Genomic DNA, 114,354 nt, shown 5'->3' with positions numbered 1-114,354 from the left:
GCCGCCCACCAGGAAATGGCCGAAAGCCTCGATCACCTTGCCGGCGGCGTCCGGTCCCTCATGGCCGTGCAGCAGCACCACCCGGGTCGAGGCCACGTTCAATGACAGCCGCAGCAGCGTAGCGAACAGCAGCACCGACGGAAAGGCCGCGAAGTCCAGCGCCTTGCGGGTGAACATGGCCACCAGCAGGATCATGATCGACAGGGCGATGTTGAACGTGAACAGCAGGTCCAGCAGGAAGGTGGGCAGCGGCAACACCATCATGCCCAGCACCAGCACGATCAGCACCGGGCCGGCCAGCATGCGCGCGTTGGCCGCGCCTTGGGTTTTCAAGAGGGTCAGCAGAGCGCCCATTCGTCAGACTCCTTGCGCGCCGGGATCCAGCTCGGCGGGTACGGGCAATGTCGCCGGCGCCGAGGGCGCTTCGCCCTCGCCCGCGCGCCAGCTGCGCAACTGGAACACCCAGGCGAGCACTTCGGCAACCGCGGTATAAAGCGCCACCGGGATTTCCTGCCCCAGTTCGACGTGTTGATGCAAAGCGCGCGCCAGCGGCGGCGCCTCCAGAGTGGGCACGCGGCTGTCGGCCGCGATCTCCCGTATGCGGGCGGCAACCAGGCCGCTGCCCTTGGCGATGACGCGCGGCGCGCTGCCGGCGCCTTCCTCATAGCGCAAGGCCACCGCGTAGTGGGTCGGGTTGGTGACGACCACATCGGCCAGCGGCACCTGCGTCATCATGCGGCGGCGCGCCATGGCGCGCTGCTGCTGGCGGATGCGCGCCTTGATATGCGGATCGCCATCGCTTTCCTTGTGCTCCTGGCGCACGTCTTCCTTGGACATGCGCAGCTTCTTCAGGTGCGACCAGATCTGCCAGGGCACATCCAGCAGCGGCACCAGCAACAAGGCCGCCACGATCAAGGCGCAACACAGCGCCACCAGATGCAGCGCGCGCGGCAGCGCGGCAGCCGGCGCCGCGTGCATCAGGCCGAGCATATCGTCATGGAAATACCAGATGGCACTGGCCGCCACCCCGCCCACCAGAAAGGCCTTGAGCATTGCCTTGACCAGCTCGACCAGCGTCTGTGCCGAGAAAATGCGCTTCAGGCCCGACAGAGGGTTGAGCTTGGAAAGCTTGAACGCCATGGGCTTGGCCGAGAACACCAGCCCGCCCAGCGCCACACTGCCCAGCACCGCAGCGATGGCCAGGGCGCCGAAAACAGGCAGCACCACCCACAAGGCCTCGCCCGCCCCCTGGGTGGCCAGGCTGACCATCGCGCCCGGATCCTGCGTAACGCGCGTCTCGAACCCCAAGGCCCGGCGCAACACGCCGGACAGCCCCTGGTACAGGAAGGATGCGCTCAGCCACAGGGCCGACACGCCTACCGCCAGCATCAGAAACGTCGTCAGCTCGCGCGAACGCGCAATCTGCCCTTCCTCGCGCGCCTTTTCCAGGCGCCTGGGAGAGGCGGCTTCTGTTTTTTCGAGATCGCTTTCTTCGGCCATGGTCTGCGCAACGGCCGCCCGCCGGGATGCAGGCGGCCCGCGGAGATTCTAGGAGCAGGGCCCAGGGCGCGATCGCCCAAGAAACGGGGAGAAAGCCGCCCTATTCCCTGTCCTGCCCGCGCGCAGCGGGCACGGCCGGCCTCAGAAGCCCAGGCTGGCCAGCAGGTCGTCGACCTGATCCTGGCTGGTCACCACATCGGGCTTGTCGCCCGGGTTGACCTGCGGGCCGTTGAGCAGGCCCTGCGCCTCGTCGCGGCGCTCCTGGGGCACGTTCTCCAGCAGCACCTGCAGCAACTCGCGTTCGATGGCGCCGACCACATCCATCATGCGCATGATCACCTGGCCGGTCAGATCCTGGAAATCCTGCGCCATGACGATTTCCATCAGACGCGCCTGCGTGAACTGGGTCTGCTCCGGCACCTCCGCCAGAAAGGCGCGCGTATCCTTGACCAGTTCGCGGGCTTCGGGCATTTCCAGCGGCTGATCGAACCACTGCTGCCAACGGGCGTCCAGCGCCTTGGCGCCTCGCGCCATGGCATCCTGGGCCGGACCGGCCGCCTCGGTCGCGTTGAGCACCCGGTTGGCCGCCTGCTCGGTCATCTGGGCCACGTAGCGCAGCCGGTCGCGGGCATCGGGGATGGCCTCGGCGGCATCCTTGATGGCCTGATCCAGGCCCAGCTCGCGCATGCTGTCGCGCAGCATGCGCGTGAGCGAAGCGATGCGCTGGATCAGATCGGTGGGTTCCTGCTGTATACCAGTCGTCGCGTTCATGACGGTCTCAACCTGCCAGTTTCTCGAAGATCTTGTTCAGTTTCTCTTCCAGCGTGGCCGCCGTGAACGGCTTGACCACATAACCGCTGGCGCCTGCCTGGGCGGCGGCCACGATGTTCTCCTTCTTGGCCTCGGCCGTCACCATCAGCACCGGCAGCGAGGCCAACGTGGCATCCGCGCGGATCTGCTTGAGCATTTCCAGGCCGTCCAGGTTGGGCATGTTCCAGTCCGACACCACGAATTGAAAGCCGCCGTTGCGCAGCTTCTCCAGCGCGATCGCGCCATCCTCGGCCTCGTCGACGTTCTCGAAACCCAGCTCCTTGAGCAGGTTGCGGATGATCCGACGCATGGTCGGGAAATCGTCCACCACCAGAATCTTTATGCCCTTGTCTACCATTTCAACTCCAAGAAGATTGTTGTGCTGCGCGCCGCCCCGGGCCTAGACTCGGTGGCCCCGGTCGCCGGCGCGCATGAGAATGCGTTCACTCATTTCCGACAGCGGCACCACCTCATCGGCCGCGCCCAGCAGGATGGCCTCCCGGGGCATGCCAAAGACCACGCAGCTGGCTTCGTCCTGCGCCAGGGTGCGCGCGCCCGCGCGCTGCATGGCCAGCAGGCCCGCCGCGCCATCCTTGCCCATGCCGGTCAGCAACACCCCGATGGCATTGCGCCCGGCCGATTCGGCCGCCGAATGAAACAGCACGTCCACCGAGGGCCGATGCCGATTGACCGGCTCGCTGGCCTGCAGTTCGATGACGTAGTTGGCGCCGCTGCGCCCCAGCTTCATGTGCTGCTCGCCGCCCGGCGCCAGATACACGTGGCCCGGCAGCACCCGTTCGCCATGGGTGGCCTCGCGCACGGTGACCGCGCACAGGGTATTGAGCCGCTGCGCAAAAGATCGCGTGAAGCCGGCCGGCATATGCTGCGTGATGAGAATGGCGGGGCTGTCCGGCGGCAAGGGCTGCAGCACCTCCCTGATGGCCTCGGTGCCCCCCGTGGAGGCGCCCAGCATGACCAGCTTTTCCGAACTGCTGTAATGGCTGCTCAGGCGCGCGCCGCTGGCGGGGGCCGCAGCGGCCCGCCGCTGCAGGCGCGCGCGCGAGGCCGCGCGGATCTTCTCGGCGATCAGTTCCGAGTACTCCAGCAGGCCGTCGCGGATGCCGAGCCGGGGCTTGGTCACAAAGTCGATGGCGCCCAGTTCCAGGGCGCGCAGCGTGATCTCGCCCCCGCGCTCGGTCAGCGAAGACACCATCACCACCGGCATGGGCCGCAGCCGCATCAGTTTTTCGAGGAAATCCAGCCCATCCATGCGCGGCATTTCCACGTCCAGCGTCAGCACGTCGGGGTTGAACTGCTTGATCAGTTCGCGCGCCACCAGGGGGTCGGGCGCAGTCGCGACCACCTCCATGTCGGGATGGCTGTTGATGATCTCGGTCATCAGGCCGCGCACCAGCGCGGAATCATCGACACAAAGAACCTTGAGCTTTCTCATGCGGGTACTCCTGCGCGGGCGGCGCATTGGTACACCGTCTGCCCGAGCAACTGGAAATCCTGGCTGATATAGGTGAAATTCTCGGAATGCCCCGCAAATAGCAAGCCACCCGGCTTGAGCAAGGGCACGAAGCGCCGCAGGATCCTGGCCTGGGTCGGCTTGTCGAAGTAGATCATCACGTTGCGGCAGAAAATCGCATCGAACTGCTCACGCACCGGCCAGCTCGGCGCCAGCAGATTCAAGGTTGCGAAGTCCACCATCTGGGCCAGTTCGGGGCGCACCTTGACGTGCCCCTCGTTGGCTCCTTTGCCGCGCAGGAAGAAGCGACGCAGGCGCTCCGGCTCCATCTTGGCGATGCGCTCCCAGGCGTACACGCCGGTGCGGGCGCGCTGCAGGCATTGGGTATCGATATCGGTGGCGAACACCCGGCTGGACCCCGCCCGCGCCCCCAGCGTTTCGGCCAGGGTCATGGCGATGGAGTACGGCTCTTCGCCGGTCGAGGCCGCGCAGCACCAGACCGACACCGGCCCCGGACGCTGACGCACGAACTCCGCCAGGATGGGAAAGTGATGCGCCTCGCGGAAGAAAGCCGTCAGGTTGGTCGTCAGGGCATTGATGAAATGCTCCCACTCGGGCGCAGCGCTGTCGCGCTCCAGCTCATCCAGGTAGGCGGCAAACTCCTGCCTGCCCTGGGCACGCAGGCGCCGCGCCAGACGGCTGTAGACCATTTCCCGCTTGTGCTCGCCCAGCGCGATGCCAGCATGGGCGTAGATCATGCGTCGCACACGGCTGAAATCCGCATCGCGGAAATCGAACTGCCGCTCGCCGGCAGGCGGCTGGCCGCCCTGGATGGTGCTCATGCCGGGCTCCAGCTCCCGTCAGCGGCGCCGGGCGCCGTGAGCGAACCGGCCGGCTTGCCAGCGGCCAGCCTGCCGGGCGGCACGTCAATGACTTCTCCGCCGCTGAGCTTGAAGACCGCCACCGCCTCGGCCAGATGCTCCGACTGCTCCTGCAGGGCGGCGGCGGCCGCCGCCGCCTGCTCGACCAGGGCGGCATTCTGCTGCGTCACCTCGTCCATCTGCGACACCGCACGGTTGACCTGCTCGATCCCGCTGGACTGCTCCTGCGAGGCAGCGGTGATCTCGCCCATGATGTCCGTCACGCGCTTGACCGACATCACGATCTCCTGCATGGTCTCGCCGGCACGGCCCACCTGCTGCGAGCCGGCCGCCACCTTGCCGACCGAATCCTCGATCAAGCCCTTGATCTCCTTGGCCGCCTGCGCGCTGCGCTGGGCCAGCGAACGCACTTCGCCGGCCACCACCGCAAAACCCTTGCCCTGCTCGCCGGCGCGCGCGGCTTCCACCGCCGCGTTCAGCGCCAGAATGTTGGTCTGGAACGCAATCCCGTCGATCACCGACACGATCTCGGAAATCTTGCGCGAACTGGCCGAGATGCCTTCCATGGTGCTCACCACCTCCGACACCGCCACGCCGCCACGCTCGGCCACGTCCGAGGCGCTGGCCGCCAGTTGATTGGCCTGGCGCGCATTGTCGGCGTTCTGCCTGACCGTCGAAGCCAGTTGCTCCATCGAGGCGGCCGTTTCCTCCAGCGAGGCGGCCTGCTCTTCGGTGCGGCTGGACAGATCGGTGTTGCCCGCCGCGATCTCGTGCGCGCCGACGTTGATCTCCTCCACGCCCCGGCGCACCGAGGACACCGTGCGCGTCAGGCTCTCCTGCATCCGCTTGAGAGCGGTGAACAACTGGCCGATCTCGTTCTGGTTGCGCACTTCCACGCGCGCGCTCAGATCGCCGGCGGCGATGCGGTCGAAATGGGCCCCGGCTTCGCGCAAGGGGCGCAGCACGCGCTGGCGCAGGAACACATAGGTCAGCAATACCAGCGCGGCCGCCAGCACGCCGCCGACCGACACGGCCAGCAGCACAACGTCGTAGCGCTGGCTGGCCAGTTCGAAGGCTTCGATGAGTTCGCTGGCGCGCCAGAAGTCAAACGCTTCGGTGGCGCGCGCAAAGCGCGACTCCAAGCCGTCCTGGCGGGTGGCCACCCATTGCTGGTAGGCGGCCACATCGCCACGGGCCAGGGTCGCCGTCATGGGCTGCAAACCTTCCTGCACCAGCGCGGCAAAGGCTTGCTCGACGTTCTCCAGGCTTTCGCTGGCGCTATCCGGCCGCGGCAGCGCACGGTAGTACTCCAGCTCGGTCTGGGCGCGGTTCAGGGCCGCCTCGGCGCGCTGCAACTGGGCGGCCGCCTCCGGGCTCAGGCCGGGTTGCGCCGGTCCGGCCAGCCCCTGGGCGCCCTGCTCCAGCCCGGTGCGGCCCAGGGCGCCCAGGGTGTCCTTGGCGTTCAGGGCGATGCGCCCCACCGAGTCCGCAATGGCCTGGGTCTGGCGGATATCCTGCAACAGACCATTGCTCACGCGCAGCGACAGCACGCCCAGCGCCGCGCCGATCACCAGCATGAGCGAGAAAAACACCAGCACGGCGACCAGGCTGCCGCGTATGGATAGATTGGCCAGGAAATTGCGCATGACAGACACTCTCCCAAACGACGCGAAAATAAGCGGCAGCCCGCCGGCGGGGCGGGCCAGACACGTCCTCGCCAGGCTACGAGGCGGCTTTCTCCACCAGCGCCATCTCGTCGCTGGTCATCAGCTTTTCGATATCCACCAGGATCAACATGCGTTCATCGACCGTGCCCAGCCCGGTGAGGTACTCGGTCGAGAGCGTGGCGCCGAACTCCGGCGCCGGGCGGATCTGCCCGCCATTGAGCATCAGCACATCGGAGACGCCATCGACCACGATACCGACCACGCGGCGATCCAGGTTGAGGATGATCACCACCGTCTGCTCGTTGTATTCCACGCTGCCAAGATTGAACTTGATGCGCAGATCGACGATCGGCACGATGATGCCGCGCAGATTGGTCACGCCCTTGATGAAGGGCGGCACATTGGCAATGCGCGTGACGCCGGCGGCGTCGTAGCCGCGGATTTCCTGTACCTTCAGGATGTCGATGCCGTACTCTTCGGCGCCCAGCGTAAAGACCAGGAACTCGTGCCCGCCGTCTTCGGCGCGCGCGGATGAGGCTTGGGGTTTGGCTGCCATGCTTGGATCTCCGTCAATTCAGAATGGCTTCGGGCTGGGACCAGCGTTCGCGATTGGCGCGCGCCAGGGCGAAGACGTCGACGATCAGCGCCACGCTGCCATCGCCCAGGATGGTCGCCGCCGAGATGCCGGGCACCTTGCGGTAATTCGATTCGAGATTCTTGACCACCACCTGATGCTGGCCGACCAGGTGATCCACCAGCAAGGCGAAACGCCGGTCTTCGGCCTGCATGATGACGGCGATGGCCTGGGTCGGGTCGGTCTGGGCGCCGCCCACCGAGAACACCCGGTGCATTTCCACCAGCGGCAGATATTCACCGCGCACATGCATCACGCGCTCGTTGCCGGCCACGGAGTAGATCTGCTCCTGTTGCGGCTGCAGGGACTCGGTCACGTGATTGAGCGGCAGGATGAAGGTTTCTTCGCCCACCCGTACCGACATGCCATCCAGGATGGCCAGCGTCAGGGGCAGCACGATGCGGGTGGTGGTGCCCTGCCCGGCCTGGCTGGACAACTGCACATGTCCGCCCATGTCCTGGATATTGCGACGCACCACATCCATACCCACGCCACGGCCGGAAATATCGGTAACCTGTTCGGCGGTCGAGAAGCCCGGCGCGAAGATCAGTTGCCAGAGCTCATCGTCGGAAGTGTTCTCGCTGACCTGCATACCCTGCTTCTGGGCCTTCCTGAGAATGCGGTCGCGGTCCAGGCCGCAGCCGTCATCGCTGACCTCGATCACGATGTGGCCGCCATTGTGCTGGGCCGACAGCACCAGCTGGCCGACCGGCTCCTTGCCGGCAGCCACGCGTTTCTCGGGCGTCTCGATGCCGTGATCCAGGCTGTTTCGCACCAGGTGCGTCAGCGGATCCATGATGCGCTCGATCAGGCTCTTGTCCAGTTCGGTGGCGCGGCCATAGGTATGCAGTTCGATCTGCTTGCCCATCTTGCCGGCGATATCGCGCACCAGGCGCGGAAAGCGGCTGAAGACATAATCCATGGGCATCATGCGGATCGACATGACGGCCTCCTGCAGGTCGCGCGCATTGCGTTCGAGCTGTTCCATGCCATTGAGCAGGCGGTCATGCAGCACGGGATCCAGGGTCGAGGCCGTCTGGGCCAGCATGGCCTGGGTGATGACGAGCTCGCCGACCAGATTGATGATCTGGTCGACCTTCTCCACGCCCACCCGGATCGAGGTCGATTCTTTGTCGGCATGCGCGGCGGCCGCCGGCGCCCGGGCGGCGCGCGCGGGCGCCGCAGCCGGCGTGGCCGCGGGCTCGGCTGCCGGCGTGGCCGCAGGCGCGGCTGCAGGCCCCGGACCGTCCGGCGGCGTGGCCGCCACGGCCGGCGTCGCTGCGACCGGCGCATCGGCAGGCGCCGCCTCGCGGCCCAGCTCCATCTGATCGGCATCGATGATGAAGCAGCACACGGCCTCGATATCCGCCTCCGAGCAGGTGGTCTCGACCCACAGCGTCAGCGTCTCGCCTTCACGCCGCCAGGCATGCACCGTCCCGAGGTTGCCCATTTCTTCGCGCAGAGCCTCGGCATCCTTGTCCGATACCTTGCGGATATGCAGGCGCAGAGGCAGCGCCGCCTCGGCGACGGCCGGCGCTGCGGCGACCACGACCGGCTGCGGCTGCGGCTGCGGCGCTGCGGCAGGCTCGGACGTCGCCGCTTTGCCTTCCAGCGCGAGTTGCCGCAACACCGCGCAGATCCGCTCGAACGTGGCGTCATCCGGTTCTTCCGAGGCACGGTAGGCGTCCAGCTGACTTTTAAGCACGTCTTTGGCTTCCAGAAAGGTGTCGACCATGTCGGAGCGCAACGTCATTTCGTCGCGCCGTATGGCGTCGAGCAGGTTTTCGAGCAGGTGCGTCGTTTCGGCCAGCTTCTGGAAGCAGCCGAACGTGGCCGCTCCGCCCTTGATCGAGTGCGCGGCACGGAAAATGGCATTGAGCTGCTCGATATCGGGCGCACCGACATCCAGCTCCAGCAGCAGCTGCTCCATCTGGGCGAGCAGCTCATCCGCCTCGTCGAAGAAAGTTTCGTAGAACTGACTGAGGTCCAGACCTGAACTCATGGCCGATTGCCTTTTCAAGAACGTCGTCAACGCGACCGGAGCGCCGCGCCGCTTCAGCGCGGCAGCGATTCGTCCAGCAGCTCCGCGGCCAGCTCGACCAGGGTGTCCGGGTCCAGCGGCTTGTTCAGCCAGCCGCATACGCCGAGATCGCGCGCGGCCATCTTGCTTTCGCTGTCATCCTCGGTGGTGAGCACCAGCACCGGCACATCCTGGTAGGGCTCCAGCTGACGTAGCCCCTGGATCAGCCCCAGGCCGCCCATGACGGGCATGTTCCAGTCGCTGATCACCAGGTCCACCGTCTGCTGACGCGCCAGCGTCAAGGCTTCCTGGCCATTGCTGGCGGTAATGACCTGCCAGCCGGCCGAACTCAGTGCGGCGCGGACGATCATGCGCATCGTTGCTGAATCGTCCGCCACCAGAATCGTCGCCGCCATCCTGCTCACTGCTCCTGCCCGGGCGACCCAGCCTGTTCACCCTGGCGCTGATTGTGTTCATCCACGGCCTGCCCGACTTCCTGCGCCTCGCGCGAGGTCACGTCGGCGGCCGCCGCGTTCTCGGCCTCGATGCGGCGCTGCGTCTTTTCATTGAGCACCACGAGGCTGATACGACGGTTAACGGCAGCATAAGGATCATCTTTAACCAGGCTCATGCTCGAAGACAGGCCCTGGATGCGCAACACCTTGCCTTCGTTCATGCCGCCGGCCACCAGCTCCTGGCGTGAAGCGTTGGCGCGGTCGGCCGACAGCTCCCAGTTGCTGTAGGCGCGCTCGCCCCGCGCATACTGACTGGCGTCGGTATGGCCCGAGATGCTGACCTTGTTGGGCAGGTCGTTGAGCACCGGCCCCAGTTCGCGCAGAATGTCGCGCATATAGGGCTGCACCTGGGCGCTGCCGGTGGCGAACATCGGGCGGTTCTGGCTGTCCACGATCTGGATGCGCAAGCCCTCGGTGGTGAGATCCAGCAACAGCTGCGGGCGGAAGTGCTTGAGCACCGGGCTCTCGTCGATGACGTTCTCCAGGCGCTGCTTGAGGTGCTGCAGGCGATGCAGGTCGCGTCGCTCGCGCTCGGACTGGACCTCCTGGCGCTTGCCGTCGGCGCGTCGCAGCTCGCCGGTCTGGCGCATCGGGTCGCTGCCGCCGCCGGGAATGGCGCTGGTCTCGGCAGAGGTGCTCGGCCCGCCGGTCAACGCCACTTTCAGGGGCATGCGGAAATAATCGGCGATGCCCTTGAGCTCTTCGCGCGGAATGATGCTCACCAGCCACATCACCAGGAAGAAGGCCATCATCGCCGTGATGAAGTCGGCATAGGCGATCTTCCAGCTGCCGCCGTGCGACGCCCTGCTCACGACCCGCTTGCGACGGATCACCACGCGATGATTATTGACCGTGCTCATGACTCAGCCATCCTGCCTCAGGCGCGGCCGGGGGCCGCGGTCTTGGCCTGGCGCACGTGTTCTTCCAGTTCGCCGAACGAGGGGCGCACAGCCGAGAACAGCACCTTGCGCCCGAACTCGACGGCCAGCTGCGGCGGGTAGCCATTCATGCTGGCCAGCAACGTCACCTTGATGCACTCCAGCACCTTGACCGACTCGGAGGTACGGCGCTCCACGCGCGAGGCCAGTGGCGCCACGAAACCGTAGGCCAGCAAGACCCCCAGGAAGGTGCCCACCATGGCCTTGGAGATCAGATCGCCCAGCACGGCAGGCGGCTGATCGACGGCAGCCAGCGCCTTGATCACCCCCAGCACCGCGGCCACGATCCCGAAGGCCGGCAGGCCATCGGCCACCTGCTGCAGGGCGTGTGTCGGGACTTCGCGCTCATGGCGGAAAGTCTCGATCTCCTCGTCCATCAGCGTTTCGATCTCGAAGGCGCTCATGTTGCCGCTGATCATGATGCGCAGGTAGTCGGTGATGAACTCCATCAGCCGCTCGTCTTTCATGATGCGCGGATATTCATTGAAGATCGGGCTGGACTGCGGATCCTCGATATGCGATTCGATCGCCATCAGGCCTTCGCGGCGCGCCTTGTTCAACAGCACGTACAACAGAGCCATCAGCTCCATGTACATGTCCTTGCTGTAGGGCGCGCTCTTGAAGGCGCGCGGAATGGCGTCGCGCACCAGCGCCAGCGACTTGCGGCTGTTGCCGGCCAGAAAGGCGCCCAGGGCGGCACCGCCGATCAGGGTCAGCTCGAACGGCTGATACAGCGCGCCAAGATGGCCGCCCAGCCCGATGAAGCTGCCGATGACGGCAATAATCACCACTGCATATCCGATAACGATCAACACATCAGGCCTCTGCCATGGAGTCTAAAAAGCACGCTAATGATCGCCCGATCCCCCCGGCGCAAAAACGCAGGTTACGGGGGGATTTCCGGGGCTGTTGGCCTGTTTGGCTTGCCGCCGAGCCTGTCCGCAGGCTCAGGGACTGACGGCGGCGCGGGCGGCACCGCGGGCCTTGGCGGCAGCGCGGGTCTTGCCGGCCCGGGGCGGCGGACGACAGATCGCGCAGACGAAATCGGTCTGCGGATCATGGGCATGGGCGATGAAATGCCCGCCGCATTGGCGGCAGGCCGACAGCTGCAGCATGCCGCTGTCAAAGAAACGCACCAGCATCCAGGCCCGGGTGAAACTGAGCACCGGCTCGGCCGGTTTCCCGGCGCCCGGCTCCTGATCGACATGCTCCAGATACAGGCGATAGGCGTCGATGATGGCGCGTATGCCCTTGCTGGGCGTGCGCGCATTCAGAAAGGAAAACACGTTGTAGAACAAGGAGGAATGGATATTCGGCAGCCAGGTCATGAACCAGTCCACCGAAAACGGCAACATCCCCTTGGGTGGCGAGCAACCGCGCACCTCGCGATACAACCGGGCCAGCCGGTCGTGACTGAGGTTGGTTTCTGCCTCCAGCACCTGCAACCGCGCACCCAGCGTGATCATTGCACTGGCCAACAGGATTTCATCGGCCTCCTGGGCCACACTCTTTACCACCGCCACGCCTGCTCTCCCGAACCTGCCCGCGCCATCAGGCGATTTCTTCGACCGGCTGGCCGGCCAGCAGAATCGTGGCATGCGCCTGTTGCAGCGCGCCGCCCAGCACATCCTGCGTCAGGGCCGACAGCAGGCTGTAGTCATCGAAGCGGAAACGGCACAGCAGCGAACTGGAGCTGGCCAGCTTGACCAGCTGGGCCGGAGACAGGCGCATGAGGATATCGGCCACTTCGTTGCTGAAGCCCAGGCGAAACGTCGAGGCGGCATAGTCCTCACGCAGCATGCGTTGCGCCAGCAACAGATACGACAGATTGACCTCGCGGATATCCGCAAGCAAGGAACTGTCAGCGGTTTTCACTATTCACTCCTGTGACTGACTGGGACTACTCGTATTCATTCGAAACTTGCGAGCCGCGCTCGCCGTGAAGCGGCCTGATAACTTTTTCGGCTTTATGCAGAATGTACCAGTTCATCGCAATTTGCATGAAATTTAACATGACCACCGTTATTTTCTTAGATTTAGATGACGAAACATTGATATTTTTCAGTCTTTGAAAGCATTCTTAATTTTATTGTTACCTCTGTTGCGGATGTTACAGCGCAAATTCGTAAATTAGCCTTCAAAAGGTTGCGTGCTTACCCGAATGCGCGACTGTATTTTTCGGACAATTACGATTGCGTGAACAAATCTCGCATCACCTTCCCGATACGTCTCGTTATTAGGGACGTTGCCATTCAGCAACAACATGGTCCGCCGCGAGGCAAGATCCCGTCGCCTAGACTTCCATGCCCAACGACGAAGAAAGCCTGGTCCGATACGCGCCGCTGGTTCGCAAACTGGCGCTGCAGTTGCTTGCGCGCCTGCCTGCCAGCGTGCAGCTCGACGACCTGATCCAGGCCGGCATGATCGGCCTGCTGGACGCCGTGCGCCGATACCAGGAAAGCCCGGACGCCCAGTTCGAGACCTATGCCACCACCCGCATCCGGGGCGCCATGCTCGATGAGCTGCGTAGCCAGGATTGGCTGCCGCGCAGCGTGCGCCAGAAGGGGCGGCGCATCGAAGGCGCGATCCAGCGACAGGAACAGCGTCTCATGCGCCCGCCCAGCGAAGCGGAGATCGCCGACGAGCTGGGCGTCTCCCTGGGCGAGTACCAATCCATGCTGAGCGACGCGCAAGGCCTGCAGATCCTGCACTATGACGCCGCCGGCGACAGCGACGATGCCGCGCGCGACTGGCTCGAAGACGCCAGTGGCGCCGCCGGCCCGCTGGACGCGCTGCTGGCCTGCGACTTGCGCGCCAGCCTCATCCAGGCCATCGAGCGCCTGCCCGAGCGCGAGCAGCTGCTGCTCTCGCTCTATTACGAGCAAGGCCTGAACCTGAAAGAAATCGGCGCCGTGCTCAACGTCACCGAGGCGCGCGTCTGCCAGTTGCGCACCCAGGCCACCGCGCGCCTGCGGGCCAGCCTGCAGGAAATGGCCTGGGCCAAGCTGCCCGATCCCCAGCTGCTCTCTCACGTGATCTGAGCCGCTGCCCCCCCCGGCTCGCTCTCTATATAGCTATATAGATAGAGCGCGCGACATCGCAGGCGTCCCGCCCCCTTTCAACAAAAACTTGTAACGGCGCCATCCGTACCCTAAAGATCCCCGCCAGGGGGACGTTATCCAGGCAGCGGGAGCGGTGCAACAAGCGCCCTCCCTATGATGATGGGCGGCGGTGCTGCCCAGTTTGAAGAAGCCTTTCTCTCTTGGGAGCAATCCATGGCTGCTGTTATCAACACCAATTACCTGTCGCTCGTTGCCCAAGGCAACCTGACCAAGTCGCAATCCGCCCTGGGCTCGGCCATCGAGCGCCTGTCCTCGGGCATGCGCATCAACAGCGCAAAGGACGATGCCGCCGGCCAGGCCATCGCCAACCGCTTCACCGCCAACGTGAAGGGCCTGACCCAGGCCGCGCGTAACGCCAACGACGGCATCTCGATCTCCCAGACGACCGAAGGCGCGCTGAACGAAATCAACAACAACCTGCAGCGCGTGCGCGAACTGACCAACCAGGCAGTCACCGGCACCAACTCGTCTTCCGACCTGAAGTCGATCCAGGACGAAATCCAGCAACGCCTGGACGAAATCGACCGCGTCTCGGCCCAGACCCAGTTCAACGGCGTCAAGGTCCTGGCTGGCGACAACACCCTGAAGATCCAGGTCGGCGCCAACGACAACGAAACCATCAGCATCAACCTGAAGAAGATCGATGCCAGCAGCCTGGGCCTGAGCGGCTTCAATGTCGACGGCAAGGGCTCGGTCGAAAATCGTGCCGCCACGACGGCAGACCTGAAGGCCAACGGCGTCACCGACAATGGCGATGGCACCTGGACGCTGCAAGAATCCAATACCAAGCTGAGCGCCACCGATGTCCTGAGCCGAGCAGGTACAGGTACGACTGTTACGGCTGCATCCACGACTGACGCAGCTACCGCTTTGGGCTGGACGGGTGGTGCCGGCACGGTCTCAGCATTTACTGCTGATGGCAAGGGCAACTACAGCTACAGCGTCTCGAACGTCGATGATACGACCATGGAGAACAAGCTGAACAGCATGGCCGGATCGGGCCCAGTGGCCGCCACCTGGACCAACAAGGCCGGCCAGAGCATCGAAATTCAAATTCAGTCCGGCGGCAACATCCTCGACAAGGATGGAAACCAGCTTTACCAAACGGCCAATGGTGAGCTGACGCTGAACAATGGCGGCGTCGGGACCAACGCCGCCACCACCAACACGCTGGCCGGCTATGCTGCTGATGCCGCTGGTGCTGGCTCAAGCCTGCAAGTGGGCGACCTGAAGTTCACCGGCGGCACTACTGTTACCGTGACGGGCCTCACGGCATCGGGTTCGCAACTCTCCGGCATCGCGGGCAATACCAACCTGACGGTCTCCGCCGGCGCCCTCGCGGGCGTGGCTGGCACGATCACCATCGACGCCACCTCGGCCAAGGCAGGCGGCACCAATGAGGTCTACGTCAACAAGGCTGGCACGTACAGCACCAATGACAAGACTGCCCATACGCTGACCGCCCACGACAACGGCAAGATCACCGACAGCAAGGCCAACCAGTACTTTGTCGACGCCAAGGGCGAGCTGACGACCGACGAAGTCACCACCACCGATCGCACCGTCGATCCGCTGGCAGCGCTGGACAAGGCCCTGGCCAAGGTTGACGCCCTGCGCAGCGAGCTGGGCGCCGTGCAGAACCGCTTCGAGTCGACGATCTCCAACCTGAACAACACGGTCAACAACCTGTCGGCCGCCCGTTCGCGCATCGAAGACGCCGACTACGCCACGGAAGTGTCCAACATGACCCGTGCGCAGATCCTGCAGCAGGCCGGCACCTCGGTGCTGGCCCAGGCCAACCAGGTTCCGCAAACCGTGCTGTCGCTGCTGCGTTAATCGCAACGGCGCACCCGGCGGGCGGCCTCACTCGCCCGCCGGGTCGGTCCCCAAGGAAAGCCCGCGCAAGCGGGCTTTGCCGCTTCTGCGCACCACCATGGCGCCAGGCCGACTCCGAGCATGCAGATTACCGGCCAAACCCCGGTTTGTTCCTTAGATTAAGGAAGATGCACGCCGGTTACGCTGCCTGGCATCATCCATCTGGGAGGCCCGATGAACGCGCCCGATACGCTGGATCTGCACAACCGCCAGATCGAGTCCGACTACAACAACAAACCCTATACCTCCAAGGCCTTCAGCTATAGCGCGCCCGGCCATCTGCGCGCGGCCGCCCACCTGTATGGCATGGAAACCGTGCCGCTCGCGCAGGCCCGCGTGCTGGAGCTGGGTTGCGCCTCGGGCGGCAACCTGCTGCCCTTCGCGCTGGCCTATCCGCAGGCGCAGGCGGTGGGCGTGGATCTCTCACCCGTGCAGATCGGGCAGGGCCAGCAAATCCTGAACGACCTGGGCGTAAACAATCTGCAATTGCACGCCCTGGACCTGACCCGGATCACCCCCGAATTCGGCCAGTTCGACTACATCATCGTGCACGGCGTTTTCAGCTGGGTGCCGTCCGAAGTCAAGCAGGCCATCCTGCGCATCTGCCGCGAAAACCTCTCGCCGCTGGGTCTGGCCTACGTCAGCTACAACACCTATCCCGGCTGGAAGGCCGGCGACGTAGTGCGCGACGCCATGCTGATGCACAGCTACGGCGCGCAGGACGACGACGAGCGCTTGGCGCGCGCCCGGGCCATGCTGGAGCTGCTGAGCGACGGGCTGGCGGAAGCCAACCGCCTGGCCCCCTCGGTACGGAAAGTGGCGCATGGCCTCAAGGCGCAGTCCGACTACTACCTCCTTCACGAGTATCTCGAACACATCAACACACCCTGCTATTTCGTCGAGTTCGCCGACATGGCTGCCCGGCAAGGATTGGCCTACCTGGGCGACGCCGAACCGCAAAGCGAACTGGGCGCCTCCTACGGACAGAACGTCCAGCTCAATCTGAGCCTGACCGCGCTGGGCCAGCCCAAGGTCATGCGCCAGCAGTACCTGGACTTCGCCGTGGGCCGCAATTTCCGCAAGAGCCTGCTGATTCACCAGGAACGCGCCGATGGGGCGCTGTTTCAGCCGGACATGGCGCGACTGCGGGACTTGCGCTTTGCCGCCTCGTATGCCCCCATGCCCCGCGATGAGCAGCCCGGGCGCGCCTATCGCAACACCAGCGGGCGCATCGTGCGCTCGACGCTCGCGCCCATGCACGCCGTGATCGACACGCTGAGCCAGGCCTGGCCGCGCTCGGCGACCTTCGGGCAGCTGTGCGAGGCCGTGGCCGCCCTGGCGCCGCAGACGGAAGACCCGGCCGCTGCAACTCAGGAACAGCTGCTGTTCCTGTTCCAGCGCAGCCTCTTGCGCTATGGCCTGGAGCCCGCCCGCTACGACCTGCCCTCGGATGGGGCCACCCGCCTGCTGAGCAGCTTCCAGTATCTGCACAGCCACGGCCAGGATCCGGCCTTCAGTACGGGCTGCTTCAACTTCTGGCATGAAGCGGTGGGCCTGCAGCTGGACGCTGCACAGCGCTGGCTGCTGCCGCATCTGGCCGAAGGCGCCGATGCCGCGCAGGCCACCCGCCTGCTGGCTCGGGCCTTGCAGCGCGGTACCGTGCCGGGCCCCGACGGCGCCAATCTCTCGGGCCAGCGCAACCTGGAGCCGACCGCCCAGCGGCTGGTCCAGCAGACCTTGACGCAGCTGCGCCGCTGCGGCCTGGTCATCGACGCGCCGCCCGCCCTGGCCACCGAAGACTGAGCGCAGTAACGACAAAGCCGCCCCAAGGGGCGGCTTTGTCGTTGCCGATACGGATACCGGTTTACTTCTTGCGCTGCGGCGGCAGGTCCGTGCACACGCCCTCGGCGACCTCGGCGGCCATGCCGACGGACTCGCCCAGGGTCGGGTGCGGGTGGATGGTCTTGCCGATATCCACCATGTCGGCGCCCATCTCGATCGCCAGGGCGATCTCGCTGATGAGGTCGCCCGCATGCGTGCCCACGATGCCGCCGCCCACGATGCGGTGGGTCTCGGCGTCGAACAGCAGCTTGGTGAAGCCTTCGTCGCGGCCGTTGGCGATGGCGCGGCCCGAGGCGGCCCAGGGGAACAGGCCCTTCTCGATCTTGACGCCCTGCTTCCTGGCTTCGTCTTCGGTCAGGCCGACCCAGGCCACTTCCGGATCGGTGTAAGCCACCGACGGAATGACACGGGCATCGAAGAAGGACTTCTGGCCGGCCGCCACTTCGGCAGCCACATGGCCCTCGTGCACCGCCTTGTGGGCCAGCATGGGCTGGCCGACGATGTCGCCGATGGCGAAGATGTGCGGCACATTGGTACGCATCTGCGCATCGACTTCGATGAAGCCTCGCTCGGTGACGGCGATGCCGGCCTTGTCGGCGCCGATCTTCTTGCCATTGGGGCTGCGCCCCACGGCCTGCAGCACCAGATCGTAGCGCTGCGGCTCCTTGGGCGCGCCCTCGCCCTCGAAGCTGACGTAGATGCCATCGGCGCGAGCCTCGGCGCCCACCGTCTTGGTCTTGAGCATGATGTTGTCAAAGCGGCCGGCATTCATCTTCTGCCACACCTTGACCAGATCGCGGTCGGCGCCCTGCATCAGGCCATCGAGCATTTCCACCACATCCAGGCGTGCGCCCAGGGTGGAGTACACCGTGCCCATTTCCAGGCCGATGATGCCGCCGCCGATGATCAGCATCTTCTTGGGGATGCTGCGCAACTGCAGCGCACCGGTCGAGTCGACGATACGCTCGTCGTCGGGCAGGAACGGCAGCTTCACCGACTGGCTGCCCGCCGCGATGATGGCCTGCTTGAAGCGGATGGTCTGGGTCTTGCCCTCCGGCGTCTTGACCGACAGATGATGCGGGTCGGCAAACTCGCCCAAGCCCGTCACCACCGTGACCTTGCGCGCACGCGCCATGCCGGCCAGCCCGCCGGTCAGCTTGGCAACCACGCTGTCCTTGTAGCCGCGCAGCTTGTCCAGGTCGATCTTCGGCTCGCCGAAGCTGATGCCGTGCGCGGCCAGCGCACGCGCCTCGTCGATCACGGCGGCATTGTGCAGCAGCGCCTTGGACGGAATGCAGCCCACGTTCAGGCATACGCCGCCCAGGGTGGCGTAGCGCTCGACCAGCACGGTCGACAGGCCCAGATCGGCGGCCCGGAAGGCGGCCGAATAACCGCCGGGGCCGGCGCCCAGGACCAGCACGTCGCACTCCAGGTCGGCCGTGCCGCCATAGGAGGCCGCAGCAGGGGCTGCGGCCGGCGCGGCCGCAGCTGCCGGGGCGGCAGGCTTGGCGGGCGCCGCAGGGGCGGCCTGCGCCGCCGGCGCGCCGGCAGCCGCCTCGACCTCGACGATCACCGAACCCTCGGCGACCTTGTCGCCCACCTTGACGTTCACCGCCTTGACCACGCCGCCTTCGGAGGCGGGAATCTCCATCGATGCCTTGTCGGACTCGACGGTGATCAGGCTTTGCTCGGCGGCGATGGTGTCGCCCACGGCCACCAGCACCTCGATGACTTCCACTTCCTTGAAGTCACCGATGTCCGGCACCTTGATTTGCTTGAGATTGCTCATCGTGTCTCCCGGCGCTTACAGCGCGATACGGCGGAAGTCAGCCAGCAACTGGCCGAGGTAGGCGTTGAAGCGCGCCGCAGCGGCGCCGTCGATGACGCGGTGGTCATAGGACAGCGACAGCGGCAGGATCAGGCGCGGCTGGAACTGCTTGCCATCCCACACCGGCTGATGGGCCGAGCGCGACACGCCCAGGATGGCCACTTCAGGGGCGTTGATGATGGGCGTGAAGTGCGTGCCGCCGATGCCGCCCAGCGACGAGATCGAGAAGCAGCCGCCCTGCATGTCGGCCGGCGAGATCTTGCCCTCGCGGGCCTTCTTGGCCAGTTCGGAAGTCTCGCGCGCCAGTTCGATGATGCCCTTCTTGTCGGCGTCGCGCACCACCGGCACCACCAGCCCGTTGGGCGTATCGGCGGCAAAGCCGATGTGGTAGTACTGCTTGAGCACCAGCGTATCGCCATCCAGCGAGGCATTGAATTCCGGGAACTTCTTGAGCGCGGCCACCACGGCCTTGATCAGGAAGGCCAGCATGGTGACCTTGACGCCGGATTTCTCGTTCTCTTTGTTGAGCTGCACGCGCAGCGCTTCCAGGTCGGTGATGTCGGCCACGTCATTGTTGGTGACGTGCGGGATCATGACCCAGTTGCGATGCAGGTTGGCGCCCGAGATCTTCTTGATGCGCGACAGCGGCTTGGGATCGACCGGGCCGAACTTGGCGAAGTCCACCTTGGGCCAGGGCAGCAGGCCCAGCGCGGCGCCATCGGCCGCGCCGCCCGCCGCGGCAGCCGGCGCGGCCAGGGCGTTCTTGACGAAGGCGCGCACGTCCTCGACCAGGATGCGGTTCTTGGGCCCGGAGCCGGTCACGCGCGAAAGGTTCACACCCAGCTCGCGGGCGAACTTGCGCACCGAGGGCGAGGCATGGGGCAGTTGGCCGGGCTTGAGGCCCTCATCCTGCAAGGCCTGGGTCGGCGACGGGCGTTGCACCGGCGTGGAGGTGGCGGCCTCGCTGCGCGCGGCCGCCGGCTGGGCGGCAGCCGCAGCCGGGGCGGGGGCCTGAGCCTGAGCCTGAGCCTGAGCCTGCGGCGCGGCGGCGCCGGCCTGCCCTTCGACAACCACGATCACGCTGCCCTTGGCAACCTTGTCGCCCACCTTGACCTTCACTTCCTTGACCACGCCGCCGGCCGAGGACGGGATTTCCATCGAGGCCTTGTCGGACTCGACGGTGATCAAGCTCTGCTCGGCGGCGACGGTATCGCCCACCGCCACCAGCACCTCGATGACTTCCACTTCCTTGAAATCACCGATGTCCGGCACGGCGATCTCGACCGGCCCGCTGGAGGCCGCCGGCGCGGCAGCCGGCGCCGGAGCCTGCGTGGCGGCCGGTGCCGCAGCCGGCGTGGCGGCCGGCGCAGCAGCGGGCGCCTCGGCGGCCGCGCCCCCTGCCTCGACTTCGACTTCCAGGATCACGCCGCCTTCGGCAATCTTGTCGCCCACCTTCACGCGCACGGCCTTGACCACGCCGCTCTCGGAAGACGGGATTTCCATCGAAGCCTTGTCGGACTCGACGGTGATCAGGCTCTGCTCGGCGGCGATGGTGTCACCCGGGGCCACCAGCACCTCGATGACTTCCACTTCCTTGAAGTCACCGATGTCCGGCACCTTGATTTCCACGGTTTTGCTCATGTCTGCGGCCCTCAGGCGTATTGGGGGTTGGCTTTGTTGGGGTTGATGCCGTACTTCTTGATCGCCTCGGCCACCTTGGCGGCCGGCACCTTGCCTTCATCGGCCAGGGCCTTGAGGGCGGCGACGACCACGAAGTGGCGATCCACCTCGAAGTGCTCGCGCAGCTTGTAGCGGAAGTCCGAGCGGCCGAAGCCGTCGGTGCCCAGCACCTTGTACTCGCGGCCCTTGGGAATGAAGGGGCGGATCTGGTCGGCAAACAGCTTCATGTAGTCGGTCGAGGCGATGATCGGGCCCTCGGTGCCGGCCAGCTGCTCGGTCACGTAGGGCACCTGGTTGTCGCCATCCGGATGCAGCATGTTGAAGCGTTCGGCATCCAGGCCGTTGCGGCGCAGCTCGGTGAAGCTGGTCACGCTCCAGATGTCGGAGGCCACGCCCCAGTCGTCCTGCAGCAGATCCTGGGCGGCCATGACTTCGCGCAGGATGGTGCCCGAGCCCATCAGTTGCACGCGCAGCTTGCCCTTGCCCTTGGACTGCAGCTTGTACATGCCCTTGATGATGCCTTCCTCGTCGCCCGCCTTGAGTCCCGGCTGGGCGTAGTTTTCATTCATCAGGGTCAGGTAGTAGTACACATTCTCCTGGTCTTCGACCATGCGCTTCATGCCGTGCTGGATGATGACAGCCAGCTCGTGGGCGAACGTCGGGTCATAGGAGACGCAGTTGGGGATGGTCGAGGCCAGGATGTGGCTGTGGCCGTCCTCGTGCTGCAGGCCTTCGCCATTGAGCGTGGTGCGCCCGGCCGTGCCGCCCAGCAAGAAGCCGCGCGCCTGCATGTCGCCGGCGGCCCAGGCCAGGTCGCCCACGCGCTGGAAACCGAACATCGAGTAATAGATGTAGAACGGCACCATGATGCGGTTGTTGGTCGAGTACGAGGTCGCCGCGGCAATCCAGGAGCTCATGGCGCCGGCCTCGTTGATGCCTTCCTGCAGCAGCTGACCGTCGGCCGTCTCCTTGTAGTACATGACCTGGTCCTTGTCGACCGGCACGTACTTCTGGCCTTCCGGCGCATAGATGCCGATCTGGCGGAACAGGCCTTCCATACCGAAGGTGCGCGATTCGTCGGCCAGGATGGGCACCACGCGCGGACCGACCTGCTTGTCGCGCAGCACCTGGTTGAGCACGCGCACGAAAGCCTGGGTGGTCGAGATCTCACGGCCTTCGGCAGTGGGCTCCAGCACGGCCTTGAAAGCCTCCAGCGCCGGCACCGTCAGGTGCTCGTCGGCCTTCTCGCGACGCTTGGGCAGGTAGCCGCCCAGGGCCTTGCGGCGTTCGTGGAGATACTGCATTTCCGGCGAATCGTCAGCCGGCTTGAAGTACGGCAGCGCTTCGAGCTGGTCATCCGGGATGGGCAGACCGAAACGGTCGCGGAACTCGCGGATCGAATCCAGTTCCAGCTTTTTCTGCTGGTGGGTCGGGTTCTTGGCCTGACCCACCTGGCCCATGCCATAGCCCTTGATGGTCTTGGCCAGAATCACGGTCGGCTGGCCGGTGTGCTTGGTGGCCGCGTCAAAGGCCGCGTAGACCTTGTGCGGGTCATGGCCGCCGCGGTTCAGGCGCCAGATGTCCTCGTCGCTCATGCGGGCCACGGCTTCCAGCAGCTTGGGGTGCTTGCCAAAGAAATGCTCGCGCACGAACTTGCCGTCGTTGGCCTTGTACGCCTGGTACTCGCCATCGACCGTCTCTTCCATGATCCGGCGCAGGATGCCTTCCTTGTCGTGGGCCAGCAGCGGATCCCAGTAGCCGCCCCAGATCAGCTTGATGACGTTCCAGCCCGAGCCGCGGAAGTCGCCTTCCAGTTCCTGGATGATCTTGCCGTTGCCGCGCACCGGGCCGTCCAGCCGCTGCAGGTTGCAGTTGACGACGAAGATCAGGTTGTCGAGCTTTTCGCGCGCGGCCAGGGAGATCGCGCCCAGCGATTCGGGCTCGTCCATTTCGCCGTCGCCGCAGAACACCCAGACCTTGCGGTGGCTGGTGTCGGCAATGCCACGGGCATGCAGGTACTTCAGGAAACGGGCCTGATAGATTGCCATCAGGGGGCCAAGCCCCATCGACACCGTCGGGAACTGCCAGAAATCCGGCATCAGCTTGGGGTGCGGATAGGAAGACAGGCCCTTGCCGTCGACTTCCTGGCGGAAGTGATCCAGCTGCTCTTCGGTGAGGCGGTTTTCCAGGAAGGCGCGGGCGTACATGCCCGGCGAGGTATGGCCCTGGAAATAGACCAGATCACCGCCATGCTCTTCGGATTCGGCGTGCCAGAAATGGTTCTGGCCGCAACCGATCATGGTCGCCAGCGACGCAAAGGAGGCGATGTGGCCGCCCAGGTCGCCGCCGTCCGGCGGGTTGTGGCGGTTGGCCTTGACCACCATGGCCATGGCGTTCCAGCGCACATAGGAACGAATACGGGCTTCCAGCTCCAGGTTGCCCGGGTGACGCGGCTCCAGCCCCGGGGGGATGGTGTTCACATAGGCGGTATTGGGCGAAAACGGGATGTGGGCACCCGAGCGGCGAGCCTCATCGATCAGGCGCTCCAGCAAGTAGTGAGCGCGCTGCGGGCCTTCGCGATCGAGTACGGCCGCCAGGGCTTCCAACCACTCCTGGGTCTCTAGGGTGTCTTCATCATTGGCTGCCGCGAGGCTGCCTACCTGAGCGAGAGAGGACATCGTGTGTCTCCTGATGGGGTTTTCTGAACCACACCCCGCATGGGTAACACGCGGGGTACAGAAAGGGATGCACGCGGCCGCCCCGCCAAAAAAGGGACGCCAGGCACGTTTGCGCGCATTCTAAGTAGCTAGCTTAGCCTGTCGCAAGATAAATTTCATGTTGCGGTACGGAATTTCATAATATGAAATACTGACGGATTCCTGAAAGACATTTCTGCCCTCGCCTGCGGCCTTCCGGCGGTCCTCATCCCGGCGCGCCGCAGGGGGTCCGGCCCAGCATCTCATAGAGAGGCTCCCCCGCCAAGTCTGCCGGGCAGACCCCGCCGGCCTGGCGTGCGACAGCGCGGATTTCCCCCTCCGGGACCCGCTGCGCCCCCTGCGCAAGCCACCGGCCCCGGGCTGCCCGGCCGCCATGCGGCACCCGGGCCAGGCCCGTGACAACGGCAGCGCAAGCACCGGCGTGCTGCCGGCCGGCAGGCGGCACGGCATCAGCATCCTGGCGCCCCGCGCCGTCAGAGCAGTGCAACATCGTAGGACGCCAACCCATCATTACCCGTATTCTCCGGCGCTCCGCCGGCCTGGAACCGGGTTCCCCGCATCCTCCCGGCAGCATATATGGTGCACCGCACAACAAAAAGATCGATGAAATCCTCAGCCGCAGGCGCTCAAACCCGCCTCTGTCAGGGAAAAAAACAGGGATTTACACGCTGCCACGCCGCCTGCGGCCCGGCGCGCCGGCCCACCGCTGCCCATTACCCCGTAAAATACGCAGCCTAACGGCCCTCCTGTCCATGTCCAGCGCCCCCAAGTCCAATATCCCGAATTCCTTTCACGCCCACGCCCGCACCCGCCGGCGCGGCCTGTATTGGGTAACGCCCGCCCTGGTGCTGGTGCTCTACATCTGCGTGATGGGGATGTTCTTCTGGTTGCAGCGCATCCACGATGACAGCGTGATGTTCGTCACCATCGACCAGGAGCTGCGCCAGCAGCGCCTGCTGTGGGTGGTGCTGGCGCTGTCCTGTGTGATCATCATCAGCCTGTTGATGCTGTGGCGCTACACGCGTTTCCGCTCGGTGGCCGAAGCCGCCCAGATCGCCGAAACCGGTTTTCGCCGCGCCATGGAGAACTCCATGTCCACCGGCATGCGGGTGCTCGACATGGAAGGCCGCATCGCCTACGTCAATCCCGCCTTTTGCCGCATGATCGGCTGGAACGAGGCGGACCTGATCGGGCGCAGCCCGCCCTTCCCCTATTGGGTGCCCGGCCGCCACGACCAGCACCAGCACACGCTCGACGTGCTGATGTCCGGCAAGACGCCCTCCAGCGGTCTCGAAGTCGAGGCCCAGCGGCGCGACGGCTCGCGCTTTACCGCCCGCATGTATGTTTCGCCGCTGCTGGACCCCAACGGCACCCAGATCGGCTGGATGACCTCCATGACCGACATCACCGAGCCCAAGCGCATCCGCGAGGCCCTGACGGCCGCGCATGAACGCTTCATGACCGTGCTCGAAGGGCTGGACGACGCCATCTCGGTGACTGCAGACACCCACGACGGCCTCGAACTGCTGTTCGCCAACCGCACCTACCGGCGCGTGTTCGGCGCCCAGACCGGCGGCCACGACGAATTGCTGGCAGGCCGCCGCGGCCGCTTCACCGACGAGTCGGTCGAGGTCTTCGCTCCTTCGGTGCAGCGCTGGTTCGAAGTGCATCACCGCATGCTGGCCTGGACCGACGGGCGGCGCGTGCGCATGCAGGTCGCGCGCGACATCACCGAACGCCGCATGCACGAAGAAGCCTCGCGCGTGCAACAGGAAAAGATCCAGATCACCAGCCGCCTGACCACCATGGGCGAGATGGCCTCCTCGCTGGCCCACGAGCTGAACCAGCCGCTGACCGCCATCGCCAACTACAGCATGGGCGCGGTCGCCATGGTCAAGGCCGGACGCACCAACCCCGAGATGCTGCTGCCGGCGCTGGAGAAGGCTGCCGCGCAGGCCGAGCGGGCCGGCAAGATCATCAGCCGCATCCGCGAATTCGTGAAACGCAGCGAGCCGCGCCGCCAGCGCGTGCCGATCTCGCGCATCGTCGACAACGCGATCGGTTTCGCCGAGATCGACGCGCGCAAACGCCGCATCCGCATCGACCCGGCCGTGCCGGCGCCCATCCCGGATGTGCTGGCCGATCCCATCCTGATCGAGCAGGTGCTGCTGAATCTGTTAAAAAACGGCCTGGAGGCCATGGAAGGCAGCGAATCCGATGAGCTCAAGGTCATCGTGACGCTGCAAGGCCCCCAGATCGAGGTCGCGGTCCACGACCGCGGCCACGGAATCGCCGAACCCGAACGTCTGTTCGAACCTTTCTTCAGCACCAAGTCCCAGGGCCTGGGCATGGGGCTGAACATCTGCCGTACCATTATTGAATCTCACCACGGTCGTCTGTGGGCCGAATCCAATCCTGCTGGCGGGACGATCTTCCGCTTTACCCTGCCCTGTGCCGCGCCTGAAACGCCGGCCCGGAATGACCAGTCCGAGGAGTTGCACGTATGAACACCCCCCACCTGTCGAGCACGGTATACATTGTCGATGATGACGAGGCCGTCCGCGATTCGCTGCGCTGGCTTCTTGAGGCCAATGGCTACCGGGTCCGCGCCTTTCCCAGCGCCGAATCCTTTCTGGACGAGTACGACGCCGCGCAGGTGGGTGTGCTGATCGCCGACGTGCGCATGCCCGGCATGAGCGGCCTCGAACTGCAAGAGCAGCTGCTGGCGCGCAATTCGCCCATGCCCATCGTCTTCATCACCGGCCACGGCGATGTGCCGATGGCGGTGTCCACGATGAAGAAAGGCGCGATCGATTTCCTCGAAAAGCCTTTCAACGAATCCGACCTGCGCGAGATCGTCGCCCGCATGCTGGAGCAGGCCGCGCAGCGGGTCTCCAAGCACCAGGCGCAGAAAGACCACGAAGCCATGCTGGCGCGCCTGACCGCGCGCGAGCAACAGGTGCTCGAGCGCATCGTCGCCGGCCGTCTGAACAAGCAGATCGCCGACGACCTGGGCATCAGCATCAAGACTGTCGAGGCGCACCGCGCCAACATCATGGAAAAACTTGAAGTGACCACCGTAGCCGACCTCATGAAAGTCGCGCTGGCCAAACCCGAGGCCAACGCATGACCGCAAGCATCATCGACGGCGCCGCCCTGTCGCAGCGCATCCGCGAAGACGTCGCCCAGCGCGTGGCGGCCCTGACCGAACAAGGCGTGCGCCCGGGCCTGGCCGTGGTGCTGGTGGGTGAAGACCCCGCCTCCCAGGTCTATGTGCGCAACAAAGTGGCCGCCTGCGAAAAGGCCGGCCTGCATTCGGTCAAGGAGCAATACCCGGCCGACCTGAGCGAAGCCGACCTGCTGGCCCGCATCGACGCCCTGAACCGCGATCCGTCCATCCACGGCATCCTGGTGCAGTTGCCGCTGCCGGGCCACCTGGACGCGCACAAGGTGATCGAAGCCATCGCCCCCGAAAAGGACGTCGACGGCTTCCATATCAGCAATGCCGGCCTGCTGATGACCGGCCAGCCGCTGTTCCGCCCCTGCACCCCCTACGGTGTCATGAAGATGCTGCAAGCCCAGGGTGTGGCGCTGCGCGGCGCCGAAGCCGTGGTGGTGGGCGCCAGCAACATCGTCGGCAAGCCCATGGCCATGCTGCTGCTGGCCGCCGGCGCCACCGTGACGCTGTGCAATTCCAAGACCCGCGATCTGGCCGCCCACACCCGGCGCGCCGACGTGCTGGTGGTCGCCACCGGCCGCCCGCGCATGATCACCGGCGACATGGTCAAGCCCGGCGCCGTGGTCATCGACGTGGGCATCAACCGCGGCGAAGACGGCAAGCTCTGCGGCGACGTCGATTTCGCCTCGGCTGCCGAGGTCGCCGGCGCCATCACGCCGGTGCCCGGCGGCGTCGGCCCCATGACCATCGCCATGCTGCTGGTCAACACCGTCGAGGCGGCCGAGCGCGCCCTCTCGCAGCGGAACGCGGGCTGATTCCCGCCCAGGCGCCGGCGAATCCGTCCGGCGCCTGCCCCGGCAAGCGTCTTCCCGCCTTGCAATCCCGGGCATACTCCCCATCTAGCTTGATATCCCCGGCCGCCGCCGCGCCGGCGCACGCCGTTCTCCACCGGAAAGCCTCATGACTCAAAACCCGCTGCTCGCCCCCGTGGCCACCCTGGTCGACTACGCCGCCATCAAGCCGGAGCACATCGTGCCGGCCATCGACGAACTGCTGGCCTTGTCGCGTCAGGCTGTCGATGCGGCCGCCCAGCCCTCCCTGCCCGCCACCTGGGAAGCGATCGTGCACCCCCTGGACAGCGCCACGGAGCGCCTGTGGCGCGCCTGGTCGGTCGCCGGCCACCTGAACGCCGTGGTCAACACGCCGGCGCTGCGCGAGGCCTACAACGCCGCCCTGCCCAAGGTCACCGAGTTCTCCACCTGGCTGGGCCTGCATGAAGGCCTCTACCGCCAATACCAACGCCTGCAGGCCAGCCCCGGGTTCGCCCAATGGGATCCGGTGCGCCGCCGCGTGGTCGAGCTGGCGCTGCGCGACTTCCGTCTGGGCGGCGTGGAACTGCAGGGCGAGGCGCGCGACCGCTATGCCGTGATTTCCGACCGTCAGGCGCAGGCCTCGCAGAAATTCTCCGAAAACGTGCTCGACGCCATCGATGCCTGGCAGCTGTACCTGGACGATGCGGCGCGCCTGGACGGCGTGCCGGCCGATGTCCAGCAGGCCGCCGCCGACAGCGCCCGCCAGGACGGCCGCGAGGGCTACAAGCTCACCCTCAAGATGCCCTGCTACCTGCCGGTCATGCAGTATGCGCGCGACCGCTCGCTGCGCGAGACCCTTTACCGCGCCTATGGCACGGTCGCCTCCGAACAGGGCGAGGCGGGCTTCGACAACTCGCCCATCATCGAAGAGCTGCTGGCCCTGCGCGCCGAAGAGGCCGGGCTGCTGAAATTCGGCACCTTTGCCGAACTGCGTCTGCAGACCCGCATGGCCGACAGCGCCGCCGAGGTCACCACCTTCCTGCGCGACCTGGCCGCCCGCGCCAAGCCCTATGCCGAGCGCGACCTCGCCCAGCTGCGCGAATTCGCCGCCGGCGAGCTGGGGCTGGCCGAGCTGCAGCCCTGGGATATTCCCTTCGTGTCCGAGCGCCTGCGCGAGGCCCGCTATGCCTACTCGGAAGAAGAGATCAAGCGCTACTTTACCGAACCGCGCGTGCTCGATGGCCTGTTCGACGTGATCGAGACCCTCTTTGACGTGCGCCTGAAGCCTGCCGAACTCTCGACCTGGCACGCCGACGTACGGGGCGTGCGGGTGGAGTCTGCCGACGGCAAAACGCTGGGCTTTCTCTACCTGGATCTGTACGCGCGCGCCGGCAAGCAAAGCGGCGCCTGGGTCGACAGCGAACGCAACCGCCGCCTGATCGCCGGCCAGATCCAGACGCCGGTGGTCTACCTGACCTGCAACTTCTCGCGCCCCAGCGGCGACAGGCCCGCCCTGCTCACGCACGACGACGTCATCACGCTGTTCCACGAAACCGGCCACGCCCTGCACGCCCTGCTTTCCGAGGTCGACGAACCCGGCGCCTCGGCGTTCGCCAGCGTCGAATGGGATGCGATCGAACTGCCCTCACAGTTCATGGAGAACTTCTGCTGGGAATGGGAAGTGGTGCAGAAACTCTCGGCCCATGTCGACAGTGGCGAAGCCTTGCCACGCGCCCTCTTCGACAAGCTCCTGGCTGCCCGCAATTACCAGAGCGGCATGCAGACCGTGCGCCAGCTGGAGTTCGCGCTCTTTGACATGCTGATGCACGACCGCCCCGAAGGCATGCGCATTGCCGACGTGCTGGCGCTGCTGCAGCAGGTGCGCGCCGAAGTCGCGGTCCTGTTCCCGCCGGCCTGGCATCGTTTCCCGCACGCGTTCTCGCATCTTTTCGCAGGCGGCTACGGGGCCGGCTACTACAGCTACAAATGGGCCGAGGTGCTGTCGGCCGACGCCTATGAGGCCTTCGAGGAGGCCGCCCGCGACGGCAATACGCTGGACACGGCCACCGGCCTGCGTTTTCGCCGCGAGGTGCTGGCTGTCGGCGGCGCCCGCCCGGCCGCCGAGTCCTTTGCGGCCTTCCGGGGTCGTGCACCACGCATCGACGCCCTGCTGCGTCACAGCGGCATGGCCGAAACCGCCTGAGGTTCTGTCTGGGCGGCAGGCCGCCGCCCAGACACCACCAGCCAACGCCCATGCAGCGACTGGGCCGAGCCGGCCTGAAGCCAGAACCGCGCCTGGGCCGCATCGGGCGCCCGGCGGGCCTGGCGCCGGCAATACCACCACGAAGGCAGGGCCAGCACATGCTCGATGCGGCGCTTGGGCTTGGGCTCGCGCACCTCGTGCAGTGTCACGTCCTCGTAGCCGGCCAGCGTCAGCAACTGATGCAGCAACGGAAACGTCCAGGCAAAGTAGGTGATGTAATCCCGGCCCCGACAGCGCCCCACGGCAGGCCGGAAGCCTGAATGAAAGCCACGCAGCAGAAACTGCACCCGCGAACGCTGCTGCCAGACATTGGGAGTGGTCAGGATCAGCAGGCCGCCCGGCCGCAGCGCATGCCAGAAGCTCTCGACCGCCGTGCCCGGACTGGACAGCAGATGAATGGCTTCGCCGCAGACCACGGCATCATAGCGGCGCGCGCCACGCCAGGCCTGCTCCAGGTCCTGCTCCTGCACCTCGCGATACCCGCCGCCAGACGACGGAAATTCCCATAGCCCCTTGCCGTCAAGTGCCAGCTCGGCGCCCATCGCACGCCCCAGCCAGCCCTGCCCGCAAGGCGCATCGAGCACCTCGCGCGCGCGCTCGCGACGCAACAGATCACACACCACGGGATGATAGGGAGCAGCAGCCATCGGGGACTCGCAGGGCAAGGCGGCGCGCGGAATGCGGCAGCATCCCGCGCATCAGAGCGGCAACATCGCCGACCGGGCGCATCCGCGGCGGGAAAGCGGACCGTTGCCGGCTGGCGGCGGCACGCTCACGGTCAGATGCAGGAAATACGTTTTGTAACCGCCACCGCCGCCACGCCCTGGGTATGATGGCTGCACCTGTCCCCCTGAAAGGAGCGCGAGCATGGGCATCATCGTCATGATCATCGTCGGTTTCATCGTGGGCCTGATCGCCCGCGCGCTGATGCCGGGCAATCAAAGCATGGGCATCATCATGACCACCATCCTGGGTATTGTCGGCTCGGTGGTGGCCGGCTATCTTGGCCAGGCGCTGGGCTGGTACGCCTCGGGCGAGCCGGCGGGCTGGATCGCCTCGGTGGTGGGCGCCATCATCGTGCTGGCGGTGGTCGGCCTCGTCTCCAAGAAGAGTTAAGGCCGCGTTTGCGGCGCCAGTACGGCTCCCCGTGGGGAGCCGTACTGCATGTCAGAATGCGTAGCGCAACCCCGCATAGAGCTCGCCGCTCACGCCCCTGGCGCGCAGATGGTTGTCCCGGCTGGTGCCCGTGCTGGACTCGCCCAGACGGGTATAGCGATAGCCCGCATCCAGCGTGAGGGCGGGATTCAAGGCGTAGCTGGCGCCAACCCCCACCGTCCAGGCCAGCCTGTTGCGACGCAGCGGTTTCATTTCGATGCGCTGTTCAAGCACCCTCAATTGCCCCGAAGCCCGGTTGATGGCCAGCCCCAGGCCAAGCTGCCCGTACACGCTGAACCGCTCGGTGATGCTGAAATCACGATAGACGTTGAACATCAGGCGTTGGGCGCGATTGGTGTACGTCTGGGCGCTGACTTCCTTGCCCCCCAGGTCGGGCTCGGTGGTCGACTTCCGAAAGCGCGCCGTCGACGGCAGGACATACTCGGCTTCCACGCGCCAGCCAGGCGACAAGGCATAGCCCAGCGCCAGCGACCCCATGAATCGCCGCGTCGTGTTGCTGTCACCCAGTTTGACCGACTGCCCTTCGCCGTCGAACTCCTCGAAGCCGCGCACATCGTTCAATACATTGGCTGAATAGCCCATCCTGGCAGCGGCATACCAGCCGCTGCCGGTTTCACCGGCCTGGACCGTGCCCGCTCCCACCAACATGAACAGCACGGCGCAAGTCGCTTTTTGCATGATTTACTTCCTTTAGAGAAAGGCCCGGCCGATTGCGCGACATGCATGCTGTCGTGCAATCGGCCAGGCCGGGAAGGATCAATCATGAAAAAGGCGCACCCTTTGCTCAATGCGCTGCGGTCTGGTTCATAGCTGCTATCGCTGTCTGCCGACACCCGATCAGGAAGCTTCCGCCAGCGGCGTGTGTTCGGTCCAGCCGCCGCCCAGTGACTTGTACAGGGTAATCAGGTTGGACAACCGCGCCAGCCGGGTATCCACCAGCACCTGTTGCGCTTCGTAGAGCGAACGCTGCGAATCCAGCACGCTCAGATAACTGTCCACGCCCTGGCGGAAACGCTGATCCGACAGGTCGTAGGCGCGCTGGCTGGCCTGCACCAGCAGGCGCTGGGCCTGGATCTGCTGGCCCAAGGTGGCGCGCCCGGCCAGGCCATCAGCCACCTCGCGAAAACCGCTCTGGATCGCCTTTTCGTAGTTGGCCACCTCGATCCGCTTGCGCACGTGCGCCAGATCCAGATCGGCGCTCAGGGCGCCGCCGGCGAAAATGGGCAGATAGATCTGAGGCGCAAAACTCCAGCTGCCCGAGCCGGCATCGAACAGCCCGCCCAGCGACGCGCTCATCGTACCGGCCGAACCAGTCAGGCTGATGCTGGGGAAGAAGGCCGCGCGCGCCGCTCCGATGCGGGCATTGGCGCCCTGGAGCACGTGTTCGGCCGCCCGGATATCCGGACGCCGCACCAGCAGGTCCGACGGCAGGCCGGCCGGCAATTCCGCCAGCACCGCATCGTCGGGCAGGCGGGTCTGCTGCGCCAGACGCGCCTGCATATCCTGCGATAGCGGCTGGCCGATCAGCAACACCAGCGCATTGCGATCCTGGGCCAGTTGCCGTTCGTACTGGGCCATGTTTCGCTCTGCGATGCGCAGCGATATCTCCGCCTGGCTGAGATCGAGCGCCGTGGCCACGCCCTGCTCATAGCTCTGATGCGTCAGGCGATAGGAGTCCTGTTGCGACACCAGGGTCTCGCGGGTCAGTTGCAGCAGTTCCTGGTCGGCAAGCAGCGTGAGGTAGGCATTGGCCGTTTCGGCCAGCAGGGTCAGCTGGGCGGCGATGCGGGTTTCGTCCTGAGCCAGATACTGCTGCAGCGCCTGGTCGCTCAGGTTGCGCACCCGGCCGAACAGATCCAGCTCCCAGGCGGACACCGCCGCACCGACCTGGTACTGGCGCGAAATCTGCGCCTGGCCGGTGGCGGTCATGTCACCCGGGGTACGCTGTACCGTGGCATTGCCCGCCGCCCCCACCGAAGGCATCAGGTCTGCACGCTGGATACGGTACTGGGCACGTGCGGCCTCGACGTTCAGGGCCGCCACGCGCAGATCGCGGTTGTTGTCCAGCGCCAGCGTCAGCAGCTCCTGCAGCAGCGGATCGCGGAAGAACTCGCGCCAGCCGATATCGGCAGCCACCCCGGAGGCGGCCGGATCGCCCGCATCCGGGTAATGCTGCGCCACGGGCGCATCGGGGCGCTCGTAGGTCGGCGCCAGCGAGCAGCCGGCCAACACGCCGGCCAGCGAAAGCGAAAGCAAGGTTCTCATAGCAGTACGACTCATTGCGCCGCTCCCGGGTTGTCGCCGGACTCGGCTTCCTGCATGTCGCTTTGCCGGTTCACGCGGAACAGGCGCAGCACCAGCACGAAGAAGAAAGGCACGAAGAAGATCGCCAGGAAGGTGCCCGAGAGCATGCCGCCGATCACGCTGGTGCCGATGGCATGCCGGCTGGCCGAACCCGCGCCGGTCGAGATGGCCAGGGGCAGCACGCCCAGCACGAAGGCCATCGAGGTCATCAGGATCGGCCGCAGGCGTTGGCGCGCCGCATGCACTGCGGCCTCGGCCAGGCTGCCGCCCTGCTCGAAATGCGCCTTGGCGAACTCCACGATGAGGATGGCGTTCTTGGCTGCCAGCCCCACGGTGGTCAGCAGCCCCACCTGGAAGTAGACATCGTTGGAAAGATCGCGCAGCAAGGTCGCGCCCAGCGCACCGATCACGCCCAGCGGCACCACCAGCATCACGGCAGTCGGCACGCTCCAGCTTTCATAAAGCGCGGCCAGACACAGGAACACCACGATCAGCGAGATGGCGTACAAGGCCGGCGCCTGGGCATCGGACATGCGTTCCTCGAAGGACATCCCTGTCCACTCGAAACCGATGCCCGTGGGCAGCTTGGCGGCGATGCGCTCCATTTCCTTCATGGCGTCGCCCGAACTGTAGCCATGCGCCGCCTGGCCCTGGATGTTGTAGGCCGGCACGCCGTTGTAGCGATTGAGCTTCTGCGGCCCGTGGGTCCAGTGCGCGGTGGCAAAGGCCGAGAACGGAACCATGTCGCCCGCGTTATTGCGCACGTACCACTTCTCCAGGTCCTCGGGCAGCATGCGCGAGGCCGGCTCGCCCTGCACGAACACCTTTTTCACCCGGCCCCTGTCAATGAAATCATTGACATAGGATGAGCCCCAGGCCGTGGCCAGGGTGGTGTTGATCTCGGCGATCGAGACGCCCAGCGCCCGGGCTTTCTCGCGGTCGATATCGAGCTGGTATTGCGGCGCATCCTCGACGCCGTTGGGGCGGACCCCCACCAGCATGGGGCTTTGCATGGCCTCGGCCAGCAACTGGTTGCGTGCCGCCAGCAGCGCTTCATGGCCCAGGCCGGCACGGTCCTGCAACATGAAATCAAAGCCCGAGGCATTGCCCAGCTCCATCACCGGCGGCGGCGTGAAGACGAAAATCTGCGCATCGCGGACATGCCCGGCGAAGTAGGTGTTGGCGCGACGCACCAGCGCCTCGGCCTGCAGCTCGGCGCTCTTGCGCTCTTTCCAGTCACGCAGCTTGACGAACAGGATGGCGCTGTTCTGTCCGCGCCCGCCGAACGAGAAGCCCGTCACGGCGAACACCGATGCCACCGCATCCTTTTCTTCCGAGAGCAGGTGATCGACCGCCTGGTCGACGACCTGCTGGGTGCGCTCGGCGGTGGCGCCGGCCGGCGCCATCACCTGGGCGAACAGAATGCCCTGGTCTTCGCCCGGCAGAAAGGCCGTCGGAATGCGCGCGAACATCCAGCCCATGGCCAGGATCAGCGCCAGATACACCACAAGCAGCCGTTTGCCGCGCGTCATGGTTTTCTCGACCACGCGCACATAGCCGTCGGTGGAGCGGTCGAACATGCGGTTAAACCAGCCGAAGAAGCCCTTCCTGGTGGCGTGATGCCCCTTGGGCACGGGCTTGAGCATGGTGGCGCACAGCGCTGGCGTGAAGACCACCGCCACCACCACCGACAGGACCATGGAGGACACGATGGTGATGGAAAACTGGCGATAGATCACCCCGGTCGAACCGCCGAAAAAGGCCATCGGCACGAACACCGCCGACAGGACCATGGCAATGCCCACCAGTGCGCCGGTGATCTGGCTCATCGACTTGCGGGTGGCCGCCTTGGGGCTCAGCCCTTCCTCGACCATCACCCGCTCGACGTTTTCCACCACCACGATGGCATCGTCGACCAGCAGGCCGATGGCCAGCACCATGCCGAACATGGTCAGGGTGTTGATCGAATAGCCGAATGCGGCCAGCACCCCGAAAGTTCCCAGCAGCACCACCGGCACGGCCAGGGTGGGGATGAGCGTGGCGCGCACGTTCTGCAGGAACAGATACATCACCAGGAACACCAGCAGGATGGCCTCGAACAACGTCTGGATCACGCTCTCGATGGACAGGCTGACAAACGGGGTGGTGTCATAGGGATAGACCACCTCCATGCCCTGCGGGAAGAAAGGCTTCAGGCCGTCGATGGTGGCGCGCACCGCCTTGGCCGTGTCCAGGGCGTTGGCGCCGCTGGCCAGCTTGATCGCCAGGCCGGTGGCAGGTTTGCCGTTGTAGTAGCTGTCGATGGCGTAGTTCTCGGCGCCCAGCTCCACGGTGGCCACGTCCTTCAGGCGCACCTGCGAACCGTCGGGGTTGACCTTCAGCAGGATATTGCCGAAGGCTTCCGGCGTCTGCAGACGCGACGGGCCGATGATGGTGGCATTGAGCTGCTGGCCGCGCTTGGCCGGCAGCCCGCCCAGCTGCCCCGAAGACACCTGCACGTTCTGCTCGCGGATGGCCGCGCTCACGTCGGAGGCCGACAGCGAGTAGTTGATCAGCTTCTCGGGGCTGAGCCAGATGCGCATGGCATAGGGCGCGCCGAACAGCTGGAAGTCACCCACGCCTGGCGTGCGGCTGATCGGATCCTGAACATAGGAGGCGACGTAGTCGGCCAGGTCGGACTTGTCCAGCGAGCCGTCGCTGGACACGAAGCCGGCCACGATCAGGAAGTTCTTGGTCGCCTTGGTCACGCGGATGCCCTGCTGCTGCACTTCCTGCGGCAGCAGGGGCTGGGCCAGGGCGAGCTTGTTCTGCACCTGGACCTGGGCCGTATCGGGATCGGTACCCTGAGCGAAGGTCAGCGTGATGGTCATGCTGCCATCGGAGTTGCTTTCCGAGGAGATGTACTCCAGGTTGTCGATGCCGTTCATCTGCTGTTCGATGACCTGCACCACCGTATCCTGCACGGTCTGGGCCGATGCGCCCGGATAGCTCACGCTGATGGCGATGGCCGGCGGCGCGATGGCCGGATACTGCGCAACCGGCAGGCTGAGAATGGACAGCGCCCCGGCCATCATCAGCACGATGGCGATCACCCAGGCGAAGACCGGCCTGTCTATGAAAAACTTAGCCATGCGGCCTCCTTACTTGGCCGCCGGGGCTGCCGCGGGCTGCGCAGCCCCGGTCGCCTGGAATGGCACAGCGTTGACTTGCGCACCCGGGCGCGCATTGTGCATGCCCTCGACGATGACCCGATCTCCCTCGCTCAGGCCGCTTGTGACCAGCCACTGGTCGCCGACCGTGCGGTCGGTGGCCAGTTCGCGCAGTTCGACCTTGCCTTCGGCATTGACGACCAGCGCCGTGGGCAGGCCGCGCGTATTGCGCGTCACGCCGCGCTGCGGCACCAGCAGGCCCTCATTGGCCACGCCCTGGCCAAGCCGGGCACGCACGAACATGCCCGGCAGCAACTCATGCTGCGGGTTGGGAAAGACCGCCCTGAGCGTGACCGACCCGGTACCCGGATCGACCGTCACCTCGGAAAACTCGAGCGTGCCGGTCTGGCCGTACTCGGTGCCGTCTTCCAGTTGCAGCGTCACCGTGGCCGCCTGCCCTCCTTCGGCCTGCTGCAGCTCGCCGCGCGCCAGTGCGCGCTTGAGGCGCAACAACTGGACGCTGGACTGCGTCAGGTCGACATAGATGGGATCGATCTGCTGAACCGAGGCGATGGCGTTGGCCTGGTTGGCCGTCACCAGCGCCCCCTCGGTCACCAGCGAACGACCGATGATGCCGCCGATGGGCGCCAGCACCTTGGTGTACACCAGATTGATGCGGGCCGTGTCCAGCGCCGCCTTGGCAGACAGCACGTCCGCCTGGGCCTGATCGCGTGCTGCCACCGCATCGTCATAGGTCTGGCGGCTGACCGCCCGGGTTTCGACCAGGGGTTTGTAACGATTCACCAGCAGCGTGGCCGAGCGCAACTGCGCCTGGGCCCGCGCCAGTGCCGCCTGGCTGCTGTCGACGCTGGCCTGATAGAGCGCCGGATCGATCTGGTAGAGCTGCTGGCCGGCCTTGACCTCACCGCCCTCGGTGAAAAGGCGCTTCTGAATGATGCCGTTGACCTGGGGTCGCACCTCGGCGATGCGATAGGCCGAGGTACGGCCCGGCAGCTCGGTGGAGAGCGAAACCGGCTGAGCCTTGACCTCGACCACGCTGACTTGGGGCTTGCCCGGGGCCGGTGCTTCGGCTTCCTTGCTGCAGGCGGCCAGCGAGGCCGCCAGGACTGCCAACGACAACGCCGCCACGCTGCGCCCGAATCGTTTATCGTTTTTCATAGCTATTCCTGAGTACGTTTCACCCGTGCGTCGCCTGCAGTGAAACGATGACTATTCTTGTTGCAACGCAAAAGGGTTCCAATTCTGCTTTATCCCGAACCCGAAACAAAGGCCCATATAAAGAAAACATCATTCCATTATTGGGACAATAATTGGCCTGGCTCAAGGTATGCTTCCAGCTATGACGAACCGAATCCAGGGCATGGAAATCTTCGTCGAGGTCGCCAAGACGCGCCATTTCGGGCGCGCCGCCGAGCGTCTCGGCATCCCGAAATCGACCTTGTCGCGCCAGATCGCCGAACTGGAGCGCAATTTCGGTCTACGGCTGCTTACCCGCACCACGCGCAAGGTGGAACTGACGGCTGCGGGCCAGCTCTACCTGGAGCGTTGCGAGCGCATCGTCGCCGAAGCGCGGCTGGTGCACGAAGAACTGCAGAACCTGGTGGAAACGCCGGCCGGCCCGCTACGCGTGAATCTGCCGGCCGACTTCGGCACGGAGTTCCTGGCCGAGTCCTTTCTGGCATTCTCGCAACGCTACCCGGACGTGGATTTCTATCTCGACCTGGCCACGCCCGAACATGCCAACCGCGTGTTCCAGGCATGCGACCTGGCGATCCAGATCGGCGAGCTGCCCGACTCGAACCTGATCGCCCGCCCGCTGGGCATGCTGCCGGCCCATCTCTATGCATCGCCGCAATATCTGGACCGTCGCGGCCGTCCCAAGACGCCCCAGGAACTGAGCGAACACGAATGTCTGGAGTTCCGCGTCGGCCGCGGCGGTCCCGTGACGCTGTGGCCCCTGAGCAATGGCCAGCAGAAGTTGGACATCACGCCCGGACGGCACTATTCGGTCAACAGCGTGTCGATGCTGCGCAGCCTGACCATGCTGGGCGCCGGGATCTCCGTGCTGGCCGCCCAGCACGACGGCGAGCATGACGGCCTGGAACGGGTGCTGCCCGACTGGCATGCCGGGCCCTTCCCTGTCTATGCCGTCACGGATACCCGGCTGCTGCCGGCCAAGACGCGCATCTTCATCGACTTTCTGATCGATCGGCTGAACATGCAGCAACCGGGATCAAAGGATAGCCCCAACCCGTTCTTTACCGCGGTATGAGGCGTCGTGTGGAAATAAACTGAAACGCCTGACTGAAACCCGTCGGCCGGCTCGCGCCTAGAAGCGCTCGTCCTCGCGCAGATAGCGCCACTGGCCCAGGGGCAGATCGCCCAGACGCACCCGGCCGATGCGCACGCGCTTGAGGCCTACCACCTTGAGGCCGACCAGTTCGCACATGCGGCGGATCTGGCGTTTCTTGCCTTCGTTGAGCACGAAGCGCAGTTGGTCGTCATTCTGCCAGCGCACCTGGGCCGGCTTCAGGCGCTTGCCATCGAGCGACAGCCCGTGATTGAGCAGGGCCAGGCCGCTTTCGCTCAAGCGCCCCTGCACGCGCACCAGATACTCCTTGTCGACCGTGGACTCCTCGCCGATCAGGTGGCGCGCCACGCGACCGTCCTGAGTCAGCACCAGCAGGCCCTGCGAGTCGATGTCCAGGCGGCCGGCCACGGCCAGGCCGCGCAGGTGCCCGCGCTCAAAGCGCAGGGGCGAACGATCGCCGGCGTAGCGGCTGCGGGCATCGATGAGCGCGGCGGCCGGCTCGTAGCCGTCCTCGGCCTGACCGGACACATAGCCCACGGGCTTGTTGATGAGGATGGTCACGCGGGCCGTCTGGGCGACATGCGCGGCGCGCTCCAGGGTGATGGTCTGCTGCGGATAGGCCTTGGCGCCCAGCTCCGAGACCACTTCGCCGTCGACCCGCACCCAGCCGCGTTCGATGTAGCTGTCGGCTTCGCGGCGCGAACACAGGCCGCGCTCGGACATGAGTTTGGATATTCTGACTTTTTCCATGGCCGATATTGTAAGCGTGCCCGGCCTTGCGCCCGACGCCGACGACGGTCTTGGCATAATACGCAGCCATGACCGTATCGCATCAAGCACCGCTGGCCCCGGGCTGGCTGGCTCAAGCTCCCTTCACCCTCACCGCTGCGCAGCGCCACTGGCTGTTCCGGCCCGGCGCGCTGACGGCAGGCCTGCGACAACTGGGCCAGGTCAGGCTGCGTGTCGTGGCCGAGTATGCCGACGGCGCGCCCCCCGATGAGGCCATCGCCATGCACATTGCGCCCGGCTCCCCGGTATGGATACGCGAAGTCCTGATGTCGGTCGATGGCGTGGACAGCGTGCCGGCGCGCAGTCTCACGCCCCTGACCGCCTCGCACGGATCCTGGCAGGGCATGCGGCGTCTGCTGACCCGGCCGCTGGCCGACATGCTCTATCACGACCGCAGCGTCACGCGCTCGCCCTTCGCCTGCCGACGCCTGGCCCTGCCCCTGCCGTTCTTTCGCATGGTGGCCAACCTGCCCGGCGTAAGCGCGCGCGATGCCGCCTGGCTGTGGGCACGCCGCTCGGTCTTCTGGCGTCACGGCCAGCCGCTGCTGGTGGCCGAGTGTTTCCTGCCCGATTTCTGGCGCCGCGTGCTCGACGGGCGCGCCACGCCGCCCCTCAAGGCCCACGAACGGCGCTGACGCCCCCTCAGGCGCGGGATTCGCGCCAGTCTTGCGGCTCCAGGGTCACCTCGCCCTTGGCCGCCGACACATACACCACGCCATCGGAAATATTGATATTTAGCTGCATGCCGCGCTCGGCCAGTTCGCCCAGCGCGCGGCTTTGCTCGGCCGGCAAGCTGACCACGCGCAGATTGCGCGCCCGCTCGACCTTGTTGCGCACCCCGTCCCACCAGATCTGCGAGGCATGGCCGCCGTAGCAGTAGATCACCACCTGGTCGGCCCGCCCGCAGGCGCGCAGGATGCGTCGCTCTTCGGGCTGCCCGACATCCACCCAGAGGGAAATCGCACCGGTCAGGTCCTTGGCCCAAAGATCGGGCTCGTCCGTCTCGCTCAGGCCTTTGGTGAAGGCCAGTTCATCGCTGGCCTGCAGTGCGAAGGCCACCAGACGCACCATCATGCGCTCATCGGTCTCGGAGGGGTGCCGTGCCACCGTAAGGTTGTGACTGGCGTAGTAATTGCGATCCGTGTCGGCAATATTGAGATCGGCTTTATAGATGGTCGCGCGCAGGGCCATACGTTCAGTATCTGCTTGGGAAAACCCGGCATCATACCGCTTGAGCGCCCTGCGGTCTGCCCGTGCTGGCATGAGGCTTGCGGCACAAGGCATAGCAGTGGCGGCTGGCGTCATCGGCCAGCCAGCCCCCGCCCAGCATGCCCTCGATCGGGGCATGCTCAGGCAGCAGCGCGCTGCGAGCCAGCAGCGCCGCCACCGGATAGCTGGCGCAATCCGGCCGCGCGTTGTAGCCAAGCAGAAAACGGCCACCCGGACGCAGCACGTGAACCACCCCCGCCAGCAGCTTTTCGAAGCTCTCGGCATCGTTGATGCCATAGCCCACCAGCCCGTTGGCGATCACCAGATCGAAAACGCCGGCCGCATAAAGGTTGCGCAGCGCGGTCGCGTCACCGACACGGTGGCGCCCCGGCTGGCCATAGCGCCGCCGGCCAGGGTCGATGTCCAGGGTATGAAAATCCAGCTGCAGCAGGCGATGATAGTGCCAGTTGTAGCGGTCCAGGCCGATGAACAGGCAGCGGGCCCGCGGACGGCGTGCGGCATAGCAGGCGTTGTAGAAATCGAATACCGGCCCCTCCAGAAAACGCCTGTCAGCCGAGTCGAGGGAAAAGCGCAGCCCAAGCCAGGCCGCCAGGCGCGGAGAAAGGGAGAAGCAGCTGACCGCGGCGAGGCGCCGCAGGCGTTGCGGGAAGAGTGCCGGCATGGATGAGGTCCAAAATCCGGCATTGTTGGACGTGCGCCGCCCGCGCATGCGGGCGGCGCCACCTTAGCAGACGGGCTTCCCGCCCTAACTGGCCTGATAGACGCCGATGGCGTGACGGGCCACGAAATGGCCCGGACCGACCTCGACCAGGGGTTCGACCACCGGTTCGTCGCCCACCTTGCGCACCGGGCTGGGGATCTCGTCGACCAACAGGGAACGCTCACGATGTCGTCGCGACGGATCGGCAATCGGCACTGCCGCCATCAGTTTCTTCGTGTAGGGATGCTGCGGATTCTCGAAAATGGCGCGGCGCGGCCCGATCTCCACGATCTGGCCGAGATACATGACCGCCACCCGGTGACTGACGCGCTCGACCACCGCCATGTCATGCGAGATGAACAGGAATGACACGCCCAGTTCGCGCTGCAGATCGAGCAACAGGTTGACGATCTGGGCCTGGATCGAGACATCCAGCGCCGACACCGATTCGTCGGCGATCACGACCTTGGGGTTGAGCGCCAGGGCGCGCGCGATACAGATCCGCTGACGCTGTCCGCCGGAGAACTCGTGCGGATAGCGATCGATCATCTCGGGCATCAGCCCGCACTTGTCCATCAGCCAGCGCACCCGCTCCTCGGCCTGCTTGCCGCGCGCGGCCTTGTGGATCAGCAAGGGCTCCATGATGGAGTCGCCCACCGTCATGCGCGGATCCAGCGAGGCGAAGGGATCCTGAAAAATGAACTGGATGTGCTGGCGCAGCGTCTGCATGGCCGCGCCGCGCAGCGCGCCGATGTTGCGGCCGTCGAACTCGATGGTGCCGCCCTGGCTCTTGACCAGTTGCAGCAGCGAACGCCCCGTGGTGGTCTTGCCGCAGCCGGACTCGCCCACCAGCGACAGGGTTTCGCCCGGATACAGGTCGAAGCTGACCTTCTCGACCGCGTGCACGCGCTTCTGCACCCCGCCGAACACGCCGCCGTGGATGTCGAACCGCGTCACCAGATCGCGCACGCGCAACACCGGACCGCTGTCGCGACGCACCGTGTCGGTCACCGGCTCGAGCGGCGCTGCGGGCTCATCGGCCTTGCCCGCCACGCGCAGCAGCGGGAAAGGCCGCGGCAGGTCGGAGCCTTGCATGGCGCCCAGCCGCGGCACGGCCGACAGCAAGGCGCGCGTGTAGGCATGACGCGGCTCGGCGAAGATCTCGTCGGCGCCGCCCTCCTCCACCTTGTCGCCCCGGTACATGACCAGCACCCGGTCAGCCACTTCGGCCACCACCCCCATGTCATGGGTAATGAAGATCACACCCATGTCCATCTCTTCCTGCAGCTGCCGGATGAGCTGCAGGATCTGCGCCTGGATGGTGACGTCCAGCGCCGTGGTGGGCTCGTCGGCGATCAGCAGCTGCGGCTTGCACGACAGCGCCATGGCGATCATGACGCGCTGGCGCATGCCGCCCGAAAGCTGGTGCGGGTAACGATCGAGGATGGAACGGGCTTCAGGGATGCGCACCCGCTCCAGCATGCGCAGCGCCTCGGCGCGCGCCTGGCCGGCATCCAGCCCCTGGTGCAGACGCAGGGCTTCGGCGATCTGGAAACCCGAGGTGAAACTCGGGTTCAGCGAGGTCATCGGCTCCTGGAAGATCATGGCGACGTCGGCGCCGCGCACTTTCTCCAGCACCGGTTCGCGCGCCCGGGCCAGATCCAGCACTTCGCCGCTGCGCCGGCGCAGCAGCATGTCGCCCGAGGCGATATGCCCGCCCCCATACTCGACCAGGCGCATCAGGGCCAGGGACGTCACCGACTTGCCCGAGCCGGACTCTCCCACGATGGCCAGCGTCTCGCCCCGATTGACGTGGAACGACACATTGCGGACCGCTTCGACAGTGCGGGTGGGGGTTTTGAAGCGGACGGTCAGGTCCTGGACCTGAACGACGCGCTGCGTATCCATACTTGCCATGATGCTCTACTTGTCCTGACGCGGGTCCAGGGCGTCGCGCAGACCGTCGCCCAACAGGTTGAATCCCAGCACGGCCAGGAAAATGGCCGAACCCGGGAAAATCGACATCCAGGGAGCCTGGGTCATGAAGTTCTTGGCCGTGTTCAGCATCGATCCCCACGAGGGGTTGGGCGGCTGCAGCCCCAGGCCCAGGAACGACAGGCTGGCCTCGGCGATGATGGCGGTGGCGATGGTGATGGTCGCCTGCACGATCAGCGGAGGCATCACGTTGGGGAACACATGGCGCGCGATGATGCGCAACGACGAAGCGCCCAGCGCGCGCGCGCTCTGCACATAGTCTTCGCTGCGCACGGCCAGCACCTGCCCGCGCGTGATGCGCACGAACTTGGGCGCGGCGGACACGCCGATGGCGATCATGGCGTTGATCAGGCTCGGTCCAAGGAAGGCGGCCAGCGCGATCGCCAGAATCAGAAACGGGATCGCCAGCAGCGCCTCGGTGGCGCGCGAGATGATGCTGTCGGTCCAGCCGCCGAAATAGCCGGCGGCCAGGCCAAAGGGCACGCCCACCACCAGGGCGATCAGCACGGACACCAGGCCCGCCATCAGCGAGGCGCGCGCCCCGTAGACCAGCCGGCTGAAGACGTCTCGACCCAGCTCGTCGGTGCCCATCCAGTAGGCCGCCGAAGGCGCCTTGCGGATGTTCATGAAGCTGGTCTGGAAGGGGTCGTGATTGGCGATCAAGGGCGCAAACAGCGCCATCACCACGAACAGCAGCACAATGCCCGCGCCGACCAGCGCGACCTTGTTGCGTTTGAATTTGGCCCAGGCGCGATTGCCGGCGCGGGGCGGGACGGCGGTAGCGGTAGTGGCGCTCATGCGTGCCTCAGACGGGGATTGACCAGCACATACAAAACGTCGGCCAGCAGGTTCATGATGATGAAACCGACCGCCACGCAGAGCACCACGCCCTGCACGACGGCATAGTCGCGGTTGAACACCGCATCCACGATCAGCTTGCCGAAGCCCGGGATCGTGAACACCTGCTCGGTCAGCACGGCGCCGGCCAGCAGCTCGCCAAACAGCAGCGTCACCAGGGTGATGATGGGCATGAGCGCGTTGCGCAAGGCGTGACGCAGCACCACCATGCGGGCCGAGACGCCCTTGGCGCGCGCGGTGCGCACGTAGTCGGCGCTCAAGGCCTCCAGCATGGCCGAACGGGTATGCCGCATCAGGTAGGCAGCGATCGCCGTGGACAACACGAAGGCCGGCATCAGCATGGTCTTGATGGACAGCCAGAAGTCATCGAAGGGGGAGACATAGCCCGAGGCTGGCAGCAGTTTCCACTGCACCGACACCACCATGATGAGGATGATGCCAAGCCAGAAGTTGGGGATCGACATGCCCGACAGCGCGGCCACGTTGACGCCGGCTTCCACGGCGGTGCCCTTGCGCACGGCGGCGATGATGCCCATGGGAATGCCGATCAGCATGGCCATCGCCATGGCCATCGCCGCCAGCTGCAAGGTCACCGGCAGTTTCTGGCCGATCAGGGTCAGCACCGGCACGTCGGTGCGCATCGACTTGCCCAGATCGCCCTGCAGCACCTGGCCCATCCAGGCCACGTATTGCATGGGCAAGGGATCATTCAAATGATACTTGTCGCGCAGGTAGTCCAGGACGGCAGGGTCGCGTTCCTCGCCAGCCAGGGTCAGGACGGGATCGCCTGGCAGAATTTTTTGCAGCATGAAGACGATGATCGACACCAATATCAGTGTCGGGATCGCCACAACGATGCGCCGCAGTATCAACTTGAGCATGATCGAAAGACCGGAAAAACAAAAAGAAAGCGCCCCCAGGTGCGCCGGGCGGGCACAGCCTCAGCGATGCGGAGACCGGCACGCCGCCGGCCTGGCGGCAGCAAATCCGTCTGCCGGCACAGCGGCAGACGGAAGGGCTACTACTTGGCCAGCGTGACACCCTTCAGGCGCACCATGCCGTCGGGGTAGGCGGTGAAACCCTGCACCTTCTTGCTCAGCACGAAGGGCCAGGGCTGATAGTACAAATAGAAGTTGTGGACGTCCTTCTGGCGCAGGGCCTGCGCCTTCTGGTAGAGCGCGCGGCGCGCCGTCTCGTCGGGCGTGATGCGGGCCTCGTCGAGCAGGCTGTCGACTTCCGGATTGCAGTAGCGCCCATCATTCAGGGTGCCCTTGCAGGTGACGAACTGATAGACGTTGCCGTCCGGATCGACCCGGCCCGACCAGCCGCGCATCAGCATCTCGAAGTTGCCGGCGCGCGCCTCGTTCAACAGCGCCGCATACTCGGTGGGGCGCAGGCTGAGTTCGAAGCCCGCCTCGGCGGCCATGGCCTGGATCATTTCGGCGATCGCCGACGTGGTGGTGTTGTTACCAAAGGCGAACTCGGCCTTGACCTTGTCCAGGCCGGCTTCCTTGAGCAGCGCGCGCGCCTTGGCGACGTCGCGCTGGCTCGGCAGCACCTGCTTGTCGTGGTAGGGGCTGGCCGGCGGGAACGGCTGGCCAGCCGGCTCAAAGATGCCACCGCCGACCACTTCGTTGATCACATTGCGGTCCAGCGACAGCTCCAGCGCCTTGCGCACCCGGGCATCCTTGAAAGGGCTGCTCTCGGCGCGCGCGCCGTTGCCGACGTTGAAGAACACCTCCTGGAAGCCCAGCCCCGACACCGGCATGAACTGCACGCTGTCATCGTTCTTGACCTGCGGCGCATCCGAAGGATTCATGCGTTCGAGAATATCCAGGCCGCCGGCGCGCAGGTTCGACAGGCGCACCGTGGTATCCGGGATCGGCAGGAACACCACTCGCGGGAAGGCGTAGCTGTCCGCGTCATAGTACTTGTCGAACTTCTTGAGCACGATGCGGTCGTTCTGGACCCGCTCGACGAACTCGTACGGACCGGAACAGACCGGCTTGCGGCCCACGGCGCCCACATCCTCGGTAAAGGTCTTGGGCGAGAGCATCATGCCCGCCCGGTCCGACAGCTGGGCCACCAGCGTGGCGTCAGGACGCTTCAGATGCAGCACCAGCGTCTGGGCATCGGGCGCTTCGACGCGCTCGACCGACGCCAGCTCGCCCTTGCGCATGCTGTCCTGCAGCGACATGGCGCGCTCCAGGTTGGCCCGCGCCGCGGCCGCGTCGAACTTGCTGCCGTCGTGGAAATAGGCATCATCGCGCAACTTGAAGGTCAGCGTCTTGTTGTCATCGCTCCAGGCCCAGGAGGTCGCCAGCTGCGGCACGAACTGCAGTTTGTCGTCCAGGTCCACCAGCTTGTCGCACAAGGAGGTGAAGACGATGCGGCCCACATAAGTACGGGCGCGGTGCGGATCCAGCACATCCGGATCTTCCTGCAGGCCGATGCGCAGATCCTGCGCCATCGTCGAGACGCCGGCCAGCGCCAGCGTCAAACCGCCCAGGGCCAGGCCCAGGGGTTTCCAGGTGTTCTTCTTCATGTCGCTCCCTCGGTGTAAATGCGGATCGGGACGGATCCGTCAGAAACCCACTGCCTGGCCATCGCGGCGCGCATCGCTCGCGGCCACGTAACCCAGCTCGTTGTCGCTGCCATGCATGCGCCAGATGAACTGGCCGGCGCCGAAATCCATATACGGGTCATCGACCGACTTGAGCGAATGCCCCATGGCCTTGAGCGCCTGCACCACCGCCGGATCCATGGTGGACTCCACATCCAGCGAAAAATCGCGGTTGACCTTCCAGCGCGGCGCGCAGCAGGCCGCCTGAGGGTTCTGGTGATAATCCAACATGCGGATCACGGTCTGCAGATGACCCTGCGGCTGCATGTCGCCGCCCATCACGCCAAAGCTCATGACCGGCCGGCCACCCTGGGTCAGAAAACCCGGAATGATGGTGTGGAAGGGACGCTTGCCGCCCTCGACGACGTTGGCCGACGCCGGATCGGTGGAGAAGCCCACGCCACGATTCTGCAGGCTGATGCCGGTGCCCGGCACCACCACGCCCGAACCGAAGCCCATGTAGTTGGACTGGATGAAAGAAATCATCATGCCGTTCTCGTCGGCGGCGGTCAGGTAGATGGTGCCGCCGGCGGCCGGACGCCCCGGGCCGAACTGGGTGGCACGATCCAGCTGAATCAGCTTGGCGCGGCTGGCCAGGTAGGCATCGTCGAGCATCTCGGTCGGCGTGACTTCCATGCTGCGCGGGTCGGCCACATAGCGGTACAGATCGGCGAACGCCAGTTTCATGGCTTCGATCTGGATATGCTGCGACCGGGCCGAATCCACCGGCAGGCTGGCGAGGTCGAACTGGCCGCAGATGCCCAGCGCGATCAGCGCGGCAATGCCCTGGCCATTGGGAGGGATCTCGTTCAGTTCAAAACCGCGATAGGCCTTGCTGATGGGCTGCACCCACTCGGGGCGGTAATTGCGCAGATCCTCCAGCGTCAGCGCGGCACCGCCTTCCTTGGCGAAGGCCGCGATACGCTCGGCCAGCTCGCCCTCATAGAAGTCACGCCCGCCGCTGGCGGCAATGCGGCGCAGCGCATAGGCGGCATCGGGGAAACGGAAATGCTCGCCCACGGCCGGCGCGCGCCCATTGGGCATGAAGGTCTGGGCATAGCCCGGCTGATCGCGCAGCTCATCGGCGGCGGCGGCCCACTTATGGGCCACCACCGGCGGCACGGCATAACCGCGCTCGGCGATTTCGATGGCGGGCTCGAACAACTGTTCGAAAGGCAGCTTGCCGAAACGCTCATGCAGGGCCGACCAGCCGGCCACCGCGCCAGGCACGGTCACCGTGTCCCAGCCCCGCTTGGGTTGCTTGGCCAGGCCGTCGGGGCCGGCGCCGTACTTGCGTTTGAAGTATTCCACGCACCAGGCCGCCGGAGCGGTGCCCGAGGAGTTCAGGCCGTGCAGCTGCTGGCCATCCCACAGAATGGCGAAACAATCGCTGCCCAGACCGTTGGAAACCGGCTCGACCAGCACCATGGCGGCCGCCGCGGCAATGGCGGCGTCCACCGCATTGCCGCCCTTGAGCAACATGCGCAGACCCGCCTGAGCGGCCAACGGATGCGAAGTCGACACCACATTGCGCGCAAACGTGGCAATGCGGTGGGACGGGTAAGGGTTGCTCCAATCGAACGATTTCATCAGGCACTCTCTGACTAGCGGATCTGGGATAGGACGGAACCTTCCAAAGTACTCTTGTGATCTAATTAAATCAATTTGATTTCTTGATCCGTCATTAAAATTATTTTTGTCGATCGCAATCCGAGGGAAGGCTTCCATGAGCACGCTGCGCTTTCTGCGTACCTTTCTTGCCGTCGCCCATCACGGCACCTTTGCCGAAGCGGCCGAGCAGGTGGCCCTCACCCAGGCGGCCGTCAGTTTCCAGATGCGCGCGCTGGAGGCGGAACTTGGCCGCGAGCTGTTCGACCGCAGCGGCCGCCTGGCGCTGCTGAACGCCGCCGGACGCGACCTGGTTCCCGAGGTCAAGCAACTGCTGGAACAATATGAACGCCTGAAAACCCCGCGTCATCTGCCCAACACGCTGGCCGGTTCGGTATCGATCGGCACCATCGTGTCCTGCATGGGCAGGCTGTCCAAAATCATCACCCGGATGAAACAAGCCCATCCGGGCCTGGATATCCGCCTGATCTCGGGAAAGGCCAGCGAACTGGCCGGCCGGGTCGAAGCCGGCGAGCTGGATGCTGCCCTGGTGGTCGAGGCCGGACGCAAGAAAGCCTCCACACGCTGGACGCCCCTGTATGAAGAACCTCTGGTCGTGCTGGCCCACCCTGCCGCCATCGGCATCCCCGACCCCGCCAGGGTGCTGCGGGCCAACCCTTTCCTGCGCTTTGACCGCAGCCAGCGCACCGGGCTGCAGATCGACCGGGTATTGCGCCGCCTGGATGTCAGCGTGAGCGAGTTCATGGAACTCAATGCCATCGAAACGCTGGTCGAGCTGGTACGCCAGGAAGCCGGCGTCACGCTCCTGCCGCTGCTCAACGGCTCGAACTGGCGGGAAAGCCGGGACCTGCGCGTACTGCCCCTGCCCGCCGACCTGGGTTCCACCGCGCGCGCCATCGGCATGCTGGAGCGGCGCGAGCACGCCCGGCAGGACATCACGGCCGCGATATGCCAGCAATGCCTGCTAGGCATTCAACCCGCGCCGCCCGACCGCGCAGAAGCCTCGCTCAGTCCGAATTAATGAATATTTCCTGAACGTAGACGGCAGCACGCAAAAACTGGAGCTTTTTGCGTGTTTCATGTCTCAGTCTGTCTTCCGACCCAGCCCCCTTCGTTTTCATCGTGGCCACCGTGCAGCCTTGCTGCTCTCCTGCATGACGCTTTCCGCATGCGGCGGTGGTGGCGGCGGCAGCGGGAGCGGCGTCGTTGCCAACGCCCCGCCTGCCCTTCCCCCTGCCGCGCCGCTCCAGCCTCCGCCTGCTGCGCCTTTGATGCCCGCCCCTGCGCCCGGCGAAGCGCCAATCCCGCCAGCGCCTCCTGATCAGCCCGGCGTACCGCCCCTGGACGGCGATGCGGACGGCCCGGCGGCCGAAGCCCCCGCCATCGATCCCCCCTTTCCGCCCCCCGGCGAGGCTTTTCCCGCCGAGGACAAACGAGCCAATCCGCCCGCGCTGGTCAGCATGGCCTGGGAGCGCTATCTGCTCCCCCCGATGGACGGCCATCCTCGGCCCGCAGCGACCCGCTACGAAGTCTCCAGGCTCTTTCCCGACACCCAGGCGGCGCGCTACAACCTCATCAACCTCAAGCCCGCCCGCGACGCGGGCCTGACGGGCCGGGGGGTGCGCGTCGGCGTGGTCGACAACGGCGTCAGAATCGGCCCCCCCCGCGATCAACCTGGACTCTGACCAAAGCGGCGATTACAACCACGGCATCGCGGGCCCCTACCGCAGCGCCGCCCAGGGCAATCATGGCACCCAGGTTGCCCAGGTCCTGGCCGCGCAGGAGGACCTCAACCGCGAGATGCTGAAACTCAATGCACGCAACGCGGTCAACCACTACCTGGGAGGCATCGCTCCGGGCGCCACCATCGTGTCGGCCAACGTCAGCCTCGCCCCCAACTCCACGCAAATGTCGGGACGCTCCATCCTGGCGGCATGGCGCAATCTGTCGGCCGACGGAGTGAAACTGTTCAACAACAGCCTGGGCACCGATAGCGGCAACCCCTCGGTTCAGGCATTTCAACGCTATCAGCAGGAGTACCGGAACGCCAGCGCGGCCGGCAAACCCCTGACCACAGTGGGCACGATCAAACAGATCGTGGATCAGGGCGGGCTTTTCATCTTTGCCGCCGGCAACGGCGACCTTGGCGCAGGCCAATCGGATCCGGCTGCCGAAGCGCTGCTGCCGCTGATCGACCCCTCCCTGCAAAAGGGCTTCATCGCCGTGACCGGCCTGGAGCTCAACCAGCGCATCGCCATCTGGGCCGACCGATGCGGCAGCGCCGCCGATTGGTGCATGGCGGCCAGTGGATACGGCGATATCCTTCCCTCGGACCCGACCCAGTTCTCCACCCGGCAAAAAGGCACGTCGTTCTCCGCCCCCCAGGTGACCGGCGCCGCGGCGCTGCTGCTGGAACGATACCCATGGATGAACAATGACAATCTGCGCACCACCCTGCTGACCACCGCCACCGACCTTGGCGAGCGCGGCGTCGACGACATTTATGGCTGGGGCCTGCTCGATGTCGGGCGCGCCATACAGGGCCCGGCGCAATTCGCCTTCGGGGATTTCCACGCCGCGTTGCAGCGCGGCACCGCGAACCGCTTTGTCTTTGGCAACGACATTTCGGGCCAGGGAGGGCTGCGGGTGTCGGGCGAAGGCGCCCTGAGCCTGGCCGGCGCCAACACCTATGCCGGCAACACCGTCATTGACGGCGGCATTCTCGATGTGCCGGGCAGCATCACGTCGTCTGTGCAGATCAACCGCGCAGGCACCCTGACCGGCGAAGGCAGTACGGGTTCGGTGACAAACGATGGCGCTCTTTATAACGCCGGCAAGGGCCTGACCATTCATGGCGACTACCGGCAACAGCTGCAGGGCACGCTGATCACCGATATCGGCGCGGGCGCCCTGAAGGTCCAGGGCGAAGCGGCGCTGGCCGGCCGGCTGCACATCCAGGGCGTGCGCACCGCCTACGTCCCCCGCGCCGGACAGACACAGGTCGTGCTTACCGCCAATGAGCAGGTCAGCGGCGCCTTCGACACCTTTACCCACTCGCCCACGCTGTTGCTCGAAGGCAAGCTCAGTTATCACGCCAGGCGCGTGGACATCGCGTTGCAGCGGATTGAAGCGCAAGGCGCAGCACGCCGGCTCAAGGCCGATGCGAGCCAGCCTCAGGTGCTTGCCGCAGCCCGCAATCTCGATCGCGTCATGGAAGCGCTGGACGATGCCGCAGCGCATGCCCCGCTGAACGCGCGCGCGCTGCCGCTAGCGCCGCTGGCCGGGCAAACGCTGCTGGAGGGCGCCGCAGCCTTGCAGGGCATTCGCGATCCCGAGGTCTTGCGGCGCGGCCTCTACTCTCTGTCGGGCAGCATCTACGCCAATGCCGCGGCGCTGCAAAGTCTGGCGCAGGATCAAGCCCTGGACACCTTCGGACAGCAACTGGGCGCGCAGGGCGCTTTTGCCCGATACCAGCGCCAGCAGGTTCGCTGGCGCCCCTCCGGTCTGAATGGCAGGCAGGCCAACCACGCCATCACGCTGGGCCTGAGCCAGCGGCTGAACTCAGGCTGGAGCGCAGCTGCGGCGCTGAATATCGCCGACCGGCGCTGGCAAGAAGATCTCCAGACGCCGGATCGCGACACCAGCCGTGGCACAGCCATCGGCCTGATGCTGGGCCTGCGACAGCATCTCAACCAGGACTGGCACCTGAGCTATCTGGCTGGACTGAGTCGCTACCGCCATCGCGTCGATCGCCACATCTGGTTTGACGAAAGCGCCGAAGCCGTAGGCGCGCACGCTCAGGGTCATGCCTTGCAGGCCGCCGCGCTGCTGGGCAGGCAATGGCAGCTGACCCCAGGCTCGCAGCTGACCCCTGAGATCGGCCTGATGGTCAATCACTCCCGGCAACAGGGGTTTACCGAGGCAGCCGGGCGGGGTTATGGCTTGCGCGCCCGGGCTCATCAGGTGACGGTGCCTTCGCTGGTAGGCCGTCTGGCCGGCACGCATCATACGACCCTCGGGTCCCTGCCCTTGCGCCTGGACGCGAGCCTTCAGCTACGCCACGACCTGCGCGGGCGCGACTTTCGCACCGATGGCGGTTTCGCCGCGCTGCCGATGACCCAGGCGCGCAGTGGCCAGTGGAGTCTGGCGCGCACGCGCTGGGGCCTGGGCCTGGGCCTGCAGGTCGCCGCTACCCGGGCTCTCCATCTGAATCTGAGCTATCAAGGAGAATGGAGCCGGGACTGGGCCACGCACAGCATGGCCGCCACGATGCGTTACCTGTTCTGATCCGGACAACATCGCGCGTCAACGCCAAGCCGTGGCGCGACCCTGCGCCCCGGCAACTCACCCAGGCGGAATGTCTGACGGGCTGGCGCGCAGGCCAGCCTGGGCTGCTTCCGAAACCCTCGAGCTGCCCCCCCGGCAGGTCCGATTCCCTTGGTCTGCCGGCAAACGGGGACAGGCGGCAAGCTGAGAATTGCGGTTGTTTTACTTACCCCACTTTGACGTTTCATGCCGCCCCGCCATTCTTCGCCCCCGTTCCTGCGCAACCCTGTGCCGTCCCTGTCACGGGCCAGCCTCCTGCTCGCCTGCCTCACTCTGGCCTCCTGCGGTGGTGGAGGCGGTGGTGGAGGCGCGGGGGAAAGCGGCGGCGGCCGCGCGGCTCCAGGCGGCAACCTGCCCGAGCGCAGTGACAATGCCGATGGCCGCGGCGACAACAAACCCAATCTGCCGCCCGGCCTGGCCGAGCCCGAGCCGCTGGCGCCGCCTCCTGCGGTGCCTCCCGCGGTGCCTCCAGCAGAGCCTCCGGCGGTGCCGCTGCCCTCCGGCCTGCCCCTGCAGTCCCGCGCCTGGGAACAGCCGCTGCCCCAGGCGCTCATGCGCTATGCGCGACCCGGGCGCTCTCGCTTTGACGAACCCTTTCACAGCAGCGGTCTGCAACCGAACTATTACAACCTGATCGACTTCAAGCCGGCCAAGGACGCCGGCCTGGACGGCAGGGGCGTGACCGTCGCCGTGATAGACAGCGGCGTGCGCGACGACGTCACGTTGCTGAAGCTGCCCAAGCAGAACAAAGGCGATTTCCAGAACGGCCGGCACCAGCCCTACGACAACAGCAAGCAGGGCGAGCACGGCGGCTGGGTCTCGCAGGTGCTGGCTGCTCAGCCCGACCCGGCCAACCAGCACCTGGGCGGCATTGCGCCCGGTGTGACGCTCTATGCCGGCAACGTCTCTGTCAAGGAAGAAAAAGACGGTATCGAGATCAATAACGTGATTGCCGCCTGGCACTACTACTATGGGCGCGGCGCACGCCTGTTCAACAACAGCTTCTCCACGCTCTCGGGCACCACCTCGGACCGGCAAATGAGGCTCTACCAGAGTGCCTATGACAACGCGCCCAACAGTGACCGCACCGTGCTGGGCGCGCTCAAGCACCTGATCAATGGCGGCTCGCTGTTCATTTTCGCGGCCGGCAACGGCAACGCCATCAGCGGTAGAGGCTATTCCACACCATCGGCCGAAGGCCGCACGCCGGAACTGCTGCCCGAACTTCAGAAGGGGCTGATCGTCGTGACCGCCGTCGACGAGTTTGGGCAGATCGAGCGCTGGGCCGATCGCTGCGGGCCGGCGGCCCAGTGGTGCATGGCGGCCGGCTCGCGCGCCTTCGTTCAATCTGCCGAGCTCAACGAGGGTCGGCGCGACATCATCCAGGAACTCAAGTCGGGCACCTCTTTCGCCGCGCCGCAGGTCACCGGCGCGGCCGCGCTGCTGCTGCAGAAGTACCCCTGGATGAACAACAACGCTTTGCGTACCACCTTGCTGACCACCGCCATGGACCGCGGAGCGGCCGGGGTGGATGCGGTATATGGCTGGGGCGTGCTGGACGTCGGCCGCGCCCTGCAGGGGCCCGCCCGCTTCGCCTTCGGCGACTTCCCGGCCACGCTGGGCGGGGCAGCCGGGCAGCGCTATGTCTTCGGCAATGACATCAGCGGCGCCGGCGGCCTGGTGGTCAGCGGTCAGGCCACCCTGACGCTGGCCGGCAAGAACCGCTACCGGGGCCGCACTGTCGTGCGCAGCGGAGTGCTCGACGTGCTGGGCAGCATCACCTCGCCAGTACACGTCGAAAAGAACGGCATGCTGACCGGCATCGGCTCGACCGGAACGGTCAACAATCAGGGCGCGGTCTACAGCAGCGGCCCGGGGCTGCGCGTCAACGGCGACTATGCCCAGAGCGCCCAGGCGACCCTGCTGACCGATATCGGATCCCTGATGCAGGTCTCCGGCACCGCCACCCTGGACGGCCGCCTGCACGTGCAGGGCATACGTGCCGGCTACGTGACGACAACCCCCAGGCGGCACGTCTTTCTGCGGGCCCGGCAACTGCAGGGACGCTTTGCGACCCTGACTCACTCCCCCACCCTGTTGCTGGAAGGCGGGCTCAGCTATACCGCCGAGACGGCGGGGCTGGATCTGAAACGGGTGGACACGGTGGCCGCGGTGCGCCGCCTGGGTACGCCCGATGCGCGTCAGGCCGAGGTGCTGGCCGGCGCTGCGCAACTGGAGCAGGTGTTCGAGCGCCTCGACGATGGGGCGCCTCCCGATGACGCCGCCGCCCCGCAAGTGCTGGCCACCCGCTCCCGAGCCGGCGCCCTCCGACGCGAGAAGCTGCTGACGGGCGCCACACGCCTGCAGGCCATCCGCGATCCCGAACTGCTGCGCCGCAGCCTGTACTCGCTCACCGCGCCGGTCTATGCCAACGCCGCCGCCCTGCAGACCCGCGATCAGGATGAAAGGCTGGCAGACCTGGCCCGCACGCTCGCCGATACCGAGGGTCCGGCCACCGCGATGGCGCGCTACCAGCATGGCCTGCTGCGCTGGCAGCCGGCCGGACTGCGCGGCACCCAGCGCAGCGACACGCTGTCGCTGGGCGTGTCGGCGGCCACCGCCGGCCAGGGGCGCGCCACCCTGGCCCTGACCCTGTCGCAGTCCGACTGGCGCGAAACCTTCCGCACGCCAATGGCCGACCGCAGCCAGGGCAGCCTGCTGGGCGTGATGGCCGGGTTGCGCAAGCCGCTGGGGCTGGGCATCTCGCTCAACACGGTGGCCGGCGCCTACCATTTCCGCAACCGCGTGACGCGCCAGCTCTGGTTTGGCGACGAGGCGCGACCGACCGGCGCCACCGCGCAGGGCTGGGGACTGCAGCTTGGCGCGCTGCTTTCGCGCGAGTGGCAACTGGGCGGGGGACTGGCGCTACGCCCGCAAGCCGGCCTGGTGCTCAGCCACGCCCGGCAGTTGAGCTTTCAGGAATCGGGGGCATGGGGCTATGGCCTGCACAGCCGGGGCCGCAGCGTCACCGTGCCATCACTGAGCTTGCGGATCAACGCCAGCCAGGCTTTCGCTCTGGCCGGCAGCGCCTGGCAATGGCAGGCTTACGTGGGCTTGCTGCAGGATCTGCGGCGGCGCGACTGGCGCAACCCGGCTGCCTTTGACGCGCTGCCACAGGCCCACGGCCGCAGCGGCCAGTGGAATATGGCGCGCAGCCGCTGGAGCGCGGGGCTCGATCTGCGCACGGAACTGGCCAGCGGCCTGAGTGTCGGCCTGGGCTACCAGACGCAATGGTCAGGCGACAGCCGCGCCACACAGGTCGAGGTGGCGCTGCGCTATCTGTTCTGACGTATCAGAGGGCCTGCTCGTCGGATTCGCCAGTGCGGATCCGGATGGCCTGCTCGACTGGCATGACGAAGATCTTGCCGTCGCCGATCTTGCCGGTGCGGGCCGCCTTCAGGATGGCTTCGATGGCCTGCTCGACCAGTTCGTCGGCCAGCACCACGTCCAGGCGGATCTTGGGCAGGAAGTCCACCACGTACTCGGCCCCCCGGTACAGCTCGGTATGCCCTTTCTGGCGTCCGAAACCCTTGACCTCGGTAACCGTCAAACCGCTGACGCCGACCTCGGCCAGCGCTTCGCGCACCTCGTCCAGCTTGAACGGTTTGATGATGGCGGTAACTTGTTTCACTTTCGCAGTCCTGATGTAGATAGCCGGGCTCCAACGGCCTCAGAGGGTTTCGCGGAATCCGTTGGTGACAGGATAGCGCCAATCCCGTCCGAACGCGCGCGGCGTGATGCGCGGCCCCGGCGGCGCCTGGCGGCGCTTGTATTCATTGATGCGCAGCAGCCGCAGCACCTGCTCGACGGCGGCCTGCGGATAGCCTTCGGCCACCAGTTCGGCGGCAGAGGCGTTCTGTTCCATGTAGCGCAACACGATGCCGTCCAGCACTTCGTAGGGAGGCAGGCTGTCCTGATCGGTCTGGTCGGGGCGCAGCTCGGCCGACGGCGGCCGGGTAATGATGCGCTGGGGGATGACGTCGCCCTGCTGATTGCGCCACACCGCCAGGCGATAGGCCAGCGTCTTGGGAACATCCTTGAGCACCGCGAAGCCGCCCGCCATGTCGCCATAGAGCGTGCAATAGCCGGTGGCCATTTCGGATTTGTTCCCCGTGGTGAGCACCAGCGATCCGGTTTTGTTGGACAACCCCATCAACAGCGTGCCGCGGGCGCGCGCCTGCAGGTTTTCTTCGCTGGTGTCGACCGGCAGGCCGGCAAAGTGTGGCGCCAGGGCGGTCTCGAAGGCCTCGACAATGGCGCCGATCAGGATTTCGTCATAGCGCACGCCCAGTCGGGCCGCCATGTCGCGCGCATCGGTCAGCGAGATATCCGCCGTATAGCGCGAGGGCATCATCACCGCGCGCACCTTGTCGGCCCCGATGGCATCCACCGCGATGGCCAGCACCAGTGCCGAGTCGATGCCGCCCGACAGACCGATGATCGCGCCCGGAAACCGGTTCTTGGTCAGGTAGTCGCGCGTGCCCAGCACCAGGGCATGCCAGACATCGGCTTCCTCGCAGGCCGGCGCCGCCAGGGGCTGCTGCGCACGCACGGCGCCGCCGGCCTCGGCCTGCAGCAGCGCCACCTGCTCGGTGAACGCCGCCAGACGCACCTGTTCATGCCCGCTGGCATCCAGTGCAAAGGAGGCGCCATCAAAAACCAGTTCGTCCTGGCCGCCTACCAGGTTGGCATACACCAGGGCGCAGCCGCTGGCCTGCACGGCGCGCCGGGCCACGGCCAGACGCTCCTGTTCCTTGCCAAGGTGATAGGGTGAGGCGTTGGGTACCAGCAGCAACTGCGCTCCTGCCCCGGCGGCGGCCTGCGCCACCGTATCGAACCAGATGTCTTCGCAGATCGCCACGCCCACCCGCAGGCCGGCGGCCTCGAACACCAGCGGTTCGGTGCCCGGCGTGAAGTAGCGCAACTCGTCGAACACGCCGTAGTTGGGCAGTTCGCGCTTGCGGTAGGTGCCAAGCACCTGCCCGTCGCGCAGCACCGACACGGCGTTGCAGAGCGCGCCGTCGTGGCGATCGGCGTGGCCGACCAGCACCGCCACACCGGGCAGCGCGGCCAGGCGACGAGTCAGCGCCTGCAGTGCGGCCTGCTGCTCGTCGACGAAGCGCGCGCGCAACAGCAGGTCTTCGGGGGGATAGCCGATCAGGGACAGCTCGGGCGTGACCACGATATCGGCGCCCTGCCCGGCCGCCTCGCTGGCCGCGGCGAACAGGCGCTCGGCGTTGCCGGCCAGATCCCCCACACAAACATTGATCTGCGCGATGCCAACCCGGACTGCGCTCATGAACGACGATCCCAATGCAGTGAAAAAGAGGCCCGATTATCGCATGACGCTTTCATCATGCGCCAAGGCCGGCCGCGGCGCATCCTCGCGGGCCTGCTCCAGCACGGCCTGGCGCAATTGGCCGGAGAAGCCGCTCAGATCGGAGCCGGAAGGCTGCTGATAGAGACGCAGGCCCAGTTCGGGCAGAATCGCCAGCAGGTGATCGAAGATATCGCCCTGGATGCGCTCGTACTCCACCCAGGCCGTCAGGGCGCTGAAGCAATAGACCTCGATGGGAATACCCTCGGCCTGCGGCTCCATCATGCGCACCATGAGCGCCATGTCCTGCCGCACCTCGGTGTTGTGCCGCAAATAGGCGACCGCGTAGGCGCGAAAGGTGCCGATATTGGTGAGGCGGCGGCGGTTGGCCGGGACCTGGGCCAGTTCGCCGAGCTGCTCGTTGGCGCGCTCGAGATCGGTCTGCTTGCCGCGCAGGTAGTCATGCAGCAGCTTGAACTTCATCAGATGCTGGGCATCCTGTTCGCTCAGAAAGCGTACCGACTGGGCGTCGATGCGCAGGGTGCGCTTGATGCGCCGCCCGCCGGACTCGAACATCTGCCGGTAGTTGCGGTAGCTTTCCGAAAACAGTTTGTATGTCGGCACCGTGGTCACGGTGTTGTCCCAGTTCTGCACCTTGACGGTGTGCAGGGCGATGTCCTTGACGAAGCCATCGGCGTTGGCCTGCGGCATCTCGATCCAGTCGCCGATGCGCAGCATGTCATTGGATGTGAGCTGGGTGCTGGCCACCAGGGAGAGCAGCGTGTCCTTGAACACCAGCAGCAGCACCGCCGAGAGCGCGCCCAGGCCGGAGATCATCCACAGAGGCGAGCGGTCCATGAGAATGGACAGCACCAGCACCACGCAGATCACGGCCAGCACCAGCTTGCTGATCTGGATATAACCCTTGATGGAGCGCGTCTGGGCCCGCGTGGTCGCCGAATAGGTGTCCTGCAGCGCGCTGAGCACCCCGTTGAACGCCACGAACACGCAGATCCAGGCGCCGGCATGGGCCAGCCGGCCGACCACCGCGGCCGCCTTCTCGGCATGCGGCACCAGGCCGATGCCCAGCGACACCACGGCGAACGGCACCGCGTACCAGAGGTTGTGATAGGCGCGCCGGCGCTGCAGGGCAGCGTCCCAGTCCTCGTGGCCGATGGCCTTGAGCAGACGCTTGGCGAAGTACAGCACCAGCAGGGCCACGACCCACTGGATGAACAGCGCGCTGGCGGCCAGCACCGCCACCCCCACCAGGGTCTGGGCCCAGGGCTGGGTGGGCACATAGTGATCCAGGGTCTCGACGACGGTCTGCCACTCAGGGGTCAAGGCCTGCTCCTTTCGTAATCCGACTGGGCGAATTATCCTTCATCGGCGAGCGCGCGTGCAGGCGCGGGCTCGCCCGGCCGCAAAGACAGGCCCTATAATTCCTGCCATCATGGCAAATACGACCTCCTCCCAAGACCAGTTCGCCAACAAGGCCCAAGCCTGGTCCGCTCGCTTCTCCGAGCCCGTCTCCGACCTCGTCAAGCGCTATACCGCCTCGGTAGACTTCGACAAGCGCCTGGCGCGCCACGATATCCGCGGCTCGCTCGCGCACGCCGACATGCTGGCCGCGCAGGGCATCATTTCGGCCCAGGATCTCGCCGACATCGAGCGCGGCATGCAGCAGATCCTCGCTGAAATCGACGCCGGCAGTTTCCAGTGGCTGCTCGATCTCGAAGACGTTCACCTGAACATCGAAAAGCGCCTGGTCGAGCTGGTCGGCGATGCCGGCAAGCGCCTGCACACCGGCCGCTCGCGCAATGACCAGGTCGCCACCGACATCCGCCTGTGGCTGCGCGACGAGATCGACGTGCTGATCGACCTGCTGCGCGAACTGCGCCATGCCCTGGCCGGCGTCGCACGCGAGAACGCCGCGACCATCATGCCGGGCTTCACCCACCTGCAGGTGGCCCAGCCGGTCACCTTCGGCCACCACCTGCTGGCCTATGCCGAAATGTTCGGCCGCGACGCCGAGCGCCTGGCCGACTGCCGCAAGCGCGTCAACCGCCTGCCGCTGGGCGCGGCCGCCCTGGCCGGCACGTCCTTTCCCATCGATCGCGAGCGCGTGGCGCGCACGCTGGGCTTTGACGGCGTCTGCCGCAACTCGCTGGACGCCGTCTCCGACCGCGACTTCGCCATCGAGTTCTGCGCCGCCGCCGCGCTGGTCATGACGCACGTCTCGCGCCTGTCCGAAGAGCTGGTGCTGTGGATGAGCCCGCGCGTGGGCTTCATCGACCTGGCCGACCGTTTCTGCACCGGCAGCTCCATCATGCCGCAGAAGAAGAACCCCGACGTGCCCGAGCTGGCGCGCGGCAAGACCGGCCGCGTCAACGGCCACCTGGTCGCCCTGCTCACCCTGATGAAAGGCCAGCCGCTGGCCTACAACAAGGACAACCAGGAAGACAAGGAAGGGCTGTTCGACACCGTCGACACCCTGCGCGACACCCTGACGCTGTTCGCCGACATGGCCGCCGGCATCAAGGTCAAGCCCGAGGCCATGCGCGCGGCTGCCCTGCAGGGCTTTGCCACCGCCACCGACCTGGCCGACTACCTCGTCAAACGCGGCCTGCCGTTTCGCGACGCGCACGAAGTGGTGGCGCACGCCGTGCGCGACTGCGAACAGCGCGGCTGCGACCTGGCCGACCTGACCCTGGCGGAACTACAGGCCTACCACCCTGCCATCGAGACCGACATCCACGAAGTGCTCACGCTGGAAGGCTCGGTCGCCGCCCGCAAGCACATCGGCGGCACCGCGCCGGAGCGCGTCCACGAGGAAGCGCAACGCATCCTGAAGGAAACCCAACGCGGCTGACCCGAAAAGCCTGCCGGCCAGACACCGCCCGCTGCCGCTTCGCGGCCGCGGGCGGTTTTCTTTGCGGCGCGCCGCCGCCTCAAGCGGCCTGCAGCTCGCTCAGGTCCCAGCGCGGGCGCACGGTGAAGCCGTGCTGGCCGGGCTGGAGGCGCGCCAGGCCGGCCTTGACGCGCTCGGCGCCGGCAAAGGCGATCATGGCGCCGTTGTCGGTGCACAGCTCCAGCGGCGGGAAGTAGGCCGTGGCCTTCAGGCGCGGCAAGGCCTCGCCCAGGCGCAGGCGCAACAGACGGTTGGCGCCCACGCCCCCGGCGACGACCAGGCGGCGCAGGCCGGTCTGCTTGAGCGCCTTGATGGACTTGGCCGCCAGCACATCGATGATGGCCGCCTCGGTGGCCGCGCAGAGATCGGCGCAGGCCTGGGGATCGAGCTCGCCGCTGGCCCCGCGCTCGGCCTTGGCGCGCGTGAGGACGGCCGTTTTCAGGCCGCTGAAGCTGAAGTCCAGGTCGCCGCTGTGCAGCATGGGACGCGGCAGCTCGAAACGGCTGGCGTCACCTTGCTGGGCCAGGCGCGAGAGCGCCGGGCCGCCCGGATAGCCCAGGCCGAGCAGCTTGGCCGATTTGTCGAAGGCTTCGCCGGCAGCGTCATCGAGGGTTTCCCCCAGCAGGGTATAGCGGCCCACGCCGTCCACGCGCATCAACTGGGTATGCCCGCCGGACACCAGCAGGGCCACGAAGGGAAACTCGGGCCGCGGATCGGCCAGCAGCGGCGACAACAGATGCCCTTCCAGGTGGTGGATGGGAATGGCCGGCAGCCCCAGCGACCAGGCCAGCGACTGGGCCACGCTGGCGCCCACCAGCAGCGCGCCGGCCAGGCCGGGCCCGGCGGTGTAGGCCACGGCGCCGATGTCGCTGCGCTCCAGGCCGGCGCGTGCCAGCACCTCGCGGGTCAGCGGCACGATGCGCCGGATGTGATCGCGCGAGGCCAGCTCCGGCACCACGCCGCCATACTCCTGGTGCATGGCGATCTGAGAATGCAGGGCGTGCGCCAGCAGGCCGCGTTGCGTACAGACCGCAGCGACCCCCGTTTCATCGCACGAGCTTTCAAAACCGAGAATAATCATGGCTGCAGAGTTTACACGGTGCGAGAATACGCCCCGTCGCGCGGAACGCATCGCCGGCACCAGGGCCGCCAGGGGACGGGCTCGGATTTCCACGCATCGGCGCCACGCCGATGGCATGCGCTCCTTCCTTTCTTTTTCTCTCGCTTGAATCGGGGACAGTAATGCTCGAGAAGCTATTCAAGTTGCGTGAGCACGCCACGACGGTCAGAACCGAAATGATCGCCGGGCTGACCACCTTCCTGACGATGTCGTACATCATCTTCGTCAACCCGGACATTCTCTCGTCCACCGGCATGGACCGCAACGCCGTGTTCGTCGCCACCTGCCTGGCCGCCGCGCTGGGCTCGCTGGTGATGGCGCTGGTGGCCAACTGGCCCATCGGCATGGCCCCGGGCATGGGGCTCAATGCCTTCTTCGCCTTCGCCGTGGTGAAAACCATGGGCTACACCTGGGAGCAGGCCCTGGGCGCGGTCTTCATCTCGGGCGTCATCTTCGTCATCCTGACGATCTCGGGCATCCGGGCCTGGCTGATCCGGGGCATTCCCAGCTCCCTGCGCAGCGCCATCGCGGCCGGCATCGGGCTGTTCCTGGCCATCATCGCCCTGTCCAGCGCCGGCATCGTGGCCGCGCACCCCGAAACCAAGGTCACGCTGGGCGATCTGCGCAGCCACGGCCCCCTGTTCGCCATCCTGGGCTTTTTCATCATCGCCGTGCTGGATGCCCTGCGCGTGCGCGGCGCCATCCTGATCGGCATCCTGGTGGTCACGGTGCTGTCCATGCTGATGGGCTACAACGAATTCCATGGTGTTTTCTCGGCGCCGCCGAGCCTGGAGCCGACCTTCTTCAAGCTGGACATCATGGGCGCGCTCAATGCGGGCCTGCTGCATGTGATCCTGGCCTTTGTGCTGGTCGAGGTGTTCGACGCCACCGGCACCCTGATGGGGGTGGCCAAGCGCGCCGGCCTGGTACCCGAGAACCGACCCAACCGCCTGGGTCGCGCGCTGTTTGCCGACAGTACCGCCATCGTGGCCGGCTCGGTGCTCGGCACCAGCAGCACCACCGCCTTCGTCGAAAGCGCCTCCGGCGTACAGGCCGGAGGACGGACCGGCCTGACTGCGCTGGTGGTGGCCGTGCTGTTTCTGGCGGCGCTGTTCATCGCCCCGCTGGCCGGCTCGGTGCCGGCCTACGCGACTGCGCCCGCCCTGCTCTATGTGGCCGGCCTGATGATGCGCGAACTCATCGACATCAAATGGGATGATATTTCCGAGGCCACGCCGGCCGCGCTCACGGCGCTGATCATGCCGTTCACCTACTCGATTGCCAACGGCCTGGCGTTCGGCTTCATCAGCTACGTGGTGCTCAAGACCTGCACCGGGCGCGTGCGCGAGGTCCATCCGGCCACCTGGCTGGTGGCCGCGCTGTTCGTGATCCGCTACGCCTTCTTCCCGGGATAAGGCCCGATCGGGTCGATATGCTCAGGCTATCGACCCGATCCACGACAAGGTTGCTCGGCCCCGGCCCCCAAAAGCCCGATACACTGTCACCATTGCCATTCATCGATGCGCAGGCGGTGCCGCCAGGGCTCCGCAGCGGCACAAAGAGACAGTCCCATGAGCAGCCTGGCCGATATCCCTTTTTCCCTTCTCGATCTGGCGCCCATCGTGCAGGGCGGAAACGCGGCTGACGCGTTCCGCAACACGGTCGCGCTGGCGCAGCACGCCGAGCGTCTCGGCTACCAGCGTTTCTGGCTGGCCGAACACCACAACATCACCGGCGTGGCCTCCAGCGCCACGGCGGTGCTGATCGGCCTGGTGGCCAGCCAGACCACGCGCCTGCGCGTGGGGTCGGGCGGCATCATGCTGCCCAACCATGCGCCGCTGATCATCGCCGAACAGTTCGGCACCCTGGAAACCCTTTACCCGGGCCGTATCGACCTGGGCCTGGGACGCGCGCCCGGCAGCGATGGCGCCACCCAGCAGGCCTTGCGGCGCAGCCCGCGCAGCGGCCTGGAGTTCCCGGCGCTGGTCGAGGAATTGCGCGCCCTGCTGGCGCCGGAGCGTCCCGGCCAGGCCGTGCGCGCCATTCCCGGCGCGGGTCTGGACATCCCGATCTGGCTGCTGGGTTCGAGCGATTTTTCCGCGCGCATGGCCGCCGAGCTGGGCCTGCCCTTCTCCTTCGCCGGCCACTTCTCGCCCGAAGGCATGGCCGCCATGCGCCTGTACCGGCAGTTGTTCCGCCCGTCAGCCACGCTGGCCCGCCCCTACGCCATGATCGGCGTGCCGGTGGTGGCCGCCCCGACCGACGAGGAAGCCCGCTTCCTGTCCACCACCCAGCAACTGAAGTTCCTGTCGCTGATCCGGGGCAACCGCCTGCCGCTGCAGCCGCCGGTGCCCTCCATGGACGGGCTGTGGAACGAATGGGAGCGCGCGGCCGTCGAACAAAGACTGGGCGCGGCCATCGTGGGCGGCCCGGAGACGGTCAGGCGCCAGCTTGAGGCCCTGGTGGCCGAAACGCAGGCCGACGAAGTCATGATCGTGTCTGACTTCTATGACCTGAACCACCGGCTGCGCTCCTATGAGATCGTTGCCGGCCTGAAAACACCCTGTGCCACCGGCACGGCCAACGACACGGCAGGCGGCTGATTGCGGCCAGCCTGCCCTTCTCTCTCGCGGTCGCCGACCGCGCCAACCGGGCGCTGAGACGCCCCTAACGCCGTCCGTCGGCAAGGACAACGCCATGAGCATTGTTGAACTCACCAAAGACACCTTCCAGGATGCCATCACCCCTGACGGCACCCTGATCATCGATTTCTGGGCCCCGTGGTGCGGCCCCTGCCGTGGCTTCGCCCCGGTCTTCGAGCAAGCGGCCGAACAGCACCCCGACGTCACCTTTGCCAAGGTCAACACCGATGTCGAACAGGAGCTCGCCGGCGCACTGGGCATCCGCTCCATCCCGACCCTGATGGTGTTCCGCGAAAAAGTGCTGCTGTTCTCGCAGCCCGGCGCCCTGAGCGCGGGCCAGCTCGACGAGTTGCTGGGCAAGGTCAAGGGCCTGGACATGAGCGAAGTGCATCGCGAGATCGCCCAGGCCGAGAACGACGCCGGCGACAAGGCCTGAGGGGCCTGCCGGGGCGGCTCAGCCCGCTCCGGCGTCGAGCACTTCCCAGCCTGACTGGCCGCGCGTGATGTTGGCGGCCACGGCCTGCAGCGCTTGCAGCGCGGCATCGGGAATCTCCAGCGTGAGCTGCACGCCGTCGGCGTCGAACTCCTCCTGCAGGATGACGGCGCCGGCCGGCGCCAGCCGCGCCCGCAGCAAGGCCAGTTCCGCGAAGCCGCAACGGCAGCGCACCTGGCTGGTGGCCACGATCTCCAGGTATTGGCCCGCGCGCAGGCAGTTGGCTGCGCATCCGCCATAGGCCCGCACGAGCCCGCCGGCGCCCAGCTTGATTCCTCCGAACCAGCGCACCACCAGCACCGCCACGCGATCCAGGCCCTGGCCGTCGATGGCCTGCAGAATGGGGCGCCCTGCCGTGCCGCCCGGCTCGCCATCATCGTTGTAGCGGTAGTTCTGGCCGATGCGGTAGGCCCAGCAGTTGTGGGTCGCCTCGGGCACGCTGTGCCGGGCGAAGAAAGCCATGGCTTCGTCCACGCTGGCCACCGGGCTGGCATGGCCCAGAAAGCGGCTTTTCTTGATGTCTTCTTCGAAAGAACAGGCGGCGGCGAGAGTCTGCGTCATACTCCGGCATTGTAGCGGCGCCGGCAGGCCTAGCCGTGGCAGTCGATGCCGTCCTGGTCCAGATAGACGTCGAAGGCCACCTCGCGCGCCCAGCGCCCGGCCAGTTCGCGCCAGACACCCCGCCCCTGCCACAGCCGCATCTCACGCGCCAGCCAGGCCTGCTCGGCGGCCGGCACCAGCCAGCCCGACTCGGCATGCGGACCCTCCGGCGGCAGGCTGGCGGAGAACTTGCGCCACTCGGGAAGCTGCATCAGGCTCTGCCAGGCGGCGTCGTCGATCAGGCCGATGTCGCAGCGCCCTTCACGCACGGCCACCAGCGCCTCGGACGGCAAATCGTATTCCTGCAGCACCGCGCCGTGGCTGTGCGCCAACGCGCGCGCCGGCTGGTTGGCCCGCGCCATGCAGACGCTGCGCCCGCGGGCCTCTTCCCAGCGACGCATGGGCGTGTCGCTGCGTATCACGGCGCGCGGCTGCGGCTGATAACGCGCCGCCACCCAGGCCTGCCGGGGCGCCACGCCCGGGGGCTCGCCGGCAGCCATCAGCACCACATCCACCTGCCCTGCGGCCAGCGCATCGGCCGCCTGATCGGCAGCCAGCGCCTGCAGCGCCAGCGGCAGCCCCAGGGCCTGCGCCAGGCGCTCGGCGGCCAGCGGCCCCAGGCCATGCGGCGTGCGAACGCGCTGCGCATCGGCCAGCGCAGGCACCCCCACGCGCAGCTCGCCACGCGCCTGGGCCTGGGCAAACGGCCCCGCCGCCGCACTGACGCCGGCCGACAGCATCAGCGCCAGCGCGGCCAGCCACGTGCCCCACCCTGCCCGGCAACGAGACTCAGACATACTGGTAGCGCAGCAAACGGTGCTTGAGGTTCTCCAGCACCAGTTGATCGATCAGCGCGGCCAGCACCGCAATGACCAGGATGTTGGCCATCACGCCGGTCATGTCGGCAATCTCGCCGGAATAGGCCAGCGAACGCCCCAGCCCCTTGCCGAAGCCGATCAGCATCTCTGCCGAGATCAGGGCGCGCCAGGCATTGCCGAAAGCCAGTTGGGCCCCGGTGATCAGCTCCGGCATGACTGCCGGCAGGTAAACCCGCCGCAGCAAGCCCCAGGGGGTCGCTCCCATCACGCGCGCGGCCGAAACATGGACGCGCTGAACCGACTCGGTGGCGTTCATCACGCTCAAAGCGGCCGGGAAGAACGCCGCCAGCGCCACCACCACGATGATGGGCGCGCTGCCGAAGCCCATCAGGATGAGAAACAGTGGCACCCAGGCGATCGAAGGGATGGCCTGCAGGATGACGATGGCGCTGCGCAGCACCTCGCGAAAGAATGACAGCAAGGCGGCCAGCAGGCCGAAACCGATACCGGCCAGCAGCGCCAGCCCGTAACCCGCCCCGAGCCGGCTGAGCGTGCCGGCCAGGGCCTGATGAAAGCTGCTGGCGCCGATGTCGTCGGCCAGTCGCGCAAGCACGGCCGGCACGCCGGGCATGAGGAAATCCGGCAGGCTCCAGGCCGCCACCTGCCACAGCAGAAGGATCAGCAACACGCCCAGCACACTGGCCAGGTGCTTGCGCGCGCCGGTCATGCGTTGCACCGTACTCAAGGCTGACGCGCCTCTTGCCAGGACAGATCCAGGATGGAGGCGACCTCATAGGGCTTGCCGTCGCGCGTCTTGAGCGAGCCCTGGGCCTGCAGGATATCGGCGATCTCCTGCATGCGGCGGGTGTCCGCCTCGTTCAGCGAGGCGGTGAACACCTGCGTGCGGATGGCCTCGGCGATCACCGTCTCGCGCGGCAGTTCGCCACGCGAGAGCGTCTTGAGCGTCGGCTCGGCGATGAAGTAGTGGGCAATCAGGCCGGCCGCCTCGTCGGGCTTTTGTTGCAGCAAGGCGATGGCCTCGCGCTGCGCATCGAGCGCTTTCCAGACGTCATCCTTGCGCTTGGCCAGGGTATCGCCCGAAGTGATGACCACCATGCAGGGAAACGGCCAGCTCTGGCCGACTTCGTAGATTTGCGTGACCGGCGCCACCAGCTGGGCGATGCGGTCATAGGGCTCGAACAGGAAAGCCGCGTCGACCCGCTTGCCCACCAGCGACTGCACCGCCACGGCCGGGCTGACCCCCATCACGTTGACGTCATCGGCGCTCAGGCCGCCCTCTTTGAGCACCACGCCCTTGAGTACCACATCGGCCGTGCTGCCCTCCGATTGCGAGGCCAGCACGCGGCCCTTGAGCCCAGCAATATCGCGAATGCCGCTGTCATTGCGCACCAGCAGGGAGTGGTAGCCTTGCTGCGCGCCACCCACCACCTTCAGATCGGCGCCCTTGGAGGCCCAGGCCACGGCATTGGTGAAACCCAGCACGCCGATGTCGAGCTGGCCGCCGACGATGGCCTTGATGAGGTCCGTACCCGATTTGAACTCGACCAGTTCGGTATGGAGGCCGGCTTTCTCGTAAAAGCCGCCCTCCTGGGCGACCATGGCCTGGGCATCGTCCATGACGCGCAGATAGCCCACGCGGAAAGTATCGGCGGCCCAGGCGGGCGCGGCCACCGCCAGCGCCGCGGCCAGCGTGATCCAGGATTTGAGTTTCATGCAAAGACTCCGGAAGGCGGCGCGGGACACGCCGGCAAGGGGGTTCGGGGAATTCAGGCGAGCGCGTCGACTTCGATGCCCAGCAGGCTCAGGATCTCGCGCTTCTCGGCGGCCAGGCCGGCCAGGTCGTGGGAACGGGGCCGCTGCCCGAGCTCGAATTCACGCAGCACGCGTGCCGGGCGCGGCGAGAAGACCAGGATGCGGTCGGCCAGAAACAGGGCTTCGTCGACGTCATGCGTTACCAGCAACACCGTGGGCCGGTGTTCGCGCAGCAGTTGGCGCAGGACATCCTGAAGCGTCAGCCGGGTCAGTGCGTCCAGGGCGCCAAAGGGCTCGTCCAGCAGGAGTGTGCGCGGCTGGGCGATGAAGGCGCGCGCCAGCGCGGCGCGCTGCCGCATGCCGCCCGAAACTTGATGGGGATAATAGGATTCGAAGCCGGCCAGACCGACGCGGGCCAGCCAGCCATCGGCCTGCTCGCGGGCCTGGCGGCGCGCCACGCGCTGGAACTCCAGCGCCAGGGCCACGTTGTCTCGCAGGGTCAGCCAGGGATAGAGGGCATGCTCCTGGAAGACCAGGGTGCGGCTGGGATCGGGACCGCGCAGCGGCTGGCCATCCGCCAGGATGCGCCCGCCCGAGGGGGGCTCCAGCCCGGCGGCCAGATGCAGCAAGGTGGATTTGCCGCAGCCCGAGGGCCCGACCAGCGCGACCAGCTCGCCGCTGTGAAAGCGGCGGGAAAAATCATCGACGACCCGAAGGTCGCCGAATTGTTTGATGACATGCTCGAAAGTCAGATCCATGGGCGTTCCGGCCGCCTGCGCGGCGCTGCAAGTACGCCCTAATCTACCGACTCACGATATGCATCCCAACGACATTTCTCTCATGTTTTCACAACTTCGAGAGATATGCGGCCGTCTCAGCCCTCGATGCCGCGCGAGGACAGGTAGTCTTCGTAGCCGCCGCGGTAGTCGATGATCTCGCCGGTGGGCAGAATTTCGATCACGCGCGTGGCCAGACCCGACACGAACTCGCGGTCATGCGAGACGAAGAACAGCGTGCCCTCGTATTTCTCCAGGGCGAACTGCAGGGACTCGATCGACTCCATGTCCAGGTGGTTGGTCGGCTCGTCCAGCAACATGACGTTGTGGCGGCCCAGCATCAGGCGTCCGAAGGTCATGCGGTTCTTCTCGCCGCCGGACAGCACCTTGGGCGCCTTGGGCAGATCGTCGCTGGAGAACAACAGCCGGCCCAGCGCCGAACGGATGGCCTGATCGTCGTCGCCCGGCTGGCGGTGCTCGGCCATCCAGTCGAACAGGTTGATGTCGGTTTGCAGGAATTGATCCGAGACGTCCTGGGCCATGTAGCCCAGATCGGCGTTCTCAGCCCACTTGACGGTGCCCGAATCCGGCGCCAGATCAGTGGCCAGCAGACGCAGCAGCGTCGTCTTGCCCACGCCGTTGGCGCCGATGATGGCCACTTTCTCGCCAGCGTCGATCATGGCCGAGAAGTTCTTGATGACCGGCGCGTCGTAGCTCTTGCAGACCTTCTCGGCCGTCACGGCCAGACGGTGCAGCACCTTGCTCTGCTCGAAGCGGATGAAGGGGTTCTGGCGCGAGGACGGCTTGACCACGACCTGCTCGGACTTGATGCGGTCGATCTGCTTCAGGCGCGAGGTGGCCTGGCGCGATTTCGACTTGTTGGCCGCGAAGCGGCGCACGAAATCCTGCAGCTCGCTGATGCGTTCCTTGGCCTTGGCGTTGTTGGCCGACAGACGTTCGCGCGCCTGGGTCGAGGCCAGCATGTAGTCGTCGTAGTTGCCGGGATAGATGCGGATCTCGCCATAGTCCACGTCGGCCATGTGCGTGCACACCTGATTCAGGAAGTGACGGTCGTGGCTGATGATGATCATGGTGCTCTGGTAGCTGTTGAGCACCCCTTCCAGCCAGCGGATGGTGTTGATGTCCAGGTTGTTGGTCGGCTCGTCCAGCAGCAGCACATCGGGGTTGGAGAACAGCGCCTGGGCCAGCAGCACGCGCAGCTTCCAGCCCGGGGCGACCTCGCTCATCAGCAGGTTGTGCTGATCGACCTCGATCTCCAGGCCCAGCAGCAGCTCGCCGGCGCGCGCTTCGGCCGTGTAACCGTCATATTCGGCGAACTTGGCCTCCAGCTCGGCGGCGCGCATGTAGTCGTCTTCGGTCGCCTCGGGGTTGGCGTAGATGGCGTCGCGCTCGGACATGGCGTCCCACATCTCGGTGTGGCCCATCATCACCACGTCCAGCACCCGCTTGTCCTCGAAGGCGAACTGATCCTGGCGCAGCTTGCCCAGGCGCAGGCCCGGCTCCAGCGACACATTGCCCGCAGAGGGCTCGAGGTCCCCCCCGATGATTCTCATGAAGGTGGACTTGCCCGAGCCGTTGGCGCCGATCAGGCCATAGCGGTTGCCTTCGCCGAACTTGACGCTGACGTTCTCGAAAAGCGGTTTGGGACCAAACTGAATAGTGAGATTGGCGGTAGAGATCACGATGTTTGTAAGCGGGGCTTGGCGCCCGAAAGCGGGCTGCAGGCACGCGAGGCGTACCGGCGTGAAGACAGCGCGCGCCGGAAAATCCGCCGCGCGCGATTGAGTGAATCGTACAGTGTACCAGCCCGGCGCATTCGCAGCAGGGCCGCCGCCATCAATGGTGGTGTTCGTCGATCACCAGATGGGCCAGACCGCGCTCGGTGGCGATCCCCACCTTGCGACCGACCGGCAGGGTCGCCTTGGTGTTGCCATGGCCGTAAGGCAGGCCGCAGATCACCGGCACCTTGACCTCGCGGCGCAACCATTTGATGACTTCGGGCATGTCGTAGCCCTGGTCATGAGCAGCCAGCTTGTACTCGGTGAAAGTGCCCAGCACGATGGCTTTCTGGCGCTGCAGCACGCCGGCCAGCGACAGTTGCGTCAACATGCGCTCGACGCGGTAGGGATGCTCGCCTACGTCCTCCAGGAACAGAATGCCGCCGCGCACCTTGGGAAAATACGGCGTGCCCAGCAAGGCGGTGAGCATCGCCAGATTGCCTCCCCACAACACCCCACGTGCGTCCACGGCGTCGGCATCGCGGGTTTCAAAGCTGAGGATTTCGAGCTCGCCGCGCATGATCTCGCCAAACAGCGCCACGGTCAGCTCGTCGGTGCGTTTGCCGCCGAAGTCGCGCACCGCCGTCGCGCCGCTGTAGCTCTCGGCGCCGGTCTGCGCCAGCAGGGCAAGGTTGAACGCGGTGAAGTCGCTCATGCCGACAAAGCGCTTGCCGCTGTCGGCCATGGCTTTCCAGTCAATCTGGGGCAGCAGCCGCGTCAGTCCATAGCCACCGCGCGTAGCCATAACGATGGGGTGCTTCTGGGCGGCGGCGCGCGTCAGGGCAGCCAGGCGCTGCTTGTCGGTGCCGGCAAAGCGCTGGTGCACGGCCAGCGCGCTGCGGTCGACCGCGGTCTTGAACCCCTCTGCGGCCAGGCGTTCGCGCGCGAGATCCAGCGTGGCCGGATCGGCCACGGCCGACGAGGGCGACACCAGGTAGATACCGCCGGGCTGGCCATGCGGGGCATGGCAAGCCGGCCCGCAGGCCTGTCCGGGAGCGTGATCGTGGCCGTCGTGGCGGGGAGTCTTCATGATGGATTGCGTTCCTTGTTGCGGCGTTCGCGGAAAAACGCCCGCAGCAGCTCGCTGCAGGGTTGAGCCAGCACGCCGCCGGTGATCGAAGTCTGGTGATTGAGTTGCCCGACCGAGGCGATGTCGAGCACGCCGCCACAGGCGCCGGTCTTGGGATCGGCCGCGCCGAAGACCACCCGCGCCAGACGGGCGTGCAACATCGCGCCGATGCACATGACACAGGGCTCCAGCGTGACGTAGAGCGTCAGGCCCGGCAGACGATAGTTGCGCAACCGGGCGGCGGCCGCACGCAAGGCCACCACTTCGGCGTGGGCGGTGGGATCGGCGTCGGTGATGGTGCGGTTGGCGCCCGCGCCCAGCACCTCGCCATCGGCGCCGACGATGACCGCGCCCACCGGCACTTCGCCGGCCGCATAGGCCAGACGCGCCTGCTCCAGAGCCAGCGCCATGCAGGCCTCGTCGTGCGCCAGCGACATGGCCGGGTTCGCCTCGTCAGCCCCCATAAGCCCTCGACTTCAGGGAGATGGAGCCCGCCAGGCCGACCAGGGCCGCCTCAAGCAGATGATAAAGCTCGGCATCTTCGCCATACCGGGCAAAGTTCAGATTGGACACCCGCCCCTGCTCGACGAAACCCCAGGCCCGGCTGCGCTTGTCGCGATGGCTGGGATCCCAGACGCCGAAGGCATAGCCGCCGGCGGCGCAGACCAGGGAAAAGCAAGGAATATCGGTGTAGCCGTCACCCACGAAGATCATCTGATCCAGCGGCACCCGCAGCCGGTCCTGCGGCACCTTGCGGTTGACCTCGAACGGACGACTGCGAAACTCCGGCCCGACCAGACCTTTCTGGATATGGAACAGATAGCGCGTTTTGTCGGTAAAGCTGACGATACGGCGCGGGAAGGCGATACCGCCGTGTTCGTCGTAGATGAATTCGGAAGCCCAGATATCCGTGAATTCGCCCGCAATGGGCGTGGCGCGCACGATGTCGCCGATACCGCTGGAAATCAGATAGAACTCGAGCTGGATGCGCGGCTGGGCGGCCCGCACGGCCTGGCGCAGGCGCTCGAACAAGGTGGTCACGCCCGGGTGCAGCGGCAGGCGGCGCCCCCAGGCCTGCAGACGGTCGCGGGTGATCAGGCCGTGCCGGCCCTGGCGCGACAGCTCGATCATCTTGTACAGATAGGCCGGGACCGGGTCCCAATCGCCTTGCGACAGGAGGGGGTCGACCTCGTCTTTCCAGAATGCGGCCGTATCCACACCCAGGCTTTCCAGAAAGCCGGTGGTGCTGTCCGGGGCCAGCGTGTCGTCGAAATCGAATACCAGGGCGATGACGTCGGACATTCAGGGAAACTCAAGTGGGCAAGCCGCCATTTTGCCTGATTGCGGCCTGCCCTGCTGCCGGCGTGGCGTCAGCGGGCCATGCCATGGGCCGGCACAGGCACTTCGGTCTCGCGCCAGATGCCGCCGCCATGCACGCTGCCGTGCATGCGGGTGTGGCCGTTGTCTTCCATCTGCCGCATGCAGTCGTTGCGATGCTCGCCCGGCAGGCGGTCGCAGCGCATCATGCGATTGCGATGATAGTCGGTGGAAGGGTCGTGCAGGCGGTTGCGGTGCGCTTCGGCGCGCGCGGCGCCGGCCTCGCGCATGCAGCTATGACGATCCGTGACTTCGGGGGCATTGCGGCAACGCGCCAGTTCGCTGCGGTAGACCGAGTCGGCCGAGGCCTGCGGTGGCGCCGCGCGGGCCGGCGTGGCCGCCGACAGGGCGGCCCCCAGGGCAAGGAGCGACACCGCAGCCAGCGTGGCGGATGACTTGCGAATGGCATGCATGCGTACAAGCTTCATGACAATCTCCCATTAGAAGGCAGGCTGCCTGGCGGGCGGCCCGCACACAAGGTTCATGTCCTACCTTACGCAAAACCGCTGCTGGCCGCGCGCGCAAATCACTACAAGTGATACCAAACGCAACGGCCCGTCAGGCCTCGCCATTGCGTTTATGCGGCGCATTCGGCCCGACCTCGGCGTCGACATTGCGATAGACGGCCGCGCGCATCAGCAGCATGGCCGTCACAGGCGAGGTCAGCACCAACAGCACGATGATCACGATCTCGTGAATCACCGGCCGCGAGCCCATATAGGAAAACAACAGAGAAGACGCCACCAGCACGCTGATGGCGCCCAGCGTGTTGGCCAGGGTCGGAGCATGGATGCGGGCATAGAAATGGCGGAAACGCAGCAGGCCGATGGCGCCGGTGAGCGAAACCACGCCCGCGAACACCAGCAACAGGCTGACCGGCACGGCGATCCACCAGGGCAAACCGTTGGTTGTCATGGCTCGATGACCTCCCCGCGCAACAGGAACTTGGCCATCGCCGCCGAGCCGACGAAACCAAACAGGGCAATCAGCAGGGCGATGTCGAAATACACCCCCGTGCCGGCCCGGATGCCGAACACCAGCATGACCAGCATGCCCTGAATGTAGAGCGCATCGAGACCCAGCACGCGGTCCTGGGCGGTGGGGCCGCGCAGCACACGGATCACCGCGCAGCCGGCGCCAAGCGAAAAGCAGATCAGCGCAAACGACGCCGACCAGTAGAGCAGCATATCCATCAGTCGAATACCTCTATCAGGGTGCGCTCATAGCGCCGCTTGATCAAGGAGATCCATTCTTCCTCGTTCTGCAGATCCAGCACGTGCAGCGTCATGATGTGATTGGTGGAAATATCCACCAGCACGGTGCCGGGCGTATAGGTGATGATGCAGGCCATCATGGCCAGGCCATGCGGATCGCGCAGCTCCAGCGGCACCTCGAGAAAGCCCGGCGACATTGGCAGGCGCGGCCGCCAGACGAACTGTGCCACCGCCCAGTTCGAGCGCACCACGTCGACAAAGACGCGCCACACCAGCCCCGGCAGCAACCAGATCCGGCGCGGGCGCGCCTTCAGCGGACGCAGCCGCATCGAGGCCCAGCCCAGCCATATCCCCAGCGCGGCGCCGACCAGTACCTGCCCCCAGGACACCGATTGGTTCAGGAGCAGCCACAACAACAGCATGCAGACGGGCAGCACGGCGCGTGTCAGCCATTTACGCATCTCAATGCCCTCCCAGCGGACGCACCGGCAGCTTGCCCAGCACGGCCTCGATATAGAGCTCGGGTTTGTCCAGCGACTGGGCTGCGGCATCCAGATAGGCCGACACCGGCCCGGCCCCGGCCGCCAGCGCCACGCACAGCAGGATCAGCACGGCCACCGGGCCGGCCTCCAGCAGGCGCAACCTCGGCGTGATGCGGTCGTCGCCGCCCCAGAAGCTGCGGATGCCCGCACGCCCCAGCGCCATCAGGCCGGCCAGCCCCGACAGCAGCACAGCGGCCACCAGCAGCCAGCCGTCCATGGGCGGTGCCGAGGTATTGACCGCGGTCACGGCTGCCGACAACAGAGAAAACTTGGCCACGAACCCCGACAGCGGCGGCAAGCCGGTCACCAGCAGCGCACAGGCCACGAAGGCCAGGCCCAGGAACGCCATGGCAGCCGGAATCGCCACGCCCACGACATCGTTGGGACGGTTGGGCGCCACCGGGTCGTCCAGGTCGAAACTGTCCATGGTCACGGCCAGCACGCTGGCGCCGAAGCTGCGGGTGCGCTCGATCAGCTCGATCAGCAGGAAGAAGGCGCCCGTGCCCAGGACCGAACTGACCAGATAGAACAGCGCCGGCCCGGTCAGGGTCACCCCCGGCATGCCCAGCGCAGTCAGCAACGTGCCGGCCGAGACGATGACGCAATAGCCGACCAGCTTGCCCAGCTGCTGGGACGCCAGGATGCCCACCCCGCCGAAGATCAGCGTGGCCAGCCCGACGGCGAACATCCAGTCCAGACTGAAGGCCGCCGGCGCACCCGTGGGCAACAGCAGCGAACCGATGCGCAGCAAGGCATAGATGCCGATCTTGGTCATGATGGAGAACATGGCCGCCACCGGCGGACTGGCCGCGCCGTAGCCATTGACCAGCCAGAAATTCAGCGGCCAGGCGCCGGCCTTGACCAGGAATGCCACGCCCAGGATGGCCGCGCCCGCCTCGAACAGCTGACGCTCGCCGCCGGCCAGCTGGCCGGCGCGCACCGCAAGGTCCGCCATGTTGAGAGTGCCGGTCACGCCGTAGATCAGCGCAATGCTGATCAGCAGCAGGAAGGAAGCCACCAGGTTGACCGCGATGTACTGGAGCCCCGCGCTCACCCGTGCGCTGCCCGAGCCATGCAGCATCAGGCCATACGAGGCCGCCAGCAGCACCTCGAAGAACACGAACAGGTTGAACAGATCGCCGGTCAGGAAGGCCCCGTTCAAGCCCATCAGCAGGAACTGGAACAGGGAATGGAAGTGCACCCCGGCGCGATCCCAGTGGGCCAGCGAATAGATCAGCGTGGCCAGCCCCAGCGTGGCCGTCAGCGTAAGCATGACCGCCGCCAACCGGTCGACCACCAGCACGATGCCGAAGGGGGCCGGCCAGTCGCCGGGCAGATAGACGCCGATCCCCTGCGGCCAGATATCGCCGGCGCCGGCGGCCAGCGCCAGCAAGGCCACGGCCGCCGCCAGTTGCAGCACGGTCGAACACAGCGCGATGAAGGCACGCACCCGTCGCCGGGTGTCGGCCAGCAGCAGCATGCCTGCGCCGGCCACCAGCGGCACGACGATCGGATAGATGGGAAGGTGTTGCAGCCAATCAATCACGATTCTTCGGGCTCCCGGCCATCAACGTGGTCGGTGCCGGTCAGGCCGCGAGAGGCCAGCAGCACCACAAGAAACAAGGCGGTCGTGGCGAATCCGATCACGATGGCCGTCAGCACCAGCGCCTGCGGCAACGGATCCGCGTAGGCGGCCGGATCGGGCGGAGTCATCGCATCGACCACCGGCGGCGTGCCGACCTTGAGCCGGCCCATGCCGAAAATGAACAGGTTCACGGCATAGGACAGCAACGACAGCCCCATGATGAATTGAAAGGTGCGTGGCCGCAGCAGCAGCCATACCCCCGAACCGGTCAGCACCCCGATGGCTGCCGCGTAGATCCATTCCATGTTCAGACTCCCCTGGCCGCGGCATCGGCCTCGATTTGCGCTTCGGCGATCTGGCGGCGCTGCGCCCGCACCGACTGGTGCGCCAGCGCCACCAGCACCAGCACGGCCGCGCCCACCACCAGCATGTACACCCCGAGATCGAACAGCAGCACGCTGGAGAGGTGGATGTGCCCCACCAACGGCAGCGCCACGTCCCAGGACAGAGCCGACAGGAAAGGCCGCATGGCGAACCAGGCCGATACGGCGGCCGCCCCTGCGGCCAGCAGACCCAACCCGATCCAGTGCTGCGGATTCAGGCGGCTGCGCGACTCGACCCAGTACACCCCGCCCACCATGTACTGCAGAATGATGGCGGTCGCCATGACCAGACCGCCGACAAAGCCGCCGCCCGGCAGGTTGTGCCCGCGCAGCAGCAGATAGACCGAAATCAACACGGCCATGGGCAGCAGCAGGCGCACCAGCACGGCCGCAATGCGCATCGAGCCCGCCGGCAGCGAGGCCTTGGTGTCTGGGCCGGCCGGCACCTGGCCGGGCGCCAGCCCATCCTGCTCGCGCTGCTGGTGAGGCTGCTCGATGCTCTCGGGCGCGGGGCGGAAACGGCGCAACAGCGCATAGACCGTCAGGGCCACGATGCCCAGCACGGTGATCTCACCCAGGGTATCGAAACCTCGGAAGTCCACCAGGATAACGTTGACCACATTGGTGCCGCCGCCCTCGGGCAGGGCATTGCGCACAAAGAAGGAAGCGATGGTGTCGCCCAAGGGGCGGGTCAGCACGGCATAGGCAAGCGCCGCCATCGACAGGCCGGCCGCGCTGGCCAGGCCCAGGTCGCGCAGACGGCGCAGGCGCACCTTCAGATCCGGCCGCCGGTCTTCTTCGTCGGCCGCGATGCGGCGCGGCAGCCAGCGCAGCCCGAGCAGCAACAGCACGACGGTCACCACCTCGACGGCCAGCTGGGTCAAGGCCAGGTCGGGCGCCGAAAACCACACGAAAGTCAGGCAGGTCACCAGCCCTGCGCCGCCCGACAGCGTCAGCGACGCCAGCCGGTGGTACTTGGCCTGATAGGCCGCGCCCAGGGCGCAGGCGCCGCCCACCAGCCACAGCACCACGAAGGCCGGGTCGGCGGCGCTGCGCACGCCCGTGCCGTCGAGCCAGCCAAAGGCGCGCAAGGGCAGCCACGCCACCAGCAAGGTGCCGAACACGATGATCACCATCTGCATCTGCAGACGCGAGGACGCCAGCTGGCGCAGCACGGCGCGGGCCACCACGGCGCTGCCCTCGAACAGGTATTCGAAGGTACGCCGTCCGTCCAGACGGTAGATGAACGGCACGCGGCCGGGATGCGCGGCCTGGTGAGCGCGCAGCCCGAGGTACAGCAAGATGCCGGCCGTGGTCGCCACCAGGCTCATGACCAGCGGCAGGTTAAAGCCGTGCCACACGGCCAGGCTGAATTCGGGCATGTCTGCGCCCAGGATGCTGCGGGCGGCAATATGCAGCACCGGCCCCACCGTGACGCCGGGCAGCACGCCGATCACCAGGCAGAGGGCGACCAGCAGGCCGCTGGGCACCAGCATGAAACGCGGCGGCTCGTGCGGCGCGCGCGGCAGGTCGGTCGCCGGCGGGCCGAAGAACACCTGCAGAATGAAACGCAGGGAATACGTGACGCTGAACGCCCCGGCGATGGTCGCCATCAGGGGCAGGCCGTAGCGCAGCAGCGGATCCCCCGAGATGAAGGTCGTTTCGGCGAAGAACATTTCCTTGGACAGAAAACCGTTGAGCAGCGGCACGCCCGCCATCGAGGCGGCCGACACCATCGCCAGCGTGGCCGTCAGCGGCATGGCCGAATACAGGCCGCTCAGGCGTCCCAGGTCGCGCGTGCCGGTTTCATGGTCGACGATGCCGGTGGCCATGAAGAGCGAGGCCTTGAAGATGGCATGGTTGACCATATGGAACACGGCTGCCACCAGCGCCAGGGGACTGTTCAGGCCCAGCAGCAGCGTGATCAGGCCCAGATGGCTGATGGTCGAGTACGCCAGCACGCCCTTCATGTCCTGCTGGAAGATGGCCGCATACGCGCCCAGCACCAGCGTGCACAGCCCTGCCCCGCCGATGATCCAGAACCATTCGTCGGTGCCGGCAAGCAGCGGCCAGAAGCGCGCCAGCAGAAACACCCCCGCCTTGACCATGGTGGCCGAGTGCAGATAAGCCGAGACCGGCGTCGGCGCGGCCATGGCGTTGGGCAGCCAGAACTGGAACGGGAACTGAGCGCTCTTGGTCAGCGCGCCCAGCGCCACCAGGGCCAGCGCCGCCGGGTACCAGGCATCGGCGCGCACCAGGTCGCCCGAGCGCAACACCACGTCCATGTCATAGCTGCCGACAATATGCCCCAGGAGCAGCACCCCGCCCAGCAGGCAAAGCCCGCCGGCCCCGGTGACGGTCAGCGCCATGCGCGCACCGCGCCGGGCGTCGACGCGATGGTGCCAGTAGGCGATCAGCATGAAGGACGCCAGGCTGGTCATTTCCCAGAACATCACCAGCTGGATCAGGTTGCCGGACAGCACCACGCCCAGCATGGCCGCCATGAAGGCCAGGAAGAACGAGAAGAACCTCGGCACCGGATCCTTGGGCGACATGTAGTAGCGCGCGTACAGCACCACCAGCGTGCCCATCAGGGAGACGATCAGCGAGAACAGCCAGGCAAAGCCGTCCATGCGCAGGGTAAAGCCCAGACCCAGGGCCGGCGCCCAAGGGACATCGACCCGTATCACTTCGCCCGCGGCAATCTGGGGATACAGACTGGCCACCAGCACCGTCGAGGCCAGGGCCAGCAAGCCGGCCAGCCAGGCCTCGGCGTTGCGGGCGTTGGCCGGCAGCAGGGCAGCGCACAGACTGCCTGCAAATGGCAGAGCGAGAATGAGGATCAGCGACATGGCGCTCCGGGTAAGGGCGACCCGTCACAGCGCAGTCAACACGCTGGCCGGGTCGAAGCCAAAAGATAGTCTGAAGACACCCTGGCGTGACCCATACTACCGCTCGCCGCCGTCCTTGAAGACAACACAGCCTTGCCGGCGCGGCGGACGCGCCGGTTGCTCACTACGGAAGGGGTTTCTGGCGAGATCGGCCAGGAGACTCATGTGAAAAATATCAGATTCTTGTAAGTTACGCACGAATAACGGGCGAATAAAGCGCTTTAATTGCAAAATAATCAGCATTTAACCGAAGTTTGGTGCGTTGCAATATATCCAGACCCGCTTTTGAAAGCTTACAGCAATCTGAATGAAAGCATAAGCCGCCCTTTTTGACAGCCAAAAAAAGCGGGCTTCTGCTTCGATCTCAGGCCAAATTCCGTAAAGGTACGCCCATGTCCTGCCATGCTGGTGCGTGGCAGGTGAACAACAGAATCTGATGCCGCGTGGCGGCATCGAACAGCGCTCTTTTGATCTGATCCCGACGGCCGGCATCGGCATGCACCAAGGCATCGTCGAGCACCAGCAAGGTCGGGCGGCCTGCCGCCTGCAACAGGTCCGCATAGGCCAGGCGAGCCAGCAGGCCAAGCTGCTCACGGGTACCGAAACTGAGATCGGCCAGGCCATCCTCCCCGCCCTGGCGTGCCAGCGCCACCGGCAGCAGTTGTTCATCGAGGCGCAGGTCCGCGCCCGGCATCAGCAGCTCGAGGTAATAGGCCAGCCGCTCGGCCAGGGGCTGCAACAGACGCCGCGTCGCCGATTCGCGCTGCTCGCCCAGCAGGCGCCACAGCAGATCCAGGGCAGCGGCATGGCGGGCGTAGTCGTCGCGCCGACGCGCGGCTCGCTCAAGCTCGGCTTCAGCCTGCGCCAGCCGCTCGCCCACGCCCTGGGCGCCCGCCTGCTCCAGCCGGCCCTGTAATTGCAGCAGCCGGGCATGGCGCTCCTGCTGGGCCTGGCGCGCCATCTGCGCCGACTGGGAATAGCGCTGCTCATCCTGACGCACCAGGTCCGGGCGCTGCGCCGCCAGAGCCGCCTCGGCCTGGGCGCAGCGTTGCGCCAGCCCTTGCCCGGCCTGCTCGGCCTGGGAAAACTGGACGGCCCGCGCGGCCCGGCTGGCGGCCTGCTCGGCCGCCTCGAAGACCGCCTGGCGCGCCTCGAACTGATCCCGCAGCAGCGCGGCGCGACTGGCTGCCTGGGCGTGAGCGGCCTCGGCGGCACGCGCCTGACGTTCGGCCTGCTGCCAGGCCGCCTCGTGGCGCCGCAGCGCATCCTGGGCTGCGGCAAGACGCGCTTCGGGGTCGCCCTCTTCGACCGCAGGCGCCTGCGCCAGCTGGCCTTGCAGGCGGGCCACATTCTGCACCGCCTCCTGGTAGGCCGCCCGCAAGGCCGGCAGGCCCTGCGGGGCCTGCGCCACCAGCGCCGCACGCGCCTGATCGCGCTCGCGCAGCAACTGGTCGGCGCGCGCCGCGCGCGCCTCGGCCTGGGCCAGATCGGCCACCTGCAACACCTCCAGCGCCTGCTGGTGGCGCGCCTGGGCAGCCGCGAGCTCGCGCCGCAAACCCGGCAGATCCCGACCGCCCGGCTCGATGCGCAGCAGGCCCAGCCCCTGCAGCCTGAGCTCGGCCACCTCGCTCAGCAACAATTCGCCATCGCCCTGCAGGGCCACCCCGCCCAGTTCCAGCTGTACGCCGGGCGCCAGTTGATGGTGGATGCGCGTGGCCACGGCCTGTTCGCGCAGGCGCAGACCGTCCAGGTCGCGTTGCGCCTGGCGCAAGCGCTCCAGCGCTTCGGTATCGATGCGCTCGGCCTGCCAACGCGCCTGCAATTCGCCTGCACTGGCCTCGGCGGCCACCGCGGCCTCACCGGCTGCCTGCAGACGCGCCTGTTCGGCCTGCGCGCGACGTAACCATTCGCGCGTCTGTCTGGCCTGCAAGGCCTGCTGGGCCAGCTCGGCCTGCTGGCGGGCGGACTGCAAGGCGGCCTCGGCGCGCGCCGCAGCCTCGGTGCTGCGCGCAGCTTGCATGGCGGCGCCCTGCACCGCCTGGGCCGCCTCGCGGGCCTGCGCTTGCTGCTGGCGCAAGGCCTCTTCATCCTGACGATCACGGGTGGCCTGCTCGCGCAGCGCTTGCGCCAGGCGCGCGGCCTCGCCGGCCTCGCGGCGCAATTGCTCCACCTGCTCTTGCTCGCGCGCCAGGGCCTGCAATTGCTCGCGCGCACGACGAGCCTGCTCTTCCAGCGCCAGCCAGGGCGCCTCGCGCTCGGCCGCATCGTAGTCATGGCGCCATTGCGCCAGCCGATCCACGTCGGCGTCCAGCTCGGCGCGCTCGCGCCGCAAGCCGTCGCACACCCCCTGCAGACGCAGCCATTGCTCTTCGGCCGCCTTGTACGGCCCCTTGGGCTTGCCGCCACGCGCATCCAGCAGCGCCGCGCGCATCTCGCCCACGCGGGCGTACAGGCGATCGCCGTCGCTGCTGGCCAGCTCACCCGAGATCTGCGTGAGCGCAGCGCGCAGTTGCGCGCCGGCGTGCACGGCCGGCGCGGCCAGCTCCTGGCCGCTGCCCTGTTCTATCCAGAGCAGCCCCGGCACGCCGGCATGTTCAGGCTTGCTTTGCCCGCGCGCCGACATTTCGAAACCCAGCAACTGCGCCAGCGCCTGCTCGGCGGCGTCGCCCTCCAGGCGCGTGGCGCCCCGGTCGATCGAGAGTTCGCAACGGGCCCGCTGCAGAAACTGTTTATGCAAGGCGTAGTGGCGGCCGGCATGCTCGAACTCGACGGTGACCGAAGGTCGGGCGCCGCTCAGGCCATGCGGCGCGAAATCCGCCACTTTGCTGGTGCCGTAGCGTTCCAGGAATGCCGCCCGCAACGCCATGACATAGGTGCTTTTGCCGGCCTCATTGGGGCCGGCGAAGATATTCAGGCCCGGCGCGAGATCCTCAAGCGCGGCGCCATCACGGAATTTGCGAAACTCTTGCAATGCGATGCGCTGGACTTTCATGCGCCACCCTCCTCGCGCGCCAGGCGCAACAACAGGCGCAAGGCCTCGCGCGCCACTGGCCCTTGTTCGGCATCGGCCTGCAAGGCCTGCAGCTGCTGCGCCACCACGGACACATAACCCGCGCCATCCAGTTGCGCCAGATCGGCCTCGGCCGGCTCCAGGTCGAGCTCGTCGCTCTCCAGCCGCAACGCTCTCAGACGCGCCTCGGCGCGCGCGATGTCCTGGCTCAAGGCGTCCCAGGCGGCCAGCGGCAGATGGCCGCGCAAGGTCAGGCGCAGCACGTCCTCGGCCTGCAAGCCCTGCAGGCGGGCACCCAGCGTTTCGAGATCCGCCGGCAAAGCCAGCGTGACATCCCAGTGCTGCCAGCGGTACCGCCCCACCGGCAACCGCTCCACCCGCGGCAATTCCTGGCCGATCTCCACGCGCAGCACCGAGCCGGCCTCGCTGCTGCGGAAACGGTCAGGCTCGGGCGTGCCGGCATACCAGCAGCGCGGGCCGACCTGCAGGCAACCATGCCAGTCGCCCAGCGCCAGGTAATCGAGCCCGGCGCGCTCGGCGCGGTCTGGAGCGATCGGATTGGCGGCATCGGCGCTCTCGGGCAGGCGTTCGGCGATGCTGCCGTGCGCCAGTCCCACCCGTGCCAGGCCCGGCGGCGTCTGCAGGCTGTCGAACACCCGCGTCACGTCGTCATAGGTATGGCGCTGCGTGAGCGGTGCGGCCAGCACCGCCATGCTGTCGAGCAGCACGACCCCCGGCTCCAGCGCCAGGTGCACGTTGCCGGGAATGCAGGCAAGCTGGCGCGCGCGGCTCCAGACGCTCTCGGCCAAGGCGGCATCGTGATTGCCCGGGATCATCACCCAGGGGCCGGCGTAGGCGGCCAGCGCATCGAACAACCGGCGGATGGTGCGATCCGACACCGCCTGGGTGTCGAACACATCGCCGGCTACCAGCACGGCGCCTACGCGCTGTGCCTGGGCCGTCTCGGCGATGCGGGCCACGGCCTGCAAGCGGGCTTCGGCCAGCACCGCGCCGTCATCGTCATCGAATTGCCCGTACTGGCGTCCGATCTGCCAGTCGGCGGTATGGAGAAAGGTAGGCAAAGCTCCCCCCCGGGAAACAACATGGCCGGATTGTGGCACAGCCCCGGGGCGGATGCCGGGGCTCAGGCCAGGCGCATTTCAGCCCCGCCGGCACGGCGCCCGTAGCGCGACAGCGCCAGGTCGTCGGCGCGGATGGCCGGCTGCCGGCCCATGACCAGATCGGCCGTCAGCTTGCCCGAACCGCAGGCCATGGTCCATCCCAGGGTGCCGTGACCCGTATTCAGGAACAGATTGTCGTAGCGCGTGGCGCCGACGATGGGCGTGCTGTCCGGCGTCATGGGACGCAGGCCGGTCCAGAATTCGGCAGCCGCCACGTCGCCGCAGCCGGGATAGAGATCCTGCACCACCATTTCCAGCGTGGCCCGGCGCTGGGGGTTCAGACGCAGGTCGAAACCGGCCAGTTCGGCCATGCCGCCCACGCGGATGCGCTTGTCGAAACGCGTGATGGCGATCTTGTAGGTTTCGTCCAGCACGGTCGACACCGGCGAGGCCGCCGCATCGGTCATGGGCACGGTAATGGAATAGCCCTTGACCGGATAAACCGGCAGATCCAGGCCCAGCGGTGCCAGGAAATCACGCGTATAGCTGCCGAAAGCCGCCACATAGGCGTCAGCCTTGAGCACTTCGCCGCCAATCCGCACCCCGTTGATGCGGCCTTGCTCCAGCAACAGGCCATCGACCGTCTGGCCAAAGCGGAACTGCACGCCCAGGCCGGCCGACAGCTCGGCCAGCGCCTGGGTGAAGCGGCGGCAATCGCCGGTTTCATCGTTCGGCAGGCGCAGGCCGCCGCTCAGTTTGTCCAGGGAGCGCGCCAGCGCCGGCTCGGCCGAGGGCAGCCCGGCACGATCCAGCAACTCATAAGGCACGCCCACCTCTTCGAGCACCGCGATATCGCGGCGGGCGGCCTCCAGCTGGTCATCGGTTCGAAACAGCTGCAGCGTACCCTGGGTTCGCTGCTCATACTGGATGCCGGTATCGTCGCGCAGCCCGCGCAGGCAATCGCGGCTGTATTCGGCCAGGCGCAGCATGCGCTCCTTGTTGACCGCATAGCGCCCGGTGGTGCAATTGGCCAGCATCGCGGCCATCCAGCGCCATTGCCACAGGCTGCCGTCGACCCGCAGCGCCAGCGGCGCGTGCTTCTGGAACAGCCACTTCAGGGCCTTGGTCGGGATACCCGGCGCGGCCCAGGGAGTGGAATACCCCGGCGAAACCTGACCGGCATTGGCGTAACTGGTTTCGTCGGCCGGCCCGGCCTGACGATCCACCACCGTCACCTGCGCCCCCTGACGCGCCAGATAGTAGGCGGTGGTAGTGCCGATGACGCCGCTGCCCAGTACGATGATGTTCATGACTATTTCCGAGAAATTTCGTTTAACAACAATGAAAGCGTGTAGTCTATTTCCGCCAATGCAGTGAAAAACACTGAAAAAATAGATTTCACAGTAAACTTCCACTATCACTTTTTCGATTTTTGCGGCTGAATAGCAGAAATGCGCGACCTCGATCGGACGGACCGAAAAATCCTCGAAATATTGCAACGCAACGGGCGTATTTCCATCACCGAGCTGGCCGAGCAGGTCAACCTGTCGGCCACGCCCTGCTCGGAGCGCGTCAAGCGGCTGGAACGCGATGGCGTCATCGCCGGTTACCATGCCCGCCTCAATCCTGCCGCGCTGGGCAAGACATTGCTGGTTTTTCTCGAAATCCGGCTGTCGGCCAAATCGGGCGACGTCTTCGACAAGGTCAAGCAAGAGCTGATGTACGTGCCCGAAGTCATGGAATGTCACCTGATGTCGGGAGACTTCGATTACCTCGTCAAGGCACGTCTGACCGAGATGGCCGAATATCGCCGCCTGCTCGGCGACATCCTCAAACGCCTGCCGGCCTCGGCCGAGTCGCACAGCTACTTCGTGATGGAAGAAATCAAGGAAACGCTTTACCTGCCCCTGGACAGATAAAGCCCACGATCACGGAACGAATTTTCGGTACCATTGCTGCCTGGCCGGCCCGGTCTTTGGCGCCGGCCACACGGCAGCCCCTGGCCGCCCCCGGAGTTTTCCCTTCATGACCCGACGCCTCTACCGCTACTTCTTCCTGGGCCTGATCACCATCCTGCCCATCGCCCTGACGCTGTATCTGCTGTTCATTTTCCTGGCCTGGACCGAAGCCATCGCGCTGACGTTCATCCGCCCCTTCATCGGCGATTTCTACATCCCCGGCATGGGCCTGGCGCTGGGCATCCTGGCGATTCTCTCGTTGGGCTATCTGGTCTCCAAGGAGCGCGTGCAGCGGCTGCTGGTGTGGCTGGAGATCCCCTTTACCAACACGCCGGTCGTCAAAAGCATCTATTCGTCGATCAAGAGCTTTGCCGATTACTTCTCCTCTTCCAGCGGCAAGAACAAAAGCCAGCAGGTGGTGGTGCTGCGCATGCCCGGCCAGCCGCTGGAACTGGTCGGCCTGGTGACCCGGCGCGGCATGGAGGACCTGCCCAGCGGCTTCCTGCCCGGCGAACGGGTGGCGGTCTACCTGCCCATGGGCTACATGATCGGCGGCTATACCGTGTTCGTGCCTGCGGAGTGGGTCACCCCGATCAATATGTCGGTCGAGGAAGCCATGCGCTCCTCCCTGATCGCCTGGATGGCCCGCAGCGAGCAGGCCGCCTCCGCGACGCCGGCACAACCCGCGCCGCCGGCTCCGCCCGCCGACCCGGCCTCCTGAATCCGCCCACTCCGTCACAGCCAGCCTGCCATGTCCGCCTGCGCCCCCTCAGCCGCCGAAGGCGGCATCTGCATCGACACCGATCATCCCCAAGGCGCGCTCGACGATGCGCAGGCGCTGCTGCAGGCCCTCGGGGCCGCCGGCTGGGCGCAGTGCCATGCCGACAAAGCGGCCGTGCGGATCCAGGCCCGGCCCGACTTTGCCGCCCGCCACCTGGCCCAGGGCGACACGACCGGCCTGGCCGCCACACTGGAACTGGACACGGCTGCCAGCGACACTGCCCTGCAGGCCGAAATCCTGCTGGCCATGCTGGCCTGCCCGCAGGCCTTTCGGTTTCCCGACGTCGCCGAACTGCGGGCCGCGCTGCGCATCCGGCGCAACATCGTGCGGGCGGCCTATCGCAGCGAGCTGGCCTTCGACACCGAGCAGGCCGAGCGCCCGCCAGCCTACTGGACCTACGCCGAGGACACCGGCTTCACCCTGCTGCCGGGCCGCTCCCTGATAGACGCCCTGGTGCATGCCACGCAGCCGGCCGTCTCGGGCCAGCGCTACGCCTTCTCGTGCTACCGCGCCACCGAATACGTGACCGTGCTGGGCATTGCCCAGGAACTGCGCGAAAGCAATCCGGCCCTGTATGCCGGCCTCGAACGCCAGTGGGAGCGGCGCGCGGTCATGTCGGGCCGTTTTCATGAGGCCTTCCTGCGCGAATACGGGTCGCTGCAGGCCCCCTTGCCGGCGCGCTTCTATGTGCCGGGCGACCGCCTCTGGTTCCGCAATCCCGATCCGCATTCCTCCAATGTCGAGGGCTATGAAGGCTCCTGGGTGTTCTACCTGGGGTCCGGCCGCTTCAACAACTTCTGGAAAGCAGGCCAGCATTACACCCTGGCCCATAAATGCCTGGAAATTTTCCACTGGCGCGACGGCCTGAGCCACGATGCCCAGGGCAAGGCCTATATCGACGAAGAAAAGGTCGAAGCCTGCGTGGCGCGCACCCGCGCCGACCCGAGCGCCAGCGCCGAGGTGCTCCAGCGGATGCTGCGCATCCGCGATCCGCAAGGGGTGTACGCCCAGGGCGGTTGCATCGACGCCACGCGCGAATGCGCCCGCTGGGTGCTGCCCGGCCACGCCGATATCGCCCTGCCGGACTGGCCCGCCGCCACAGCCTGATCGACGCGCAACGACGCGTTTGCGACCGCCGCGCCGCGCCACGCCCGGCCGGCACGCCGGTCCTGTTCCGGATGCAGCGCAGCGTCCCGGGGCCGCTGCGATGAGCACGGCACGTCCGTCGGGTGTTCGGATTTCACCAAGAAATTCGATATATGACATGAAGCGAAAACAAAACAAAGCGCTGATAGCATTATGTACTTTCGCTTTTGTTGTTTTATGATGCGGTTATGACACTCAACCCCCGTCAAAGCGCCCTGCTCGAACTGGTCCGGTCGCAGGGTTCGGCCTCGATCGAGGAACTGGCACGCACCTTCGACGTCACCCTCCAGACGGTGCGCCGCGATGTCAATCTGCTCTCCGAGGCCGGCATGCTGTCGCGCTTTCATGGCGGCGTGCGCATCGAAGCGTCCACCATCGAGAACATCGCCTATCGTCAGCGCCAGGGCCTGCATGCCGACGGCAAGCGCCGCATCGCCGAAGCGGTCGCCGCCGCCGTTCCCGACGGCTGTTCGCTGCTGATCAATATCGGCACCACCACAGAGGCCATTGCGCGGGCGCTGCTGCGCCACCGCGGCCTGCGCGTGATCACCAACAACCTGCATGTGGCCGACATTCTGTCGGACAACCCGGACTGCGAAGTCATCGTGGCCGGAGGTGTGGTGCGTCCGCGCGACCGTGGCATCACCGGCGAGGCCACCATCGACTTCATCCGCCAATTCAAGGTCGATATCGGCCTGATCGGGATTTCCGGGATCGAGGCCGACGGCACCCTGCGCGACTTCGACTTCCGCGAAGTGCGGGTGGCGCGCTGCATCATCGAACAATCGCGCGAAGTCTGGCTGGCTGCCGACAGCAGCAAGTTCCAGCGCCAGGCCATGGTGGAACTGGCACCCATGTCGCACATCCACCGCTTTTTCACCGATGCCGAACCCCGGCCGCAGCTGAGCCAGGTGCTGCGCGATGCCGGCGTGCGCTGCGATGTTGCGCTCGGCACGCCCTGAGGGCGACCCGCCCGGCCCCCCCCTTTCCCTGCCCTGCCATGAAGCCTACCGTTCCTCCCGCCACCCGCGCCCAACTTCTGGATCGCCTGCAATCGCCTGACCCCTGGGACGTGATCGTCATCGGCGGCGGCGCCACCGGCCTGGGCACGGCGGTCGATGCCGCCGCGCGCGGCTTTCGCACCCTGCTGATCGAAGGCGAGGATTTCGCACGCGGCACCTCCAGCAAGGCGACCAAGCTGGTGCATGGCGGCGTGCGCTATCTCGCCCAGGGCAACATCAGCCTGGTGCGCGAGGCGCTGCACGAACGCGGCCTGCTGAACCAGAATGCGCCCCACCTGGCATGGCCGCTGGGCTTTGTGGTGCCCGCCTACTCCCTGCTGGATCAGCCGTTTTACGGCGCCGGGCTGAAGATGTACGACATGCTGGCCGGCAAGCTGAACCTGTCGCCCAGCCGCTGGCTGTCGCGCAACGAAACCCTGGAACATGCCGGCACGCTGGCCCCCGTGGTGCAAGGCCGTCGCCTGCGCGGCGGCGTGCTGTACTTCGACGGCCAGTTCGACGATGCGCGCCTGGCCATGGCGCTGATGCGCACGCTGTTCGACCTGGGCGGCACCGCCGTCAACTACCTGCGCGTCACGGGGCTGAGCCGCGATGCCAGCGGACGCATCACCGGCGTGCAGACCCGGGATGCCCTGGATGGCACCGAGCATGCCATCCAGGGAAAGTGCATCATCAACGCCACCGGCGTCTGGGTCGACGCCGTGCGCCGCATGGACAATGCCGACGCCGCCACCCTGGTCGCGCCCAGCCAGGGGGTGCACCTCACCCTGCCGCGCAGTTTCCTGCCCGGCTCGGATGCCGTCCTGATTCCCAAGACTGCCGACGGCCGCGTGCTGTTCATGGTGCCCTGGAACGGCCACACCATCGTCGGCACCACCGACACCCCGCGTCAGGATCTGCCCCTGGATCCGCGCCCCCAGCCCGGCGAGGTGGATTTCATCCTGGCCACCGCCGCCCGCTACCTGACCCGCAAGCCCACGCTGGACGATGTCACCAGCGTATGGGCCGGATTGCGCCCCTTGGTCAAGGCCACGGGCGAAGCCGCCACCAAATCCCTGTCGCGCGAACACACCATTCTGGTGTCGGCCAGCGGCCTGATCACGGTCACCGGCGGCAAATGGACGACCTATCGCAAGATGGCCCAGGATGTGATCGACACGGCGATCTCCAAGCAGTTGCTGCCGCAAGCCGCCTGCCGCAGCGCCGATCTGCGTCTGCACGGCGCCCCGGCGCCGGGCCACACGCTGGAGGCGCGCACCGGCACGCCGGACAGTTATTACGGCACCGACCTGGCGACCCTGCACGCCCTGCCTGGCGCCGACCGCATGCTGGTCAATGCCAGCGGCCTGAGCGAGGCCCACGTGCGCTATGCCGCCCGTTGCGAACTGGCCCGCACCGTCGAGGACGTGCTGGCGCGCCGCAACCGCGCGCTCTTTCTGGATGCCGAGGCAGCCCTGCTGGCCGCGCCGGAAGTCGCCCGCCTGCTGGCCGAAGAACTGGGCCACGACAGCGCCTGGCAGCAACGCACGCTGGAGGACTTCGCCAAGGTGGCGGCCACCTTCCGGCTGCAATGACGCCACGCGGCGTATGATGGGGGGCTTTCAGCCCCCTTTTTCTTGCCCGATTCCGCCGCCATGGATGTTTTCCAGCAACTGCAGGATCTGCTGACCGCGCAGCAGGCCGACTTCCGCCTCCTGCGTCACGAGGCTGCCGGCAAATCCGCCGAGGTCGCCGCCATACGCGGCACCGCCATCAGCCAGGGCGCCAAGGCCCTGGTCTGCCGCATCAAGGTCAGCGCCAACGTGCGCAGCCACGTGCTGGCCGTGTTCCCGGCCGACGCCCAGGCCGACCTGCAGGCCATCGCCCTTGCCGCCGGCGGCAAAAAGGCCGCGTTGGCCACCCATGACCTCGCGCGCGAACTGACCGGTTGCGAAATCGGCGCGATCCCGCCCTTCAGTTTCCATCCGGATCTGCAATTGCTGGTCGACCCGACGCTGCGCGAGCGCCACGATGAAATCGTGTTCAATGCGGGCCGCCTGGACGCCTCCATCCTGCTGCGCACCGACGACTATTTCCGCATCGCCTGCCCGCGCGTGGCGCCCATTGTGCGCGAGGCGGCCTGATATGTGTCTGGCCGTGATCGCCCTGCACCAGTTGCCCGGCATTCCGCTGCTTATCGCCTCGAACCGCGATGAGTTCCATGCCCGCCCGACCGCCCCGGCCAGCGCCTGGCCGGGCGAACCTGCGCTCTATGCAGGAAGGGATCTGCAGGCCGGCGGCACCTGGATGGGCGTGACCGACAACGGCCGCTACGCCCTGCTGACCAATTATCGCGAAGGCGGCCGGCAGATCGCCGACGCCCCGTCGCGCGGCCACCTGACCGAGGCCTTCCTGCGCAGCGACGCTTGCCCGGCTGACTATCTGGCCGACCTGGCCGCCGAAGGCGCACGCTACAACGGCTTCAATCTGATCGTGGGCGACCGCGAACAAAGCTGGTACTACAGCAACCGGGGCGGCGTTCCCCGGGCGCTGGGCCCGGGCCTGTATGGCGTTTCCAATCACCTGCTGGACACGCCCTGGCCCAAGCTCACACGCCTGAAGGCACGGGTGGCCCATGCCCTGACCCAGCCGGCCCAGCCGGATCTGGCGGCGCTGTTCGACGCGTTGCGCGACCCTCAGACCGCCCCCGACGACCTGCTGCCCCAGACGGGCGTTTCACTGGAAATGGAACGCCTGCTGAGCAGTCCTTTCATCGTCAGCCCAAACTATGGCACGCGCTGCTCCAGCGTGCTGTTCTGGCGCGATAATGGCAGCGGCGAGCTGCATGAGCGGCGCTTTGCCCCCGATGCTTCGGAGAGCGGCGCGACCCGCCTGGCGTTCTGCCCGCAGCGCAGCCCCTGCCTGAACTGAAGCACGCCGCCGGGCATGGCGCCCGGCTGTCGCCGATGCTTCGGCTCCGGCTGTGGTCTGCCGCCCATTGACCTTCGACAAGGAGTTGCTGAAATGAAGACCTTCCACGCACGCATTGCCACCGCCGCCCTGGCCGGCGCAGCCTTGCTGGCCGGCCCGGCCGTGCAGGCACAGAACAGCGAATTGCCCGTACTGCCCGACGTGCAGCAGCAAGGCGATGTACAGTTTCTCTCCGGCGGCATCGGAGCCGGGCAATCCGGCGCCTTCAAGACGGCGGCGCGCCAGTACCGGCTGATGCTGACCTTCGTGCAGCGCGGCCCCGACGGCCGGGGCGAATTCCTGGCCGACGTGCCGGTGCAGATCCGCAATGCCGCCGGCCAGACCGTGCTCGACACCGTTTCGCAGGGGCCCTATCTGCTGGCCAATCTGCCGGCCGGCACCTACACGGTCAAGGCCAGCGCCAACGGCAGCGATAAAAGCGCCCGCGTCAGCGTGGGCCGCAGCGGCACGGCCAGCGCCGTCTTCGAATGGCGCTGAAGCCGCAGGCGGCTCAGCGGCCCGCGAACAGGATCATCACGTTCAGCACGAAGGCGGTGATCCAGCACAATGAACGCAAGGTGCCGTAGCCGCCGGCATACAAGGCCAGATAAACCAGCCGCACCACGACCCAGGCGCCCATCAACACCCCCAGATGGGCGGCGGGCGCCTGGCGGTACAGTGCAAAGAGCACCGCTGCATAAAAGAACGGCAGCGCCTCGAAACTGTTGGCCTGGGCGGCATCGGCCCGCGCACGCCAGCCGCGCTGATTGCCCAGCCAGGCCCGCGGCTCGCGATTGTCAAAGCCCTTGCCGGCGATCTTGCTGGCCAGCGAAGCCACCAACGGCAACAATGCCGCCACCACCATCAACCACGCAATATGGGTCATGACGCCTCCTGCAACCGGCGATAGGCCAGTCTGCCGCCACCTTACCACCGGCGCGGCGCAAACTCACCCTGGTCCGGCATGCTGACGCCCGCTTGGCCCTGGGCGCTGCTGTTTCCGGCCTATGCCCTGCTGTGGTGGCCGCAAGCGCGAGCCTGGGCCGGCGCGCTGCTGGCCGGCGGATTGGCGGCCGCCGCCTGGGAAGGACAGCTCGATCCACTGGCAGCCCTGCCCCTGGCATTGCTGGGCCTGAGCGGCTGGCTCCTGCGGCACGAACGGCGCGCACTGGGCCATCTACTGTTTGTCGCGCTGGCAGTGGCGCTCAGCCTGCATGTCGCGCCCGGTTTTCACAATCCCCTGGTCATCGACGGCCCGCTCAAGGCCGATGCCGTCGCCTGGCGCATGTACCTGAACCTGGACAAGCCGCTGCTGGCATGGTGGGTACTCTTGGTGACGGCCCCGCCGCTGGCGCGCGGGCTGAGGTGCACCTTGCGCACGGCCCTGGCGGGCGGACTGGGCGCCAGCCTGATCTGTCTGGGCCTGGCGTGGCTGATGGGCGCGATTGCCTGGGCGCCCGGCTGGCCGTCGCACAGCCTCATCTGGTGGCTGAACAATGCCTTGCTGGTCACGCTGGCCGAAGAAGCCCTGTTTCGCGGCTATATACAGCAGCAACTCACCCCGCGCCTGGGCCCATGGCGGGCCTGCCTGATCGCAGCACTGCTTTTCGGCCTGGCGCACGCCGCCGGCGGACCGCTCATGGTCGCACTGGCGGGCCTCGCTGGCCTGGCCTACGGTTGGGCCTATCAACGCGCAGGGCTGGCCGCCGCCGTCCTGGCGCACCTGCTGCTCAATACGCTGCATTTCTGGCTGTTCACCTACCCGCTGGCGGCCTGAGCCTGCCGGCACGGCAGGCCCGGCACGGCGCGCCTAGCGTTCCAGATCCTGCTGGGTGACTTCCTTGACCTCGCCCTTGATGTTCATCCGGCCGTCATAGACCGGACGGGCGCCGGTGGTGGGCCCCTGGTACTGCACGAAAAACAGCGTGCCGCCGGTCTCGGTGGTCATGGCCTCCTCATAGTGCGGGTCGGCATGAAACACCACGGTGCCCGGCCCGTAGATATTGCCCCCCATGTTGAACTGCCCTTCGATGACGTACCAGACCTGGGCGAAGTCATGTTTGTGCAGACGAAAGCCCGCTCCCGGCTCGTAGTGCAGAAAACCCGCATTGGGCTCGGTCGGCCGTTCAGGCCGGGTATGGAACAGAAACTTCGTTTTGTTCTTGAAGCGCCCCATCTCCCATTCCATCGATTCCGGCTTGCGATATTCCGGGGCGTTGTGCTGGCTCAGATCGAGCGGCGGCTGCGTGTTCATATGCTCTCCATTTTGGACACGTTAACAATGATCTTGGATACAAAAATTAAGAAACCGCAGTGTCTCAAGGCATTATTTCGCACTCAACTAGGGGAAACCCCAGCCTTTTCAGCGTTTTTTCTCGTAGATTTCTCCAGATCTGGAATACATAATGCAGTTTCTTGGATACAAGAATTAGCATAAAAACCAGCAAGCCATTCCGGCCGGAGACAAGCAAGACCATGAACACCTCCCAACCCGCAGCGGTCAGCGCCACTGCCGCCTCCTCGTCCTCCCGCAACGCGCCACCCAGCAACGACCCTCGCGTGGTCGGTCTGGCCAGCATGATCGGGACCTCCATCGAGTGGTACGACTACTTCCTCTATGGCACAGCGGCCGCACTGATCTTCAACAAGATTTTCTTCCCCGCCTTCGATCCCCTGACGGGCACGCTGGCTGCCTTCGCCACCTATGCGGTGGGTTTCTTCGCCCGGCCCTTTGGCGGGCTGATCTTCGGCCACTTCGGCGACAAGATCGGGCGCAAGAAGATGCTGCTGCTGAGCCTGATTCTGATGGGCGTGCCAACCATCCTGATCGGCCTGATTCCCAGTTATGAGCAGATCGGCTACTGGGCCGCGGTGCTGCTGGTGCTGATGCGCATCATCCAGGGCATTGCCGTGGGCGGCGAATGGGGCGGCGCGGTGCTGATGGCCGTCGAACATGCGCCCAAAGGCAAGAAAGGTTTCTTCGGCAGCCTGCCGCAGGCGGGCATGGCGCCTGGTCTGGTGGTGTCCTCCCTGGCCATGGCCGCCGTGGCGCGCCTGCCCGAAGAGGACATGTTGTCCTGGGGATGGCGCATTCCGTTCCTGGCCAGCGTGGTGTTGCTGGTGGTGGGCTATTTCATCCGGGTGCGGGTGCATGAGTCGCCCGATTTCGAACACATGAAGGCACACGGCAAGGAAGTGGCCGTGCCGGCCGCCGAGGTGCTGCGCCACCATCGCCGCCCGCTGCTCACCGTGATCGGCGCCCGTTTTGCCGAAGTGACCTGGTTCTACACCGTGGCCACGTTCTCCCTGACCTATGCCACCACCTCTCTGGGCCTGGAAAAGGCCGTGATCCTGGAAGCGGTGATCGTGGGCGCGGGCGTGGCCTTTTTCACGATCCCGCTGGTGGGCATGCTGGCAGACCGGGTGGGCCAACGCCGCATCTTCATGCTGGGGGGCTTGTTGCTGGGCCTGTACAGCCCTCTGTATTTCGCCTTGCTGGATAGCCGCGATGCAGCCCTGATCGCGCTGGCGGTGACGATCGCCATCGCCGGCGTGCAGGCCTTGCTGTATTCGCCCGAAGCCGGGCTATTCTCGGCACAGTTCCCGCCCGAAGTGCGCTACAGCGGGATCTCGCTGGGAGTGCAGGTCTCGGGCGCCATCGGCGGCGGCATCGCCCCGGTCATGGCCATCTACCTGCTGGATCTGGGCGGTGGGAAGCCGACCTATGTGATCGCCTATCTGATTGCGCTGGGCGTGGTCGCGCTGGGTTCGGCCATGGCGATGCGCTCACCCTATCAACACTGAAACGACGGAGCTCCCATGCACCCCACTGCCCCCACCGCGCCGGCCGGAAAACTGGTCATCCGCAACATCGGCCTGCTGCTCTCCGGCGATCTGGCCCAGCCCATCCTGGACGCCGACACCATCGTCTGCCAGGATGGACTGATCCAGGCCGTCGGCCTGGAGCGCGACCTGGACACCAGCCAGGCCGATCTGCACATCGACGCGCAAGGCTGCTGCCTGTCGCCGGGCCTGATCGACGGCCACGTCCACCCCGTCTTCGGCGACTGGACGCCACGCCAGAACCAACTCGGCTGGATCGACTCGTTCATGAACGGCGGCGTCACTTCCATGGTATCGGCCGGTGAAGTCCACCTGCCGGGCCGCCCGCGCGACATCCTGGGGCTCAAGGCCCTGGCCATCACGGCGCAACGCTGCTACGAAGCATTTCGTCCCGGTGGCGTAAAGGTGATCGCCGGCGCGCCGGTCATCGAACAAGGCATGCGGGAACAGGACTTCGCCGAACTGGCCGCCGCCGGCATCAAGACCCTGGGCGAGATCGGCCTGGGCACGGTCAAGGACGGCAGCACCGCCCGCCAGATGGTCGACTGGGCACGCAAGCACGGCATCCAGTCGACCATTCATACCGGCGGGCCTTCGACACCCGGCTCCAGCTATGTGGACGCCGACATGATCCTGGAAACCGATCCGGACATCATCGGCCACATCAACGGCGGACACACCTCGCTGCCCATCAACCAGATCCGCTGCCTGTGCGAAGGCTGCGACCGCGCCATCGAAATCGTGCACAACGGCAACGAGTTCTCGGCGCTGTTCGCCGCGCGCACCGCGCGCGAACGCAATGAACTGCACCGGGTCACCCTGGGCACCGACTCGCCGGCCGGTTCCGGCGTGCAGCCGACCGGGATTCTGCGCCTGATCGCGCTGCTCAGCAGCGTGGGCGGCATCCCGGCCGAACAGGCCATCTGTTTTGCGACCGGCAACACGGCAAGGATCCGCGAACTGAATTGCGGCCTGATCGAGCCGGGCCGCAGCGCCGATTTCGTGCTGATGGACACCGCTCAGCACTCCGATGGCCAGACGCTGCTGGAGAGCCTGGGCAAAGGCGACATCCCGGGCATCGGGATGGTCATCATCGATGGTCTGATCCGCTGCCACCGTTCGCGCAACACCCCCCCGGCCAGCCGCGTGCCGCAGGTGCTGGCGGCTTAAGCAGCCGGTCCGGCTTCGGCGTGGGTGCTCAGCCACGCCACCACGAACTCTCCCGATTCGAGAATGTGACGCCGCATGGCCGCCCGCGCGGCCTGCGGATCACGCTGGCTGAGCGCCTTCAGGATTTCCATGTGGTGGGCGATGGTCTGCTCCATCCGGTGGCGATACATCCCCATCGCGGTGGTCGCCAGGATGTTGCGCGTATAACCCAGATGCAGCTCGCGGATAATGCGCTGCAGGCAGGCGTTGTGCGAGGCATCGTAGATCAGGGCATGGAATTCGCCGTTGCTCTGTATCCACTGATTGAGCGCCTGGGCGGCTGCCGCTTCGTCGGCGGGCTGACCGGCAGCCATGGCGATATTGTTCAGGCTCAGCACCGCGGCATGGAAGCGTTCGTGGATCTCGCGCAGCTGTTGCAGCTGCGCATCCGTGATCCAGGTCGCGGCCAGCTCGGCTGCCAGGCCCTCGACTTCGCTGCGCACCTGATAGTTCTCGCGCACATCCCGGATGGACGGCGCGCACACCACCGCCCCCAGACGCTTGCGCTGCACCACCAGGCCCTTGGCCTCCAGTTGGGACAGGGCTTCGCGCACCGGCGTGCGGCTGACGCCGAACTCGGCCGCCAGCGCCTCCTGGCGCAGCCGGCTGTTGGGAGGATAGCGTCCGTTGAGTATGCCTTCGGAGATCTGGCTGGCCAGTTCCGTCACCAACTTTGCATCATTGCTTCGCATCTACCGCCCGCGCTCCTTTTACGAGAACCGCCCAGATTGAATCCAATATCAGCGACATTGTATCCACCAAGATGAAGCCGACTCAAACCGCACTGATGATGCGCTTATTCGTCTCCCACCCGCCCACGCAGTCGCTTGATATCGCCGCGCTGCAGCTTGCCTTGCACACGACGCCGCTGCGAGGCCCGTGTCGGTTTGGTAGCGCGCCGCGGGGTTTCCTTGACCAGACACTGGCGCAATAACGCCAGCAGGCGCTCGATGGCTTCGGCGCGGTTTTTCTCCAGGCTGCGGAAGGTCTGCGCCTTGATGATGATGACGCCCTCCTTGGAGATACGGCGATCCGCAAAGGCCAGGATCGCCGCCTGCACGTCGGCGGGCAGCCGCGAAGCCCGCAGATCGAAACGCAGATGCACGGCGCTGGAAACTTTGTTGACGTGCTGGCCGCCCGCACCCTGGGCGCGGATCATGCCGATCTCCAGTTCGCTCTCGTCCAGATAAAGATCATCTTGAATGTGCCACATAGCCGCGCAGTCTACGCCAAAGGCGAGCTGCCGGGGTCCGGCCGCAACGCCATCCGGCAGAGGCTAAAATGCCGGGTTTGCATTTGTCCGCGGTGCTGCGGCCAGCCATGACCTACTCCGCCAAAGAAATCTTCAAGACCCTGCAGGGCGAAGGCGCCCAGGCCGGGCGCGCAGCCGTTTTCTGCCGTTTTTCCGGTTGCAACCTCTGGAGCGGGCGCGAAAGCGACCGCGCCCAGGCAGCCTGTACCTTTTGCGATACCGACTTCATCGGCACCGACGGCCCGGGCGGAGGCAAGTTCCGCGACGCCCAGGCGCTGGCCGACACCCTGGCGCGCACCTGGGGAGACGAGCGCGCGGGCCGCTACGTGGTGTTCACCGGCGGCGAGCCGCTGCTGCAGCTGGACGACGCCCTCATTGCCGCGGTGCGTGCGCAGGGTTTCACCATCGCACTTGAAACCAACGGCACCCTGCCGGTGCCGGCCGGCGTGGACTGGATCTGCGTCAGTCCCAAGGGCAGCGCCCGTATCGTGCAGACGCATGGCCAGGAATTGAAACTGGTCTATCCGCAGGCCGAGGCGCCACCGCAGGCGTTTGCCGGGCTGGATTTCGAGCACTTCTTTCTGCAGCCCATGGATAATGCGCAGCGCCTGGCCAATACCGAGGCCGCCGTGAACTACTGCATGGCTCATCCGCAATGGCGCCTGAGCCTGCAGACCCATAAATACATAGGCATTCCATGATGATTTTCCTGCGCCGGGAGGCCCGGTGATTTCCGTAACCCGCAAGCTGGAGTTCGACGCCGGCCACCGCATCCCCGATCACCGCAGCCAGTGCCGCAACCTGCACGGCCACCGCTATGTGCTGGAAATCACGCTCAGCGGCGAAGTCGTGCAGACGCCGGGGCAATCCGACACCGGCATGGTGATGGACTTCTCGGAGATCAAGCATATCGCCAAGACCCATGTGGTCGACGTCTGGGATCATGCCTTTCTGGTCTACGAAGGGGATGCGGCCGTGCGCGATTTCCTGGCCACCCTCCCCGGCCACAAGACCGTGGTGCTGGACCGCATTCCCACAGCCGAGAATCTGGCGGCCATCATCTTCGCGCGGCTCGCGCCCGAATATCAGGGCGCTTATGGCGGCCAATTGCGCCTGAGCCGCGTGCGCCTGTACGAAACGCCCAATTGCTGGGCCGATTGCCACGGCGACTGACGCCCCCCCGGCCGGGCAGGCTTCCCCTGCCGCAAGCCGCAACGCCCGCGTCGGCGGCTTGACAATATATATGTAGCTGGCTACATTTATTGCCAAAGGAGCTCCCCCGGCGATGTTCGAACTCAAAGACCTTCCCAGTTATGACACCCTGGAACGCTTCGGGGCCGACTATGGCAACCCCGATGTCCAGGGCCTGCAGACCTGGCTGATCTGGGCATCGGCCACCCAGGAAATGCTCTCGGCCTTCGAGGCCAACCTGGCCCGTTTCGGGGGGCTGTCTCAGACCCAGTTTTTCGTGCTGCTGCTGCTCAAGCGCAACCCCGGGGGCCTGAGCGTTGGCCGCCTGGCCGAAGGCGTGTCCGTTACCTCGCAGACCATGACCCGGGTCATCGACCGCATGGTGGGCGCCGGCCTGTGCAGCCGCGATGTCGATCCCCTGGATGCGCGCGCCCGGCTGGTGCGCCTGGCCCCGCAAGGCGACGCGGCACTGGCGCAGGCCCTGCCCGGCCACTATGCCTGGGTGGCCCGCCTGATGGGGCATTTCGACGCCGACGAGCGCCAGGTGCTCACCCGGCTCATGCGCAAACTGGGCCAACCCGGGGTGCTGGCCGCCCCGGCGGAAACGCCCTGATTTTTTTGCCAATTATGTAGCCAACTACAGTTCTCGCTTCCATCGGACCGTTGGCGATGGTTTTCGCCGCTCATTTATGTAGCTAGCTGTCTATTTATCAAGGATTTCTGGCATGTCATCTCTTCCTTCGCCCGGCCCCGGACTGCGCGCCTTGCTGGTGCTGTGCGCGCTGGCAGTGGTTTCGCTGCTTTACCTGCCGTTGCCCGTGCTGCCGCAACTGGCGCAAGCCTACGGCCTGTCGCCCGCCTCGGCGGCCGCTTCGGTCAGCGCTTTCGGCTTGGCTTATGCGGCCGGCTTTCTGCTGTTCGGCCCGCTGTCCGATCGCCTGGGTCGGCGCCCCCTGATGGCCGCGGCACTGGTGGCGCTGAGCCTGCTGACAGCCGCGCTCAGCTGGGCGCCCTCTGGCACGTGGCTGCTGGGACTGCGCGCCGCCCAGGGCCTGACGGCGGCGGCCTTTCCCCCTACCGTGATTGCCTATCTGTCCGAGCGCGGCACGCCCCGTCAACGGGTCTGGGGTGTGGCCTGGCTCAGCACGGCCTTTCTGTCGGCCGGGCTGGCCGGACAGATCTATGGCGTAGCGATGGCCGAGAACGCGCGCCTGAAGCAGGCCTGGCTGCCGCTGGCCCTCCTTTTCGCCCTGACCGCCTGGCGACTGCGGGTCGCAAGCGCCGACCCCGCACGCGGCATCCCCGCCAGCCCTTGGCATGGTGCCTGGCGCGCGCTCGGCGCACGACTGGCCTGCCCGGCGCTACGGCGCGTCTACGGGCCGGCATCCGTGCTGTTGCTCTGTTTTGTGGCCTTTTACCTGGGCCTGGACGGCCACGCCGGCGCCCTGTTGCACACCCACGGCCTCACACCGTTGATGACCCGCGCCCTGGCCTGGCCCGCCTTGCTCACCCCGCTGGTGGTGGCGGCCGTGCTGCCGCGCTGGGGTGCGCAACGGCTGGTGACCGCCGGCCTGCTGCTGGCGACGGCGGGGCTGGCCGCCTGCGCCGCCGCCGTCGCGGGCCACCCCTATGCCTTGCTGGCCGCCAGCCTGGTGTTCGTGGCCGGCATCGGTGTCAGCGTACCCAGCCTGATCGCCCGCATCGCCGGCCTGACCGCCCCGGAAGGCCGCGGGCTGGCCCTGGCGTTCTATACCTTCGTGCTGTTCGTCGGCGCCAGCCTCGGCCCCTGGGTGGCGCACCTGACGGCGTCCTGGACGGCCGCTCAGGCCTTTCTGCTGCTGGCCTTGCTGACGATGGCCGCCGCCCTCTATGCCGCAAGCGGGCGCACGCCAGCCTGACCCCATCCTTTGCCTGATACGGGAGATCCCATGAAAGCCCTGCGCCTGACCCTGATGTTCCACCTTTTGTCCCTTGCGGTGACGACCTTGCCGGTCGCTGCCGCGCCTGCCCCCTGCGAGCCCGCCATGACCCTGAATCTGCCCACCCCCGCCCTTGCCCACCTCCCCCTCTCCGACTATCAGGAAGTGTCCCGCCGCCGGGTTGACGTCGATGGCGAGCCCGCCGAACTGCGGCGCCATGAACGCCGCGACGGCCGCAACGCCGGCCTGCACGGTGAACACCTGAGCACCGTGGTGGCCCCCGACGGCACCCTGAAGGGCTTTGTCCACCTTTCGCTGACCCGGGCCGGCCAGCCTCTGCCCAGCCGTGCGCGCACCGAAACCATCGCGCGTGATTTCCTGCAGCGCCAGGCCCCCGACCTGCTGCCCGGCATGGAAATCAGCTGGATCGAGCCGCATGACGAAACCCTCCGCATCCAACGCGAGGGGCGCAACCAGGCCGTCGTACTCACCGGCATGAAGCTCAAGGCGCGCAATATGGCCGACGGCCGATGGTTCTGGGTGATCGTCGGCGGCGATGAACAGGTCATGATCTTCGAGCGCGATATCGTCTGGATTACCTTCCCTGGCCACCGGCAGACAGAAAAATGGCTGCACGACAGCTGGCTTGAACGCAACGGCGCCGACTGCGCCCAGCCCACGGCCCCCTGACCCTGCCCCTTCCGTGACGCTGCCGCCAGCCCTCGCCCTGGCAGCAGCGTCATGCCCGCCTTGCCATGCGCGGGATGATCCTCAGCCCCCTCACCGATTGGGATAATCCATCGCAATTATTGCTACATCCTATTTATTAGCCTCCTACTTAATAGGATACAATGCAGCTCATGAAACCTCCTTCAGACTCCCAGCTCCTGGCCATGACGGCCAACCTCATGGTGCTGTCGCGCGCCTATCGTGGCGCCGCCGACAAGGCCCTGGCCGATTTCGGCCTCTCGCAGGCCACCGCCTGGCCCGTCATCCTGACCGGCCGCCTCGGCGATGGCGTGCGCCAGGGCGCACTGGCCGAAGCCCTGGGGGTGGAAGGCCCCTCCCTGGTGCGAGTGCTGGATCAACTCGTGAGCGCCGGCCTGCTGGAACGCCGTGAAGACGCCCAGGACCGCAGGGCCCGCACCATCCACCTGACGCCGGCCGGCCAGGCCCTGCGCGAACGGGTCGAGAGCGTGCTGGTGCAGTTGCGCCGTCAGCTTTTCCAGGATGTCTCCGAAGCCGATCTGGACATCTGCCTGCGCACCTTCGAGCAGCTGAAGCACGCCCTGGGACGCACCTCGGCGGCCAGCCTCAAGGATCTGCAATCGTGAAAGCCTCGCAGGCCCTCTTCTCGCTCAAGTGCTTCACGGGCGCGATGGCGGCACTGTATCTGTCGTATCGCATGGGCCTGCCACGTCCCTTCTGGGCCATGACCACGGCCTATATCGTGTCCCAGCCCTGGTCCGGCGCCGTGCGATCCAAGGCGGTCTACCGGCTGGGCGGCACCCTGTTCGGCTCGGCCATGATGGTCTATGCCCTGCCGCGCCTGGCCAACGCCCCGGCGCTCATGCTGCTGGCCATCGCGGCCTGGGTCGCCGGCTGTCTTTATCTGGCGGTGCTGGATCGCACGCCGCGCTCCTATCTCTTCATGCTGGCCGGCTATACCGCGGCCATGATCGGCCTGCCAACGGTCACCCAGCCCGGCGACGTCTTCGACACCGCCCTGGCGCGGGTGGAAGAGATCAGCCTGGGCATTGTCTGCGCCACCCTGGTCCACAGCCTGGTGCTGCCACAGGGTATCGCCGGACCCTTGCTGGGTCGCCTGGATGCCACCCTGCGCGATGCGCGCCAATGGGTGCTGGACATCATCAAGCCGGGCCGCGGCGCCAAAGGCGCCCAGGACCGCCGCAGCCTGGCCAACGACATCACGCAGCTGCGCCTGCTGGCCACCCATGTCCCGTTCGACACCGGCAACATCCGCTGGACCGCCGACGCGCTGCGCGCCATGCAGGATCACATCACCGCCCTCACGCCGCTGGTGTCGGCCGTGGAGGACCGGCTGCGCGCCTGGCAGGCCGAAGGACAGGCCCTGCCCGCGCCGCTGGCCGCGGTCATGGACGACATCGCCGCCTGGATGGCCGACGGGCCGCGCGCCAGCCGCAGTCAGGCCACCCCGTTGTGCGAGCGTCTCAATGCCTTGTGCACGAGCTTTGCGCCGGACTGGCGCGGCGCCCTGCTCACCAGCCTGGCGGTGCGCCTGCGCGAACTCGTGCAAGGCTATGCTGCCTGCCTGGCGTTGCGCGCCAATATCGGCCGCGGCCTGAACGGTCTGCCGGCCGCCCCGGTCAAGCGCCTGACCCGGGGCCCGGCGCTGCATCGCGACCACGGTCTGGCGCTGCGTTCGGCGCTGGCCGCAGCGCTGGCCATCCTGGTGTGCGGCGCCTTCTGGATCGGCACGGCCTGGAGCAATGGCGCCGTCGCCACGCTGATGGCCGCGATTTTCAGCAGCTTTTTCGCCGCTCAGGACGATCCGGTGCCAGGCATCATGCAGTTTCTGGTCTACAGCATCTATTCCACTCCGCTGTCGGCGCTGTATCTGCTGGGCGTGATGCCGGCGGTGCACTCTTTCGAGATGCTCGCGCTGGCGCTGTTCCCGGTCGCCTTCATTACCGGGCTGTACCTGACCAACCCGGCCACCACGGGCAAGGCCATGGCGGTGTTCTTCGGCCTGAGCGGCACGCTGGCGCTGCACGACACGCATACGGCGGACCTGGTGTCATTCGTGGACACCACACTGGCGCAATGCATCGGCGTGGCGCTGGCGGCCATCATCGCGGCCATTTTCCGCTCCGTCAGCGTCGACTGGAGCGCGCAACGCCTGCAACGCGCCAACTGGCGCGACCTGGCGCGGCTGGCCGACGATCCGCGCCGCGCCCGCAGCCCCTCGGTCGACGCCCGCCTGCTCGATCGCATCGGTCTGCTGCAACCACGCCTGGCCATCAGCCGCCATGCGCACGACAACCTCGCCGACGACGCGCTGCAGGACCTGCGCGTGGGCCGGGATATCGCCGAACTGCAGCAGGCCAGCCGCGACCTGCCCTACGCCGGCATCATCCTGCCGCCGGTGCTGCAAGGGCTGGCCGAGCTGTTCCGCCAACGCCTGGAGCAGCCCCGCGCCACGCAATCGGCAGCCCTGCTGACCCACATCGACCGGGCCTTGCAGACACTCTGGCGACAGGCACGCAGCGCCCCCGCCGAACGCGCCCTGGTGGCCCTGGTCGGCATCCGGCGCTCGCTCTACCCGGACGCGGCCGCGCCGCGCAAGGTGCACGCATGATCGGTGAGTTCAATTTCTACGGGGTCTATTTTCCATGGCTGCTGGTGCTGGCCCTGCCGGCGCTGGCCCTGGGCTGGCTGTTGCGCCGCGTGCTGGCGCGCGCCGGCTTCTACCGCCTGGTGTGGCATCCGGCCTTGTTCGATGCCGCCGTAGCCGTGGTGCTGCTGTACGGCGTGTCGCTGATTTCCCCTTATGTTTTACCGAGATAGCAGTATGAAACTCCCCAAAGCGCTTGCTGCGGCCGCGCTTGGCCGCTTCGCCATCACGGCTTTCGCCGTGCTGGCCGCCCTGTTTGCCGGCTGGCAGCTCTGGGTGCATTACGAAGTCGAACCCTGGACCCGCGATGGCCGCGTCAAAGCCTATGTGGTCCAGGTTGCGCCCGATGTCTCCGGCCTGGTGAGCGCAGTGCCGGTGCACGACAACCAGGACGTAAAGGCCGGCGACATTCTGTTCGAGATCGATCGCGCGCGCTTCGAACTGGCGCTTGCCCAGGCCGATGCCGCCGTGCGCGCCGAACGGGTTGCGCGCGACCAGGCCCGGCGCGATCTCAAACGCAATCGCGCGCTGGGCCAGCTGGTGGCCGCCGAGGCCGTCGAGCAAAGCCAGGCCCGCCTGCAGCAGCATGAGGCCGCGCTGGCGCAGGCCCAGGTGCAGGCGCAGGCCGCCCGCCTGGACCTGCAGCGCAGCCAGGTACGCGCCACCGCCGATGGCCGCATCACCAATCTGGATCTGCGCCAGGGTGCCTATGCGCGCGCCGGCCAGCCGGTCATGGCCCTGGTGGATGCCGGATCGTTCTATATCGAAGGCTATTTCGAGGAAACCAAGCTGCCCGCCATCCAGGAAGGCGATCCGGTGCGCATCATGCTCATGGGCGATGATCGTCCCATCGAGGGCCATGTGGAGAGCATTGCCCTGGGCATCGCCGATCGCGACCGCCAGACCGGCGCCAATCTGTTGCCCGACGTCAACCCGACCTTCAATTGGGTCCGGCTGGCGCAGCGCATCCCGGTGCGGGTACGCATCGACCACGTGCCATCGGGGCTGCGTCTGGTGGCCGGCCAGACGGCCACCGTGGCGATCGAGCCGGGCCCGGGCGCGCACGCCTCTTGATCGCGCAGGCCATCATCATGCCCACACGCAACCCTTCCTGCCTCCTTGCCGTCTTGCTGCTGGCGGGCTGCGCCACGGTCGGCCCGGACTATCACGTCCCGGCCGATGCCGCGGCCGGGCGGCCCGCCGCCCAAGCCTCCTTTACCGAAGCCCGCCAGGGTCCTTACGGGCAGCAGGCCCTGCCGCCGCACTGGTGGCGCCTGTATGACGACCCCAGCCTCGACCGCCTGATCCAGGACGCCCTGCAGGCCAACACCGATCTGCGCCAGGCGGCCGCCAATCTGGCGCGCGCGCAAGCCGGCGTGCAGGCCGCGCAAGGCGCGGGCCGGCCCGGCGTGTCCGTTCAGGCCCAGCCTTCGCTGGGGCACGAGTCCGGCATCCAGGCCGGCCAACCCGGGCAGCAGCCGGCCGACCGGGCGCACTATTCGGGTGGCGTGAGCGTTTCCTATCAGGTGGATCTGTTCGGCCAGATCCGGCGCGCCGTCGAAGCCGCCCAGGGCGATGCGCAGGCAGCCCAGGCGACCTACGATGCCGCCCGCGTGACCGTCGCGGCCGAAACGGCGCGTGCCTATGCCGACCTGTGCGCCGCCGGCATGCAGTGGGCTTCGGCACGCCAATCGGTGCAATGGCAGCAGGCCTCGCTCAAGGCGGTGCGGCAGTTGCAGCGCGCCGGGCGCGGCACAGCGCTGGATGTCGAACGCGCGCAGACCCAGCTGCAACAATTGCAGGCGGCGCTACCGCCCTTCGAGGCCCAGCGGCGCACCGCCTTCTACCGCCTGGCGGCCTTGACCGGCCGCGCGCCCGCCGAATTGCCGCCGGCTCTGCTGCAATGCGCGCAGCCGCCCCGGCTGACGCAGACCATCCCGGTCGGCGACGGCGCCGCACTCCTGCGCCGCCGTCCCGACATCCGCCAGGCCGAACGGGAACTGGCGGCCGCCAGCGCCCGTATCGGCGTCGCCACGGGCGATCTCTACCCCCGGATCACGCTGGGCCTGTCGGCAGCTTCGGCTGGGCCTGCCTCTATGCTGGGCCAATCCGGCACCCTGGCCTGGAGCCTGGGGCCGCTGATCCACTGGACCCTGCCCAACACCGGCATCGCCCAGGCCAGGATCGCGCAGGCCGAAGCCGCCAGCCAGCAGGCGGCCGCACATTTCGACGGCGTGGTGCTCAATGCCCTGCGAGAAACCGAGAGCGCCCTGGTCACCTATGCGCGCCAGCTGGACCGCCACCAGGCCTTGCTGGCCGCGCAGACCCACAGCGCGCAAGCGGCCAGGCAGGCGCGCGAACTGTTCCGTCTCGGTAAAAGCGATTATCTGGGCGTGCTGGATGCCGAACGGACTCAGGCCGAGACGGCCAGCGCGCTGGCGGCCTCCCAGGCCAGCCTGGCGCGCGACCAGATCGCGCTCTTTCTGGCGCTGGGCGGCGGCTGGCAGGCCGACACGCCCGCTCCCTGAACCGCCGGTTCAGTGCGTGGTGGGCGTACCCTGCTGCGCCTGCGCCTGGCGCATGGCCTCTTCCCAGGCGCGCTTGGGCACATGGGATTGGAGCCGCTGCAACGCAACGCGCACCAGGGCCGGGTGCAGCTCATGCCCTACCGTGCTGGCGATGTCGATGGTGGCATCTCCCTGCAGTTCGGCCAGGCGGGCGTAGCCGGCCTTGGCCTGGGCGACCGGCACGATCGCATCGTCTTCGCCATGCAGCAGGTGAATGGTGGAATACAGCGGGGGCACCTTGGGCGCCTGCGCATAGCGGCCGGAAAAGGCCAGCACCCGGCCGGCCAGCCCGTCGTGGGCCTGAACGGCTTCCAAGGCCATGATGGCGCCCTGCCCGAAGCCGGCCAGCGCGGTATCCGGCGGCAGCAACCCCAGGTCATGCTGACGCGCCTGGATATAAGCAAGCAACTGCGGCATCGCCTCGGCCACCCGGGCAATCCGCCTGTCCTCGCTCAAGCCTTCGGTCAGGAACCAATTGCGGGTCGCGCTGGCGCCTTCGGAAGGCTGCGGCGCGGCCGGAATCAGCACGGCGGCGGCGGGAAAGGCCTGGCGGATGGCCTGGGCCAGCGCCTCCATATCGGCGGGCCCACCGGCGGCATCGTGCAACAGGATGAACAGTTGCCGCGGCTTGACCTGCGGCTCGGGCAAAAGTTCGATGACGGTCATGAGGGGTGCATTCATAGGGCGTGAATCCAAGATGCCGGCGAGCTCCGGCCTGATGCCGTCATTCTATCGTTCACGCCCGCCGCCCGCATGCCGGCCCGCAGCGGCGCCTTCCAGCACTGCGCCCATCTTGATGAACCGCTCCCATGACGCGGCTGGCGCCGTACGCGTATACTGTATATTTATACAGTCTTATTTATCCCCGGCATGCCTTTGCCCGAACAGATCCACCCCGCACTCTGGCGCGCCACCCAGCTGGCCCGGGGCAGCGCGCGCGTGCTCCCCACCGGCCACGATGCGCTGGCACGCCAGTTGCCCGATGGCGGATGGCCCATCGGCGGGCTGACCGAGCTGCTGCTGCCGCATGCCGGCAGCGGCGAACTGACACTGCTGGCCCCGGCCCTGGCCGATGCCCCCGACACGCGCCCGATTGCCCTGGTTCACCCTCCCCTTACCCCCCACATCGCCGCGTGGCGCCAGGCCCGGCTGGCGCCCGAGCGGCTGCTTTGGATCGCTCCGCCCAAGGCCACCGATGCCCCTTGGGCCGCCGAACAGATCCTGCGCCATGCCAGTTGCGCGGCGCTGTTGTGCTGGCTGCCCCAGGCGCGCCCGGAAATTCTGCGCCGCCTGCATCTCGCGGCCCAGGCCAGCGATACGCTGTTTTTCGTGCTGCGGCCCGCACAGGCCGCCCGGGCCGCCTCGCCCGCGCCGCTCCGTCTGGCGCTGACGCCCGCGCCGGGGGGGCTCGCCATCCATATCCTCAAGCGGCGCGGCCCGGCCTGCGCGGCCCCCCTGTTCGTTCCCCTGCCCGCTGCGCCAGCCCCGCTCGCCCCCATTGCGCCGTATGTCCATGCGCCTCTGGATCGCCCTGTTCCTGCATCAGTTGCCGCTCGATAGCGTGTTGGCCGGCTGGGCCGACACCGGGCGCTGTTGCGCCGTCGTCGAGCACGAACGCCTCATCGCCCTGTCGCCAGCCGCCCGACAGGCCGGTCTGCGCCCGGGCCAACGGCGCGCCAGCGCACAGGCGCTGGCGCCACAGGCCGAACTGTTCGCCCGCGATCGCGCGGCGGAAATCCTGCGCCTGCAGGAAGCCGCACTGGCGCTGTTGCAGTACACCCCGCAGCTGGCCCTGCGCGAACCCGACGCGCTCCTGCTGGACGTCGGAGCCAGCCTGCGCCTGTTCGGCGGCCCGCGCGCGCTGGCGCGGCGCGTGCGGGCCACACTCGCGACGCTCTGCCTGCATGGCCGGCTGGGCATGGCCCCGACGGCCCAGGGCGCCTGGCTGCTGGCACGCGGCGCGGCGCCAGCCGCGCTACGGCTGTCCAGTCTGGCGCGACGCCTCGACGCCCTGCCGGTCGGGTTGCTGCCCGAAGCCCAGGCCCAGGCCGCCTGGCTAGAGGGCCTGGGCTGTGAATGCCTGGCCCAGTTGCGCGCCCTGCCGCGCGCCGGCCTGCAACGCCGTGCCAGCCCCGATCTGCTCATGGCGCTGGACCGCGCCTATGGCCAGACGGCCGAAGCCCACGCCTGGTTCATCGCAGCGCCGCGTTTCGAGGCCCGGCTCGAACTGGCCGATTACGCCGAACACGCCCAGGCCCTGCTGGGCGCAGCCGCCCGCCTGACCGAGCAACTCAGCGGCTGGCTGCACGGCGGGCGGCTCGCGGTACGCAGCATTACCCTGCGGCTCGAACACGAACGCGGCCGCCGTGCCCGCCCACCCTCGTGCCTGACTGTGACCATGGCCGAACCGGCCTGGCACAGCCGCCATCTGGAGGTCTTGCTGCGCGAGCGCCTGGAGCGCCTGGAACTGCCCGAGCCGGTGATCGCCATGGCGCTGAGCGCCGATCAGACCCAGCAGGCCGACAGCGCCAGCCAGACGCTGTTTCCCGACCCGGCCAGCCAGGCCGCCGACCACGCCCGCTTGCTCGATCTGCTGGCCGCACGCCTGGGGCCGCAGGCCGTACGTCATGCCGCCGCCTGCGCCGACCACCGGCCGGAGCAGGCCAACCAGTGGCAGCCCGTCCACCAGCCCGCGCCACGCCATTGCCCTGCGGGGCCTGTCCTGGAGCGCCCCTTCTGGCTGCTGGAGCCGGCACGTGCGCTGCCGGAACAAAACCACCGACCGGTCTATCAAGGCCAGCCCCTGCGGCTGCTGCGCGGCCCGGAGCGCATCGAGAGCGGCTGGTGGGACGACACCCCCGCCCAACGCGACTACTTCGTCGCCGAAGACCAGGCCGGGGCCCGTTACTGGCTCTATCGCGAGCGCGGGCAGCGCTGGTTTCTCCACGGTCTCTACGGATAGCCGCCATGCTTGCCGATAGCGCCTTGCTGCCCGCCTACGCCGAACTGGACTGCCAATCCAACTTCAGCTTCCTGACCGGCGCCTCGCACCCAGAAGAGCTGGTCGAACGGGCCGCCGAACTGGGTTACGCCGCACTCGCCCTGACCGATGAGTGTTCGCTGGCCGGCGTGGTGCGCGCCCACGTCCAGGCACGCGAGCACCCCGGCCTGCAGTTGCTCATCGGCAGCCGCGTGTCGCTGGACAACGGCGGCGATGCCCCCATCGAACTGGTGCTGCTGGCCCAGGATCGCGAAGGCTATGGCAATCTGGCCGAGCTCATCACCCTGGGACGCGGACGCGCCGAGAAAGGCCAGTACCGTTTGTCCCCGGCGGATCTGGTCACCCCGGAGACGGCCGCCCTGCAAGGCCTGCCCGGCTGCCTTGCCATCCTCGCGCCGGCTCACGGGCTGGCTCCCGCCGTCATGACGGCCCAGGCCCATTGGCTGGCGCGCTGCTTCGGCGAACGCGCCTGGGTGGGGCTGGCGCTGCTGCACGGCCCCCGCGACGACCTGCACCGCCACGCCGTGCAGACCGCCGCCCAGTCGGCCGGCCTGCCTGTCACGGCCCTGGGCCAGGTGCAAATGCACGTGCGCTCGCGCAAACCGGTGCACGACACCCTGGCCGCCATCCGCAGCGGACGCAGCGTGGCGCAATGCGGCTATGACCTCTCGGCCAATGCCGAGCGCCATCTGCGCTCGCGACTGCGCCTGGCCCGCCTGTATCCGCCCCAGGCGCTGGCCGAAACCCTGGCGATAGCCCGGCGCTGCCGCTTTTCCCTGGACGAGATCCGCTACGAATATCCCGACGAGATCGTGCCGCCCGGCATGACGCCGGCCACTTACCTGCGCCAGGCCACCCTGCAGGGCGCGGCCTCGCGCTATCCCGAAGGCGTGCCGCAAAGCGTGCGCCAGGCCATCGACACGGAGCTCTCGCTGATCGCCGAACTGCGCTACGAAGCCTATTTTCTTACTGTCCACGACATCGTCAGCGAGGCGCGCCGGCGCGGCATCCTGTGCCAGGGACGAGGCTCGGCCGCCAACTCGGCGGTCTGCTACTGCCTGGGGATCACAGCCGTCGACCCCAGCAAGGGCACGGCGCTCTTTGCCCGCTTCATCAGCAAGGCACGCAATGAACCGCCCGACATCGACGTCGATTTCGAGCACCAGCGGCGCGAAGAGATCATCCAGTACATCTACCGCAAGTACGGCCGTCCGCGAGCGGCACTGGCTGCCGTGGTCATCACCTACCGGCCCCGCAGCGTGCTGCGCGATACCGGGCGCGCGCTCGGGCTGGATCCGGCCATCATCGACAGCGTGGCGCGCGCCCATCAATGGTGGGATGGCAAGAAGGCCATGCTGCGCACCCTCGGAGAATGCGGCCTGGATCCCGATTCGCGGGTGGCGCGCCAATGGGCCGCCCTGGCCGAAACCCTGATCGGCTTTCCACGCCATCTGTCGCAGCATCCGGGAGGATTCGTCATCTCGCGCGGCAAACTCTCGCGCCTGGTGCCGATCGAGAACGCCGCCATGCCGCAACGCAGCGTGGTGCAATGGGACAAGGACGACCTGGATGCGCTCAAGCTGCTCAAGGTCGACATCCTGGCGCTGGGCATGCTGTCGATGCTGCGCCGCGCGCTGGCGCTGGTGAGTCTGCGCCGGGGCCAGCCCCTGGCGCTGCACCAGATACCCCATGACGACTCCCCCACCTACGACATGATCTGCCAGGCAGACACCATCGGCGTATTCCAGATCGAGTCGCGCGCCCAGATGAGCATGCTGCCCCGGCTGCAGCCGCGCGAATACTACGACCTGGTGGTGCAGGTCGCCATCGTGCGGCCCGGCCCCATCCAGGGTGGCATGGTGCACCCCTATCTGCGCCGGCGTCAGAAAAAAGAGCCGGTCAGCTATCCCGGGCCGGCCATCAAGAAAGTCCTGGAGCGCACCCTCGGCGTGCCCATCTTCCAGGAGCAGGTGATGCAGATTGCCATGGACGCGGCCGGCTTCTCGGCCGACCAGGCCGATGCGCTGCGCCGCTCGATGGCCGCCTGGCGCCGCAAGGGCGGCGTGGACAAATTCCGTGGCGAGCTCATCGCCGGCCTGCTGTCACACGGTTATACGCTGGAGTTCGGCGAAGCCCTGTTCCGGCAGATCGAGGGGTTCGGCGAATACGGTTTTCCTGAAAGCCACGCCGCCAGCTTCGCCCAGCTGGCCTATGCCAGCGCCTGGCTCAAGTGCCACGAACCCGAGGCCTTCCTGGCCGCACTGCTGAACTCGCAGCCCATGGGTTTCTACGCCCCGGCGCAACTGCTGCAGGATGCCCGCCGCCACGGCGTGACGGTATTGCCGGTCGACATCGAGCACAGCCAGTGGGAAGCGACGCTCGCCGCCATGCCGGGCGCCACGCGTCCGGCCGTGCGCCTGGGCCTGAACCAGATCAAGGGCCTCAAGCAGGCCAGCGCGCAGCGCATCGAGGCCGTGCGCGCCCAGGCGCCCTTGCGCGACGTGGCCGATCTGGCACGACGCGCCCGCCTGGACCGCCACGAGCTCGATGCCCTGGCCGACGCCGACGCGCTGCGCGCACTGGCCGGTCACCGCCGACAGGCGCGCTGGCAGGCTGCCGGCGGCGTGGCCGCACGCGATCTGCTGCGCGACGCCCCTATCCTGGAAGGCGCCGCCCCCGCGCTGCCCGCCCTCAGCGAGGGCCAGAGCATCGTGGCCGATTACGCCAGCACCGGGCTGACCCTGGGGCGCCACCCCCTGGCGCTGCTGCGCGAGGAACTCCAGGGCCGCCGCTTCGAGACGGCCAGCACGCTGCGCGGCTATCCCGACCGCCGTCTGGCGCGCGCCTGCGGCATCGTCACGGTGCGCCAGCGCCCGCAAACGGCCAAGGGCACCATCTTCGTCACCCTGGAGGATGAAACCGGACCGATCAACGTGGTCGTGCATGTTGAGCTGATGGAACGCCAGCGGCGCGAACTGTTGGCCGCCGTCCTGCTGGGCGTCTATGGGCGCTGGCAGAAGCAGGACGGCATCTGCAACCTGGTGGCGCAGCGTCTGGTCGATCTCACGCCCTTGCTGCGTCGTCTCGACGGCCAGGCGCTGGCCGCCCGCAGCCGCGACTTCCATTGAAAAACCGTCCCTGGCTGAACTCACCCGCGAGGCGGTTCGGATCCTGCGGCACGGCCCGCCGGTTCAGGGCTGGAAAGGCTGGGCGTCGATCGGCGGCGTGATGCCCTGCATGAGGGCGCTCAGCAGCGTCGCGCTGCCGCAGGCCAGCGTGAAACCCAGCGCACCCTGGCCGATATTGAGCCAGAGGTTGTCCGCCACCCGCGCGCGCCCGATCAAAGGCTTGCCGGTCGGCGTGGCCGGACGCAAGCCTGCCCAGGCCTGCGCCCGGCTCAGGTCCAGCCCCGGGAAGGCCTCAGCCACCTGCTGCTTGAGCAGAGCCACGCGTTTGTCATCGATGCTCGCGCCCGGGCTGCCGATATCCACCATGGCCGCGATGCGCAGCGTCTGCCCGATGCGGGCATACACAATGCGGCGCTCGTAGTCGGTCACGCTGATGGCTGGCGCCACCGACTCGTCCTCGGCCCGCAGCGGCACCGTGAGGCTGTATCCCTTGAGCGGATACAACGGCACATCCTGGCCCAGAGGCCGGATGAGTTCACGGGTGCCGACCCCGGTAGCCAGCACGACCGCGTCGGCGCCGATATCGCCCTGGGCGGTGCGCACGGCCACCACGCGGCGTCCCTCGCGCCACAGCCCGGTCACCCGGC

General features: G+C 66.8%; 101 protein-coding genes (2 of these 101 cut by a window edge). 42 read left to right on the top strand and 59 right to left on the bottom strand.

Annotated elements, in window-relative coordinates; all coding sequences use genetic code 11:
• The 14 genes from flhA to flhD form a co-directional block, all read right to left on the bottom strand.
• Positions 1–354 carry the 5' portion of a flagellar biosynthesis protein FlhA gene (flhA, locus tag A7V84_RS16915; RefSeq protein ID WP_025515866.1) on the bottom strand. Its footprint begins 1,764 nt before the window's first position, so only the first 354 of its 2,118 coding nucleotides appear in the window; its start codon is at positions 352–354; its stop codon lies off the left edge, out of view.
• Positions 355–357: 3 nt separating this feature from the next.
• The gene (flhB, locus tag A7V84_RS16910; RefSeq protein WP_033534821.1) at positions 358–1,500 is read right to left on the bottom strand and encodes a flagellar biosynthesis protein FlhB; all 1,143 of its coding nucleotides are present in this window, start codon (positions 1,498–1,500) and stop codon (positions 358–360) included.
• 141 nt (positions 1,501–1,641) lie between these two features.
• A complete protein-coding gene (gene cheZ, locus A7V84_RS16905) occupies positions 1,642–2,271 on the bottom strand; it encodes a protein phosphatase CheZ (RefSeq protein WP_025515863.1) in 630 nt (209 codons plus the stop codon).
• A gap of 7 nt (positions 2,272–2,278) precedes the next feature.
• Complete coding sequence (gene cheY / locus A7V84_RS16900; RefSeq protein ID WP_025515861.1) at positions 2,279–2,668, bottom strand: chemotaxis response regulator CheY; 390 nt, start codon at positions 2,666–2,668, stop codon at positions 2,279–2,281.
• A gap of 42 nt (positions 2,669–2,710) precedes the next feature.
• Positions 2,711–3,763 carry a protein-glutamate methylesterase/protein-glutamine glutaminase gene (locus A7V84_RS16895; protein WP_063492317.1) on the bottom strand — a complete coding sequence of 351 codons (1,053 nt, stop codon included), beginning with the start codon at positions 3,761–3,763 and terminating at the stop codon, positions 2,711–2,713.
• Positions 3,760–4,623: a CheR family methyltransferase gene (locus tag A7V84_RS16890; protein ID WP_025515851.1), complete on the bottom strand. Its 864-nt coding sequence runs from the start codon at positions 4,621–4,623 to the stop codon at positions 3,760–3,762. The genes A7V84_RS16895 and A7V84_RS16890 overlap by 4 nt, the downstream gene beginning before the upstream one ends.
• Complete coding sequence (locus tag A7V84_RS16885; protein ID WP_063492318.1) at positions 4,620–6,308, bottom strand: methyl-accepting chemotaxis protein; 1,689 nt, start codon at positions 6,306–6,308, stop codon at positions 4,620–4,622. Before A7V84_RS16885 ends, A7V84_RS16890 begins: the two co-directional genes overlap by 4 nt.
• A 76-nt stretch (positions 6,309–6,384) precedes the next feature.
• Positions 6,385–6,885 (bottom strand): chemotaxis protein CheW, encoded by a 501-nt coding sequence (cheW, locus tag A7V84_RS16880; protein WP_025515845.1) that lies wholly within the window; start codon positions 6,883–6,885, stop codon positions 6,385–6,387.
• Positions 6,886–6,898: 13 nt separating this feature from the next.
• Entirely contained in the window at positions 6,899–8,965 is a 2,067-nt protein-coding gene (cheA, locus tag A7V84_RS16875; RefSeq protein WP_063492319.1) for a chemotaxis protein CheA, read from the bottom strand.
• 53 nt (positions 8,966–9,018) lie between these two features.
• Entirely contained in the window at positions 9,019–9,399 is a 381-nt protein-coding gene (locus A7V84_RS16870; RefSeq protein WP_025515841.1) for a response regulator, read from the bottom strand.
• 5 nt (positions 9,400–9,404) lie between these two features.
• Positions 9,405–10,358 carry a flagellar motor protein MotB gene (gene motB, locus A7V84_RS16865; RefSeq protein ID WP_025515839.1) on the bottom strand — a complete coding sequence of 318 codons (954 nt, stop codon included), beginning with the start codon at positions 10,356–10,358 and terminating at the stop codon, positions 9,405–9,407.
• 17 nt (positions 10,359–10,375) lie between these two features.
• Positions 10,376–11,251: a flagellar motor stator protein MotA gene (gene motA, locus A7V84_RS16860; RefSeq protein WP_025515837.1), complete on the bottom strand. Its 876-nt coding sequence runs from the start codon at positions 11,249–11,251 to the stop codon at positions 10,376–10,378.
• A gap of 132 nt (positions 11,252–11,383) precedes the next feature.
• Entirely contained in the window at positions 11,384–11,953 is a 570-nt protein-coding gene (gene flhC / locus A7V84_RS16855; protein ID WP_115638877.1) for a flagellar transcriptional regulator FlhC, read from the bottom strand.
• A gap of 34 nt (positions 11,954–11,987) precedes the next feature.
• Entirely contained in the window at positions 11,988–12,311 is a 324-nt protein-coding gene (gene flhD / locus A7V84_RS16850; protein WP_025515835.1) for a flagellar transcriptional regulator FlhD, read from the bottom strand.
• A 428-nt stretch (positions 12,312–12,739) separates the two neighbouring features.
• On the opposite strand from flhD, the gene A7V84_RS16845 reads away from it, so the two are divergent.
• From A7V84_RS16845 to A7V84_RS16835, 3 genes are all read left to right on the top strand, one after another.
• Positions 12,740–13,477, top strand: a complete 738-nt coding sequence (locus A7V84_RS16845; protein ID WP_025515834.1) for an RNA polymerase sigma factor FliA — start codon at positions 12,740–12,742, stop codon at positions 13,475–13,477.
• Positions 13,478–13,711: 234 nt separating this feature from the next.
• Positions 13,712–15,394, top strand: a complete 1,683-nt coding sequence (locus A7V84_RS16840) for a flagellin N-terminal helical domain-containing protein (protein WP_063492628.1) — start codon at positions 13,712–13,714, stop codon at positions 15,392–15,394.
• A gap of 213 nt (positions 15,395–15,607) precedes the next feature.
• The gene (locus tag A7V84_RS16835; protein WP_063492320.1) at positions 15,608–17,236 is read left to right on the top strand and encodes a methyltransferase regulatory domain-containing protein; all 1,629 of its coding nucleotides are present in this window, start codon (positions 15,608–15,610) and stop codon (positions 17,234–17,236) included.
• Positions 17,237–17,297: 61 nt separating this feature from the next.
• Here A7V84_RS16835 and lpdA read toward each other — a convergent pair whose 3' ends face one another.
• The 3 genes from lpdA to aceE are packed head-to-tail and all read right to left on the bottom strand — an operon-like array spanning position 17,298 to position 23,461.
• On the bottom strand, positions 17,298–19,064 hold the full coding sequence (gene lpdA, locus A7V84_RS16830) for a dihydrolipoyl dehydrogenase (protein WP_025515830.1): 1,767 nt from the start codon (positions 19,062–19,064) through the stop codon (positions 17,298–17,300).
• Between the two features lie 15 nt (positions 19,065–19,079).
• Entirely contained in the window at positions 19,080–20,744 is a 1,665-nt protein-coding gene (gene aceF / locus A7V84_RS16825) for a dihydrolipoyllysine-residue acetyltransferase (protein ID WP_063940020.1), read from the bottom strand.
• Positions 20,745–20,755: 11 nt separating this feature from the next.
• Entirely contained in the window at positions 20,756–23,461 is a 2,706-nt protein-coding gene (aceE, locus tag A7V84_RS16820) for a pyruvate dehydrogenase (acetyl-transferring), homodimeric type (protein WP_025515827.1), read from the bottom strand.
• Positions 23,462–24,252: 791 nt separating this feature from the next.
• Between aceE and A7V84_RS16810 the strand changes: the two genes are divergently transcribed.
• The 4 genes from A7V84_RS16810 to A7V84_RS16795 all read left to right on the top strand — a co-directional run bounded on the left by A7V84_RS16810 (position 24,253) and on the right by A7V84_RS16795 (position 29,693).
• Positions 24,253–26,007: a PAS domain-containing sensor histidine kinase gene (locus A7V84_RS16810; RefSeq protein ID WP_025515823.1), complete on the top strand. Its 1,755-nt coding sequence runs from the start codon at positions 24,253–24,255 to the stop codon at positions 26,005–26,007.
• The gene (locus tag A7V84_RS16805) at positions 26,004–26,630 is read left to right on the top strand and encodes a response regulator transcription factor (protein WP_025515822.1); all 627 of its coding nucleotides are present in this window, start codon (positions 26,004–26,006) and stop codon (positions 26,628–26,630) included. The genes A7V84_RS16810 and A7V84_RS16805 overlap by 4 nt, the downstream gene beginning before the upstream one ends.
• Positions 26,627–27,493: a bifunctional methylenetetrahydrofolate dehydrogenase/methenyltetrahydrofolate cyclohydrolase FolD gene (folD, locus tag A7V84_RS16800; RefSeq protein ID WP_025515820.1), complete on the top strand. Its 867-nt coding sequence runs from the start codon at positions 26,627–26,629 to the stop codon at positions 27,491–27,493. Before A7V84_RS16805 ends, folD begins: the two co-directional genes overlap by 4 nt.
• Before the next feature lie 145 nt (positions 27,494–27,638).
• On the top strand, positions 27,639–29,693 hold the full coding sequence (locus A7V84_RS16795) for a M3 family metallopeptidase (protein WP_033534827.1): 2,055 nt from the start codon (positions 27,639–27,641) through the stop codon (positions 29,691–29,693).
• Here the strand turns inward: A7V84_RS16795 and A7V84_RS16790 are convergent.
• Positions 29,666–30,400 (bottom strand): class I SAM-dependent methyltransferase, encoded by a 735-nt coding sequence (locus A7V84_RS16790; protein ID WP_081695063.1) that lies wholly within the window; start codon positions 30,398–30,400, stop codon positions 29,666–29,668. The genes A7V84_RS16795 and A7V84_RS16790 overlap by 28 nt on opposite strands.
• A gap of 220 nt (positions 30,401–30,620) precedes the next feature.
• On the opposite strand from A7V84_RS16790, the gene A7V84_RS16785 reads away from it, so the two are divergent.
• Positions 30,621–30,869 carry a GlsB/YeaQ/YmgE family stress response membrane protein gene (locus tag A7V84_RS16785; RefSeq protein ID WP_025515815.1) on the top strand — a complete coding sequence of 83 codons (249 nt, stop codon included), beginning with the start codon at positions 30,621–30,623 and terminating at the stop codon, positions 30,867–30,869.
• Positions 30,870–30,920: 51 nt separating this feature from the next.
• Here A7V84_RS16785 and A7V84_RS16780 read toward each other — a convergent pair whose 3' ends face one another.
• The 4 genes from A7V84_RS16780 to A7V84_RS16765 all read right to left on the bottom strand — a co-directional run bounded on the left by A7V84_RS16780 (position 30,921) and on the right by A7V84_RS16765 (position 37,561).
• Complete coding sequence (locus tag A7V84_RS16780; RefSeq protein ID WP_033534828.1) at positions 30,921–31,607, bottom strand: outer membrane protein; 687 nt, start codon at positions 31,605–31,607, stop codon at positions 30,921–30,923.
• 159 nt (positions 31,608–31,766) lie between these two features.
• Positions 31,767–33,209: an AdeC/AdeK/OprM family multidrug efflux complex outer membrane factor gene (adeC, locus tag A7V84_RS16775; protein WP_033534829.1), complete on the bottom strand. Its 1,443-nt coding sequence runs from the start codon at positions 33,207–33,209 to the stop codon at positions 31,767–31,769.
• Positions 33,206–36,364, bottom strand: a complete 3,159-nt coding sequence (locus A7V84_RS16770) for an efflux RND transporter permease subunit (RefSeq protein ID WP_063492322.1) — start codon at positions 36,362–36,364, stop codon at positions 33,206–33,208. Before A7V84_RS16770 ends, adeC begins: the two co-directional genes overlap by 4 nt.
• 9 nt (positions 36,365–36,373) lie before the next feature.
• Positions 36,374–37,561, bottom strand: a complete 1,188-nt coding sequence (locus tag A7V84_RS16765; protein ID WP_025515808.1) for an efflux RND transporter periplasmic adaptor subunit — start codon at positions 37,559–37,561, stop codon at positions 36,374–36,376.
• Positions 37,562–37,763: 202 nt separating this feature from the next.
• Here A7V84_RS16765 and A7V84_RS16760 point away from each other — a divergent pair, with 202 nt between their 5' ends.
• The gene (locus tag A7V84_RS16760) at positions 37,764–38,675 is read left to right on the top strand and encodes a LysR family transcriptional regulator (RefSeq protein ID WP_025515806.1); all 912 of its coding nucleotides are present in this window, start codon (positions 37,764–37,766) and stop codon (positions 38,673–38,675) included.
• A gap of 57 nt (positions 38,676–38,732) precedes the next feature.
• Here the strand turns inward: A7V84_RS16760 and A7V84_RS16755 are convergent, their stop codons facing one another.
• Positions 38,733–39,464, bottom strand: a complete 732-nt coding sequence (locus A7V84_RS16755) for a pseudouridine synthase (RefSeq protein ID WP_025515804.1) — start codon at positions 39,462–39,464, stop codon at positions 38,733–38,735.
• 68 nt (positions 39,465–39,532) lie between these two features.
• Here A7V84_RS16755 and A7V84_RS16750 point away from each other — a divergent pair, with 68 nt between their 5' ends.
• On the top strand, positions 39,533–40,138 hold the full coding sequence (locus tag A7V84_RS16750; protein WP_025515803.1) for a chorismate--pyruvate lyase family protein: 606 nt from the start codon (positions 39,533–39,535) through the stop codon (positions 40,136–40,138).
• Positions 40,139–40,145: 7 nt separating this feature from the next.
• Here A7V84_RS16750 and A7V84_RS16745 read toward each other — a convergent pair whose 3' ends face one another.
• The 7 genes from A7V84_RS16745 to A7V84_RS16715 all read right to left on the bottom strand — a co-directional run bounded on the left by A7V84_RS16745 (position 40,146) and on the right by A7V84_RS16715 (position 48,499).
• Positions 40,146–40,694: a YaeQ family protein gene (locus tag A7V84_RS16745; protein ID WP_063492323.1), complete on the bottom strand. Its 549-nt coding sequence runs from the start codon at positions 40,692–40,694 to the stop codon at positions 40,146–40,148.
• A gap of 31 nt (positions 40,695–40,725) precedes the next feature.
• The gene (locus A7V84_RS16740) at positions 40,726–41,394 is read right to left on the bottom strand and encodes a class I SAM-dependent methyltransferase (protein WP_052125731.1); all 669 of its coding nucleotides are present in this window, start codon (positions 41,392–41,394) and stop codon (positions 40,726–40,728) included.
• 84 nt (positions 41,395–41,478) lie between these two features.
• Positions 41,479–43,341: a dipeptide ABC transporter ATP-binding protein gene (locus A7V84_RS16735; protein ID WP_025515796.1), complete on the bottom strand. Its 1,863-nt coding sequence runs from the start codon at positions 43,339–43,341 to the stop codon at positions 41,479–41,481.
• Between the two features lie 15 nt (positions 43,342–43,356).
• Complete coding sequence (locus A7V84_RS16730) at positions 43,357–44,226, bottom strand: ABC transporter permease (protein WP_025515794.1); 870 nt, start codon at positions 44,224–44,226, stop codon at positions 43,357–43,359.
• Positions 44,223–45,167, bottom strand: a complete 945-nt coding sequence (locus A7V84_RS16725) for an ABC transporter permease (RefSeq protein ID WP_025515792.1) — start codon at positions 45,165–45,167, stop codon at positions 44,223–44,225. The genes A7V84_RS16730 and A7V84_RS16725 overlap by 4 nt, the downstream gene beginning before the upstream one ends.
• Positions 45,168–45,307: 140 nt before the next feature.
• Positions 45,308–46,831 carry an ABC transporter substrate-binding protein gene (locus A7V84_RS16720; protein WP_025515790.1) on the bottom strand — a complete coding sequence of 508 codons (1,524 nt, stop codon included), beginning with the start codon at positions 46,829–46,831 and terminating at the stop codon, positions 45,308–45,310.
• A gap of 39 nt (positions 46,832–46,870) precedes the next feature.
• Complete coding sequence (locus A7V84_RS16715) at positions 46,871–48,499, bottom strand: gamma-glutamyltransferase family protein (RefSeq protein WP_033534833.1); 1,629 nt, start codon at positions 48,497–48,499, stop codon at positions 46,871–46,873.
• Between the two features lie 136 nt (positions 48,500–48,635).
• Between A7V84_RS16715 and A7V84_RS16710 the strand changes: the two genes are divergently transcribed.
• The 4 genes from A7V84_RS16710 (at position 48,636) to A7V84_RS16695 (ending at position 56,212) form a co-directional block, all read left to right on the top strand.
• Positions 48,636–49,559: a LysR substrate-binding domain-containing protein gene (locus A7V84_RS16710; RefSeq protein ID WP_063492324.1), complete on the top strand. Its 924-nt coding sequence runs from the start codon at positions 48,636–48,638 to the stop codon at positions 49,557–49,559.
• A 247-nt stretch (positions 49,560–49,806) separates the two neighbouring features.
• Positions 49,807–50,223, top strand: a complete 417-nt coding sequence (locus tag A7V84_RS16705; protein ID WP_156508027.1) for a hypothetical protein — start codon at positions 49,807–49,809, stop codon at positions 50,221–50,223.
• Positions 50,207–52,825 (top strand): S8 family serine peptidase, encoded by a 2,619-nt coding sequence (locus tag A7V84_RS16700; protein ID WP_328586993.1) that lies wholly within the window; start codon positions 50,207–50,209, stop codon positions 52,823–52,825. Before A7V84_RS16705 ends, A7V84_RS16700 begins: the two co-directional genes overlap by 17 nt.
• Before the next feature lie 225 nt (positions 52,826–53,050).
• A complete protein-coding gene (locus tag A7V84_RS16695; RefSeq protein WP_082833033.1) occupies positions 53,051–56,212 on the top strand; it encodes a S8 family serine peptidase in 3,162 nt (1,053 codons plus the stop codon).
• Positions 56,213–56,216: 4 nt separating this feature from the next.
• On the opposite strand, the gene A7V84_RS16690 is transcribed toward A7V84_RS16695, so the two are convergent.
• From A7V84_RS16690 to A7V84_RS16680, 3 genes are read right to left on the bottom strand one after another with little or no spacing between them, the layout of a single operon-like run.
• Complete coding sequence (locus A7V84_RS16690; RefSeq protein ID WP_025514886.1) at positions 56,217–56,555, bottom strand: P-II family nitrogen regulator; 339 nt, start codon at positions 56,553–56,555, stop codon at positions 56,217–56,219.
• Positions 56,556–56,594: 39 nt separating this feature from the next.
• The gene (locus A7V84_RS16685) at positions 56,595–58,223 is read right to left on the bottom strand and encodes an NAD+ synthase (protein ID WP_025514884.1); all 1,629 of its coding nucleotides are present in this window, start codon (positions 58,221–58,223) and stop codon (positions 56,595–56,597) included.
• Between the two features lie 36 nt (positions 58,224–58,259).
• Positions 58,260–59,585, bottom strand: a complete 1,326-nt coding sequence (locus A7V84_RS16680; RefSeq protein WP_025514882.1) for a mechanosensitive ion channel family protein — start codon at positions 59,583–59,585, stop codon at positions 58,260–58,262.
• A 109-nt stretch (positions 59,586–59,694) separates the two neighbouring features.
• Here A7V84_RS16680 and argH point away from each other — a divergent pair, with 109 nt between their 5' ends.
• Positions 59,695–61,113 (top strand): argininosuccinate lyase, encoded by a 1,419-nt coding sequence (argH, locus tag A7V84_RS16675; RefSeq protein WP_063492328.1) that lies wholly within the window; start codon positions 59,695–59,697, stop codon positions 61,111–61,113.
• Between the two features lie 79 nt (positions 61,114–61,192).
• Here the strand turns inward: argH and tsaD are convergent, their stop codons facing one another.
• Positions 61,193–62,233, bottom strand: a complete 1,041-nt coding sequence (tsaD, locus tag A7V84_RS16670) for a tRNA (adenosine(37)-N6)-threonylcarbamoyltransferase complex transferase subunit TsaD (RefSeq protein WP_025514879.1) — start codon at positions 62,231–62,233, stop codon at positions 61,193–61,195.
• Positions 62,234–62,394: 161 nt separating this feature from the next.
• Here tsaD and A7V84_RS16665 point away from each other — a divergent pair, with 161 nt between their 5' ends.
• The 3 genes from A7V84_RS16665 to A7V84_RS16655 all read left to right on the top strand — a co-directional run bounded on the left by A7V84_RS16665 (position 62,395) and on the right by A7V84_RS16655 (position 65,350).
• Entirely contained in the window at positions 62,395–63,687 is a 1,293-nt protein-coding gene (locus tag A7V84_RS16665) for an NCS2 family permease (RefSeq protein ID WP_025514877.1), read from the top strand.
• A gap of 156 nt (positions 63,688–63,843) precedes the next feature.
• Positions 63,844–64,875: an LLM class flavin-dependent oxidoreductase gene (locus A7V84_RS16660; protein ID WP_033534835.1), complete on the top strand. Its 1,032-nt coding sequence runs from the start codon at positions 63,844–63,846 to the stop codon at positions 64,873–64,875.
• A gap of 94 nt (positions 64,876–64,969) precedes the next feature.
• A complete protein-coding gene (locus A7V84_RS16655) occupies positions 64,970–65,350 on the top strand; it encodes a thioredoxin family protein (protein WP_025514874.1) in 381 nt (126 codons plus the stop codon).
• An 18-nt stretch (positions 65,351–65,368) separates the two neighbouring features.
• Here A7V84_RS16655 and A7V84_RS16650 read toward each other — a convergent pair whose 3' ends face one another.
• The 19 genes from A7V84_RS16650 to A7V84_RS16560 all read right to left on the bottom strand — a co-directional run bounded on the left by A7V84_RS16650 (position 65,369) and on the right by A7V84_RS16560 (position 85,675).
• Positions 65,369–65,968, bottom strand: a complete 600-nt coding sequence (locus A7V84_RS16650; RefSeq protein ID WP_025514872.1) for an IMPACT family protein — start codon at positions 65,966–65,968, stop codon at positions 65,369–65,371.
• Positions 65,969–65,997: 29 nt separating this feature from the next.
• Positions 65,998–66,804 (bottom strand): type 2 periplasmic-binding domain-containing protein, encoded by an 807-nt coding sequence (locus tag A7V84_RS16645; protein WP_063492329.1) that lies wholly within the window; start codon positions 66,802–66,804, stop codon positions 65,998–66,000.
• Entirely contained in the window at positions 66,797–67,552 is a 756-nt protein-coding gene (locus A7V84_RS16640; RefSeq protein ID WP_376765126.1) for an ABC transporter permease, read from the bottom strand. The genes A7V84_RS16645 and A7V84_RS16640 overlap by 8 nt, the downstream gene beginning before the upstream one ends.
• A gap of 14 nt (positions 67,553–67,566) precedes the next feature.
• Complete coding sequence (locus tag A7V84_RS16635) at positions 67,567–68,559, bottom strand: ABC transporter substrate-binding protein (protein WP_025514867.1); 993 nt, start codon at positions 68,557–68,559, stop codon at positions 67,567–67,569.
• 53 nt (positions 68,560–68,612) lie between these two features.
• Complete coding sequence (locus tag A7V84_RS16630) at positions 68,613–69,356, bottom strand: ABC transporter ATP-binding protein (RefSeq protein ID WP_025514865.1); 744 nt, start codon at positions 69,354–69,356, stop codon at positions 68,613–68,615.
• 116 nt (positions 69,357–69,472) lie between these two features.
• Positions 69,473–71,077: an ABC-F family ATPase gene (locus tag A7V84_RS16625; protein ID WP_033534838.1), complete on the bottom strand. Its 1,605-nt coding sequence runs from the start codon at positions 71,075–71,077 to the stop codon at positions 69,473–69,475.
• A gap of 154 nt (positions 71,078–71,231) precedes the next feature.
• A complete protein-coding gene (locus tag A7V84_RS16620; protein ID WP_025514863.1) occupies positions 71,232–72,203 on the bottom strand; it encodes an LD-carboxypeptidase in 972 nt (323 codons plus the stop codon).
• Positions 72,200–72,679: a tRNA adenosine(34) deaminase TadA gene (gene tadA / locus A7V84_RS16615; protein ID WP_038854742.1), complete on the bottom strand. Its 480-nt coding sequence runs from the start codon at positions 72,677–72,679 to the stop codon at positions 72,200–72,202. The genes A7V84_RS16620 and tadA overlap by 4 nt, the downstream gene beginning before the upstream one ends.
• 16 nt (positions 72,680–72,695) lie before the next feature.
• The gene (locus A7V84_RS16610; protein ID WP_063492330.1) at positions 72,696–73,544 is read right to left on the bottom strand and encodes an HAD family hydrolase; all 849 of its coding nucleotides are present in this window, start codon (positions 73,542–73,544) and stop codon (positions 72,696–72,698) included.
• 68 nt (positions 73,545–73,612) lie between these two features.
• Positions 73,613–74,047, bottom strand: coding sequence for a hypothetical protein (locus A7V84_RS16605; protein ID WP_025514858.1), 435 nt, complete (start codon positions 74,045–74,047; stop codon positions 73,613–73,615).
• 130 nt (positions 74,048–74,177) lie between these two features.
• Positions 74,178–74,534 (bottom strand): monovalent cation/H(+) antiporter subunit G, encoded by a 357-nt coding sequence (gene mnhG, locus A7V84_RS16600; RefSeq protein WP_025514857.1) that lies wholly within the window; start codon positions 74,532–74,534, stop codon positions 74,178–74,180.
• A complete protein-coding gene (locus A7V84_RS16595) occupies positions 74,531–74,812 on the bottom strand; it encodes a K+/H+ antiporter subunit F (protein WP_033534839.1) in 282 nt (93 codons plus the stop codon). The genes mnhG and A7V84_RS16595 overlap by 4 nt, the downstream gene beginning before the upstream one ends.
• On the bottom strand, positions 74,812–75,294 hold the full coding sequence (locus A7V84_RS16590) for a Na+/H+ antiporter subunit E (RefSeq protein ID WP_033534840.1): 483 nt from the start codon (positions 75,292–75,294) through the stop codon (positions 74,812–74,814). Before A7V84_RS16590 ends, A7V84_RS16595 begins: the two co-directional genes overlap by 1 nt.
• Position 75,295: 1 nt before the next feature.
• Positions 75,296–76,921 (bottom strand): monovalent cation/H+ antiporter subunit D, encoded by a 1,626-nt coding sequence (locus A7V84_RS16585; RefSeq protein ID WP_025514854.1) that lies wholly within the window; start codon positions 76,919–76,921, stop codon positions 75,296–75,298.
• Positions 76,918–77,265, bottom strand: coding sequence for a Na+/H+ antiporter subunit C (locus A7V84_RS16580; RefSeq protein ID WP_025514852.1), 348 nt, complete (start codon positions 77,263–77,265; stop codon positions 76,918–76,920). Before A7V84_RS16580 ends, A7V84_RS16585 begins: the two co-directional genes overlap by 4 nt.
• A gap of 2 nt (positions 77,266–77,267) precedes the next feature.
• A complete protein-coding gene (locus A7V84_RS16575) occupies positions 77,268–80,195 on the bottom strand; it encodes a monovalent cation/H+ antiporter subunit A (protein ID WP_025514850.1) in 2,928 nt (975 codons plus the stop codon).
• A 403-nt stretch (positions 80,196–80,598) separates the two neighbouring features.
• On the bottom strand, positions 80,599–83,226 hold the full coding sequence (locus A7V84_RS20845) for an AAA family ATPase (RefSeq protein WP_082833034.1): 2,628 nt from the start codon (positions 83,224–83,226) through the stop codon (positions 80,599–80,601).
• Positions 83,223–84,326, bottom strand: a complete 1,104-nt coding sequence (locus tag A7V84_RS16565; RefSeq protein ID WP_063492331.1) for a metallophosphoesterase family protein — start codon at positions 84,324–84,326, stop codon at positions 83,223–83,225. The genes A7V84_RS20845 and A7V84_RS16565 overlap by 4 nt, the downstream gene beginning before the upstream one ends.
• Before the next feature lie 62 nt (positions 84,327–84,388).
• On the bottom strand, positions 84,389–85,675 hold the full coding sequence (locus tag A7V84_RS16560; RefSeq protein WP_033534841.1) for a D-amino acid dehydrogenase: 1,287 nt from the start codon (positions 85,673–85,675) through the stop codon (positions 84,389–84,391).
• A 141-nt stretch (positions 85,676–85,816) separates the two neighbouring features.
• On the opposite strand from A7V84_RS16560, the gene A7V84_RS16555 reads away from it, so the two are divergent.
• The 8 genes from A7V84_RS16555 (at position 85,817) to A7V84_RS16520 (ending at position 92,719) form a co-directional block, all read left to right on the top strand.
• A complete protein-coding gene (locus tag A7V84_RS16555; protein WP_025514844.1) occupies positions 85,817–86,284 on the top strand; it encodes a winged helix-turn-helix transcriptional regulator in 468 nt (155 codons plus the stop codon).
• Positions 86,285–86,390: 106 nt separating this feature from the next.
• Positions 86,391–87,044: a DUF502 domain-containing protein gene (locus tag A7V84_RS16550; RefSeq protein ID WP_025514842.1), complete on the top strand. Its 654-nt coding sequence runs from the start codon at positions 86,391–86,393 to the stop codon at positions 87,042–87,044.
• Between the two features lie 30 nt (positions 87,045–87,074).
• A complete protein-coding gene (locus A7V84_RS16545) occupies positions 87,075–88,211 on the top strand; it encodes a hypothetical protein (protein ID WP_025514841.1) in 1,137 nt (378 codons plus the stop codon).
• A 227-nt stretch (positions 88,212–88,438) separates the two neighbouring features.
• Positions 88,439–89,212 carry a DeoR/GlpR family DNA-binding transcription regulator gene (locus A7V84_RS16540; protein ID WP_033534843.1) on the top strand — a complete coding sequence of 258 codons (774 nt, stop codon included), beginning with the start codon at positions 88,439–88,441 and terminating at the stop codon, positions 89,210–89,212.
• A 38-nt stretch (positions 89,213–89,250) separates the two neighbouring features.
• Complete coding sequence (locus A7V84_RS16535; protein ID WP_033534844.1) at positions 89,251–90,846, top strand: glycerol-3-phosphate dehydrogenase/oxidase; 1,596 nt, start codon at positions 89,251–89,253, stop codon at positions 90,844–90,846.
• A 60-nt stretch (positions 90,847–90,906) separates the two neighbouring features.
• Positions 90,907–91,395, top strand: a complete 489-nt coding sequence (locus tag A7V84_RS16530) for a YbaK/EbsC family protein (RefSeq protein WP_025514836.1) — start codon at positions 90,907–90,909, stop codon at positions 91,393–91,395.
• Between the two features lies 1 nt (position 91,396).
• Positions 91,397–92,182 (top strand): NRDE family protein, encoded by a 786-nt coding sequence (locus A7V84_RS16525; protein ID WP_063492332.1) that lies wholly within the window; start codon positions 91,397–91,399, stop codon positions 92,180–92,182.
• A 93-nt stretch (positions 92,183–92,275) separates the two neighbouring features.
• Positions 92,276–92,719, top strand: coding sequence for a carboxypeptidase-like regulatory domain-containing protein (locus A7V84_RS16520; protein ID WP_025514832.1), 444 nt, complete (start codon positions 92,276–92,278; stop codon positions 92,717–92,719).
• Positions 92,720–92,732: 13 nt separating this feature from the next.
• Here the strand turns inward: A7V84_RS16520 and A7V84_RS16515 are convergent, their stop codons facing one another.
• A complete protein-coding gene (locus A7V84_RS16515; protein WP_033534846.1) occupies positions 92,733–93,107 on the bottom strand; it encodes an MAPEG family protein in 375 nt (124 codons plus the stop codon).
• Between the two features lie 78 nt (positions 93,108–93,185).
• Here A7V84_RS16515 and A7V84_RS16510 point away from each other — a divergent pair, with 78 nt between their 5' ends.
• The gene (locus A7V84_RS16510) at positions 93,186–93,998 is read left to right on the top strand and encodes a CPBP family intramembrane glutamic endopeptidase (protein ID WP_063492333.1); all 813 of its coding nucleotides are present in this window, start codon (positions 93,186–93,188) and stop codon (positions 93,996–93,998) included.
• A gap of 33 nt (positions 93,999–94,031) precedes the next feature.
• Here the strand turns inward: A7V84_RS16510 and A7V84_RS16505 are convergent, their stop codons facing one another.
• Positions 94,032–94,475, bottom strand: coding sequence for a cupin domain-containing protein (locus A7V84_RS16505; RefSeq protein ID WP_025514827.1), 444 nt, complete (start codon positions 94,473–94,475; stop codon positions 94,032–94,034).
• Positions 94,476–94,696: 221 nt separating this feature from the next.
• Between A7V84_RS16505 and A7V84_RS16495 the strand changes: the two genes are divergently transcribed.
• Positions 94,697–96,025 (top strand): MFS transporter, encoded by a 1,329-nt coding sequence (locus A7V84_RS16495; RefSeq protein ID WP_081976952.1) that lies wholly within the window; start codon positions 94,697–94,699, stop codon positions 96,023–96,025.
• A 15-nt stretch (positions 96,026–96,040) separates the two neighbouring features.
• Positions 96,041–97,234 (top strand): amidohydrolase family protein, encoded by a 1,194-nt coding sequence (locus A7V84_RS16490; protein WP_063492335.1) that lies wholly within the window; start codon positions 96,041–96,043, stop codon positions 97,232–97,234.
• Here the strand turns inward: A7V84_RS16490 and A7V84_RS16485 are convergent.
• Complete coding sequence (locus A7V84_RS16485) at positions 97,231–97,965, bottom strand: GntR family transcriptional regulator (RefSeq protein WP_025514820.1); 735 nt, start codon at positions 97,963–97,965, stop codon at positions 97,231–97,233. The two genes, A7V84_RS16490 and A7V84_RS16485, sit on opposite strands and share 4 nt — an antisense overlap.
• 104 nt (positions 97,966–98,069) lie before the next feature.
• Positions 98,070–98,486, bottom strand: coding sequence for an alternative ribosome rescue aminoacyl-tRNA hydrolase ArfB (gene arfB / locus A7V84_RS16480; protein ID WP_025514818.1), 417 nt, complete (start codon positions 98,484–98,486; stop codon positions 98,070–98,072).
• A gap of 107 nt (positions 98,487–98,593) precedes the next feature.
• Between arfB and queE the strand changes: the two genes are divergently transcribed.
• The 10 genes from queE to A7V84_RS16430 all read left to right on the top strand — a co-directional run bounded on the left by queE (position 98,594) and on the right by A7V84_RS16430 (position 107,539).
• On the top strand, positions 98,594–99,226 hold the full coding sequence (queE, locus tag A7V84_RS16475; protein WP_025514815.1) for a 7-carboxy-7-deazaguanine synthase: 633 nt from the start codon (positions 98,594–98,596) through the stop codon (positions 99,224–99,226).
• A gap of 25 nt (positions 99,227–99,251) precedes the next feature.
• A complete protein-coding gene (gene queD, locus A7V84_RS16470; protein WP_025514814.1) occupies positions 99,252–99,698 on the top strand; it encodes a 6-carboxytetrahydropterin synthase QueD in 447 nt (148 codons plus the stop codon).
• A gap of 112 nt (positions 99,699–99,810) precedes the next feature.
• Positions 99,811–100,329: a MarR family winged helix-turn-helix transcriptional regulator gene (locus A7V84_RS16465; protein WP_033534848.1), complete on the top strand. Its 519-nt coding sequence runs from the start codon at positions 99,811–99,813 to the stop codon at positions 100,327–100,329.
• A 112-nt stretch (positions 100,330–100,441) separates the two neighbouring features.
• Positions 100,442–101,614 (top strand): MFS transporter, encoded by a 1,173-nt coding sequence (locus A7V84_RS16460; protein ID WP_063492336.1) that lies wholly within the window; start codon positions 100,442–100,444, stop codon positions 101,612–101,614.
• A gap of 30 nt (positions 101,615–101,644) precedes the next feature.
• On the top strand, positions 101,645–102,325 hold the full coding sequence (locus tag A7V84_RS21530; protein ID WP_197669216.1) for a hypothetical protein: 681 nt from the start codon (positions 101,645–101,647) through the stop codon (positions 102,323–102,325).
• 170 nt (positions 102,326–102,495) lie between these two features.
• On the top strand, positions 102,496–102,969 hold the full coding sequence (locus A7V84_RS16450) for a MarR family winged helix-turn-helix transcriptional regulator (RefSeq protein WP_025514805.1): 474 nt from the start codon (positions 102,496–102,498) through the stop codon (positions 102,967–102,969).
• The gene (locus tag A7V84_RS16445; RefSeq protein ID WP_257792241.1) at positions 102,966–104,975 is read left to right on the top strand and encodes an FUSC family protein; all 2,010 of its coding nucleotides are present in this window, start codon (positions 102,966–102,968) and stop codon (positions 104,973–104,975) included. Before A7V84_RS16450 ends, A7V84_RS16445 begins: the two co-directional genes overlap by 4 nt.
• Positions 104,972–105,184, top strand: a complete 213-nt coding sequence (locus tag A7V84_RS16440) for a DUF1656 domain-containing protein (protein ID WP_025514802.1) — start codon at positions 104,972–104,974, stop codon at positions 105,182–105,184. The genes A7V84_RS16445 and A7V84_RS16440 overlap by 4 nt, the downstream gene beginning before the upstream one ends.
• Positions 105,185–105,188: 4 nt before the next feature.
• On the top strand, positions 105,189–106,085 hold the full coding sequence (locus A7V84_RS16435; protein WP_063492337.1) for an efflux RND transporter periplasmic adaptor subunit: 897 nt from the start codon (positions 105,189–105,191) through the stop codon (positions 106,083–106,085).
• Positions 106,086–106,102: 17 nt separating this feature from the next.
• On the top strand, positions 106,103–107,539 hold the full coding sequence (locus A7V84_RS16430; protein WP_063492632.1) for an efflux transporter outer membrane subunit: 1,437 nt from the start codon (positions 106,103–106,105) through the stop codon (positions 107,537–107,539).
• A 9-nt stretch (positions 107,540–107,548) separates the two neighbouring features.
• Here A7V84_RS16430 and ypfH read toward each other — a convergent pair whose 3' ends face one another.
• A complete protein-coding gene (ypfH, locus tag A7V84_RS16425) occupies positions 107,549–108,259 on the bottom strand; it encodes an esterase (RefSeq protein WP_025514796.1) in 711 nt (236 codons plus the stop codon).
• A gap of 189 nt (positions 108,260–108,448) precedes the next feature.
• Between ypfH and imuA the strand changes: the two genes are divergently transcribed.
• The 3 genes from imuA to A7V84_RS16410 are packed head-to-tail and all read left to right on the top strand — an operon-like array spanning position 108,449 to position 113,707.
• Positions 108,449–109,138, top strand: coding sequence for a translesion DNA synthesis-associated protein ImuA (gene imuA, locus A7V84_RS16420; protein ID WP_033534851.1), 690 nt, complete (start codon positions 108,449–108,451; stop codon positions 109,136–109,138).
• Positions 109,092–110,540: a Y-family DNA polymerase gene (locus A7V84_RS16415; RefSeq protein ID WP_025514793.1), complete on the top strand. Its 1,449-nt coding sequence runs from the start codon at positions 109,092–109,094 to the stop codon at positions 110,538–110,540. Before imuA ends, A7V84_RS16415 begins: the two co-directional genes overlap by 47 nt.
• A 5-nt stretch (positions 110,541–110,545) precedes the next feature.
• Positions 110,546–113,707 (top strand): error-prone DNA polymerase, encoded by a 3,162-nt coding sequence (locus tag A7V84_RS16410; RefSeq protein WP_063492338.1) that lies wholly within the window; start codon positions 110,546–110,548, stop codon positions 113,705–113,707.
• Between the two features lie 63 nt (positions 113,708–113,770).
• Here A7V84_RS16410 and A7V84_RS16405 read toward each other — a convergent pair whose 3' ends face one another.
• Positions 113,771–114,354, bottom strand: the final stretch of a protein-coding gene (locus A7V84_RS16405; protein ID WP_025514789.1) for a D-amino acid dehydrogenase. The gene runs 670 nt beyond the window's last position; only the last 584 of its 1,254 coding nucleotides appear in the window; its start codon lies off the right edge, out of view — the gene reads right to left on this strand; the stop codon is at positions 113,771–113,773.

Source organism: Bordetella trematum (genome assembly GCF_900078335.1).
Taxonomy (GTDB): Bacteria; Pseudomonadota; Gammaproteobacteria; order Burkholderiales; family Burkholderiaceae_B; genus Bordetella; species Bordetella trematum.
This window is presented reverse-complemented; position numbering and strand designations above follow the sequence as displayed.

What these genes read in the sequence shown, in the direction of transcription:
- flhB (WP_033534821.1), bottom strand. Translation starts at nt 1,500, where the DNA reads ATGGCCGAAGAAAGCGATCTCGAAAAAACAGAAGCCGCCTCTCCCAGG.
- cheZ (WP_025515863.1), bottom strand. Translation starts at nt 2,271, where the DNA reads ATGAACGCGACGACTGGTATACAGCAGGAACCCACCGATCTGATCCAG.
- cheY (WP_025515861.1), bottom strand. Translation starts at nt 2,668, where the DNA reads ATGGTAGACAAGGGCATAAAGATTCTGGTGGTGGACGATTTCCCGACC.
- A7V84_RS16895 (WP_063492317.1), bottom strand. Translation starts at nt 3,763, where the DNA reads ATGAGAAAGCTCAAGGTTCTTTGTGTCGATGATTCCGCGCTGGTGCGC.
- A7V84_RS16890 (WP_025515851.1), bottom strand. Translation starts at nt 4,623, where the DNA reads ATGAGCACCATCCAGGGCGGCCAGCCGCCTGCCGGCGAGCGGCAGTTC.
- A7V84_RS16885 (WP_063492318.1), bottom strand. Translation starts at nt 6,308, where the DNA reads ATGCGCAATTTCCTGGCCAATCTATCCATACGCGGCAGCCTGGTCGCC.
- cheW (WP_025515845.1), bottom strand. Translation starts at nt 6,885, where the DNA reads ATGGCAGCCAAACCCCAAGCCTCATCCGCGCGCGCCGAAGACGGCGGG.
- cheA (WP_063492319.1), bottom strand. Translation starts at nt 8,965, where the DNA reads ATGAGTTCAGGTCTGGACCTCAGTCAGTTCTACGAAACTTTCTTCGAC.
- A7V84_RS16870 (WP_025515841.1), bottom strand. Translation starts at nt 9,399, where the DNA reads ATGGCGGCGACGATTCTGGTGGCGGACGATTCAGCAACGATGCGCATG.
- motB (WP_025515839.1), bottom strand. Translation starts at nt 10,358, where the DNA reads ATGAGCACGGTCAATAATCATCGCGTGGTGATCCGTCGCAAGCGGGTC.
- A7V84_RS16845 (WP_025515834.1), top strand. Translation starts at nt 12,740, where the DNA reads ATGCCCAACGACGAAGAAAGCCTGGTCCGATACGCGCCGCTGGTTCGC.
- A7V84_RS16840 (WP_063492628.1), top strand. Translation starts at nt 13,712, where the DNA reads ATGGCTGCTGTTATCAACACCAATTACCTGTCGCTCGTTGCCCAAGGC.
- A7V84_RS16835 (WP_063492320.1), top strand. Translation starts at nt 15,608, where the DNA reads ATGAACGCGCCCGATACGCTGGATCTGCACAACCGCCAGATCGAGTCC.
- lpdA (WP_025515830.1), bottom strand. Translation starts at nt 19,064, where the DNA reads ATGAGCAATCTCAAGCAAATCAAGGTGCCGGACATCGGTGACTTCAAG.
- aceF (WP_063940020.1), bottom strand. Translation starts at nt 20,744, where the DNA reads ATGAGCAAAACCGTGGAAATCAAGGTGCCGGACATCGGTGACTTCAAG.
- aceE (WP_025515827.1), bottom strand. Translation starts at nt 23,461, where the DNA reads ATGTCCTCTCTCGCTCAGGTAGGCAGCCTCGCGGCAGCCAATGATGAA.
- A7V84_RS16810 (WP_025515823.1), top strand. Translation starts at nt 24,253, where the DNA reads ATGTCCAGCGCCCCCAAGTCCAATATCCCGAATTCCTTTCACGCCCAC.
- A7V84_RS16805 (WP_025515822.1), top strand. Translation starts at nt 26,004, where the DNA reads ATGAACACCCCCCACCTGTCGAGCACGGTATACATTGTCGATGATGAC.
- folD (WP_025515820.1), top strand. Translation starts at nt 26,627, where the DNA reads ATGACCGCAAGCATCATCGACGGCGCCGCCCTGTCGCAGCGCATCCGC.
- A7V84_RS16795 (WP_033534827.1), top strand. Translation starts at nt 27,639, where the DNA reads ATGACTCAAAACCCGCTGCTCGCCCCCGTGGCCACCCTGGTCGACTAC.
- A7V84_RS16790 (WP_081695063.1), bottom strand. Translation starts at nt 30,400, where the DNA reads ATGGCTGCTGCTCCCTATCATCCCGTGGTGTGTGATCTGTTGCGTCGC.
- A7V84_RS16785 (WP_025515815.1), top strand. Translation starts at nt 30,621, where the DNA reads ATGGGCATCATCGTCATGATCATCGTCGGTTTCATCGTGGGCCTGATC.
- A7V84_RS16780 (WP_033534828.1), bottom strand. Translation starts at nt 31,607, where the DNA reads ATGCAAAAAGCGACTTGCGCCGTGCTGTTCATGTTGGTGGGAGCGGGC.
- adeC (WP_033534829.1), bottom strand. Translation starts at nt 33,209, where the DNA reads ATGAGTCGTACTGCTATGAGAACCTTGCTTTCGCTTTCGCTGGCCGGC.
- A7V84_RS16770 (WP_063492322.1), bottom strand. Translation starts at nt 36,364, where the DNA reads ATGGCTAAGTTTTTCATAGACAGGCCGGTCTTCGCCTGGGTGATCGCC.
- A7V84_RS16765 (WP_025515808.1), bottom strand. Translation starts at nt 37,561, where the DNA reads ATGAAAAACGATAAACGATTCGGGCGCAGCGTGGCGGCGTTGTCGTTG.
- A7V84_RS16760 (WP_025515806.1), top strand. Translation starts at nt 37,764, where the DNA reads ATGGAAATCTTCGTCGAGGTCGCCAAGACGCGCCATTTCGGGCGCGCC.
- A7V84_RS16755 (WP_025515804.1), bottom strand. Translation starts at nt 39,464, where the DNA reads ATGGAAAAAGTCAGAATATCCAAACTCATGTCCGAGCGCGGCCTGTGT.
- A7V84_RS16750 (WP_025515803.1), top strand. Translation starts at nt 39,533, where the DNA reads ATGACCGTATCGCATCAAGCACCGCTGGCCCCGGGCTGGCTGGCTCAA.
- A7V84_RS16745 (WP_063492323.1), bottom strand. Translation starts at nt 40,694, where the DNA reads ATGGCCCTGCGCGCGACCATCTATAAAGCCGATCTCAATATTGCCGAC.
- A7V84_RS16740 (WP_052125731.1), bottom strand. Translation starts at nt 41,394, where the DNA reads ATGCCGGCACTCTTCCCGCAACGCCTGCGGCGCCTCGCCGCGGTCAGC.
- A7V84_RS16735 (WP_025515796.1), bottom strand. Translation starts at nt 43,341, where the DNA reads ATGGATACGCAGCGCGTCGTTCAGGTCCAGGACCTGACCGTCCGCTTC.
- A7V84_RS16730 (WP_025515794.1), bottom strand. Translation starts at nt 44,226, where the DNA reads ATGAGCGCCACTACCGCTACCGCCGTCCCGCCCCGCGCCGGCAATCGC.
- A7V84_RS16725 (WP_025515792.1), bottom strand. Translation starts at nt 45,167, where the DNA reads ATGCTCAAGTTGATACTGCGGCGCATCGTTGTGGCGATCCCGACACTG.
- A7V84_RS16720 (WP_025515790.1), bottom strand. Translation starts at nt 46,831, where the DNA reads ATGAAGAAGAACACCTGGAAACCCCTGGGCCTGGCCCTGGGCGGTTTG.
- A7V84_RS16715 (WP_033534833.1), bottom strand. Translation starts at nt 48,499, where the DNA reads ATGAAATCGTTCGATTGGAGCAACCCTTACCCGTCCCACCGCATTGCC.
- A7V84_RS16710 (WP_063492324.1), top strand. Translation starts at nt 48,636, where the DNA reads ATGAGCACGCTGCGCTTTCTGCGTACCTTTCTTGCCGTCGCCCATCAC.
- A7V84_RS16695 (WP_082833033.1), top strand. Translation starts at nt 53,051, where the DNA reads ATGCCGCCCCGCCATTCTTCGCCCCCGTTCCTGCGCAACCCTGTGCCG.
- A7V84_RS16685 (WP_025514884.1), bottom strand. Translation starts at nt 58,223, where the DNA reads ATGAGCGCAGTCCGGGTTGGCATCGCGCAGATCAATGTTTGTGTGGGG.
- argH (WP_063492328.1), top strand. Translation starts at nt 59,695, where the DNA reads ATGGCAAATACGACCTCCTCCCAAGACCAGTTCGCCAACAAGGCCCAA.
- tsaD (WP_025514879.1), bottom strand. Translation starts at nt 62,233, where the DNA reads ATGATTATTCTCGGTTTTGAAAGCTCGTGCGATGAAACGGGGGTCGCT.
- A7V84_RS16665 (WP_025514877.1), top strand. Translation starts at nt 62,395, where the DNA reads ATGCTCGAGAAGCTATTCAAGTTGCGTGAGCACGCCACGACGGTCAGA.
- A7V84_RS16660 (WP_033534835.1), top strand. Translation starts at nt 63,844, where the DNA reads ATGAGCAGCCTGGCCGATATCCCTTTTTCCCTTCTCGATCTGGCGCCC.
- A7V84_RS16655 (WP_025514874.1), top strand. Translation starts at nt 64,970, where the DNA reads ATGAGCATTGTTGAACTCACCAAAGACACCTTCCAGGATGCCATCACC.
- A7V84_RS16650 (WP_025514872.1), bottom strand. Translation starts at nt 65,968, where the DNA reads ATGACGCAGACTCTCGCCGCCGCCTGTTCTTTCGAAGAAGACATCAAG.
- A7V84_RS16645 (WP_063492329.1), bottom strand. Translation starts at nt 66,804, where the DNA reads ATGTCTGAGTCTCGTTGCCGGGCAGGGTGGGGCACGTGGCTGGCCGCG.
- A7V84_RS16640 (WP_376765126.1), bottom strand. Translation starts at nt 67,552, where the DNA reads ATGACCGGCGCGCGCAAGCACCTGGCCAGTGTGCTGGGCGTGTTGCTG.
- A7V84_RS16635 (WP_025514867.1), bottom strand. Translation starts at nt 68,559, where the DNA reads ATGAAACTCAAATCCTGGATCACGCTGGCCGCGGCGCTGGCGGTGGCC.
- A7V84_RS16630 (WP_025514865.1), bottom strand. Translation starts at nt 69,356, where the DNA reads ATGGATCTGACTTTCGAGCATGTCATCAAACAATTCGGCGACCTTCGG.
- A7V84_RS16620 (WP_025514863.1), bottom strand. Translation starts at nt 72,203, where the DNA reads ATGAAGACTCCCCGCCACGACGGCCACGATCACGCTCCCGGACAGGCC.
- tadA (WP_038854742.1), bottom strand. Translation starts at nt 72,679, where the DNA reads ATGTCGCTGGCGCACGACGAGGCCTGCATGGCGCTGGCTCTGGAGCAG.
- A7V84_RS16610 (WP_063492330.1), bottom strand. Translation starts at nt 73,544, where the DNA reads ATGTCCGACGTCATCGCCCTGGTATTCGATTTCGACGACACGCTGGCC.
- A7V84_RS16605 (WP_025514858.1), bottom strand. Translation starts at nt 74,047, where the DNA reads ATGAAGCTTGTACGCATGCATGCCATTCGCAAGTCATCCGCCACGCTG.
- mnhG (WP_025514857.1), bottom strand. Translation starts at nt 74,534, where the DNA reads ATGACAACCAACGGTTTGCCCTGGTGGATCGCCGTGCCGGTCAGCCTG.
- A7V84_RS16595 (WP_033534839.1), bottom strand. Translation starts at nt 74,812, where the DNA reads ATGGATATGCTGCTCTACTGGTCGGCGTCGTTTGCGCTGATCTGCTTT.
- A7V84_RS16590 (WP_033534840.1), bottom strand. Translation starts at nt 75,294, where the DNA reads ATGCGTAAATGGCTGACACGCGCCGTGCTGCCCGTCTGCATGCTGTTG.
- A7V84_RS16580 (WP_025514852.1), bottom strand. Translation starts at nt 77,265, where the DNA reads ATGGAATGGATCTACGCGGCAGCCATCGGGGTGCTGACCGGTTCGGGG.
- A7V84_RS16575 (WP_025514850.1), bottom strand. Translation starts at nt 80,195, where the DNA reads ATGTCGCTGATCCTCATTCTCGCTCTGCCATTTGCAGGCAGTCTGTGC.
- A7V84_RS20845 (WP_082833034.1), bottom strand. Translation starts at nt 83,226, where the DNA reads ATGAAAGTCCAGCGCATCGCATTGCAAGAGTTTCGCAAATTCCGTGAT.
- A7V84_RS16560 (WP_033534841.1), bottom strand. Translation starts at nt 85,675, where the DNA reads ATGAACATCATCGTACTGGGCAGCGGCGTCATCGGCACTACCACCGCC.
- A7V84_RS16555 (WP_025514844.1), top strand. Translation starts at nt 85,817, where the DNA reads ATGCGCGACCTCGATCGGACGGACCGAAAAATCCTCGAAATATTGCAA.
- A7V84_RS16550 (WP_025514842.1), top strand. Translation starts at nt 86,391, where the DNA reads ATGACCCGACGCCTCTACCGCTACTTCTTCCTGGGCCTGATCACCATC.
- A7V84_RS16545 (WP_025514841.1), top strand. Translation starts at nt 87,075, where the DNA reads ATGTCCGCCTGCGCCCCCTCAGCCGCCGAAGGCGGCATCTGCATCGAC.
- A7V84_RS16540 (WP_033534843.1), top strand. Translation starts at nt 88,439, where the DNA reads ATGACACTCAACCCCCGTCAAAGCGCCCTGCTCGAACTGGTCCGGTCG.
- A7V84_RS16535 (WP_033534844.1), top strand. Translation starts at nt 89,251, where the DNA reads ATGAAGCCTACCGTTCCTCCCGCCACCCGCGCCCAACTTCTGGATCGC.
- A7V84_RS16530 (WP_025514836.1), top strand. Translation starts at nt 90,907, where the DNA reads ATGGATGTTTTCCAGCAACTGCAGGATCTGCTGACCGCGCAGCAGGCC.
- A7V84_RS16525 (WP_063492332.1), top strand. Translation starts at nt 91,397, where the DNA reads ATGTGTCTGGCCGTGATCGCCCTGCACCAGTTGCCCGGCATTCCGCTG.
- A7V84_RS16520 (WP_025514832.1), top strand. Translation starts at nt 92,276, where the DNA reads ATGAAGACCTTCCACGCACGCATTGCCACCGCCGCCCTGGCCGGCGCA.
- A7V84_RS16515 (WP_033534846.1), bottom strand. Translation starts at nt 93,107, where the DNA reads ATGACCCATATTGCGTGGTTGATGGTGGTGGCGGCATTGTTGCCGTTG.
- A7V84_RS16510 (WP_063492333.1), top strand. Translation starts at nt 93,186, where the DNA reads ATGCTGACGCCCGCTTGGCCCTGGGCGCTGCTGTTTCCGGCCTATGCC.
- A7V84_RS16505 (WP_025514827.1), bottom strand. Translation starts at nt 94,475, where the DNA reads ATGAACACGCAGCCGCCGCTCGATCTGAGCCAGCACAACGCCCCGGAA.
- A7V84_RS16495 (WP_081976952.1), top strand. Translation starts at nt 94,697, where the DNA reads ATGAACACCTCCCAACCCGCAGCGGTCAGCGCCACTGCCGCCTCCTCG.
- A7V84_RS16490 (WP_063492335.1), top strand. Translation starts at nt 96,041, where the DNA reads ATGCACCCCACTGCCCCCACCGCGCCGGCCGGAAAACTGGTCATCCGC.
- A7V84_RS16485 (WP_025514820.1), bottom strand. Translation starts at nt 97,965, where the DNA reads ATGCGAAGCAATGATGCAAAGTTGGTGACGGAACTGGCCAGCCAGATC.
- arfB (WP_025514818.1), bottom strand. Translation starts at nt 98,486, where the DNA reads ATGTGGCACATTCAAGATGATCTTTATCTGGACGAGAGCGAACTGGAG.
- queE (WP_025514815.1), top strand. Translation starts at nt 98,594, where the DNA reads ATGACCTACTCCGCCAAAGAAATCTTCAAGACCCTGCAGGGCGAAGGC.
- A7V84_RS16465 (WP_033534848.1), top strand. Translation starts at nt 99,811, where the DNA reads ATGTTCGAACTCAAAGACCTTCCCAGTTATGACACCCTGGAACGCTTC.
- A7V84_RS16460 (WP_063492336.1), top strand. Translation starts at nt 100,442, where the DNA reads ATGTCATCTCTTCCTTCGCCCGGCCCCGGACTGCGCGCCTTGCTGGTG.
- A7V84_RS21530 (WP_197669216.1), top strand. Translation starts at nt 101,645, where the DNA reads ATGAAAGCCCTGCGCCTGACCCTGATGTTCCACCTTTTGTCCCTTGCG.
- A7V84_RS16450 (WP_025514805.1), top strand. Translation starts at nt 102,496, where the DNA reads ATGAAACCTCCTTCAGACTCCCAGCTCCTGGCCATGACGGCCAACCTC.
- A7V84_RS16440 (WP_025514802.1), top strand. Translation starts at nt 104,972, where the DNA reads ATGATCGGTGAGTTCAATTTCTACGGGGTCTATTTTCCATGGCTGCTG.
- A7V84_RS16435 (WP_063492337.1), top strand. Translation starts at nt 105,189, where the DNA reads ATGAAACTCCCCAAAGCGCTTGCTGCGGCCGCGCTTGGCCGCTTCGCC.
- A7V84_RS16430 (WP_063492632.1), top strand. Translation starts at nt 106,103, where the DNA reads ATGCCCACACGCAACCCTTCCTGCCTCCTTGCCGTCTTGCTGCTGGCG.
- ypfH (WP_025514796.1), bottom strand. Translation starts at nt 108,259, where the DNA reads ATGAATGCACCCCTCATGACCGTCATCGAACTTTTGCCCGAGCCGCAG.
- imuA (WP_033534851.1), top strand. Translation starts at nt 108,449, where the DNA reads ATGCCTTTGCCCGAACAGATCCACCCCGCACTCTGGCGCGCCACCCAG.
- A7V84_RS16415 (WP_025514793.1), top strand. Translation starts at nt 109,092, where the DNA reads ATGCGCCTCTGGATCGCCCTGTTCCTGCATCAGTTGCCGCTCGATAGC.
- A7V84_RS16410 (WP_063492338.1), top strand. Translation starts at nt 110,546, where the DNA reads ATGCTTGCCGATAGCGCCTTGCTGCCCGCCTACGCCGAACTGGACTGC.